Origin of the sequence: Tenacibaculum sp. SSH1-16 (genome assembly GCF_040104435.1) — a bacterium.
Lineage (GTDB): Bacteria > Bacteroidota > Bacteroidia > Flavobacteriales > Flavobacteriaceae > Polaribacter > Polaribacter mesophilus.
Window position 1 is genome coordinate 1 of the sequence record NZ_JBECOV010000006.1, and the last position, 115,343, is coordinate 115,343.

The following is a 115,343-nucleotide window of genomic DNA, read 5'->3' on the forward strand; positions in this document are numbered from 1 at the left end:
ATTTGAAAGAGGAAATATTACAATATATTTATTATTATAATCAAGAAAGACCACACCAAAGTTTAAATGGTGTGGCTCCTAATATTTTTAACCAAAATTGTCAACGAATTAGTTAACCTTTACAATTCCGACCGAAGAGAGGAATCTCACACAATGAAGTTCCAAGTACTCTTTAGAGTCACAAACAATCAACTATAAGATTTCTCAGTTGTATCTCCTTCGAAATGACAACTAACACCCCAACCGTCATTGCGAGTGAGAACGAAGCAATCTTTGTATCCACTAAAAGATAGCCACGTCGTTATCACTCCTCGCTATAACGTTACTCGTCATTGCGACCGAAGGAAGAAATCTCACAATTTAGAGTACAACTACTAATATTTCCTTATTTTTACTCTATGAACATTATCATCATCACCGGAGGAAGTAAAGGAATCGGTAGAGCCTTAGCCAAAAAATACGCACAAGAAAATTACAGGGTATACTCACTATCCAGAAGCATTGTGGATTTGGAAAATATGGTACAGCTTTCTGTAGATTTATCTGATACCAAAGCCACACACAACACGTTTAAAATGTTATTAGATGAAATTCAGAAATTGGAAGTTTCATCGATTACCTTGGTGAATAATGCGGGAAGACTCGGTACCATAGCGAACCTAGAAAATATTCCTTCGGAAGATATTGCCAAAAGTATTCATTTGAATACCACTACTCCACTTATTTTATCGAGTTTGTTTATTGAAGCTACACAACAGTTGATGTGTAAAAAGCAGATTATTAGTATTTCATCTGGAGCTGCGGTAAAACCGTATGAAGGTTGGAGTATTTACTGTACGTCTAAAGCAGCCATTGATATGATGACCAAAACTATTGCTGCTGAACAAAACGAGCTTGAACATGGTGTAAAATGCAATGCTATTTACCCTGGTGTGGTAGATACCAATATGCAAACTGATATTAGAAGTACCAATGAAAAAGACTTTAAAAACGTACAACGTTTTATCAATTTAAAAGAAAACGACCAGTTGTACACTCCTGAGTACGTTGCTGAAACCATTTTTACCATAGACACCCAAAACAAACTTAAAAATGGAGATATTGTGGATATTCGGAATTTTAATAATGATTAGTTTCAATACTTAATTGAATAAATATGAAAAAGAATTTACTTATACTTTTTAGCACTATTTGTCTTTTTAGCTGTCAAAATTATGAAAGCGAAAAATATATTGAGAATGAGAATATAGCTATTAATAATCTTATCCTTGAAATGATAAAATTCGATGAAATAGTAAAACTTAATAATTGGGAGGATAAACAATTAAAACTTTATATTTTTTCTAAACTGGATACAAATACAGCTAATTCTGTTAAACCTAATGGATATGATACTGGAGCAAACGGAATTAGTTATTCTAAAGAGAAAATAAAGGAAAATAAAAAGAGGTTTGAAAATGAATTAGAAAAATTTGAGAAAGAAGAACGTTTATTTTACGACCTGAAAAAAGGAAAGATAAAAGAGCGAAACTTAGATTACAATTTCTCGAATGAAAAAATTGCCTTTGAATACATTAATCCTCAAAAGATAAAAGACTTTAACCCCAAAAAAAATGAGTATGGTTACTTGGGCGTTTCAAGAATTATATTTAATTGGAATTACACTGTTGGTTATTTACATTACAGCTTTTACTGTGGAGATTTATGTGCTTGGAACGACAATATTAAAATAGAAAAGATAAATGGGAAGTGGAAAATAGTCGAACGCTATTCTGGAGGTATTTCTTAAAAAGAAAATTATGAGAAAAAAATATTTGATCTTATCAACATTATTTCTGTCAATAACAATTCAATCTCAAGAAATTAAAGTGAGTTGGATAGAAGAACTAACCCAAATTTCATTTTACAGTATAAACTCATATATGATTGAAGGACATGGTTTTCAATTATTTGAAACTAAAAACAAAGGAAAGACTAGAATTTTTGCTCGAGGTAATCCTAACAAACATAGTAGTATTATGATGATAGAAATTTTGAGTTCAAAAAAACCAACTCATTACCTAAATATTTACCTTGGATCTGATTATAATATTTCAAACCTGAAAACTGACATTTTATCCAATGGATATAAATTTAATGGGTGGAATAAATATGATTATTTAGTATATAATAAAGGTTCTGCTACATTTTTAATTAGCAGAAAACCTTCCGAAAAGGGAATAACTCAAATTATGTATAATCGCTAAAACTACACACAACACCATATATAATTTATTATTAGCTCTTGCCTATTTATGGAAATCCGTGGGGACATTCAGCTGGACTTGTACTTTGCAAAGTAATGTCTTGTGCTCCATTGCTTATAATCGAAACTGTTAACTAAACTCCTAATAAGCATCCACATCAATAATAAATCGGATGGGTCTAAAATCTTTGACCGCTTCAAAGGTATTTTTAATTTTTTGTAGCTGTTCTTTGGTTTTTCCTAAGGATTGCTTTGGCGGAATTTTAATCACTAAATTCTTTATATACTGGTTTCGGATACGAGAAACCGCAGGCGCTGTAGGACCTAATACATTTTCATGAAACACATTTTGTAACGCTTTGGCTAACCAGTTGATACCGTTATCAACACGCGTATAATCTTTGTGTTTTAGGGTGATTTTTATCAAGCGATAGTATGGCGGGTAATGAAACTGCCAACGGTCTTGCAACTGCTCTTTATACATTTCTGTATAGTTGTTAGTAGATACCTGCTGTAAAATCTGATGATACGGATTGTAGGTTTGTATCGCTACATTTCCTTGTTTTTTAGTACGTCCTGCCCTACCCGATACTTGTACCATCAGCTGAAAAGCACGCTCATGAGCTCTAAAATCAGGAAAGTTAAGCATAGAATCCGCATTTAAGATTCCTACCAACGATACATTTTCAAAATCCAATCCTTTGGAAAGCATTTGCGTTCCTACCAAAATATCAATTTCTTGGGCTTCAAAAGCTCCAATAATCTTTTGATACCCATATTTTCCTCGGGTGGTATCCAAGTCCATTCGTCCAATAGTATGATTTGGAAATAACTCTTTTAGCTCCAACTCTATTTGCTCCGTTCCGAAACCTTTGGTGTCTAAGGTAGCACTCCCACAAGCGCCACAACTATTCGGCATTGCACGTTGGTAATGGCAATAATGACATTTTAACTCTTTACGGAATTTATGATAGGTTAAACTCACATCACAATTCGGACATTGAGGAGAAACTCCACAGGTAGTACACTCTACCACAGGCGAAAATCCACGTCGGTTTTGAAATAAAATAACCTGTTCTTTTTCCTCCAACGCTTCCGTAATCATTTTTAATAAACGATCCGAAAAATGACCGTTCATTTCCTTTTTTCGATGCTTTTCTTTAATGTCTATCAATTCAATTTTAGGCAACTGAATGTTTCCGAAACGACGCGTTAATGCTATAAATCCGTATTTGTTTTGCTCAGCATTGAAATAACTCTCTATTGATGGTGTTGCAGAACCTAACAACACTTTTGCTTGGTGTAAATGACCTAATACTACCGAAGCATCGCGTGCGTTGTAACGTGGTGACGGTTCAAATTGTTTGTAAGACGTTTCGTGTTCTTCATCCACCACAATCAGTCCTAAATTTGAAAATGGTAAAAACAACGAAGAACGCGCTCCTAAAATAACCTGCGCTTTCGGTTTGTTTTCTAACACATTATTCCACACCTCTACGCGTTCATTCATAGAATATTTAGAGTGGAATACCGAAATAAAGTTTCCAAAATAATTTTGTAAACGGGTAATGATTTGGGTTGTTAAAGCGATTTCTGGTAGTAAAAACAATACCTGTTTTCCTTCAGCAATCACTTCTTTAATTAGTTTTACATAAATTTCTGTCTTACCTGAGCCTGTAACCCCGTGTAATAAACTTACCTGTTGTGTTTCAAAAGAAGTTTTTATTTGATTGAAGGCTTCTTGTTGAAACTCATTCAATTCTTTTATCTGATTCGTTTCTCCTTGATAGCTAATTCGATCGGTTTGAATATGATAAAATTCAAAAATATCTTTCTCTACCAAGGCTTTTAAAACTGCGGAAGAAGCTCCCGATTGTTCTTCTAAATCTTTTGCTTTTATAGGCTTTTTAGCCGCTGCTAACTGAAAATACGTCAGTACCGCTTCTCGTTGCTTTTTAGCTCTTGAAAGTTCTTCTAAAAGCGTTTGTAAGCCTTCATTTGAGTTATAGTTGTTATGTAACCGAACATACTTAATCAGTTTAGGTTTGTATGTTTCGTAAATCTCTTCTTTAATGTAAATCGCACTCTTCTCTATTAATCCATTAATGATAGGAAGTACGGTTTTCTTTCCTAAAATATCAGCAACCTGATGAATGGTTAACTGTGAATGATGTTGTAAGGCTTCAAAAATTAAAAACTCTTCATCAGTTAATATTGCTTCCTCTTCAAAGTTTTCGTTTTTATAGATGATGGTTTCACTTTCTAGCAAAAATGCTGAAGGTAAGGCTGCTCTATACACATCGCCTAACGAACACATATAATAGCTCGAAATCCATTGCCAATGTTTTAACTGTTGTTCCGTTATAATAGGCGTATCATCTAATATTTGATGAATGTCTTTGGCTTCGTATACTTCGGGTGCATTTTGGTGAATGTTAAACACCAATGCGGTATATATCTTACTTTTTCCGAAAGAAACCGCTACACGCATTCCTTTTTTTAAGAAAGAGGCTTCTGCTTCGGTTACCGTATAGGTAAACGTTTTTTGCAACGGAATGGGTAATATGACGTCGATGAAATATGACATTATTCTACTATTTCTAATGGAGCTGGTGGTGGGGGTGAATTGTAAAAATTAGTACGATTCCCATTTTCATCTATAAACGGAAAAGCTTTTTCTAATATGATCTGTAATGGATATTTTTTCTTAAGAGAATCTGTATTTTTCTTATTAAAACCAGTAATAAAATTATAATATGATGTTGAAATAGTATCCATTTTATTTTTTAAACTTTCTTTAGAACTATCTATGCTTTCTGAAAATTCTAAAAACAGCAAACTTTTATGTGGACTATCAGCAAATTCAGGATTTTCTCTATTATTAAAAAACTGTTTCTCCAACATCTTTTCTAAGCTAACTGTATTAAAATTATATTTTATTCGGTTATGATAAAACAAACTATCTATAGAAGAATCAATATATAATATATTTTTAAATTTAATTAATCCACAAGCTGCATTACCACAAACAATAATTTTTCTAATTGAAAAAGGAATATCATTTTTAGATGTTTTTATAAAATATCTTGTTTTCTTTTTATAATAGTTCTTACAAAAAACTGAGGTTAGTGACTCAAAGTTCTTCACCGTATCTAAATCAAAAACAAAAGTTGAGTCTGTATTTTTCTGTGAAGGAAAAACATCTTTCATAGTTAAGGCTTGTTCCTTTACTGTTTTGGAACAAGAAATAATTAGCAGAAATAAAACAGGAAGTATGTAAAAAGTGGGTTTCTTCATCTAATATCAAAACTACACAAAAATGAGTAGACTATAAATACTAAGTTTGTGTATTTAACCTTTAGTTTGTACGGTATTTTATACTAAACTCTATAGGGTTGTTTGATTTAATTACTTATCATTTCTAAGTACAACCTTTCTACTTTAGCTCTCGCCCAAGGTGTTGTTCTTAAAAATTTTAAACTAGAGGTATAGGTTGGATTCTTTTTAAAGGCATTTATATTCAACATCTCTCCCATTTCTTCCCAACCATATTCCAAGTATAATTCTTCTAACATGGTGGCTAGTTTTATTCCGTGAAGCGGATTGTTTGGTTGTTCTTGACTCATGCTACAAAGGTAAATATTCTATTGTAGTAATTCGTCTAACAAAATTCTAAATTTATCACTATTCCAATCGGCAGGTCCTTTTTTATCTACGACAATAGTTCCGTTTTTATCAATTATAAACGTCGCAGGAATTGAATTGCTTACCAGTTGACCTGGTACTTTTGATAAAATGTTATACGTTGGTAAATCATACCCTTTGTCTTTATAAAAAGCCTCAATAGTCGTCCAGTCTTCGTTACTCACAAATACAAATTCAACCTTGTCTTTATAATCGTCATATAACTTTTGAATACTTGGCATTTCGGCAATACAAGGTGGACACCAAGTTGCCCAAAAATTTACAAAAACTACTTTATTCTTAGTTTCATTAAAATCTATATTCGAAGTATTTAAGCCTTTAAGATTCCAATTGTAGTCGTTTAACATTTCTCTTTTTTCTTCAGTAATAGTTGAAGGAGAAAACGAAACTAACCTAATAAAATAAATTTTAGTTGGTGGGTATAATAATAGGCCAATTATTATAACAAATGCAATGTTTAAGATTGTTTTTTTGTTCAGCTTCATTAAGTTTATCCTTTGATTCAGGTTGTCGTTTCAAACGTTAAGAAATTACAACAACTTTTTCTTTTAATTTTTCATCAAATCTACTATTCTTAGCTAAAACAAAGAAAATATTAACAAACATTTGGGTAATATACTCTTACATATTACTCAGATTCAACTGTATTGTTTGCTAATTTTTCAATACTTTAGCATCACTTTTTTAAACAAACAATACACAATAATAAAACCAACATGAATAAAATAATGTTTACTTATTATTTTATTCGTTAAAAGGTTACAAAAACAATAAAAAACAAACACATGAAAAATACAGCTTTATCACATGTACATGAGGCTTTGGGAGCAAAAATGGTTCCTTTTGCAGGTTATAATATGCCTGTACAATACGAAGGAGTAACTGCTGAACACGAAACTGTTAGAAAAGGAGTTGGTGTTTTTGATGTAAGCCATATGGGAGAGTTCTTTTTAAAAGGAGAAAATGCTTTGGCTTTAATTCAAAAAATATCTTCTAACGACGCTTCTAAATTAGTTCCTGGAAAAGCACAGTACAGCTGTATGCCGAATGCTGATGGAGGAATTGTAGATGATTTAATTATTTACATGATTGCTGAAAATGAGTATATGTTGGTAGTAAACGCTTCTAATATTGAAAAAGATTGGAACTGGATTTCTCAACACAACGATTTGAATGTTGAAATGGAAAATCGTTCTGAAGATTGGTCGTTATTAGCTATTCAAGGTCCTAAAGCTGCAGAAGCAATGCAATCGTTAACTTCAGTTGATTTATCGAATATTAAATTCTATACTTTTGAAATCACTGATTTTGCTGGAATTCCGAATGTAGTAGTTTCTGCTACTGGATATACTGGTTCTGGTGGATTTGAAGTATATGTAAAAAATGAAGATGTTGAACAACTTTGGAACAAGGTTTTTGAAGCTGGTAAAGATTGGGGAATTAAGCCTATTGGGTTGGCTGCTCGTGATACTTTACGTTTAGAAATGGGATATTGCTTATATGGTAACGATATTGACGATACGACCTCTCCTATAGAAGCTGGCTTAGGATGGATTACTAAGTTTACGAAAGACTTTGTAAATGCTGAAGCTTTAAAAGCTCAAAAAGAAGCGGGTGTTATTCGTAAATTAGTTGCATTTGAATTAACTGAGCGTGGTGTTCCTCGTCATGATTACGAAATTGTTGATGCTGATGGAAACAATATTGGACGTGTTACTTCAGGAACGATGAGTCCGTCGTTAGGAAAAGGAATTGGATTAGGATATGTTACTATTGAAAACTCTAAAGTTGATAGTGATATTTTTATCCAAGTTCGTAAAAAACAAATTCCTGCTAAAGTAGTGAAGTTACCTTTTTATAAAGGTTAATAATATTTCTTAAAAAAAAAGCAGCTTTTAAAAGCTGCTTTTACCCCTTAAAGAATAATTTAATTTTCCCCAAAAAATTAAATTAAATGCTCATTTTTACTTTGAGCACTTCAAATATCTAGAACAAAAAAGCCTTTTTAGTTTTAACTTCCTTAAATGACGCCTTTTTAGATATGAGTGTGTTATTTTATTCCTTAAAAGTAAAAAAGCAGCTCCTAAAAGAACTGCTTTAATACTGTAAACCAACAATTTAAATATTATTAATCTTTTTTCTCATCGTCTTTTGATGCTTTGTTCCAGATTTTAATTTCATCAGAAGCAGTAACTCCTTCTAAAACTTCAATATTTACTCCGTCTGAAACTCCTAGTTTTAACTCACGTTTTTCAAACTCCTCATCTCCCTTTTTTATTTCTACATAAGGCTCTTCTGTTTTCTTATCAAAACGTAATAACGATTCTTTAATAGATAAAACACTATCTTTTTTCTCTAATACTATATCTGCATTCGCACTGTATCCTGCTCTTACAAAATAATTATCATCAAGTTTTACATCTGCTTTAATTTTAAACTGTACAGCTCCGTTTTCTTCTGTTCCTTTTGGTGCTATAAAGTTTAATATTGCTGGAAATTTTTTATTTTCAATGGCTCCTAATGAAACTTCAATGTTTGATCCTTTTACTAATTTTCCTACTTCTGATTCATCTACTTTACCTTCAAAAATCATTTTCTCCATATCAGCTATTGTTGCTATGGTTGTACCTTCATTAAAGTTATTTGATTGAATAACTTGATATCCTTTTTTTACAGGAATTTCTACAACCATACCAGAGGTTGTCGCTCTAATATTTGTATTAGCTCCGGCAGAACCTACAGATCCTTTCTTAATTATTTGATAATCGTTTTGAGCATTTCTTAAGTCATTTTTTGCTTGATTGTATGATAATTGCGATGCTTCAAAATCTTGACTAGAAATTACGCCTTTGTCGAATAAGTTTTTATTTCTATCATATTGCGTTTTTGCATTGTTTAGTCTAATTTGTATAGAGTTAATCATTCCTCTGGCACTTTGTAACGATTGTTCGTTAGGTACTACTCTTACCGTTGCTAACAAATCACCTGCTTTCACTATTGCTCCTTCTTCAACAACTATTTTATCTATAATTCCTGCTATTTGAGGTTTTATTTCAACTTCTTCTAAAGGAACAACTTTTCCTGTAGCTACTGCTTTTTTAACAATTGTAGTTCTGAATGGTTTCTCTGTTTCATAGGTTACCACACTTTTTTGATTTTTCTTTCCTAACCAAATTAGGATGACTACAAATAATAGTGCTACTATTCCTAAGATAATTTTTGCTCTTTTGCTCATGATTAATTGATTATTTCTTTTTTTATTCTTCTCTTAATGCTTCGATTGGTTTTACTACTGTTGCCATATATGCTGGTATTAATCCTATTAAAGTTCCTAAAATTACTAGGATTGAAAAGGCTAGCATTACTATGGGTATATTTACGGTTGGATTTACTAATGTTGGATCGTCTCCTCCTCCTACTAAAAGATCTAATAGGAATAGAACAAGTCCTCCAAAAATAATTCCTAGCATTCCTGCCACAGTGGTTAAAAACACTGACTCTAATACTATTTGTCTTTTAATACTTATTGGAGTTGCTCCTAAAGCTCGTCTAATTCCAATTTCTTTCGTACGCTCTTTTACGGTAATTAATAAAATGTTACCAATGGCAAAAACTCCTGCTATTAAGGTTGCAATCCCAACAAACCATGTTAAAAACTGCATTCCTGTTAAAAAGCCCATTAATTTATCTATTTGGTCTCCTAAATTTACACTTCCAAAAGCTCTTTTATCTTCTGGGTGTACTTTATGCAAGTTTTTTAAGGTTAACAAAATATCTTTTTCCATCTGCTTGATATCTACTCCTTCATTAGCTGTAATCATCATCCAATCTACTTTATTAGATGTGTTGTATACTTTTTGAAAGGTTGTAAATGGAATGTAAGCTGTATCTCCATCAATATCTATAGTATTTGAAGGTTTATATACACCTACAACTTTGTAATTAACGTTACTAATTTTTACATACTGCCCAATAGGTACTTCTTTTTTATCAAAGAGTTGTTTGTACATATCTTCCGAAATAACACAAACTTTAGAGTTGTTCTTTATATCATTCTGATTGAGAAATCTTCCATAGATCAAATCTTTCTTTTGTACACGATCTAAAACGGGATAATCTCCACTAACCTGAAAATCACCTGATTTAAAATCTTTAACAACAGTACCATTAGTTTGATTTCTAGGCGCCAATAACTTTATTTCATTACTATATTCTTTTTCAAGAACTTCAATATCTTTAAATGTTAAATCAAATCTTCTTCCTTTTTGAAACCCTTTAAAAGGCATGTCTGTTCTCTGTGTCCATAAAAAAATACTGTTGGTAGCAAAATCTCCAAAAATTCTTTTAAAGTTATTTTCCATACCACGAGCAGCGCCTAACAAGACTACTAATATGAAAATTCCCCATAGTACCCCTACAATAGTAATACCTGTTCTTAATTTATTTTTACGAATACTTCCGTAAATTTCTTGCCAAGTATCTGAATCAAATAAAAACTTCATAATTAGTCTGCTCTTAGTGCTACAATTGGTTTAATTTGTGCTGCCTTTTTTGCTGGTAAATACCCTGCTATTAATCCTGATAAGATTAAAATAATGGTAGCTCCTATTACAATTCCCGGACTTACACTTGGGTCTTTTATAAAGTATTTTTCTAAACTATCTCCAATAGCACTTAAAATATAGGTTCCTAAACTTAAACCTAAGTACCCTGCTATGGTTGTTATTAAAATAGATTCTTGAATTACCATACCAATTATTGAAGATGGTTTTGCTCCTAATGCCTTACGAATTCCGAATTCTTTGGTACGTTCTTTAATAACAAAAATCATAATGTTACTGATACCAATAATTCCTGCAATTAAAGTTCCAGAGCCTACAAATATGACAATAAAGTACAATGCAAACATAAATTGGTTGATTCCTTTATTGTCTTCCGCTAAGTTTCTTATTGATAAAGCACTTTGATCATTTGGGTGAATGTCTAACTTTTCACGTAAATCTCTTTCTAGTCTATTACCAAACGTAATGGCCTGATCTAAATTTAAATCTGGATTATACCCTATATTAATTTGACTGATATAATCGTTATTTCCGTATAGTTTTTGTGCTGTTGTTACAGGCATGTAGGTTAATCGTTCTTCATTATCTCCTCCTTTATCTGAAAATATTCCGACTACTTTATATGAAATACCATCAACATTTACTCTTTTTCCTAAAGCTGGTTTTTCTCCAAATAAGTCTTGCTTTACAAGTCTACCAATTACAATTACTTTAGATTTGTCTTTTAAGTCTAAGTCGTTAATATACCTTCCTTCATCAATAATTGTTTTTTCTAAAAATTGATGATCTGGATGGACTGCTCTTAACTGATAGTTATTTTGATTGTTCTTGTAGGTAATATTTACACTCTTGTATATTCTTGCCGTTAAATGTTGAATTTTGTTTTCATACTCATCTTTAACGTAGTCAAAATCTTTATTTTTTAACTGAATTCTTCTTCCTGTTTGTAATCCTTTATAAGGTTTGGATGTTTTCCATACTCTTACAAACATAGCATTGGTTGCATCGTCTACAAAAGCTGTTTTAAACTGATTTTGTAATCCAGATACAATTCCAAATAATAGTGTAAACAATAAAATTGCAAAAGCTACCGTAAATCCTGATAAAACCGAACGCAGCTTATTTTTACCAATACTTTGAAATATTTCTCTCCAGCGATCTAAATCAAACATAATTAAATTGCTTTTGCTTTATTCGTTGCTGTTTTTGTTAACTCATCGCTAATAATAACACCATCTTTTAACCGAACAACTCTATTAGTTTGTTCTGCTACTTCTTCTTCGTGTGTAATTACAAAAACAGTCATACCTTCATCGTTAATTTCTTTTAATAAATCCATTACCGAATCGGTTGTTGTAGAATCTAACGCTCCTGTTGGTTCATCTGCTAATACAACTTTTGGCTTGGTAGCTAAAGCTCTTGCAATTGCTACACGTTGCTTTTGACCTCCAGAAAGTTCATTTGGTAAGTGATTAGCCCATTCTTTTAACCCTACTTTTTCAAGATATTCTAAGGCTATTTCTAATCGTTCTTTTCTACCAACTCCTTTATAGTATAATGGTAATGCTACATTTTCTAAAGCTGTCTTATAAGAAATCAAATTGAATGACTGAAAAACGAATCCTAAAAACTTATTACGTAATACTGCAGCTTTCTTTTCATTTAAGTTTTCTATCAACTGTCCGTTTAAGTAATAGTTTCCTTCATCATGTGTATCTAATAAACCTACAATATTTAATAAGGTAGATTTTCCTGATCCTGAAGACCCCATAATTGATACAAATTCGCCTTCTTTTATATGTAAATCTAATCCTTTTAAAACATGAAGTGAGTCTTTTCCTATAGGATAAGATTTGTGAAGATTTTCTATTCGAATCATAGTGTTAGTTAATTTTTAAGTAAAAAATAAATACTAATTCTTCTAATCTACTAATAAATTATTGTTAAATCATTATTTACTTTCTTACAAGACGCTTAATTTTGATTTATGTTACAAGTTAACACTTAATTTTTTGAAAAAAATTAAATATGAACAATTTACCTAGTAATAAAAAAGTGATTTTATTTGATGGTGTCTGTAATTTTTGCAACAATAGTGTGCTAAAAGTTATAAAATATGATGTTAAAAATCAGTTTGTTTTTACTTCTCTTCAATCGGATATAGGAAAAGAAATAACACAATATTTAGGGATAGATACTTCCAAGGTTGATTCTATTATTTTATACGAGCCAAATGTTGCTTATGATATTAAATCTACAGCTGCGCTAAAAATTATGAATGCTTTTGGTGGAGTTTGGAAATTAACGCAATTTTTTTTGATATTTCCAGAGAGTTTTAGAAACTTAGCATACGATTACATTGCTAAAAATCGCTATAAATGGTTTGGTAAAAAAAATGCCTGTATGGTTCCTTCTAAAGAAATACAAGAAAAGTTTTTATAAAAAACAAGCTCACCAAATTGGTGAGCTTATTCATAGCAATATTTCCCTTTTCTAGGGGACGACTTAATTAAAATAAATTTTTGAAGCTCCTACTCCTACTTCTGTTGAATATATTTTATTCTTAGTATTAATATCATACACCATTAACTCACTTACTTCTTGAAATTCATATTCAGCAACAAATAATTGATTATCTCTTACATTCATTCCATAAATAACTCCTACATCAATACCTTGTTCAGCTAACTCATTTGCTGTCTCTTTAATACCGTAAACTTTATCTGTATTTCCTTGATAATAATATATTTTGTTATTAGAATATGCTAAATAAGTAGCTCTTTTATTTTCTGGAAAAGCTAATTCTTTGATCATTGTATTATCAACTGTATTAATAATAGAAATTGAAGAAGGAGTGTTTTTAATAGCTTTAAAATATGGGTATGGTCCATATTCTAAAGGTTTACCTTCAGACAAAACGATTAAATTACCTGTACTATCAAAAGCCATATCATCAGGATTATCTTTTACTGTAATTGTTGATACTGCATTATTATTATTTAAATCTACTACAGAAACAATGTTGTTTGATGACCAACCTCCTTTATGTGAGATATATAATTTATTATCCTTACTTACAATTTGCTCTACACCATTGGCTAGTGAAATTGTATTCTCTTCAATTGTATTAGTTTCAATATCTATAATAGCTACATAATCATCATTCTCATTTGCACCATCACCCCAGTTTGTAACATATCCTTTTCCATTTACAATAGTCATATATCTTGGATTGTTTAACCCTGTTGTAATTTGTCCCTTCTTTTTAAAAGTATATCTATCTGCAATTACAATCATATTAGCATCATTTAAAATGATATAAGCATCTGTTTCAGAAAAAGCTATTGATTGAATTAATCCTGCTAACAATGCTCCATTTTTACCTGCATAAATAAAATTTTGTGACTCAGATAACTCATTATTCACGTAAGAAATAAATCCATCTTTATTTCCATAAAGTCCTTCTCCACTTACAATAACTCCATTATCGTATTTGTCTCTAATTACTTCAACTATTTTATCTTCACTAGAACAAGAGATAAGTACTATACTTATTAAAAAAAGTTGTAAAAGTAGTTTTGTTATTTTCATTGGTTTAAAATTTATAATTTAAATTGATATTAAAATTTGTTCCTGGCATAGGACGCAAATTTGAGAAATAATACACTTCATTAAATATATTATTAAGCATGAATCCTATCGTTGGAAGTTTTGATTGTTCTCTAGATAACTTAAAGGTTACTCCTAAGTTTTGAACATTTACCGATTTTACAGAATAAGTTTTTGAGTTTGTTGGGTTTGTATATACACTACTTTGATATAAACTTTGTATAAAAATTTTCATCCTTTTATAATCATATCCCACATTAAAATTTAATAAATGCTTTGGTGCAAATGGTAATACTTTTCTTGTTTCTATATTTTCCGCTAACGTAAACGTATAATTGGAAGAGAAGTCAACTATATGTTCTCCTATCTCTTTCTTAAAACTCACATAAGTTTCAATTCCTTTATTAACCACATCACCTACATTTCTTGGTCTCCACAAATTGCTGCCACCTGTTGGTAACCAAAGAATTTTATCATTAATATGGATATAAAATAATGTAGATGTTATATTTATATTTTCATTTTTAAGAGAAGCTCCCAATTCCCCTTGTTTTGAATTTTCTGGTATTAAGTTTAAATTTCCTACTACAGGCCAATACATTTCATTATAAGTAGGTACTCGATAATTTATTGAAAAATTGGCTAGGATGTTTAATTGATTAGCTAATCTATATTCTCCTCCTACGAATAAAGACAGAGGCACATTAAAATCTGAATTAATTTCTTTTCTAACTTGTAAATTCGTTATTAATTTTTCAGTAGGTTGATATTTAACACTTCCTACAAAAGCAACTGAATTTCTTATTTCAGTACCTATATCAGAACTACTGCCGTTTATATTTTCATAAATAGTTTTGTAATTAAACGACAAAACATTAGATGATCTATAAGTTAAAGAGTGGTTTATAAATACATTTTTTGACTTTCCAAATTCAAAATTTTCAACATCCTTATTCCTATAATAACTATACTTTTGTGTTAGATAGGCTAAGTTTAACTCCTGTTTAAACTGTGACGAAAACGCATACTTCCATTGTAATAAATTTCGTTCATTGAAATCTTCATTTCGTTCGCTACTCGCAGATGGATTTGGGAAACCGTTGGAAAAAAAACGATTTCCATAGTAAGCGGTCGAATAAAACGATAAAGTATTTGTAGGAGTAAACTTATAACCTATGACAAAATTAATTCCGTAGTTTTTGTAATTACCATTTTCATTAGTTAGTAGGTTTCCATAATCATCTTTATACCGCTCATCAATATATGTGTAATCATTATCGGAATAATTAAACGTAGAAGCTAATTTTATACTCCACTTATCTGTTCCTACTGAGCTTTTAAAAAAATTAGACGTTGTATTGTAACTTCCGTAAGAAGTAAATAATTGAAATTTTTGATGCTCTTTAAACAACAATTCATCTTTCAAGTGTACCGTACCACCAATGGCACCAGAACCATATTCAGCACTATTTCCTCCACTTTGAACAATGATATTATCATTCAAGCTTGCAGATAATGAATTAAAATCTGTTTGTCCGCTTCCTACAGCATTAATGGGAATACCATTCCATAAAACCAACGTATTTGAAGCCGATGTTCCTCTAAAACGAGCGGTACTCACACCTCCATTTCCATAATCTCTAAAAGCTATTGGACTATTATATCGTAGAAGGTTTGTTAAGTTGATAGGGTTTTTTGTTTGTTCTTTAACTCCAATCTTTAATTCTTTTGTAGCAATGCGTTTTTTTTCTACATTTCTCTTCCCGTTAACTATTACCTCTTTTAATTTATTAACAGTTATAGTATCTCTTTGGGAAAAAAGATTAGTTGTAAAAAACAGTATAAATATTATTGTTATTTTCTTCATTATACATTAAACTTTTATCCCGAAAGTTTTAATTAAATTATAATAATTGGCAGGTCTCCTGGCTTGCGTCTTGTAACATACCTTCCCATTAAAAAAACAGTGGTTTGAGTATTTGTTACAAGCTTAATAGCTTACAGTTGCGGGAACAGCTTCGGTTTTGCACCGAATTCCCTTTTAATTCTCTTTAATAGATAATTAAAGAAAAACCAAAAATCACGGCAAATGTATAGTATTCTTATAAATTAGCAACCATCAAATCATGATAATTTGCGAATTTTGTTTGTAAGTTTTCTGGAAGGGTATAATAAGCTGGATGAATCATTTTTGCCAAACATTCAATTCCTTCCACCAAAGTACCAGCAGAAGATTGTGTAAACATGGCAAAGTCGGCAATATATACTTGTTTATTTTTTACCGCTCTTAAAGACGTCCATTCTTCTCTCTCTTCTAAAAACTTCATATCTTCAAGTGTTCTATCAATTCCGTATCCGCAAGGAGCAATAATCAATACCTCTGGATCGTATTTTACTATTTTATCCCAAGAAATTACAATACTATCTCCTGATGGATGCGATAACAAATCAATTCCTCCAGCAAAACCTATTTGATGAGGAATCCAGTGTCCGCAATTGAACAACGGATCAATCCACTCTAACAACATCACACTTTTCGACTGGATTCTGTGTTCACGTTGTACATCCACAATATCATAAATACGTTTTTTCAATCCACTCACATACGCCTCTCCTACCGCTTCCTGCTTCATAGCTTTTGCAATAGTTAACGCATTCTCAAAAACGTCTTCTAAAGAATTGGGAGTAATAGATATTAATTCTGGAACCTTAGGCAATTTATACGCCGATTTTGCCACAGATTCTGTATCTATCTGACAAACATCACATACATCTTGTGTAAAAACAATGTCGGGTGCGATACTTTCCAAAACAGGTTCATCAACATAGTACAACGTCTTTCCTTCTGCCTTGGTTTTAGAAAAAATAGCCGTTATTTCTTTACTCGTTAACACTTTTCCTTCCAACTTATATCGAACAGCTACTTCTTTTTCTTGTAAAGCTACTTCTGGACACTCAAAAGTAATTCCGTTTAAATAGTTCTGTAAGCCCATGTCATAAATCATTTGGGTTACTGCTGGCATAAAAGAAGATACTGTCATAATTCGTGGTTTTAGTTCAGCAAAAATAAACAGTTCTCTATTTTAATTTGTTTTTTATTAAAAATCTTTCCAATCTTTGTGTCAACAAAAAATGCGATTTCATGATATATTATATCTCAGGAGGTGAACGCTCAGGTAAAAGTAGCTATGCTCAAAAGCTAGCCGAATCTTTATCTGACACCCCTATTTACCTAGCCACCTCTCGTATTTGGGATGAAGATTTCAAACAACGAGTTGACAGACATATTTCTGATAGAGATAAACGTTGGACCACTGTTGAAGAAGAAAAATGGTTAAGTAACGTAATTTCTGAAAAACAAACTTTCGTTGTTGATTGTGTTACACTATGGTTAACGAACTTCTTTGTAGACACAAAATATGATATTGAAAAGGCGTTAGAAATTGCCAAAGAAGAAATCAATAAATTGGTTGGAATAGACGCCAATATTATCATCATTTCTAATGAAATTGGTATGGGATTACATGCCAATTCTGAATCTGGAAGAAAGTTTACACAACTACAAGGCTGGACGAACCAACACATAGCAAAATTGGCTGATAAAGCAACTTTTATGGTATCCGGACTCCCTTTAACCTTAAAATAACACATGACAACAACAATAACTCCTCTATCAAAAGATTTACAGAACGAACTTCAAGAAGAAATCAACTTCAAAACCAAACCTATTGGTGCTTTAGGAAGTTTAGAAAAAATCGCCATGCAAATTGGTTTAATTCAAAATACCACTACACCTGTACTCTCAAAACCTACTATTATGGTTTTTGCAGGAGATCATGGAATTGCTACCACAGGAAAAGTGAGTCCGTACCCACAAGAAGTTACACAACAAATGGTATTTAACTTTTTGCAAGGAGGTGCTGCTATTAATGTGTTTTGTAAACAGAATAACATTCATTTAAATATTGTAGATGCTGGTGTGAATGCTGATTTTGAAACACATCCACAGCTTACCAATGCCAAAATAGCAAAGGGAACACAAGATTATAGTACTACCAAAGCTATGACTTCAAAACAATGCCAAGAAGCTTTAGAAAAAGGAAGACAATTGGTAAGAAAGGTGTATAGTGAAGGTTGCAATGTTATTGGTTTTGGTGAAATGGGTATTAGCAATACGTCATCTGCGGCTTTGTTAATGAGTTATTTTACCAATACACCTATTGAAAACTGTGTAGGTAGAGGAACTGGAGTTGATGATAAAGGACTACAAACAAAAATCGACATATTATGTGAAGTCTATAAGTTACACGCCGATTCTATTTCAACACCTATGGAAGCCTTAACTGCTTTTGGCGGATTTGAAATTGTAATGATGTGTGGAGCCATGTTAGAAGCTGCTTCTTTAAAAATGACTTTACTTATTGATGGTTTTATTGTTACTGCTGCCCTATTGGCCGCTCATGCTATGGAATCTGATATTTTAGACTATTGTATTTTTTGTCATAATTCAGGTGAACAAGGGCATCAAAAAATGTTAAAATTTTTAAACGCTGAACCACTTTTAAACTTAGGTTTACGTTTAGGTGAAGGCACAGGTTGTGCGGTTGCATTTCCTATTATTCAATCGAGTGTAAACTTTTTAAACGAAATGGCTACTTTTAAAAGTGCCAATGTTAGTGAAGCCTAGTTATGATAAAAAGACAAATCCATTATTTTTTAACTGCTGTATTGTTTTTTACACGAATTCCGTGTCCTAAATGGGTAGATCATTCTCCTGAAATACTCAACAAAAGCAGTCGTTATTTTTCTTTAGTAGGAATTGTAGTCGGAAGTATTGCAGCACTAGCCTATTTTGCCTCTTCTTATATTTTTCCTACGGATATTGCGATTGTAATTAGTATGATTAGTTCTATTTGGATTACAGGAGCTTTTCATGAAGATGGATTTGCCGATGTATGTGATGGTTTTGGTGGTGGATGGACCAAAGAAAAGATTTTAACCATTATGAAAGATTCCAGACTAGGAACTTTCGGAGTAAGCGGTTTGGTCTTTATCCTAGCTATAAAGTTTTTAGCTCTATATCATTTACAAAACCTATCAGTTAATTTAATTCTAGTAATTATTTCAGGACACAGTATTAGCCGATTTATCGCAACTGTATTGTTGTACACACATGAATATGTAAGAGATATTGATAGTTCTAAAATAAAACCAACTACCAAACAAATGAGTAATAAATCGCTACTCATATCAGCCATTTTTGGAATAGCCCCCTTATTTTTCTTTCAAAAACCGACGGTATTTTTAGTCTTTCTTCCACTACTTGTTACCTATTTGTATATGAGCCATTTCTTTAAAAAATGGATTGGCGGTCAAACAGGAGATTGTGCTGGTGCCTTGCAACAAGTAGCTGAAATTGTTTTTTATCTAAGTCTACTCGCCTTATGGAAGTTATTTTAGTACGACATACCACACCTGATATTGCCAAAGGTATATGCTATGGTCAAGCAGATATAAAGGTTGCGACTACTTTTGAGGAAGAAGCGAGCGATATTCTAAAAAAAGTTCCTGTCAACGACGCTGATGTAAGGTATTATAGCAGTCCCTTACAACGTTGTAAGCTTTTGGCTGAAAAACTTTCAGCTAACGTAATTTTTGACAACCGATTGAAAGAACTCAATTTTGGTGATTGGGAGCTCCAAAAATGGAACGATATTGATAAAAAAGAACTCGATATTTGGATGAATGATTTTGTAAAAACTCCTGCTAAAAACGGAGAATCTTATATCGATTTACACAAGAGAACTACCAATTTTTTAACCGAATTAACAACCAAAAATCATCAAAAAGTCGTGCTTGTTACCCATGCGGGTGTGATGAGAAGTCTTTGGGCTTATATGAATGAAATTCCGTTGGAAAAATCATTCGAACTAAAACTAAATTACGGAGATACACTAATCTTCCATCTATAAAAACATCTTACTATGAAACGTTATTTACTTATTTTTTCTTTATTACTTCTGTTTACACAATGTAAGCAAGAAACTAAAAAAACTACCGAAAAGAAAGCTGTACAGAGTACCGTAAAATACGCCAAGGGTTTTGATATTATTTCAGAAAACGGAGTGAAAAAATTAGTGATTAAAAAAGCTTTTCAAAGCTCGCATGAATATTTTTCTTACACACTTACTGATAAAACCAACCTTTCTAAAAATGAAATTAAAGTTCCTATTGAAAAAATGGTGGTTACCAGTACTACACATATTCCGATGTTAGAACTTTTGAATGCTGAAAATACTATTGTTGGTTTTCCGCACACCAAATACGTTTCTTCAAAAAGGACAAGAAAAAGAATCGACGAAGGTAACATTGTTGAATTAGGCTTGGAGCAAGACATGAATACCGAAAAGTTGATTGATATTGAGCCTGAATTGGTTGTTGGTTTTGCGCTTCATCCAAATACGAAACTATACCAAAACATCAAAAAAACGGGAATTCCTGTCATTTTTAATGGAGATTGGTTGGAAGAAACCCCTTTAGGAAGAGCGGAATGGATTAAGTTTTTCGGAGCATTATACGGAAAAGAAAAGGAAGCTGACAGTATTTTCAACAACATAGAAGCGGAATATCTAAAAGCGAAAAAAATTGCTAAAAACAGTGACAAACAGCCTACTATCTTATCTGGAAGCATGTTTAAAGATGTTTGGAATGTTCCTGCGGGTGAAAGTTTTATTGCGACGTTTTACAACGATGCGAACTTAAATTACTTATGGAAAGACACGAAAGGAACCGGTAGTTTACCTCTAAGTTTTGAAAGTGTATTGGAAAAAGGACAACACGCTGATTTTTGGTTTAACTGTGGCTTGTATGCTACCAAAGAACAGTTAACTACCGCAAATATTCATTACAAAGAATTTGATGCATTTTCTAATAACAAGATATTTTCTATTGGACATAACAAAGGAGAAACCGGTGGTTTAATTTACTTTGAACTCTCTCCTGTACGACCAGATTTGGTATTAAAAGATTTGATAAAAATTACACACCCTAATTTGTTACCAGAATACGAATTGACTTTTTATAAGGAAGTGGAGTAGTTTTTCGAATTATGATTAATGAATTACAAAAACAGACTTATACACTTGAACAAGTTAATTATTATTAATATTGAAGTAAAAATTACTCTATGAATATTTTAAAAACAAAAGATAAGATATTAGCCGCTCTTGGTAATATGAGAGCTATGCGAAGGTTGCATGTTGATACCTACACTGAAGAAAAGATTAAAAACATTTCTGGTGTTAAAATTGCTGAGTCAAAAGAAGGGCAATTTTGGATAAGTTTTCAGGAGTTAAATGGTTATTTATTCATGAATTCAACTTTATTAAGTAGAATAGACTTAAAAACTTCTAAAGGAGCAAAAATAATTCTATTAACAGAAAACTATGAAATTGAAATTGAATCAGATGAAAAAATGATTGAATCTGATTTTTCTAATATTTCTAATACTTGGATAACCAAGGTGAGTTTTGAAATAGAAGAAAAAGAAAAACAACTAATAGAAAATATAAACTTTGAAGAATTAATATATGAATTTAAAAATGGTGTTTTAAAATTACATGGAATAACAACAACTAAAAACACTTAATTTAATTATTCTTTTTATTTTATATTCTACCAATATTTGAATTAGTTTTCAATATAAAACTTTCGAACTTAAATTATCTAAATGAAAAAATTAACAGTAAGTGCTTGGAATGATGGTAAACATAACCAACAAGGAAACGGATATGGAATTAGAGTTGGTGTAAAAGGACGTGATTTTTTTGAAGAAAACATCTCTGAAATTAATTTATCTATCGAAAACTCCAGCTTCTTTAAGGTAAAAATAACAAGTGGTTTTTGGAAAGATTGTCCGGAATTTAGAGATAAAAGAATCGGAGAGTGGCTTATTGAAAATAATTTTGCTTTTTGGAAAAAGGGAATGCCTCCTAAGTTCTACTTAACCGTTTTAGGTAATAATCAATTCCTTTTGGAAAAAATTGACTAAATATTAAAGAAAATAAAAGTAAACTATTTACTATTATATACCCCTATCTCACAATCGTTCTAAACGTTAAGTTCACTCGTGGTCGGTGGACTTTTTTTGTAGGTGGTAACCGGTGAAGCCAATGGGTTTGGGTTTCGTCCTTCATTACCAATAACGAACCATGTTCTAATACTTTGTACACCGTTTCTTTGGTTTGTTTGTGTTTAAAGCCAAAGCGTCTTTCTGCTCCAAAACTTAACGAAGCAATCGCTCCGTTCTTTTTTAAATCTTTTTCTCCGTCACTATGCCACGCCATTCCTTCAGAACCATCGTGGTATAAATTCAGTAAACAAGAGTTGTAGGTTTCGCCAGTTTCTTTTTCCACTAATTCTTTTAACGCTAACAATTCTCTCGTAAACGGTAAGGCTGTTTTGGTAATGTTTGAATAGGAATATTCAAAAGGCTGTTCGGCATACCAAGCTACTTTTCGTTTGGTTACCATGCGTTTTCCAAAAATAATAGCTTCGTCATTGCGCCATTCAATAGAATTTAATAAAGCCTCGTAATAATGGTCTGCTAGTTCCTTAGATAAAACTATTCCGTAGTAGTTTACTGTTCCATCTTTCGGAAGTAAGTTTTTAGGAGTATCGTCAAATTGTGAGAATAAATCCACTTATATAAAAAAATAACCTGAAAAAGGAGATGGACACGGAAGCATACAACACCAACCTGGTGTATACTCTCTTTTAAAAACATCTATCAATTCGTGCAGGGGATTCAAAAGAAAGATTAAGATTAAAACTACACTTAACAACTTAAAAAATAAGCTCGTTTTATTCGTTCTTTGATATTCAAAAGTTATGATGTTTAAATCCTTTTCCATAACTCAAATATAATAAAAAAACTCCTGTAGATTACAGGAGCTTTAGTACTTTAATTTCTAAACTTATTTCGTGTGATAATATGTTTGAGTTTCTGTTTTAAGTCGGTTCCTGTATCGTATACCATTTGCTCGTTAGAAGGAAACGCTACCGAAGTTTCATCGAGTAAATCTATAAACGATTTATCCAAAGCTCTCCTGTCTCCATCATAATCGGCATAAATATGTTCAAAAATAAACTCACTTTGTATAGGAAAACGATGTAATAACTGATTTGTTCTATTGTCAATATATTTTACAACACCTGTAACTTTACTACTCTTAAATTGTGTAAACTTATAAAAGTTACAACGTATTCTTTTAAACTTATCTACTTTTATTTTGTTTCCTAAACTGTCTTTTACATAGTTTCCGTTATTATCTCTTAAATACTTAAAACCATCTTTTATACGTCGTTCTTTAATAACTTCTTTTTCGTGTACTTGTTCAGGAGAAATTAAAATATCTGTAAAATCTAACTCTAAATCAAAATCATAACGAATATTTCTATCCTTTTTGGCGTGATATTGTGTCCATAAATCATTCAATCCATACGTATCAATCGCTAATAAATCTCTTTCTAATCTTTTTGGAATTATTTGATCTGTTCTATTTCTAACAGAAACATGTACATAATCAATTCCTTTAGCATGTGCTTCTTCTATTAAGTTTCTTGTATCTCTATAATTAGGACTAATATTGTCCAAGTGTCTTAATTCATCAAAAGCTCTTCTATAGTTAATTTTATTTCTATATCCTTCATTTAGCAAGGCTACACCATTTTCATACAAGTAACCAGCATAGTTTTCTTTTGCCGCAAGAATTTCATCAGTATAATTAACAAGTTTAAACTTGGCATTTCTACCAGAAGATAAAATTCGTAATGGCAATAATGGTTTTATTCGCTCTTGTCTGTTGTTAAGACGTTGATACAATGTATAAATTGTTTCAAAGTTTTCAGGATTTTGCTCTTTTTCTAAAAAAGAAATTCTGTCTAAATCTCTATCTGTTGCTTTTCTAAAAGCTTCCTGAAGCATTAGCACATGTGGTTGATTCTTTTCTTTGGTTTTATTCTTAGCTAATTTTTCAATAGATAATGAAATTGCCTTCTCATAATTACCAGAATTAAGTGCCTTTTCAGTAGTTTTTACACTACTACAAGATGCTAGTACTAGTACTGATAAAACAAGTAGTAAAGTAGTTTTTCTCATAAAGTTTAAGTTTCGCAAGAAAATTCAATTATTGTGCCAAAACTAAGTATTCTTTTTAACTTAAACTTTATGAAACTATACAATTTATTCAAGTAGCTTCGCCATAGCTATTTGAATAACTTTAAGATGCTTTTCTTTATTTGATGGTTTGTTAGTTTTTTGCATTTGAGCCATTTGACGTAACAAGTTAACTCCTACCTGATCAAAGTTATATTGTTTGTATTGAAGTCCTTTTGCTACAATATCGTCTGATAGGTTTTGAATAGCCTCTGTATTATTACTTTTTCCAATCTTATCAAATGCTTTTTTATACAATGATTGAATTTTCTTGTTTGGACTTAAAAACATTCCAGACATTACATTACTTGCAATGAAACTTAACTCATCATCATCATTTTCTTCTAAATAAATACGCGTTAATGGTGTTGCAATAATCTTTTTTACTGCTAAAGGCAATGTTTTTGATTTTTGAATGGCTAGCTGCTTATCGATATAATACATTCCTACCAACGACTTTCCTAACACAGAATATGATTTACTTTCTAACCCTTTTTCAAACACCGGTTTTAATGCTGGATCTGTTAACTTTCCTAACGTTTCAATTGCCGCTGCTTGTACCAACGTTTTTGGATCGTTTTGAGCTATTTTCATTATTTGATCAATCACATTCTTTTTTGAATATTTATTGATTAAATTAATGTTCTCCAAGGCTAAAATCCTAATCTTATAAAAATCGTTATTCAGAGCGTCTGCAACGGCATTAAACGCTTTTTTATCATCTTGATGTTTTGCTACTTCTAACAAAGCTTCTCTTTTATGCACGTAGTTTTGAGCATATTTTAATTGATGAATATAATCGCTCAATACTTTATTTTCGTTAATATCGCACAACAATACCCCGTCTGCATTTACTTGAATTAAATCTGGATGGTTTGTAAAAGGAAATGTAAATGACGCATCTCTTCCTTCAACAAACACGTTATGTCTTGTTCTTTTACTTCCTTCAAAAACATCAATAGCAAACGGAAATTTAAATTCATTAAGTTGAGATTGAATAATATTTACGGTTACTGTTTTTCTTAGTTTATTAAAGTCATAAGAAATAGATAACTTCGGGTGTCCGCTGTTAAAATACCACTGATTGAAAAACCAATTTAAATCTTTACCACTTACTTTTTCAAAAGCTAAACGTAATTGATGCGCTTCTCCTGTTCCATACTTATTATCTGTTAAATACGTATTTAATCCTTCGTAAAAAGCTTCATCTCCTAAATAGTTACGTAACATATGTAAAATAGCGCCTCCTTTGTTATAACTAACCGCATCAAACATATCTTCTTTATCATCGTAATAAAAACGAACTAAATGTTTATCAAAATTTTGTCCGCTTTTATAACCTTCAATATCTTCAAACAAGTGTGCATCTGCCTCATCTTTTCCATATTTATACTCTAACCATAAATACTCGCTGTAATTAGCAAAACTCTCGTTTACAGTTAAGTTACTCCAACTTTCGGTAGTTACTAAATCGCCAAACCAATGATGAAAAACTTCGTGTGCAATGGTGTTTTCTTGTACGTTTTCATCAATTAATTGTCCTGGTGTTTGATACGCTCTTTCCCCGTGAATTACTGCTGTGGTATTCTCCATTGCTCCACTTACATAATCACGTCCAACAATTTGTGCATATTTATTCCATGGATATTCAATTCCTGTAATTTTTGAAAAGAATGCTAACATTTCAGGAGTATTCCCAAAAATATCTTTTGCATACGGAGCATATTCCTTCTCTACATAATAATCTACAGGAATATCTTTGTATTTATCTTTAATAATCTCATATTCTCCTACTCCCATAAAAAACAGATATGGTGCATGTTTTTGAGTAAAATTCCAATAATCGGTACGAGTTCCATCAGCATTGGTAGTTTGTTTTTCTAATTTCCCGTTAGAAAGTGTTACATACTTTTGCGGAACAGTCATATAAATTTCCTGTGATGTCTTTTGGTTTGGAGCATCAATTGTTGGAAACCAACAACTACTTGCTTCGGTTTCACCTTGCGTCCAAATTTGAGTTGGTTTGTTTTTATCAAAACCTGTTGGATTGATAAAGTACAACCCTTTTGCAGATGTAATAGCAGCACTTCCTTTTTGTTTTACCCTTTCTGGTCGCGCCGTATACTTGATATATAGTGTAAACTCTTCGTTTCGCTTATAGGTACGAGGTAAGTTGATAATTAACTCATAGTCGTCATAATTATACTCTAGTGGTTGATTATTCATTGTTACTTTATGAATAACCATTGCTTTAGCATCTAACGTAACTTTATCTGTTTCATAAAAATGAGGTGTTAAGGTTACCCATTCTTCCCCATTCATTTCTTTTTCTTGAAAGTTAAAATCTACTTTTAACTTCGTATGAACTAAATTATGAACTTTATCTCTTTCAGCTCTATATACTTTATTTGATTGGGAAAATAAGCTTGCTGTAAAGAAAACAGCGATAAAAACAAGGAGTTTGTTAAATTTCATATGTTTTTGTTTAGAGTTCAAAAATATGAAATTCTATTGGGAGGCTTGTTAATGAGCCGTTAAAAAGAAAAAGCCACCAGATGATCTGATGGCTCTTATATACTTAATATAAATCTTTATTTATATAATATTTATTTAAGGTTTTATTATCATAGCCATATAAGTCTTTTCCTAGACCTATATAAAAGACTCCATCTTTAATATGTATAGAATTATCAAAGCCTTTAATTAGCATGGGGGTTTTTTCTTTCCAATTATTTTCTGTAAAATCATATTCATATATTCTATGTTCTTTACCTCCATCTGTTAAACCTCCTATATAATAAAGTTTATCATTATAGTACTTTAAAGCTACATTTTGATATGTACCAAAATGATTCCTTGGTCTTCCTATATAATTAAATTGTTTTGTTATGATATCAAAATAGAATACTTGTCCTTGCCAAGGATTAACAAAAATTTTATTGTCTCCGTAAGTTACTGTTTCATAATTGTAAGTGTTAAATTTTTCTCTATAAATTTTTTCTTTTGTTTTTACATTATATTCATATAACTTACTATAATCCATACCGTAAAGTATATCTCCTATTAAGATTCCTTTATTAACAAGTATGTCATTTTTTTGACTAGTCCAACTTTTATTTATTATATCATATTTATAAATATATTCATTAAGAGGTAATATTAATTCAGCATCTGTAACTGTCAACACCCTTTCTTCTCCCATAAAAGTTGAAAAAGGAGGTGGATTGTTATCAATCATATCCCATTTTTCAGAACTGTGATTAAATTTAAAGACTCCTAAATAATTAATAAAATACCAATCTTTAAAATTTGATCCAGAAATACAAGTTCCTAAAAGGTTAATATTATCAAGCGTATTATTGATCAGGTTATGCGGCTCAACTCCTTTTAAGGTTGCTATATCAAATTTTTGATCTCCTACAGATCCTGTAATTTTTATATCACCTTCTAGTTTTCTGTAATAAGGAAATTTAAACTCAGATTTTGTAGGGCTACTCGATATATTTTCACAATTTTCTCCATTTGCTTTAATGGACAATCTTTCAATATTATCTCCATATACGATATAATTATCTTTTCTTGTAGCTTCATTTTTACTAACCGAATGTACTTCTGATTTCTCTATTTCATATTCTACTTCATTTGACTTTTGTCCACCAACCTCTACGTATAATCTATGTGTACCAGGAGTTGTATTAATTCCTAATCTAAATTTAATTTCGGTATTCTTTACTGTATATGAAGAATTATTAGGGTTTGTAACTAGCTCTCCATCTATATAAATTTTATTAATTCTGCCATATCCGAAGTCGTTTCCTTTAATAGTAACGTTATCTGCGTACATGTAAACTTTTTTATCTAATGAGTTAATTTGAGGTGGATAAATTTGTATCATAGAAGAGTCATATCCAAATTGATTTTCTAGTTCCACTTTTAATTTACCCTCTTCTTCCATAACAAAACTTGGGTAATATGTATTTAAATGTAACCACTCGTTTAAGGATATCTTTATAGCACCATCATCATCTATTTGATAGTTATTTCCATACTTTACAGGGGTATTTCCTATTTTTAAATTATTTCTATCAATAAAAGCATCTGTTTTAATAACAACTTCATCTGTAAAGTGATATTTTGGTTTGCCAAACTCTAAAATTTTTGGAGCTCTCATTTTTACTGTAGCTACATCTACAAAACCATTAATCTCAATTTTTAACTCTGGATTGGAGGTATAAAAATATCTGTTTACTAATATTTTGATTTCTTCTTTATTGTAACTTAATAAAGTTTGATTTGATCCTCCTATAGTTACTCTTGGAATTTCATTTCCTTGTTTAAAATAATTTCCTTTAATCGTAACTATATCAAAAAAACCTATTGTTTCAGGGACAGTAGAAATAATATATGGACTAGTAGTTTGATAAAAACTTTTCTTCTCTGTAATTCTATCTAAAACTTTTAACTTTAAATCTACTTTCCCTTTTGATAAACCCTTTGGTACTATAACCAATAAAGTATCTTTATAATCAGTATACTTAATTTCTGTTTTAATATTATCTAACCATAACTCTGATATAGAATGGTGTAAATTTTTACCATAAAGTTTTAATACTTCTCCTACATACCTTTCTTTAGACTCAATAGAATCTAATATAGGGGCGTTTATTGTATATATGTCTTTTATGTTTTTGGTTATTGCACAAGTTCTTACTCCTAAACTTAGGTTAGAAGTTTTTAAATATGGAGGGATAACAACTTTCATTATGGAGTCTGAGACTGAAAAAGGTCTATATCCTCCTCCATTGAAATAAATTAGATTACGAAATTCAGAATCACAAAAATTTTTACCTTTTACTGTTAAAGTATCGTAAATAAAACCATTCTTAGGATAGATACTATCAATAACTATAGGTGTTGTAAAATTGCTTATAAATTCTAATGTATCACTAGTAATAATCTTATCTTTAAACTTTACAAAAGAAAAGGTTTTATAAATTGAGTCTTTTAATAACTTCTCTGTTATAGACGCATCAAAAAAACTTGACCGTAATCCTGTGTATTCTTTCTCATAGAATTCTTTTTTAGATTTTCTAAACCATTTTATTCCATAAGAAACAATGTTATCATAGCTAGTATTGTGAAACTCTAGTTCTGTCTTTGTACTTACTCCATTTATTGTATTATCGACAATATTGTAAGAACTAATTTTTACCTCATCAACTAAAGACTCTTCATTTTCTTCAGTGTCACACGATAATATACAAAACGTAATTAATGGCACTAAAAATAACTTTAAAGTAATATTTTTCATATAATTTTTTTGAAAATTTGCCAAATATATAAAAAAGCCACCAGGTAATCTGGTGGCTTTTTTATATTCTTACTATTAATTTTTATTCTGTTTCTACTGATTTATCATCGAAAATCATTTTAAATTGCTTTAAATCTAAATTCCCTGCATCCATCTTAGCTTTTTGCATCATTTCCATAATCTTTCCAACATTCATGTTTTCTCCTAAAATTCGTGCAACTCCCACTCCCATTTCTTTTCCGTAACCAAAAGCTACGATTTCGTCAATAGCATCAGCATCTCCTATGTAGTAAATTGCTGCATTCGCTCCATCTTTTTTGAATTTCATTAATTCTTTATAACTAGATTTTTTAAAGATAGCTTTCAGCTTTTCTTTTTCCGCCTCATAACTAGCTTCATCTAAATTCTTATAAGGAACTCCTGTTATGTTTATTTTTTTAATACTTTCATAAGCTTGCTTATCTTCTTCAGATGCCTTATCCATACTTAACTGTAATACACTAGCGGGTACATCAAACGTAATAAAGCCTTCCTTTTCTTGGCTTTCTACCAAATAGCTTTGTAAAGATTCTGTTTTACAAGAAACTGTTACAAACGCTACTAGTAACATTGAGTATATAAATAGTTTTTTCATTGTTGTTAGTTTTTGATTAAAAGCAGCGTTAACTGGTTAACGCTGCCTTATTTGTTTTTATTTGTTCTTCTTTCCGTCTTTAGAAAACGTCTCTGCTAATTTTGACATTTTGTTGATGTCGATATTACCAGTTAACGAAACTATTACAGATTCTGGTGAGTTACCATTAGAATTTTTGTCTTTTACAAACATTAATACTTCGCTTACAAAGTCTTTGTTTTTTGTAGACTTTACATAGATTTTAACACGAGAATCTTTGTCTTTTACACGCATTAACTCTATTAAATTACTTTTTTTAATGGCAGACTTTACCATGCTTTCCATTTCAGCAGACACTTTTGCGCTTTCAGTTGAAAATACTTTTAATTCTTGTAAGTCTTGAATCATTTTAAAAACCTCCATTGCTTCATTATCTTCTGACTCTACTTTGAATTTAGATAAAATCTCAAAAGCATCTTTATTTACTACTACTGATGATACCTCATCTAGGTCTTCTAATTTATCGAACATTGATTGCCCGAAACTAACATTAGCTATAAATACGAATGCGAATAATAATATTACTTTTTTCATGATTTTCTTGGTTTATAAGTACTTGGTTTTACTTTCTTAATTAATTTACTGTGTTTATTACTTTGTTTACTGTTTCTTCATAGGCTCCTAATTGTTCAATAGCATCATTTCCTTTTTTTAGGTTGTTTGAAACTGCATATAATGCATCGTTTCCTTTGTTTAAATTGACTGAAACTAGTTGCAACGCTTCTTTAATTTGTGCAAACTGTTTACGTTGTTGATACTTTTTGTACTCTTCATTACCCATGAATACACTAAATAGTAAGACTACTGACGCTGCTACTGATAACCATTTCCAGTTCTTCTTAGTTTTCTCAGGTTTTAACTGAATGGTTTTCGTAAAGGTTTCGTCTTTACTTTGTTTAAAATAGCCAAACATCATACTATATTCTTGCAAATGCGGTGCCACGTTGTTTGAGGTAAAATACTCTTGTAACGTTTGCTCTTCTTGCAATGTTGTTTCTGCGTCTAGGTATTTATCTAATAACTTCTCTATGTTAGCTAACTCCATAGTTGTGTTGTTTTATTAATTCTTGTCTTATTGCTTTTCTAGCTCTTGATAATGCTACTCTTACAGCTGTCGGTTTCATATCAACCATTTTACATATTTCATCAAAATCATATTGTTCAATATCTCTTAATTGTATGATTATTTTTTGTTGCTCTGGTAACTTATCTATAAGCTCATGTACTCGGTTTACACTGTCGTTATGTTCTACTCTCTTTTCTAAAGGAGTATCTTTCTCTTTATAATTACTATGAACCAATGTTAAATTACTAGCTTGTTTAGACTTTAATCTGTCATAACAGTAATTCTTCGTCATGGTCATAGCAAATGCCTCTACATTTTTATAATTAGAGAGCTTCTCTCTATTTCTCCACAATTTAAAGTACAACTCTTGTGTAGCGTCCTCAGCTTCTTCGGTAGAAACCAATAATCTTTTCGCTAAACGAAAGACTTTGTCTTTAAATGGTAATACAACTTTTAAAAAGTCCGATTGGTTCATGGTTTGGTTAATTAGTTTTGTAAGCCTATTAAAACAATTGCGTCTTATTTAACAGGTTTACATATCTACGACGACGCAGTTTCAAGTTTGTTACATCAATAATAAAAAAAATAATATTATTCAGTAAATTGCGTTGTTGTTACAACTAATATACTCTTATGAAATTATTAAAAGCATCCCTAATCATCTTTTTTTCAATACTACTTGTTTCATGTAGTGAAAAAGACGATGCACCCAAAAATATTGAAGTCCAAAATTTCGTTTGGAAAGGTTTAAACGCTTACTACTTATGGCAAGACTTAGTCCCTGACTTAGCTGACAGACGTTTTAATAACGATAATGAACTGTATAGTTATTTATCAGGATATGACGATCCTACTAATTTATTTTACAGTTTATTGTACATGCCTAATGAATACCCTAAAGATCCTAACAGAACCTATTCATGGATTGTAGACGATTATATTGCATTAGAAGAATCTTTTGCGGGAATACGTCTTACAAGTGGGATGAAATTAGAAGGAGCTGACTATGCTGATGGTTCAGGAGGCTATTATATATATGTATACGATGTTGTTACTGGTTCTAATGCCGATGCACAAGGAGTTACTCGTGGTATGATTATTACTGAGATTAACGGAACAACTATAACCAGAAGCAACGTAAATGATTTATTAGATAATGATACATTCACTATTCATTTAGCTGATTATAACGGAGGAAATCCTGTTAGTAACGGAACAACTATTACAGTTACCAAATCTCAAGTAACAGAAAACCCTGTAAAAGTTACCAATGTAATTACTAATGGTAGCCATACCATTGGGTATTTAATGTACAATCAATTCTCTAGAAACTTTGATGGAGAGTTAAATGCTGAATTTGCTAAGTTTCAATCAGCAGGTCTTACCGACTTAATCATCGACTTACGTTATAACGGTGGTGGTTCTGTACAAACAGCTACTTATTTAGGAAGTATGATTACCGGACAGTTTAACAATGAGTTATTTGCGAAACAAGTATGGAATCATAAAGTAATGGAGGTAACAAATCCAGATTTATTAATCAATAACTTTACGAATCAGATTTTAAATAAGGACCAACAAGGAAATGTAGTATTGGATGAAGCAATTAATAGTTTAAACCTAAATACTATTTACTTTATAGTTTCTGATGATTCTGCCTCTGCTTCAGAACTGGTCATCAATGCACTAAAGCCTTATATTGATGTAAAGTTAGTAGGAACTCAAACTTACGGAAAGCATGTTGGTTCTATTACCTTATACGATTCTGACGATTATACTCGTAATGGCGATAACTTAAAGAGTCATACGTGGGCAATGCAACCTATCGTATTAGAAATTCAAAATAAAGATGGTGAAAATGCTCCTGAAGGGTTTATTCCTGAGGTTATCATTGATGAAGATCCAGGTAACTTAGGTATTTTAGGAGACCCTAACGAACCTTTATTACAAAGAACCATTCAATACATTACTACAGGAGCAAAAGGAGTACCTACCATGAAAAAAGGAGTTCAATTTTCTCCATCATGGAATTCAAATATGATGCGCCTTGATTATAACAATATGTATGTGGAGTTAAAATAAAGAACAAAACGATATAAAATAAAATCCAGCTTACTCAGCTGGATTTTTTAATACTATTTATTCAATAACCTACCATCTTATTACACACGACACTAGCATACGGTACCATTAGACACCATTGTCTTGTGATTAAAGACAGTACTGTCTGAAGTTTAAGACAAATTACAACAAACTCATTTGTTGGTTATTCTCTTCATTAGGAATCTTTAAATCAACTCCTAATTCCTTATTTAGCTTTTTTATAAAGTAGGCTGCCAACAATGGTGATTCTACTTCTAAATTTTGATGGATAAAAAAGTGAATATTCTCTAATCCTAAATCATTCCATTCTTTTAAGCGAACTACCCAATCATCCAAACGTGTATAATCTGATGGGTGATTTGCTCCAACATAACGAACAAAAGCTTCGTTATTCGTTAAACGCATATGCATCATATCTCTTCTACCTGCTGTATCTACTAACACATTGGCTATGTTATGTTCTTCAAACAGCTTTGTAAACTCTTCAAACACCGTTGTGTCTTCAAACCAATCCGGATGGCGTACTTCTATAGCCAATGGTATACCTTTAGGCCAACTTACTACAAAGTTTTGTAATCTATCAAAGTTTTTATTTCCAAAATTAGCATGTAACTGTAAAAAGATGGTACCTAACTTCTCTTGCAAATGTGAAGCATTGTCTAAATACACATTTACCGCATCTTGTACACCCTGTAAACGCTTCCAGTGGCTTATCTCCTGCCCTAGTTTGGGAAAGAATTTAAAGTTTTTAGGAGTTTTAGCTTTCCACTTTTCAAACTGTTCTGCTGGAAACTGTCTATAAAAAGTAGCATTGAGCTCTATTGAATTAAACTGTTTCGAATAATACTCCAATTCATCTTTAGTTCCTCTCGGATAAAATCCTTTTAAATCTGCTTTATTCCATTTTGCACAGCCCACATACACATTAGGTGTACCACTCTTTTCATAAGAGTTTAATAGCTCTATTGTTTTAGGGTGTGTTTCAGGTAATGTAAAATCTATTAACTCTGGTTGTGCTACTTTTCCAAACTTCATACTTCACTATTTTCTATTCCTTCCTCTATTTCTTGATTATCTACCATCTCTGGTCTAAACTCTGTCATTCTATCATCATTCAGCTTTTTCGCATACTTATAGCCCGATTTCCACCATTTCTTCATTTTCTCTTTATCAAAAACTAACGAATTGGTTGTTAATACCGTTGGCGTATAGTATAAATTCAGTTTTACATTGTGTTGTTTTGCAGAAAGCTTTCCTATAGTAATATTATGCCGCTCAACATTCTCCAACATAAAATCAAACGTATCCATCATCAGCGAAAAAGGGTTCTTAGCAGGCAATCTGTTCATTTGTGTTACTTCTGTTGCTAAAATAATGGCATCCACCTCCGTTGCTCCTCTTGCTATGGCTTCTCGTATAGGTATTAAACTTCCAAAACCACCATCAGCATACTGACAATGATCTTTTTCCAGTAAACTCATAAAAGGTACATAATTGCACGAACCCCAAATCCAATCGCAAAAATCTTCATATTCACATTCTAAGATAGATTTGTATTCAATTTGATTCGCTGTTAAATTAGATACTGTGACCACTACCTCTTTATTCAGCCTTCTAATTTCGTCGTACATTTCTTTAGTAACACTTTTACTTATAAGCTTTCGTAAGTTTTTACTCTCACCAAAAGTTTTACGACCATTTAAAAAGTTCCAAATCGTGTTTCTATGTCGTATAGAAACCACCTTTTCTCCATGTACCGATTTTACTCTGAATGGGCTGTTACTAAAAATAGCTTTTTGATCTACCGATGTATATATTTCTTTTAATTCATCAATCATACCCAAAGCCAAATGCGAAACCATCAAACTACCTGTTGATGTTCCTAAAAGCATGTCGTAATCTTTATTTTTATTTTTCATCAGGTATTGTGCAACACCGCCTGCAAAGGCTCCTTTACTTCCTCCTCCTGAAATTACTAAGGCTTTTTTCATTGATTTAAGTTTGGTTTTCCTATTTTTAGTTCTGTAAAAATATCAAAAATATGGAACCAACATAGGTAAAGTAAACTTTCTCTACATATTTACTAATTAATTTAAATTTCTAAGGTTACTTGCTCCATTTAAAACAACTAAAACAAACACATGAAACGATTATCATTCCTTTTCTTACTCTCTTTAACAATACTATCTTGTAAGCAAGAAAAGAAAGCCCCAAGAACTTTTGAAACTATTAAAATTACCGAGTTTAAACAAGATAGTACCAGTATTAGAGCTATACTAGCTATTAGTAACGATGAGTTAATTTTTGCAGGCTCTAAAGGAGATATTACAACAACAAAAAATGGTGGTAGAACATGGCAAACACAAAGTTTAAAGTATAACGATACTATTATACCGCACTTTAGAAGCATTGCTAAAAATGGTGAAAATATATTTGCCTTATCGGTAGCAAACCCAGCCTTACTATATAAAGGATATGAAAACAAATATGAATTGGTATATAAGGAAGAACACGAAAAGGTTTTTTACGACTGTATGCAATTCTTTGCCGATGGAAAACATGGTATTGCCGTTGGTGATCCTACAGAAGATTGTCCGTCTATTATTCTTACCTCAGACGGAGGAAATACGTGGACAAAACTACCTTGCTCACAGCTGCCTACTTTTGAAGAAGGAGAAGCCTTCTTTGCTGCTAGTAACACCAATATTGCTATTGTAAACAATACTGTTTGGATAGGTTCTGGAGGAACCAAAGCACGTATTTTAAAATCTACCGACTTTGGAAACACTTGGGAGATTTTTGACACCCCAATTGTACAAGGTAACGGACCACAAGGAATTTACTCTATTGATTTTTATGATGAAAACCATGGAATTGCTATTGGAGGAAACTACTCAAAACCGGAAGACAATAACGCTAATAAAGCAATTACTACCGATGGTGGTAAAACATGGACACTCGTAGCTAATAATACCAATCCTAATTACAAAAGCTGCGTACAGTATGTACCTAACACGAACGGAGAAGAAGTTTTTGCTGTTGGAAAAACCGGAATATCATTTTCTAACGATGGTGGACATACTTGGAAACAAATAAGCAAGGAAAGCTACTATGCTATTCAGTTTATTGATAGTAATACAGCCTGGTTATCTGGTCATGAAAAGATTGGAAAGCTAGTTCTTAACTAAACTATCTTAGGGCAAGTAAACAAAGAACTATAAGAAAACCCATTTTAAGTCTATTAGGTAAGCCTTGGTGGATTAAATTCTTGGCTATCACCCTGTGATTAATTCTTAATGTTTTGTTAAAAGGAATTGTTTTCCTCTTTAACTATCTATTTTTATAAGCTAATCAACTCAATATTAAATGAAAAAAATACTATTCTTACTCTTATCCCTGTGTATTAGTAGCTCTTTTGCACAAGAGTACTTTCCTACCAACACAGGAGTAAAGTCATCCAAAAACAATGTGTACGCTTTTACCAATGCTACCATTTATGTTACTCCTACTCAAATAGTAAAAAAAGGAACATTACTTATTAAAGACGGAAAAGTTGTTGCTGTAGGTAAATCGGTTAACATACCTAACGAAGCACAAGTAATTAACCTAGATGGGAAATCTATGTATCCTTCTTTTGTAGATGCTTATTCAACCTTTGGTATTGCAAAACCTAAACATGAAAGTGGTCGTGGTAAAAGACCTCAATACGATGCTGGTAGAAAAGGATATTACTGGAACGACCATATTCGTCCTGATGTAGACGCTTCTACTGAGTTTAACTTTGATACTAAAAAAGCTAAAGAATTATTGTCTTTAGGTTTCGGTGCTGTTAATACACACCTAGAAGACGGTATTATGCAAGGTAACGGAGTTTTAGTTGCTTTAAACCCTAATAGTTCTGATGCTTACAGAATATTAGACAAAGAATCAGGAAACTACTTATCGTTTTCTAAAAGTGCTAAATCACGTCAAAGCTACCCTACTTCACGTATGGGAGCCATGGCACTATTACGTCAAACATATTTAGATGCCGATTGGTATGCCAAAGGAAATGCAAAAAATACCGATTTAGCTTTAGAAGCTCTAAACAATAAAAAAGAGTTACCTCAAATATTTAATGCAGGTGGATATTTAGACAATATGCGTGCTGATAAAATTGGTGACGAATTTGGAATTCAATATACCATTGTAGGTGGTGGTAACGAATATGAAAGAATTAATGATATTAAAGCGACCAATGCTACGTACATTATTCCTATTAACTTTAGAAATGCTTACGATGTATCAAATCCATTTTTAGCAAATAAAATTGCGTTAAGCGATATGCGCTCTTGGAATCAAGAACCAGCAAATCCTTCAATTTTAGCAAAAAACAAGGTTCCTTTTGCGTTAACTACATACAAGTTAAAAAAGGCAAAAGAATTTAGTAGTAACCTTCAAAAGGCTATTACTTACGGATTAGATAAAACTACAGCTTTAGAAGCATTAACTACAGTGCCTGCCAAAATTTTAAAGAATGATAAAATAGGAAATTTGAAAGCTGGTAGTTATGCTAACTTCTTAATTACTTCTGGTGATATTTTTGACAAGCAAACTACTTTATATGAAAACTGGGTACAAGGTGATAAAAACACCATTAACTCAATGGATATTAAAGATATTACAGGTAAGTACACGTTAACAGTTAACGGAAAATCGTATGATATGACCATTACTGGTAAAGGAGCTAAACAAACAGCTGCTTTAAAAAGTGGAGATAAAAAGGTAAACAGTAAATCGTCTTTTAGCAACGACTGGTTACATATAGCTTTTAAAGATGGTGACAACTATACTCGCTTAACAGCATTTGTTAAAAACAAACAACAAATTACAGGTACAGCTACCGACAATAACGGAAATGAAAGTACATGGAATGCTACTTATACTGGAAAAGCTGATGCTAAAAAGAAAGACAATAAGAAAAAAGACAATACTCCTGAAGTAGTAGCAGTTTCATACCCAAATATAGGATTAGGAAACCCAACTGCTCCACAAAAAGAAACTATTTTAATTAAAAATGCTACGGTTTGGACTTCTGAAAACAACGAAGTACTAAACAATACCGATGTATTAATTAAAGATGGTAAAATAGCCAAAATAGGCACCAACTTATCTTCAAGAGGTGCAAAAGTTATTGACGGAACTGGTAAGTATGTAACCGCAGGTATTATTGATGAGCATTCACATATTGCTACTTCAGCAGTAAACGAATCAGGTCATAACTCAACAGCTGAGGTTACTATTGAAGATGTTATCAACCCTAACGATGTAAATATTTACAGAAACATTGCGGGTGGTGTTACTTCTATTCAAGTATTACACGGTTCTGCAAATCCAATCGGTGGACGTTCAGCAATTATCAAACTAAAATGGGGAGAGAATGCTGACGGAATGTTATACAACAACACACCTAAGTTTATCAAATTCGCCTTAGGTGAAAACGTAAAACAATCTAACTGGGGAGATTTAAATACCATTCGTTTCCCTCAAACACGTATGGGAGTTGAGCAAGTATATATTGACTACTTCCAAAGAGCCAAAGAATACGATGCTAAAAAGAAAAGCGGACAACCATATCGTAAGGATATTGAGTTAGAAACCTTAGCAGAAATTATTAATAAAGAACGTTTTATTTCTTGTCACTCTTACGTACAATCAGAAATTAATATGTTAATGAAAGTTGCAGAACAATTCAACTTTAACATTAATACGTTTACCCACATTTTAGAAGGATACAAACTAGCAGATAAAATGAAAGAACACGGAGTTGGTGGTTCTACTTTTGCTGACTGGTGGGCATATAAATACGAGGTTAACGACGCGATTCCTTACAACGCAGCTATTATGCACAACCAAGGAGTTACCGTTGCTATTAATTCTGATGATGCAGAAATGTCTCGTAGATTGAATCAAGAAGCGGCTAAATTAATTAAATATGGAGGTTTAAGCGAACAAGAAGCTTGGGCTACAGTTACTATCAATCCTGCAAAACTATTACACTTAAACGACCGTACAGGTAGTATTAAAGAAGGTAAAGATGCTGATGTTGTAGTATGGAGCGGAAATCCACTTTCAGTATATTCTAAAGCAGAGAAAACAATTATTGACGGAGCTGTTTATTTTGATATTGAAAAAGACTTAGAAAAGCGTAAAGCTATTAAAGCAGAGCGTGCTAAGTTAATTAACATGATGTTACAAGAGAAGATTAAAGGAGGTAAAACACAAGCTCCTAAAAAGAAAACTCAGAAATTATTTCACTGTGATACAGAATAAGAACTTAAAAACACACAACATGAAAATTAAATTAATATATAGTTTATTATGTTTCTTATTCTTAGGAAATATAATAGCGCAACAAACACCAGCACCCAAGCAAAATGAAGCTTATAGTATTGAAGGTGCCACAGCACATTTAGGAAACGGAGAAGTAATTGAAAACTCCTTAATCATGTTTTCTAACGGTAAAATTAAGTTCGTAGGAAGTGCTAACATGAGAATTGCCCGTATGGGAACTGTTATTAATGCCAAAGGAAAACACGTATACCCAGGTTTTATTGCAGCAAACACCTCTTTAGGTTTAGCTGAAATTGATGCTGTACGTGCAACAAGAGACTTTGATGAGGTAGGTTCAATGCTACCACACATTCGTAGTATTATTGCCTATAATGCAGAAAGTAAAGTAGTAGAAACCATGCGTCCTAACGGAGTATTAATGGCACAAATTGCTCCACGTGGTGGTATTATTTCAGGAACCTCTTCTGTAGTACAATTAGATGCTTGGAACTGGGAAGATGCTACTATTAAAACCGATGATGGTGTTCACATGAACTGGCCTCAAGTATTTTCGAGAGGTCGTTGGTGGATGGGTGAAGATCCAGGATTAAAGCCTAACAAAAACTATCAAAAAAGCATTGATAAGCTTACAAAATTTTTCGCCAATGCAAAAAGCTACCTAGCAGGTAACAAAACACCTAAAAACTTACCTTATGAAGCTTTACAAGGCGTTTTAAACGGTACACAAAGAATGTTTGTACACGTATCAGGAGAAAAAGGAATTACTGATGCTGTAAATATTTGTAAAGAATTAGGAGTTAAAAACATCGTTATTGTTCGCGGACAAGAGGCTGAAAAAGCTGCTGACTTATTAAAAGCAAACAATATACCTGTTATTTTAGAACGTGCTCACCGTTTGCCTAATGGTGAAGATGCAGATTATGACAGACCTTTTAGAGCAGCTAAGATATTAACCGATGCTGGTATTTTAGTAGGTTTAGGTATGGAAGGAGATATGGAACGTATGAGCACACGTAACTTACCATTTTATGCAGGAACGTATGCTGCTTACGGATTAGGTAAAGAAAAAGCTTTACAATTAATTACTCAAAACAATGCTAAAATTTTAGGTGTTGACAACAATGTAGGAACCTTAGAAGTTGGTAAAGATGCTACCTTATTTATTTCTGAAGGTGATGCTTTAGATATGCGTACTAATATTTTAACAGCTGCTTTTATACAAGGAAGAAAAATCAGCCTAGAATCACATCAAACAAAATTATGGAAGCGTTATGCTAATAAATATAAAAATCAATAGAATATCTTTCTAAACTAAGAGATAGCCACGTCATTATCATTCCTCGCTATGACAACAATTTTAACGTCATTCCGAGGAGTTTGTTGAGCCTTTCGACTTCGCTCAAGATAAACTTAAGTCGAAATAATGACGAAGGAATCTCTTCGATTTAATAAACTATTAAACATCATTCCGTAAAAGAATGATGTTTTTTTATACACTGACAGTAAACTACCTCAAAGTAAGCTCACGAGGTATATATAGAAAAAAAGTTCTTGATTTTCGAAGCAAGCCTCGGGGTATTAAACCCTTTGCGGTACCAATAAGCATGCGCTACTGTATGGCACCTTCATACACCACTGTATTATAACACCATACAGTAGTGTCGGGTGACTCCATACGCTACTGTATGAAGCTTAATACAAACTAGTACACCCCATATTTTGGTTTTGTTTGAAGATTCAAACAGTAGCATCTAGTGTTAAACAACAGTGGTGTTTGGTGTTGGGCAACAGTACTGTTGTTTGCCTAACAACAGCAATAGCTAGTAATTATTCTTTTAGTAAGATGGTATTTTATTATAAAACAGAATAGTACTTTTGTATTCTGATATAATAGTAGATGAAACAGATTAGTAGTACACAAAATGCCTATATAAAAGAGCTTTTAAAGCTTCAAGAAAAATCTAGAGAACGTAAGAAGAAAGGATTGTTTTTAGTAGAAGGACAACGTGAAATTTCGTTAGTTGTTAAAGGAGATTATGAAATAGACACCCTGCTGTTTGTTGCTGATATGTTTACCGAAGAAAGTGTAAACAAAATTCTAAATAAGGCTGCTAACTGTATAGAAATAACTAAAGAGGTATACCAAAAGCTAGCCTATCGTGATACTACCGAGGGTATTATTGCTGTAGTAAAAGCTAAAAACTTCGATTTAGACGCTATTGAATTCAACACCACTACCCCACTCGTTTTGGTTATGGAAGGTATTGAAAAACCAGGAAATATTGGTGCTATGCTACGTACCGCCGATGCTGCTAAGGTGGATGCTGTTTTTATTACCAACCCTAAAACGGATTTATTCAATCCTAATATCATACGTTCTAGTGTGGGTTGTATATTTACCAATCAGATAGCTACAGGTACTTCTGAAAACATTATAGCATACTTACAAGAGCATAACATAAATATTTACAGTGCTACCCTACAAAACTCAAACGAATATCATAAAAACGACTATACTAAGGCTACTGCTTTGGTAGTGGGTACTGAAGCTACAGGATTAACGCAAGTTTGGCGAGACGAAGCTACTCAGAATATCAACATCCCAATGCAAGGGGAAATAGATTCTATGAACGTATCGGTTGCCGCAGCTATCTTAACTTTTGAAGCCAAACGACAACGTAATTTTGTACGGTAAGGTTACTTATCGATATTAAAAAAACATCTTTTTAACCGTACATTTTTGTGCGGTTTTTTATTTTGTTTTATCTTGGCTACCGCTAATAAAAAAAGAATAAAAATTGCTATAGACTTCTTTCCTAAACAAGTAAGCTTAGCAATAAATATAAAAGAACAGTAAAGTACTCTTATACTTCCCTTTTGGTTGTATAACGATGTATTTTATGCTTATATAAACAAGTTGTAGCACATTAGAAAAACTGAATGGGAATATTTAACAAAAAGAAAAAGTGGGGAAATTTTAATGGAAACATTAATATCTATGATGACCTCAAATCCTCTGATATTCCCAAATTAATTCAGGAAAAGGACATTCATTCTCTCCAATTTTTTGAATTCAAAAACCCAAATAAAAAGACTTGGGACGTATTAAATTCATTCTATAAAGAACACCCTAATACCGGACTGAGAATTGTTTGGTATGACCAAATGAATTTCGATTTCTATTCCCAACTGCCAGCATTACGAAATATTGATATTTCTTCATTTCACACTTCTGACTATACACCACTATTACAAAATAAACTCTTGACTGATTTAGGTATTGGAGAAACTAAATCCACCGCAGTTGACTTGAGTTTTATTAGTGAGTTCAAAGATTTAACAACACTTTGGATTGACGGAATGAAAAAAGGACTTGAAAATGCTTCCAAACTCGAAAAACTTGAACGTCTAACTTTCCGTGGAGTTAAAATGAATAATCTTGACTTAATCAACAATCTTGAAAATCTAAGACAATTAAGGTTGCTTTTTGGAAGCTACAAGAATTTGGATGCAATCTCGAATGTGAAAAGCATTCGAACACTTGAAATAAGCAGAACTAGACAAATCCCTAATTACGATTTTCTAAAGTCAATGGAGAATCTCAATTCATTGTACTTTGAAGGAATGTCGAAAATGGAAAAGCTACCAGACCTTTCAGGATTGAAAAATTTGAAAAGAATCCAAATAGATAACAACAGTAGATTAACAGATATAACTAACCTTAATCAACTTGAAAATTTGGAGATATTTTTGCTATTCTTTCCAGAAAACTTCAAAGCTGCATATCGGAAAGAACTGTTTAAACAGGCGATTGAATTTCTATTGAAATCACCGTCAGTTAAATTCACGAACCTTTTCTTTTGGCTAGAAGACGACATAAAAAAACAACTCGAAGAGAAAGGAATAAAAAAGTGGGATTATGGAATGGAAATTTAAAATAAAAACGTGCTACAACAACACCTATACGCAATGCCCTACGGGACACTGCGCATAGCCAAAACGTTGTAAATAATTTAAAACAATGAGTACAAGAAAGAAATTAATTATATTATTATCGTTAACTTTAACATTAACAAGTTGTTCATCTATTAAAAAGACAAGTAGTTCTACCGATAAAGAAAAAATTTCTATAATCATAGAAAAGCCAAATGAAAATTATATTTGGAGGAAAGGACTATTAACATTAAATGTTAAAATTATAAATAACAGCAATTCTAAAATTACCGTTGTTAAACCTTCTTCTGACCCTAATTTTCGACCAGGGAAATATTATGCTTCTATTGAGAATGAGTTTGAAGGAACATCTTGTATTTCAGAAGTAAGTTTTTATGATGAAGACCCACCGAAACATTATGCCTCTATTTCTGACTTTATAACCATTGAAGCAAACAGTGAAAAGTCTTTTGATTTTTCTAATGAACACTTAAATTATTGTGGTGAAAATTCTCAAAATTCAGATACTGCCTGTGTAAAAATTAAAATGTACGGAAACAAAACTAAATATGATGCGAACAGTGATTTTATATTAAATAATTATGCTGGTTATAGCATAGAAGAGAAGAACAAAATTATTGAGTTATACAACACACTACATACAGTAGATATTGAAAGTAATATTATATGTGTGAAAGTTAAGTAAAACTATTTACAACGATATATAACTGTAATTACGACGGATTCATAACTTACTTATAAGGACTAAAAAAACAAACTACTTTAAACCGTACATTTTTGTACGGTTTTTTATTTTGTTTTATCTTGGCTAACGCTTAATAAAAAGAATAAAATTGCTAATAACTTCCGTTTATCACCTGTAATACTCCGGATAAAAGTAGTTTTAGTTCTCTTATAACTAGTTACCCAACATTTGATGAGCAACCTGCTGAAAATAGAAATCATAGAAAATGACAAAGGAGGACACGAAGATTTAATCTTTGAAATTCCTGATTTAATAAGTCAACGGAAATTTGACACTTACTATTTTGCTTTAACAATTGAACCAAAAAGCGGAATAAAAGAAATTAAAAATGCTGTTGCGGAATTAATCGCTTCGTGGAATAAAAAACAGGCAGAAATGAAAAACGGACAAGTTATCTACCTACCTATTGATTTTTCAGACCAATATACTGGCTGTTTAAGAGTAGAAAAGAAAAACAACTTAAATTTGACATACGGGTTTTCAAAACGAGAAGGTTGGAATGTTAATCCAATAAATCCGACAGAATATTATGAATCAATAACTGACTTTAATACCGAAAAAGAAAAGTCATTAACTGTAAATCAACCGGAATTTGAAAAGTGTTTGACTAAATTGATTAAAAAACTAAAATTGGAATGAAAAAACGTTGGGTAACAATATATAAGCACAATTACGGTGGATCTAACTACAACTTAATCCACTCGGAATTGCAAAAGCCTGTGTAAAACAGTAATTTTAACGAAAATCAAATCTGTAACTGACAGCCATATAGAACAATTGTAGGCAGTTATGAACAACCAAACCCAATGAATGAATATTTAGTAATTACTTTAATATTTCTGGTTTATTTCTCTCCTGTTTTCTATCAATTATATCTTGCTATAAAGGAAAATAAAGGAGGAAATACAATTTCGCTAAAAAAGTTTAAAAAATTCTTGAAGTATAGTGTTATGGTTATCATTCCGGTAATAATCGGTTTTGGAATTTTAAGCCATACGAACTATCTGAATTATGAAAAACCATTGACTTTTGACAAATACGAACAGATTACCTTTGAAAATTTCAGAGGTCTTGAGTTTTTCAAAAAATCACTTTACGGCAATGAAAGGTTTGCATACGTTGTTACCTCAATAGAAAGCGAAATTGATGATAAGACTGTAACTATCCAATCAATTTTTCACCCTTCACGTTCATTTGTTTATAAGAAGAATACGAATAGTAAAGAATTGTTAACGCACGAAAAATACCATATTAAAATAACCGAACTGTTCGCAAGAAAAGCGAAAGAAAAAATATCTAAACTAAATAAGTTTAATGAAAAAAAAATCGAGGTAATAATTAGACAAGCTGAACAAGACGAAAGAAATTTCCAAAGACAATATGATTATGACACTTTTCATAGTTACGTTTTCAACGAACAAAAGAAATATGAAAAAGAAGTTGACAGTTTGTTAAATTTGCTCACTGAATATAAAGAACCCAAAATAGAATTTAATGATTAAAATTAGAATTATCCTTTTTGCTATAATCAGCATAACACTTACTAATTGCAATACTGAAAAACACAAATTTCCACTTGACAAACGCTATTGGGACCTAAATGACTACGATGATGCAGTTTTAGAACTTAATTATGGATATGAAGCAGATGAAAAACTACCAACTTTTGACGACCCACAAACAAGAATAATCGTAGAAAAACTAACTGACCAACAGAATTTCAATATTGTACTTGATGACAATGAATTAGGATTAAAACATAGAAACAACGTTGCAGAAAAGTTCTTCAATGAATGGAAAAATATGAATAACATCTACGATGCACTTGACAGAAAAGACCAGTATCTATATGACAAAGAAATGCTTGCTGTTTGGCACTTTGGTTTAGAACTTCAACTAAAATATTTCAAATTAGGAAATGACCAAATTAAGGAAAATGCAGACGACCCAAATTCATCAAGAGTAAAGAACAATATTAACTCAAACATTAAAACACTAATAAACAACTATCTAATTTATTTAGACGAGATAAATAACGAAAAGGCATTTACAGAAAGTGGAAAAGATAAACTTGCTGATGGAATTGACAAATACTTTCCAGCCTTGATTGAACTTTATCCAAATGCAAATTACAACGGAATGAAAAACAAAACGGAATTGATGTTAAAAAAAGCTGAATCGGACAAAATTAAAGCGTCGTTAAATAATTTAATTAAATTGATTGACTCGAAAAGCAAAAAAGAATCTCAATTCTAATAAAGTTTAAAACTGTACTAAACTATATATAATTACAATTACGGTATACTCATAACTTACCTATAAGGGATAAAAAACAAGCTACTTTAAACCGTACATTTTTGTGCAGTTTTTTATTTTGTTTTATCTTGGTTACATTAATAAAAAAAGAATAAAAATTGCTAAAAACTTCCTTTTTTTATTTACTAAACAAGAAAGCTTAGCAACAAAAATAAAGAATAGTAAAAGTAGTATTCTTACACCTCCTTTTAAGTTGTATAACGATGTATTTTACATCTATATAAACAAGTTGTAGGTAATGTAAAAAATCAGCCGCACATTAGGCACATTTAGTTTTTGCCAACACAAAGCCAACGCTGAAAAAACCAAAAGAGCCTAATTTTTGCCACCGAACGGACAGCAATACAATAAATGAAAGCAGAACTCGAAATAAAAGACAAAACCAGACAAACCGAAGGATTAAAAATTGCTCCGTTCAGACGGCACATTAGAAAAACATCTCCACACAAACACAACAGTTATTTTGAAATTATCTATCTGACTAAAGGAAAAGGTTCCCACACTATTGACACCAAAGAATATGAAATAAAACCACCTGTTATTTTCACAATCCGTAAAGAGCAGGTACATTTTTGGGACATCAAAACAGAACCCAAAGGCTTTGTACTCATCATCAAAAAATCCTTTATCGACAACTGTTTGGACAAAGATATCAAACGCCTGATTTCAGAATTGAGTGCACAAACTTGTCTTTTTCCCAAAGACAATATTGCAATTGACATTTTCAACATTTTACTAAACGAACATCAAGAGAATAAAAAGCTAAATCAACCAATAATAGACGGACTGTTAAAAGCACTTTTGGCAAAATTTCTTGAATCGGCAACACCAAAAACTTTTAAAAACGGTAACAGTACAATCTTTCAAAAATTCACTGCCCTTTTGAGCAAAGAAGATGGACTCAAAAATAAGGTAAACCATTATGCCAAATTGTTAAACACCACTGCGCAAAACCTAAATGCAACTTGCAGAAAAGAAACAGGACAATCTTCTGCTGAGATACTTTCAGAACACATTATCAATGAAGCAAAAAGGCTTTTGCTTTACACAGACATTACCGTAAGCGAGATTGCCCACAGACTTGATTTCAAGGACAATTCCCATTTTTCAAAATACTTCAAACGACACGTTGACCAAACTCCAGTGGGCTTTAGAAACAACAACAGATAAATACCATTCTTTTTTCAAATAGACCACATTATTGGTTATGTGTTGTATAATTTTACAGCATTAAAATCACGAAATATGAAATGGTCAATATCAATTATCGCTTTGCTTTTGCTTAGTTCTTGTGGAAACAATCAAGAGCAAAATGCCCAAGGCAAATGGATAAAAGGAACGGGACAGAAAAAATTAGAAACCATTGAAAACCAATTCAGGGGTTTTGATATGGCAATGGTGGAAACAGGCTACCGCTATCAGGAACTCTATTGGGCAGGACAAGATGAGAATTGGGAATATGCCAACTATCAAATAGAAAAAATCCGTAAAGCGATTGAGCGTGGTTTGGAAAGAAGACCCAAACGTGTAAAATCCGCAGAGCATTTCTTAACCGTAACACTTACAGAAATGCAAAAAGCACTTGAAAAAAGAGATACGGTGGTATTCAACAATAACTTCCAAATGCTGACTAACAGTTGTATCAGTTGCCACGCAATGGAAAAAGCACCTCATTTTACAGTAAAGAAACCTCTTTACAGACAATCACCTATTAGGAAGCAATGATAGAACTTATCAAACAGTTCGATATTGATATTCTGTTATGGTTAAATGGTAATCACAATAAATTTTGGGATGATATAATGTGGTTTGCTACCAGTAAATTTACTTGGTTACCGTTTTATTTTCTACTGATATTACTGCTTATATGGAAGTATAAAAAGAACTCTACCCTAATGATTTTGTTAATTGTCTTGCTCATAACTATTAGCGACCAGTTAGCTTCAGGACTTTTTAAACCACTTTTCGAAAGATTGAGACCAAGTCATAATCCTTATTTAGCAGGACAACTTCATTTTGTAAATGACTATAAAGGAGGAAAGTTTGGCTTTATTTCATCTCACGCAGCTAATGTATTTTCATTAGCGTTCTACTTGACTTTAGTAGCCCAGAACAAGCTAAAATGGTTACCATTTATACTTATTCCTTGGGCTATTTTTGTAAGTGTCAGTAGAGTTTACCTTGGTGTTCATTATCCAATGGATATAATAGTACCAGCTATTTTAAGCCTACCTATCGCTTGGACAGTAGCTCGAATTTACAAAGCATATAATCCTATTTTGATTGAAAAAATAACTTGAAATGTTTCAAAAAATAATTAGTTCAGACCATTCTAAAACCACCATCATCATACGCTTAATGGTCGGTGCAGTTTTCCTTTCAGAAGGCATTCAAAAATTTATGTATCCCGCTACTCGTGGTGCAGGAAGGTTTGTTAAAATGGGTTTTCCAAACCCGGAGTTTTTCGGAAATTTTGTTGGTGTATTTGAAATAGCTTGTGGCATTCTTTTACTGATGGGGCTATTGACACGGGGAGCTTCTTTAGCAATGCTTATCAATATGACGGTTGCCATTGTCGTAACTAAAATTCCCATTGCCTTTGGAGAGAGTTTTGGGCCATTCAACCTTCGGGAACTAAACAGTTATGGATTTTGGAGTATGACTCACGAAATGCGTACCGATTTTGCTATGTGGTTTGGAAGTTTGTTTTTGCTTATCAAAGGGGCAGGAAAATGGTCGTTTGATAATTATTTTCAAAGTAAGAAATGGGCAAACAGATAGAAGCGGATATTTTTTTACTGCGCTTGATTCATAATAATCGAATTGAACTATTCGACTCAACGTTACTTTGGATTTCAAAAACGGCCTATCTCATAGCAATCGGTATTATTTTTTGTTTAGGATGGTTTGTCTTTTTCAAGAAATCGGAAAATGCAAAAGACATTTTTTTGAAATTACTCCTTATGCTTTCAACTGCAACGCTAATTGTTATTTCATTAAAATATGCTATACACAGAACAAGACCTTTTGATTTGTATGGTGACATAGTAAATTTATCAATAGCAAATAGTCCATCTTTCCCCTCAGGACATACTGTTATAGCATTTATATTATCTTTCGTCTTGCTATTTTCAAACCTAAAAAGACTTTACTATTTACCTGTTTTAGTTTGGGCGTTATTAGTAGCTTATTCCAGATTGGCTTTAGGAGTTCATTTCCCAACAGATGTTATAATATCAATAATTATAGCATTTGTTGTTACTATAATATTTAAAAATTTTACTATAACAAAATGGAAACAAAAGGTACTTTAATAGAAGTCGCAAAACTCTTTTTCAAATTAGGTAGCATTGCTTTTGGCGGTCCTGCGGCTCATATCGCAATGATGGAAGATGAAGTCGTGAAAAAAAGAAAATGGATGAGCCAACAGCATTTTCTTGATTTGGTGGGTGCGACCAATATTATTCCCGGCCCCAACTCAACCGAAATGACAATGCACTGCGGACACGAAAGAGCAGGTTGGAAAGGATTGATAGTTGCAGGTGTTTGTTTTGTTTTTCCTGCGGTTGTCATCACAATGTTTTTTGCTTGGCTTTATCAACAATACGGACAATTCCCAAAAGTTGAACCTTTCATTTATGGAATAAAGCCAGCAGTAATTGCCATTATTCTCGGGGCAGTTTACCGCCTTGGAAAAAAAGCACTCAAAAATGTGGAACTCGGAATTTTAGGAACATTAACGTTGATTGCCTGTTTGCTTGGAGTACACGAAATTTTGGCGTTGTTTGCTTGCGGATTTCTCGGTTTAGTTTGGCATTTCATCTGCAACTCTAAAAACAATCTGAACAGTTTCACTCCACTTGTTTTATTACAGGTAACAGCATCAACGAGTACCTTAAAAATTCTTTGGACTTTTTTTAAAGTCGGTGCACTACTCTATGGAAGCGGATATGTTCTATTTGCTTATTTAGATGCAGAATTGGTCAGTACAGGATTGCTGACACGACAAAAATTAATTGATGCCGTTGCAGTTGGACAATTTACGCCAGGACCTGTTTTATCAACGGCAACATTTATCGGTTGGCAATTAGGTGGATTTTGGGGAGCAATAGCAGCGACTGTTGGGATTTTCCTTCCTTCTTTCATTTTTGTTGCTATTCTGAATCCACTCATTCCAAAAATGCGGAAATCGAAAATTATTGCAGCATTTTTAGACGCTGTTAACATTGCGGCAGTTGCCGTAATTGTAGCCGTTTGTGTAGAAATGGGAAAAGACACTTTGACCGATTGGCGAACAATTTTAATTGCAGTATTGAGCATAATTACTGTTTTTGTCTTTAAGAAAATGAACAGTGCATTTATTGTTATTGGTGGAGCATTGGTAGGTTACCTATTGACATTGATATAGAAAAGCCAACTCTAGACAGCCACACACATTGCCAAGCCTCTCATTATCAATCACACAATCCCAAGCTTGTCAATAAGTGTGTCTGCCCCCAAAACACGGACGAAAAAGAAAGCACTACCTACAACATTGTATAAGCGTAATGCGGGCTGAATGGCTAAAATTGAGTATTTTGGCACCTATCAAAGCCTGGTGCATGCGGACAATAAATCGCTCCAAAGTCCCGCACTATGCTTATACGAAACCGTTTTGCACAATTAAAACCAAATTATGGCAATCACTGACAAATTTAATAACTATGCAATTGCCGAAGTAATAAAAGCTTACTTAATAGATGGACAAAGCCATAGAAATATCCAAAGAGAGATTCTAAATTTACCTGCACCAGCCAGAGGTGGTGGATTTGTAATTATGGAATTATTACATCGTTATAATATTCGTGAAGATAAGTAAGATCTTTTGACTAAAAAATCGATTTCCGAATTAAATACAACTAACGGATTTAGAGTTTAAAAAAGCATTACAAATAATTGAGGAACTGAATCTTGTAGAGGATAGAGGAATATTTTATAAAAAACCAGGAAATAAATAAGAAAAATAATCCGACTGAAACGAAGAATAAAGTAAAAGTCAGATTTTATCAAAATAAACTAAGGGAAATTGTTTTGGACAATTACAATTCAACTTGTGCTGTTTGCTAAATAAATACGATTTTCTTTTGTGTTTTGCAAGATAAGATGTTTGACAAAGGTTATTTCTCTTTAGACTCTGAATATAGAATAATATTTGGGCCAAAATCCGACAAACAAATAAAGAAATTTTTGACTGATTTAGAATTTAAAAAACCGAAAATTAATGAACCTGATATATCATTTTTAGAATATCACTATAATGAAATATGTAAATAACTGTGCACAATAATATATAACCACAATTACGGCGAATTCGACTACATCCGAATCCTCTCGCTATTACGAGCGTCAGCTCTAAACCAAAATTTAACGCATATTAACCCGTAACTGACTGTTATACGAAACCGTTGTAACACATTTAACCAAACTAATGAAAATAGGAATTTTAATAATAATTATAATCTTAATTTTGGTTATTGGATTTTTAATTTTGAGAAATAAAACAAATAATTCTGAAAATACTATGACTGAATTTGTTCGACTTGATTCTGAATCTGAATCTACTCAACATCTTCCTTTATTGCCTGAAAATTGGATTTCTGAAATTGAGCAAAAATGGAATGATAAAAAATGGGGAGTTTATGACAATGAACATTATGACATTTGTGAGAAAATTTGCAATGACATTTACGCAACAAATAAATATTGGGAAAAGAATCAAACTCACGCTAATTTTCTAAAAGAGCTGACTAAAGAACAGAGAATTTATTTCACTCTAATAAACTTTGAATCTCAAGTCAACAACGGAGGAGTTTACCAATTTCTGTTTAATTACCCAGAATTGTCAATACTCGCATTAGAAGGAATGCAAGCAACTGGAATGGAAAAATTGTCTACGGATTATGAAATAGTTTTGAATGAATACTTTGGCAAGTTCGATACAATCCAAGATTTATATTCAAAGTTTCAGAATAATAAAAGTGATTGGAATAAACGATTTACAGCATTCGAAAAAGGATACAAAGAACTTCCTTCTGCCGAAAAAATTGAAGATTATTTTTACGAGGAAAGTTTTATCAAAACATATCAGCAAGACTTGACGAAATACGTAAAAGCGAATAGAAATAAATTTTATAGAGCAAAATAAAAAAACGTATTACAACAATGACTATAAATGATTACTTTTTCTCCCTATTTCTGAAAATCCATGTGGATTTTTAGTTTTATGCGTACTTACAAATTTATCACTATATAAAACTATTAACTATGATAAAAACCTTTATTACTAACTAAAAACATGATTAATTCAAAAGATAACATTTACATTATTAGTTATAAGTATTTCAAAATTAAAAACAAGCTAATGAATATATACTTTCGCCTTACTTTTTTGACATGTTTAATAGTAAATTTAAGTTCATGTGGACATGAGAAAATAGAGGATGATAAATACCCTAACCTTCCTTATTTTCCAAAAACTAATGATACTAAAATTAAATTTCAAAAAATAAATTTTAATCCTACCGGCTTTTATAGACTTGATGACACTTATTTTAAAATAGCTAATAGTGAAAGTTATCCAAAAGACCTTCATATCTTCTATTATAAAAAGGATTTAATAACTAAAACAGATTCTATTTTGTTAAAAGAAGGTTTTAATTTTATTGATGAAAGTGGTTTCTTATATAATTCTGTTTACGAAACAAACATTGATAAATATGATATAAATCATGAAGTTACTAAAATTAATATTAAGACTGGAGAAAGAAAAAAAATTGAGTATCATAAATACAACTACGGTAAAGAATATCAAAATATATTTGATTTAAACAAGGAATATGAAAAACAACTTACACACCTTCCAGATAGTTTAATAAAGCATGTAAGATTTAATAGAATAGACTCTGTAGAAAGTGAAATTAGAAAAAAGTTTAAAACCAATATTATAAAAGGTTTGCAAAAAACAACAAAGATAGGCTTAAACTCAAGAGATAATTCTTATTTGTTACAATATAAAAACAAAGAAGTTATCGTTAAGGAGGTTCCTTATATGAATAATGATACTAAAGATGATGAGGGACTTATCGGTTTATTAGAAAGTTATACTCAATACAATAACTTAAAACCTATTATACTAGAAAAAACAACAGACTTAAATATTTTTGACCATGCGGTTAGAGGTAATCATTTAGGAGGTGGTAAATTCAACTTTTCTCTTTATCAAAGTGGTATTCAATATTATGAACTTAACTTTAAAAATGAAAAAGCATTATTTAAACTACAAACTAAATATTTACCCAACCATAATCTTTTACAAACCTTTTTAATGCCAGATAAAAAAACTATTATACTCTATTCTTATACCGAACAGTTTAAACTTTCATTATAACAATTATGATATTTTAAACTTGAAATACACGCTTATTATTAATACTTATATATTTGTAGCATAGATAGCTAGTATTCATAACGTAAATAATTAATACAACGGTAAGCTCCTTTAACAACTCAGTATACTCTTTATTTATAAATAAAACTGCTTTCTTATGTCTACTAAAATTCCTTTAATTAAACTCTAAAAAAAAGGGAAGTATTTTCTATTTTTGTGCCTTTCAACACAACAACAAAACATGAACTTAACAGAATTAAACGCCATCTCTCCTATTGATGGTAGATACCGTAACAAAGTAGCAAGCTTAGCGAACTATTTTTCAGAAGAAGCTTTAATAAAATATCGTGTAAAAGTAGAAATTGAATATTTCATTGCTTTATGTGAAATTCCATTACCTCAGTTAGCCGATTTCAATAAAGAGTTATACGCTGATTTACGTAAAATTTATGAAGATTTTTCTGCAGAAGATGCGATAAAAATCAAAGAAATTGAAAGCGTTACCAATCACGATGTAAAAGCTGTTGAGTACTTTATTAAGGAAAAGTTTGACGCCTTAAACTTACAGAAATATAAAGAGTTTATCCACTTCGGATTAACGTCTCAAGATATTAACAATACCGCTATTCCTTTATCTATTAAAGATGCAATGGATGAAGTATACTATCCAACTTTAGATACCTTAGTTTGCAAATTAGCTGATTTATCAGAAGAATGGGAAAACGTACCAATGTTAGCAAGAACTCACGGGCAACCAGCCTCTCCTACTCGTTTAGGAAAAGAGTTTTTTGTATTTGTAGAGCGTATTAACAATCAAGTTATTCACATACAACACACACCACATGCTGCAAAGTTTGGTGGAGCTACAGGTAATTACAATGCACACAAAGTAGCGTATCCAAATATTGACTGGAAAAACTTCGGAACTCATTTCGTAGAAGAAGTGTTAGGTTTACACCACTCCTTCCCTACTACGCAAATTGAGCACTACGATCATATGGCTGCTTTATACGACGGATTAAAGCGCGTAAATACGATTTTGATTGATTTAGATCGCGATGTTTGGACGTATGTTTCTAACGACTACTTCAAACAAAAAATTAAAAAAGGTGAAGTAGGTTCATCTGCAATGCCACATAAAGTAAATCCGATTGATTTTGAAAACTCTGAAGGAAACTTAGGGATTGCTAATGCTATTTTTGAGCATTTATCTGCTAAGTTACCTGTTTCAAGATTACAACGTGATTTAACTGACAGTACGGTATTACGTAACGTTGGAGTTCCTTTTGGGCATACGTTAATCGGTTTTGCTTCTACGTTAAAAGGATTGAACAAGTTATTATTAAACGAGGCTAAGTTTGCAGAAGATTTAGAAAATAACTGGGCAGTAGTTGCTGAGGCTATTCAAACTATTTTACGTCGTGAAGCCTATCCTAATCCATACGAAGCTTTAAAAGGATTAACTCGTACGAACGAAAAAATAAACAAAGATTCTATCGCTAACTTCATTGATATTTTAGAGGTTTCTGATGCGATTAAGAATGAATTAAAACAAATTACACCATCTAATTACACAGGTATATAATGAGATATTTACTTACTTTTTTAGTTTTAGTCTTAGCTATTTCGTGTACTCCAGACAAAAAAGGAGATCCAACACGTTTTGTTCATGGAACCTTTGAAATTCCTGCTGGTGACAATTATGGAAAAACAACTATTGTAAGAAAAGATAGTTTGCAAATTGAAGAGTACACCAAAAAAGTAAGTATTTCTACAGATAGTTTGGTTACCGAAAAGGAGATAAAACACATAGATACACTCTACATCAAATGGAAAAATAATTTTGCATACACTTTGCGAATGAAAAATCCTAAAACTGATTTAGATAAAGATCCTATATTTGTTCAAATAACTAAAGTAACCGATAGCTCTTATAATTTTACAGCTCGTATTGGCTACTCTAACTTTAAACAAAAAGGAACTGTATATAAAGTGCAATAAACTATGGAAATTTTCTTACAAGCAGATACTTGGATAGCTTTACTAACTCTTACTTTTTTAGAAGTAGTACTAGGGATTGATAACATTATATTTATCTCTATCGCCTCCAACAAACTCCCTGAAAATCAACAAAAAAAAGCTGCTAGAATAGGCCTCCTTTTAGCGATGATTTTTAGAATTCTTCTTTTATTAGGAGTTTCTTATTTAATAAGCATGAAAGACCCTATTTGGAATATTGACTTATCTTGGTTAAAGGTAGGTGTTACAGGGCAAAGTTTAATTTTATTTGCAGGAGGTGTATTTCTCTTATACAAAAGTACTAGCGAAATTCACCATAAAGTGGAAGGAAAAGGAGATGAAGATGCTACAAACACCTCTAAAAAGAAGAAAACATTACTAAATGTTATTACTCAAATAGTACTAATTGATATTGTTTTTTCTTTTGACTCAGTTTTAACTGCTGTGGGTATGACCAACGGTATTCAAGGAGCGCTAATAATTATGATTATTGCCGTAATTGTCTCAATATTAATCATGCTAATATTCGCTACTCCTATAAGTAATTTTGTAAACAAGCACCCTACTATTCAAATGCTAGCCTTGTCTTTTTTAATTTTAATTGGGTTTATGTTAATCACTGAAGGAGCACACTTATCTAACATGATTGTTTTTGGGCAATCTGTAGGTGCAATTCCAAAAGGATATTTATATTTTGCAATAACATTTTCTTTATTAGTTGAAATGCTTAATATGAAAATGCGAGGTAACTCAAAAAAATAAAAAAAAGTTAAAAACCCTGTTTGTACAAAAACAAACAGGGTTTTTTATACATTTGCACTAATGTTAACATTTAAAAAACATATAGTTTCCCTAAGTATAATTGTATTACTTATACCTTCAGTTATACAATTAGTTCATGCTTTTGAAAAACACGAACATACTATATGTATATCTAAAAATGATAAACATTTTCATAAAGGAGAAATAGATTGTTCTACTCTTCATTATCAGTTTCAAGTATTTTCTGAAGAAATACTTCCTATTTTTGATGTAATTCCTAGAACTTTTTTTAAGTTAACATCTTTTCTAGGTGAAATTACATCTTCTTTCTATATTATAAAAAAACTCTCTAGAGCACCTCCTTTTTAAGTTTTATAAAAATTAAAACTTAAATAATAATATAAAATCTTTACATGAAATCAAATTGTATCATTTTGATGCTTATGCTTGTATTTTTTTCAACAGCATATGGTCAAAAATGTGAATATACATTTTCTGGTTTAGTTGAAGACTTTCACGATAAATCTCCTATTGTAGGAGCTACGGTATACATTAAAAATCAAAATAAATATGCTGTTACTAATATTGAAGGAAAGTTTACAATTAAAAATGTATGTTCTGGTAAAATTATAGTTGAAGTATCACATGTAGCTTGTGAGTCACAAACTATTGAACGTAACATTTCTAAAAACACTTATTTAGTTATTGATTTAGAACATCATGAAGAAGAACTAAATGAAGTAAATATAAAAGGTGTTACGGGCTTAAAAACTAAAACAGCACAAGAAACAGTGTTAAAATCTAATGTTTTAGAAAAAAATAGTGACGCTACTTTAGGAGATGCCCTTAAAAATATTTCTGGTGTCTCATCTATTAATACAGGGAATAGCATAGTTAAACCTGTAATTAATGGATTACATGGTAGTAGAGTTTTGGTGTCTTTTAACGATGTTAGATTACAAGATCAAGAATGGGGTGTAGAGCATGCTCCGAATATTGATATTAATGCTGCTAACTCAATTTCTGTAATTAAAGGAGCAAATGCTTTACAATACGGAGGTGACGCTATTGGTGGTGTAGTTATACTTAATCCAAAAAATAATATTCTTAAAGACACTTTATTTGGAAAAACAATTGTATCACAACAAACCAATGGTCGTTTGTTTTCGGTAGCAACCAATGTAAATAAAAACTACGAAACGGGTTGGTATGTAAACGGACAAGCATCATATAAAAGATCGGGTGATTTTGATGCTGCAAACTATAAACTTACTAATACAGGTATTAACTCAAAAGCATTAACTGTTAATACTGGTTTTCATAAATTTGAAAAAGGTTTTAATTTATTTTATAGTTACTTAGATAATCAAGTTGGTATCTTAAGTGCTTCTCATTTTGGTAATATTACCGATTTAGTAAATGCAATAAACAGTAGACAACCACTTATTATTGATGATTTTAGCTATACTATTAATAATCCAAGACAAGAAGTAACTCATCAAATTTTTAAAACTAAATTTTATAAACGTTTTAAAGCTTTTGGTAAGCTATCGTTGCAATATGATTATCAAGTGAATCATAGATTAGAATTTGATAAACGAATTGGTGATAGAAAAAACTTACAAGCAGTAGACTTAAAACTTAAAACTCATAGTTTTAAATCTGATTTGTATTTAGATTCAAATACAGACCAAATTTATAAATTTGGTATAAGTGGTTTGTATCAATCAAATTTTTCAGATCCAATAACTAAAGTTAGACGATTAATACCCGATTATGATAAATATGCTTTTGGAGCCTATGTTATTTCTAATTTAACGTTTGACAAACTGTATATAACAACAGGTGTTAGATATGATTTTAACCATATTGATGCTAAAAAATTCTATCAAAAATCTAGGTGGGATAATTTAAATTATCAAAATGATTTTGGTAATATAGTAATCAACCCAAATGTATCTGGTTCTCAACTACTAACAAATCCAACATTTACTTATCATAATATATCAGCTTCTGCAGGTATTACCTATAATGCAAATGATCATAATTCTTTTATATTTAACTATGGTTTAGCAAACAGAGCTCCAAATCCATCAGAACTATTTAGCGATGGATTACACCACTCTGCTGCTAGAATAGAATTAGGAGATTTACGCATTAAAACAGAAACTTCTAATAGGTTATCTGCCTCTTACAAGTACACTAATAAAAAGGTTAACCTGAATTTAGAAGCTTTTTACAATCATATTAAAGATTTTATCTACATAGAACCAAGTGGGCAAGAAACTACTAATAGAGGTACTTTTCCTGTTTGGTCTTATAAACAAGTTAACGCACAGTTATTTGGTATTGATGCCAGCACTCAATACAACATTAATAATAATTTTGTGTTAACAAACAAAAGTTCATTTTTAAGAGGTACTGATGTATCTAACGACAGACCGTTAATAGACATTCCTCCTTTTAAAACAGTAACTTCGCTAGCTTTTAAAAAAGAAAACTGGCAAAATTTTTATGCTTCTATCGAAAGCGAATACAACGCAAAACAAAATAAGTATCCTAATAATAACTTTAATGCCTTTATTCCTACATTAAATCAAAATGTACTTGTTGATATTAGCACACCTCCAGCAGCATATCATTTATTAAACTTTTCTTCAGGGTTTGATTTTAAATTAAATAAAACAAAAGTTAACATTAATTTATATGTAGACAATATTTTAAACAAATCTTATCGAAATTATTTAAATAGATTACGATATTTTGCTGACGACTTAGGAAGAAATTTTAAAGTTCAACTAAAAATTAATTATTAAAAAACATTTAAAAATGAAAAATATTAAATTATTAGCCATATTATTTATTTCTGCATTAGCAATTACTTCTTGTTCTAGTGATGATGATCCAGTACCAGTTAACGAAGAAGAAGTTATTACTACAGTAACTGTTAAATTAACTCCACAAGGAGGTGGTGAGACCGTTACATTGCAAAGTAGAGATTTAGATGGTGATGGTCCTAACGATCCAGTAGTTACAGAAGGTACTTTAGCTGCTAACACAACATATAATGGAGAAATTACCTTATTAAATGAATTAGAAGACCCAGCTGAAAATATTACTGAAGAAGTTGCTGAAGAAGCAGATGAACACCAGTTCTTTTATAATGTAACAGGTGGTATTGCTAGTACTTTCTCTTATGCTGGTGATAATGATGCCAATGGAAATCCTGTAGGTATTAATTTTACGGTTGCAACTGGTGCAGCTGGAAGTGGAAATTATTTTTTTATCTTAAGACACGAGCCAAATAAAGGAGCTTCTGGAGTAAAAGAAGGAGATATTACCAACGCTGGTGGAGAAACAGATGTACAAGTTTCTTTTAAAGTAGAAATACAATAATTATAACAATCCATATTATAAAAGCCTCTTAGTAACTATGCTGCTAAGAGGCTTTATATTTAAACCAACTTTTACTTGATAAAGTTTTTAATACTTTTCTTTTTTAGCAAACTTGGATATTTGCGTTTGAACCAGTTTAGTTGAGAAATTGAAAACTACTTTTTCCGTATTGGAATACACTACTACCTATTCTATATGTTCTACACAACCAGTTACATTTACCAGAAAATTTACTCCTAAAAATATTTTTATAGAAATAAACAAACTTTACTTTATAAAAAAATAACTCCCCAGCATTACTAGGGAGTCTTTATATAAACAAACTTTAACTTAATAAAGTTTTTAATGCTTTTCTTTTTTAAGCAATTCCGGAAACTTACGTTTAAATCGGTTTAGTCGAGGAATTGAAACTTTTTGCACATACGGATTCTCTGGGTGCAAACGCTCATAGTTTTGATGGTACTCTTCCGCAGGATAAAACTTCTCCATCTTTTTAACCTCCGTAACTATTTTCCCATGATACACATTTTCATTTAACTTTTTAATAGTATTTTCTATGAGCTGTCTCTCTTCTTGTGTTTTATAAAACGCTATTGAACGATACTGTGAACCGTAATCAGGATGTTGCCCGTTTTTAGTGGTTGGATCGTGTGAACCAAAAAACACCGTTACTAATGTTTGAAAACTAACTTTTTTCGGATTATAATATACAGCTACAGATTCAGCATGTCCTGTTCTACCTGTTCCTATTGTTTTATAGGTTGGATTTTTAGTATGTCCTCCTGCATATCCTGATACAGCTTCCTCTACTCCATTTACACTTTCAAAAATTGCTTCTACACACCAAAAACAACCACTTGCAAAGTAAGCTACTTGTGTTTCTGAGCTTGTTTCTACTGACACCTCTTTTAGTTTTTCTTCTTTTTTTTGTGAGAAACTTAATAACGTTACCGCTAAAACAACAACAGTAAATACTGTTACTCCTTTGAATATCTTCATATAATTCTTATTATTTATATGTTAGTTGGTCGTACAAAGAATACAGTTTTTACAATTGTTTACAACTTTAATATTTCCTTAAGAATTTTGTTTGCGTGTTGCCACTGTGTTTTCTATTTTTGTTCAAGTAAACAGTATATTTTAATGGAACATTTTATAGTATCGGCACGTAAATATCGTCCTCAAAATTTTGAAGATGTGGTAGGGCAACAAGCTATTACCAATACGTTAGAAAATGCTATACAAAACAACCATTTAGCTCAAGCTTTATTGTTTACAGGACCTCGTGGAGTTGGTAAAACATCGTGTGCTCGTATCTTGGCTAAACGTATTAACCAAGAAGATGCAACTACAGATGATGAAGATTTTGCTTTTAATATTTTTGAATTAGATGCGGCTTCTAACAACTCGGTTGATGATATTCGTAATTTAACAGATCAAGTTCGTATTCCGCCTCAAACAGGAAAGTACAAGGTTTATATTATTGATGAGGTTCACATGCTTTCTCAAGCCGCTTTTAATGCTTTTTTAAAAACGTTAGAAGAACCGCCTGCACATGCTATTTTTATTTTAGCAACTACTGAAAAACATAAAATTATACCAACGATATTATCTCGTTGTCAAATTTTTGATTTTAAACGCATTGGTGTTTTAGATGCTAAAGAGTATTTAAAAACAATTTGTGCTAAAGAAAACATTACTGCTGAAGATGATGCATTACATGTAATTGCTCAAAAAGCTGACGGTGCAATGCGTGACGCCCTTTCTATTTTTGATAGAGTTGTAAGCTTCTCTGGAAACAATTTAACTCGCGAAGCTGTTACTCAAAACTTAAATGTGTTAGACTACGATGTGTATTTTAACATTACCGATTTATTACTTCAGAATAAAATTCCAGAAGTCTTAATGGCATTTAACGATGTATTGGGAAAAGGTTTTGAGGGACATCATTTTATAAACGGTTTGGCTTCTCACTTTAGAGATTTGTTAGTTGCAAAAGACCAAGCTACCATAGCTTTATTAGAGGTTGGTGATAATACTAAGAAAAAATATTTAGAGCAAGCTTCTAAAGCCAGTATGCAATTTTTACTCCCTGCTATAGACAAGGCTAATGATTGCGACTTGAAATATCGAGGAAGTAAAAACCAACGCTTATTGGTAGAACTTACTTTAATGCAAATTGCCTCTATCACTTTTGATGGAGCAAAAAAAAAATCTAGCAACTACATAATTCCTGCTACTTTTTTTACCGCTTTATCTCCTTCTGTCAAAAAAACTGAGGTAAAACCTATTGTTACAAAAACTCCTAAAAAAATGGAATCAGTACAAGTAACTAGTACTGAAACAAAAGAAAAAACTCCCACTAAACCAGTTTTAAAGAACATTAAACGACGTACTTCTGCTTTATCTTTAAAAAGCTTACAGCAAAAGAAAGAAGTAAAAAGTACTATTGATACAGAGGAAAACTTCGATAATCATCCAAGAACTCCTTTTACTCAAGATGAGTTAAAAGATGCTTGGAAAAAATATTATTTCCAATTACAAGGTTTTGGAGAACGAAGTATCGCTGCTATTTTAGCTTCTGGTGAGCCCAAGTTACAAGAAGATTTAACGATTATTTTTTCGTTACCTAATGACTTAATGAAGTCGCAACTTGAAAAAGGAAAACCTAAATTATTACGTTTTTTACGAGAAAAATTAAATAACTACGGTATCCAAATTAATGTTATTGTAAATGAAACTGTAGAAAAAAAGTTTGCCTATACTCCTCAAGAGAAGTACGACAAACTAAAAGAAAAAAATCCATTAATTGAAAAATTAAAGAGTACTTTTGGCTTAGATGTTTAAATTCTTACCTACGTAAACTAACTTCCAATCTTCTATTTTCTTTACTTTTTTCTCAAATTCTGAGATTAATAGAATTTCATTCTTTTGACTCTTAACGAAAATTGGAATCGATTTTTGATCTCTGTTAATTTCTTCAATTTTCTTCTTATAATCATCAATAGAATTAACTACTGTTTCGTGAATTTCAGGGAATTCTCTTACAGCTTCCATTAAATTAATATAATCATCTTCTATTGTAAATAAATGATCTTCATCTTCGTAATCTTTTGTAATAACTTCCTGTGAAGTTGCTAAACGATAAGCTCCTTGCTCTCCAAAAATAGAGGAGAAATTAGAGATTACAAATTTGTTAATTGAATCACTTCCTGTCATTGCTATTAAATATCCTACATCATTAAGTTCAATATTGTCTGTAAGTTGATCATCATAAATATTTACTTCAATTGACTCCAGCCCCTCTTCTTTGGCCTTTTCAACATTTTCAATATTAGAATCAATCAACACCACTCTTCTTTGATTTTGTTTTAAATACTTAGCAATCATTCTAGCTAAATCTGAAGCTCCAACAATCATTATTGCATTTGAACGCTTTAAAAATACACCAACTAATTTAGCAAATAACCTTGCTGTAGTAGCGTTTAACAAAACAGTTCCTAACACCACCATAAATACTAAAGGTGTAATATATTCTGCTCCTTCAATTCCTTGCTTTAACAGCTTGCTTCCAAATAACGAAGCAATACCTGCTGCAACAATACCTCTTGGCCCTACCCAACTAATAAATAGTTTTTCGTTAGTTTTTAAATTAGATTTTGAGGTACTTAAAAATACTGCTAACGGACGTATCACAAACACAATTAAAGCAAATAGAAGCAATGTTTTCCACTCATATAATAGTGTTAGCTCTTTATAATCAATATTTGCTGATAATAAAATAAATAGAATAGAGATTAACAAGACACTTAATGATTCTTTAAAGTACAGTATCTCTTTTAAGTTCTTTAATTTACTATTACCAAGTACCATTCCCATAACCACAACAGCTAATAATCCTGATTCATGAGCAAATAATTCAGATTCTACAAATACTAATAAAACAGTGGATAAGGAAACTACATTTAATAAATAATGTGGCACCCATTTTTTATTAATTACAAAGATTAAAGCATGGGCAAAAGTGAAACCGAAAGTGGTTCCAAAAAGGATAATTTTTAAGAATTCTAATAAGGCTGTTCCAGTAAATCCAGCACCTCCACCTACACTTATAAATTCAAAAACAAGTACAGCTACTAATGCTCCAATAGGGTCTATTAATATTCCTTCCCATTTTAAAACTGCTGAGACATCTTTTTTAAGCGGTATGTTTCTAAGAATTGGTGTTATTACTGTAGGTCCAGTAACAATTATTAATCCAGAAAATAAGAATGACAACTCCCAACTTAATCCAAATACATAATGAGCAATTATAGCTCCTCCAAAAAAGGTAACTGCAGATCCTAATGTGATTAATTTGGTGATAACAGGACCTATATTTTTTATTTCTCCGCGTCGTAAGGTTAAACCTCCTTCAAAAAGAATAATACTAATTGATAATGACACAAAATAGTACAGTCCTTCGCCGGGGAATAACCCTTTTTCACCATCCCAAATAGGTTCTATCCATTTACTTCCATCATCATTAAAAAATTCTGCTGCAATAGGTCCAACAAGCAATCCTATTAAAATTAAAGGTAAAATTGCTGGAATTTTAAACCTCCAAGCTACCCATTGAGCTAAAATTCCAAGTATAATTATCCCTGCTAGTTCTAACATATTTTATATTTAAAAAAACTAAAAATACAGCTTTTAATTAAACCGTATTTATATTTATTTAATTTTTTAATTCAATAATCCTTTTCAGCTCATTCCCAAAATCATCTATAACTGTTATTGTATGAACTCCTTTTTTTGGCATAACAGCTTGTTCATGATACTGTTCTGTTATTCCAATAAATTGTTTATTTAAATACCAATATACTTTTGCCTCTGCATTGGCGTGTGTGAGCTTTAAAATTATAGGATTTAACTTATTATCCTCTCCTCGTGTTAACGATATTTTTGATGTGAGCTTAGCAGGAAAAACAAAATCCATTGTATTACTTTCCAACTGGTTACAATCTGATCTATATTTTGGAAGTGATCTGTAATCTGCGTTATTCTGCTGATAATAATAAGCCATTAGTGGTGGTAATACAAACCATGGTTTTGTTATCATGTTAGAAATTGATTCGCAATTTGAGTTCACTCTATATTTTTCAGATATATCTACCGTTATTTCTTGGTGATACGGGCATGACTTGGCTTTCATAGCACTTTTTTGAACTCTTTTGGTTATTACTGAAGGACAAATTGTCTTAGCTAAGAACCCGCTTTTCTCACAAATAGCAGCTTCTATTAAATCTTCATAGGGTTCTAAAAACCAGTTAGATTTCGGTAACACATCAAAAACATTAAACATTAATGGAGCTGCACTTCCAACTCCTGTTAAGTCTGGACGTCCTTCTCCATCAGAATTTCCTATCCACACCCCTACTACATATTTTGGGGTAACTCCAACTGCCCAAGCATCTTTATTTCCAAAACTTGTCCCTGTTTTCCATGCTATTTTTTGAGACGAATCATAATACTTCCAAGCTTGATCTGTATAAGGTCTATTTACCTCTATTAAAGTGTTTAGTGTTAAAAATGTAGCTCCAGCATCTAAAGTTATATAGTCTTCTTGAACTTTACCAAAATCTGGAGTTCCTTCTGACAAAAAACTAGGTTCTATGAACTCATTTTGGTAATACTTATGTTTTAATTCTTCATAGTGATTTACAATTCCTGCGTATCCTGCAAAGGTTTTACATAAATCCCATAAACTAGCTTCTGCTCCTCCTAAAATCAAGGAGAGTCCATAATAATCTGCTGATTTATTAATATCGCTAATGTGATATGCCTTTAAATCTTCTCTAAATTTTTCCAATCCGTATCGCTGTAACATGCGTACTGAAGGAATGTTCAGTGAACGTGTTAATGCTTCGTTCGCAGGAACTGCTCCATCAAAAGTTAGATTGAAGTTTTTTGGTGAATATCCTGCTATTTCTGTTGGTACATCTGCGACTAATTGACTAGGTAGTAAATCTCCCGATTGTAGCATTTGCGCATATAAAAAAGGCTTTAAAGTACTTCCTGTACTTCTTGGAGCGATGATATTGTTCACATCTTTTTGATGTGCTTTATCAGTTGGAGAATTCCCTACATAAGACAGTACTTTTCTTGTTTTAACATCTAACACCAATACCGCCATATTGTAGACTTCATTTTGTTTTTGACGGAAATAATGCTGCTTTACTAAATTATTTACTTGCCTTTGCAAATGAATATCAATAGAACTTTTTACACGTTGTCCTCTATACTGTTTAGTTACTTCTTGTACAAAATGTGGTGCTACTGTAGGTAACGGATATGGTTTTTGTGGTAACTCTTCTTCAATTGCTAAATCATATGTTATTTGATCTATTATTCCTTCTTCATGTAATTTTTGTAATAACCTATTTCTTTTATTTTTTAGCTTTTGTTGATTTTTTCCCGGATAAATCAATGAAGGAGCATTTGGTAATACAGCTAAAGTTGCTGTTTCTGCCCATGATAATTGATATGGTTTTAAACCAAAATAACGCCACGATGCCATTTCTAACCCAACAACATTTCCTCCATAAGGAGCATGAGATGCATAGAGGTTTAGAATTTCTTTTTTTGAGTGACGAAATTCTAATCGAGTGGCTAGTATTAATTCTTGTAGCTTTTCAAAATATGAGCGTTCTTTATTCTTTCTTGATAAGCGAATTACTTGCTGTGTCAATGTGCTTCCTCCTCGTACAACTCTTTTCGCTTTGATGTTTTCTACCATTGCTTTTCCTATTGAAATAGGATTAAACCCGAAATGCTTATAGAAGTAAGCATCTTCAAATTGTAAAATACAATGTTCAAATTTTCTAGGCACAGAGTCTAACTCAGGAAATCTCCACTGACCATCGCTGGCTATTACAGCTCCTAATAATTCGTTGTTTTTTGCAGTAACAACTGTTGATGTAGGTGTCTCAAATAATTTTTTAGGTAAACAAAAATAATAAACAATCACCACGAACGCTGTGATGATTGTTTTGATTTTATTTTGTTGTATCCATTTGAAAATTGTTTGCATAAATTATTTTATGTGTCAAATTTCTCCTAAAAAATATCCCTCGTACCCTCTTTTAAAATTTAACAAATAACAAACAATCACTACAAAAACCGTAATGATTGTTTAGAAACTATTTACTTAATTACCTTAATCCACTGTCCCTTAGTACGAGCTATATAATCGTTGTCATACATTGCTTCTACTTGTACTCCTGGTAAATAATATTCACCTAAATACGAAGCATTCACTAATACTCTAAATGTTTTGGTTTCGTACTTCTTCAAGGTAAAGTAGTTACTGATACTTGCATCTCGTATATCGGTATAATCTACTTTTGAAGATGTTGTATTGTTTCCAAAATCAGTAAAACGTGTATTTACAATTTCCCATCCTGAAGGAATGTATTGCGTTAATGCTACATTTTCGATGGTTTCACTTGTTGGATTTTTCACTGTAACTTCTGCTACAAAATTGGTTCCTTGTGACAAGTTATCTGGAGTAATACGAGCTCCATCTTTTGTTTTGTATGTAATAGTGGTTTCTAAATTCTTTTGGAATACTTTTTCTTCACCTACTGGTAAAATTCCTTTGTTTAATATACGTACATATAAAACTCCGTTGTTTTTGTTAGTTATTTTTAATGAATTTTCTTTTTGAATAGCTATTAAATCTTTTGCTAACAGCGATTTTGAAGTACTTGCTTCTCCTGACGCCTTATTTAAAATATAACTTGTATTAATTCCGTCACTACCGCCATTTTTTAGAGCATATTGGCTCATTGCCAACAAACTATAGGCTGTAGTTTGTGTGCTCATCCAACGCTCGCTTGATAGATTTTCAGCAATTTCTTTTGCTAATTTTATTGATTTAGTTTCGTCATCCAACAGCATATAGGTTTCTAAAGACATTGCTTTGTTTCTAGTTTCAGAACCATAGTTTGAATAATATCGTTTTGTATAGGTATAACCGGTTATTCCTTTTAAAATAGATTTTGCTATAGCCTTTTTACCTATTAAAGCATACGCGCTTGCTAATCTCATTTTTGCTTCATCTGAAACTCCCATTGATTCGCGTAAACGGTTCATTGATGCTAAATCAGGACTATTTGCTAAACTTAACGTGTATAACCTATATGCTTGTGATAAAGAATTATTGTAATAACGTGAGTTATTTCTCCAATTACGTGCTTGTTGCTTTTGATATCCTATCCATTTTGATTTGAAACCAATAGGTAGCACATATCCTTTCTTCTCGGCCGCTATCATAAAATGACCTGCATAAGATGTTCCCCAACTATCTGCGGTACTATTTCCTTGCCAGTATGACAATCCTCCATTAGATAATTGGAAATCTGATAAACGTTGAATTGCTGCTTTTATATTTCTTTCTGTTGAAGCTATCTTCTCTTTTGATAATTCAAATAATTCTGGTAAAAACAACTGTGGAAAAGCACCTGAAGTTGTTTGTTCTACACATCCATGCGGATAACGAATTAAGTATCCCAAACGCTTGGTAAAGTTCATTGGTGGTAAGGTTGATAATTCTAACGTAGCTCCGTTCGTTCCTTTGGTACCAAAACTTGTAAAGTTAATCTCCCCTACTTCATTAGATTTCAATACGACATCTTTTACTTCAGTAGTTACTGGATTTGGGTTTAACACATCTATTTCTACTTCGTAAGATGCTTTTTCTCTTCCTGAACTTGCGTCTATTTTTACTTTACCAATTCCTTTAAAATCATTTACTTTTAAGGTGAAATACGCCATTTTTTCATCTGGCTGACTAAATGAAACGGTTTGTGTTTTATCTCCTACAATAGTATATGCTTCGTTTGGTTGTACTGTAACTTTTACATTTTTAATGTTTGGTTTCATTGCAAAAACAGTAACTGGTAAGGTAACAGTTTCTTGTGGTGTTATTTTACGAGGCAATGATGCTAAAATCATTACTGGTTTTCGTACAAAAGCTGTTTTTTCATCGCTACCGTACGCATCTTTTTTAGTATCAGTAGCCACCACCATAGCTCGAACAGATCCTACATATTTAGGTATTTTTATTTTATGTTCCTTACTGTCTCCTTTTTCTAAATCGAAAGGGCCTAAATACGTAACCATTGGTTTGAATCGATTCGCTTTTCGGTTTTTACTTCCTGCCTCTGCTTCATCTCCTCCAATACTTAATATTTGATTTACTTTTCCACCGTAAGCACCAATAACGTCATCAAAAATATCCCAAGTTTTTACACCAAGAGATTGGCGTGCATAGAACACTCCCCATGGATTTGGTGTTTTAAAACGTGTTAAATCCAACAAACCTTCATCTACCAGTGCAATGGTATAAGTCATCGCCCTACCTTTTTCTTCTTTTACTTGAATAGTAGCCGTAGACTCTGGTCTTAACTCGTCCGCTAACTGGATTTTTGGTTCTAATTTCGTTGCAGGATTATGTACCAACATTGGTATTGAACCGTACATACGAATTGGTAAATCGTTTACTGTTTGACTATGTTTTTGTAACAATGAAATGTTTACAAATACATTTGGTGTATAACTCGCTTTTACTGGGAAACTAAACGATGTTTGTTGTGCTTGTGTTGGTACCCAGAAATGATCTAATACTTCTGTTCCATTCTCAATAGTAATAAATGCTTTTCCTCCTTCTGAAGACGGAAACTTCACAGTTGCTTTTTCATCTACTTCATACGATTCTTTATCGGTTGTAAATATTAACATCGTAGCGTTACTTTTATCTTGATTTCCTTTCTTTTTAGCATACCAAGAAGGCCAATCAAAATAAACCACATTTGAGGTAACATGCTTACTTTTTGAGTCTTTTACTTTTATTAAATAACGTCCCCAATCATTTTCGTCAACCTTTAATTTAAAAGTCCCTTTACCGCTTGCATTTGTTGTTACTTTTAATTTCTTATAAGGTTCATGATAACGTGTACCATCATAACTAGACAATCCATTATCAGAAGTACTCCACCACCAACGCCATGATAATTTATATACATTTACTTCTAAAGTATTTGCTATTCCTACTCCTTCTTCGTTTACTGAAGCTACATTAAATGTATAGTTTTCATCTGTAAATAAATAGTTTTTAGATTGTGGTTCTTCAGCATCTTGTAATCCAGCGTACGAAGTATATGGTGACACTTTGTTAGAAAATACATCGGTACTAAAGTCTCCTCCATTTTCATATACTTTTGTAATAAAACTCGCTCTTAACATTCCTGGAGCTTTACTATCTAATTTAGGTTTTACCGAGAATTTAGTAGTTCCATCATTACTCAAACTTCCTTTTAGCACTTTAAACTCTTCTGTTCCAAATCGACGAGTTACATCATCAAAATTATAGTTTTTGAATTTTGAAAACTCCGTATTGGTTTGTGAGAATTTCCCGTTGATATCTAACTTTAATCCTCTTGCTATTGCTCCATGTAACCATTTTACTTCTACATTTCCTGTAATAGTTGAATTTGCTTTGATGAACTCTGCATCTGTAGCTAGTTTTATCTTTAATCGATTCGGTTTTATGGTTTCAATCTTTAATGTTTTATTGAAAACAGCTCCGCCAACACTTATACGTAACTTCCAATTACCAGTAATAGCTTCTGGGTTTGTTATAGGAGCGTATGTGTATACATTGTTTGATTTTTTTGAAAGTACTTTTCTATCGATTATTTTTCCTTGCGGATTTATTAATTCAAATTTTATTGGGTGTTCCTCTGGAATTGGGTTCGCATTATCGTTTAAAACAAAAGTTAAAAACAATTGATCTCCTGGTCTCCAAACTCCTCGTTCTCCATAAATATATCCTTTAATTCCTTCTTGTAATTTCACTCCAGAAACATCAAACTTACTCATTGAAAGTGCATCACCGTCTTTCAATTTCACATAAGTTGTATTGTTGTTTTTAGTAACTACTGCAAAAAAGGCATTAGTAACATCAGAAAAAGAAACTACTCCTTCTTTATTAGTTGTTGCTGAAGCTACTTCTTGCTTTTGTAAATTATATAAAGTTACTTTTGCTCCTTCTATAGCATCTGTGGTAAGTATATCTGTTACTGCTACTAACGTTTTATTATTATTTCCTTTTTTAATTATAACTCCAATATTAGTAGCTAAAATATTTGTACTAATATCTTTGTTATAATAGTATGACGTTGTGCAAGGATCCTCTCTATCTCTCCAATTATAATCGTAGTAATAATCGTCATAGTAATTAGGGTTGTCATAGCTTTTGGTATCTATCTCCTTTTTTCCGAAAACGATGGTTTTCGTTGAAACACCTTCTGCACATTTATAATTTGAATAGTCTTTATTAAATGAAAACTCGACTCTATACATCGCTCCGTTTTCCACTTTTATTATTTCTGCTAAATCAATAGCAAAAGCATTTTCTTTACTTAGATCTAATCCTTGATTACCAAGGTTTACTGTGTATTTAGCTACAGGACGCCCTACATAACGTAAATTTCCTTGATTACTTAAACTATTATTTTGTAAAAATTGCAATACATTTTCCTTATATACTTTGTAAATTGTAGCATCAACCGCTTTTAAGTTAACTGCACTAAAATTTATTTTTAGGTTATTAGAGTTTGGAAGTATTGATCCACTCTTTATAAACTTTACCGCAGGCTTTAATTCTTCAAAATAAACCGTTTTAATTGTGTTTTCTTTTAAAGTATAACCATCCACACTCTTAATTCCTTTGAAAATCTCTAAATCAACTTTTTGTGTAAATGATGATTTTGGATATACTGTTACTTTGTTACTATTTATCTTGTATGTAAAAGCTCTTTTTTGAGTATTTAAAAACTGAATAAGTCCTTTTAAATTTTGTGATTTTTGTAATGGGTCTGAGAAGCTTATTTCAATATGTTGTTTATCTATATCAATAACTTCAACATTTAATATCTTAAAGTTGTTTTTTCCTGTTATGGTAACTTCTCTACTTCCTTTGGACTCTGACTGAATTGGTGTTCCAGTCCACTCTACCTTTAATTGTTTGTCTTCCTCATAGCGTTCTATACTGTCTATCTTAAAGTAAACTTTAGAACTTACTTTACCTACAGTACTAAACTTTATAGCTTTTTCTTTCCCATTATATGTAGCTCTAATTAAAGATGGAATTTTTTCCGTTTCTATAATATCACTAGCAATTAACTCTCCTTCTACTGCATATAGTTTTTTATTATGAACACTTGGAGCTTGTAAAGAAACGTTGAATAATAATTCTTTAGTTTTTACTTTAACAGTAAAGTTCTCTAAATCTTCCTCTATATCTTCATATAATTTAGATAAATGAAGTGTTATTAAATACTCTTGATTACTTTTTAGTTTTTCAGCTGGAACAAAAACTAACTCATTATCATTTAAAACTACTTCTCCTTTTATAGCTGGTTTTGTAGTAATAACTTCAGTGGCATCAAAGTTTGTCGTGACTTTATTTTTTAATACAAATTTTAAGTTAGGGTTTACCGATATTAGCTTATCTGGAAAAACACTAATATATTCACCAAATTCATTTACATTACTTTCTGTAGTAACTGTTTTTTTACACGAATTAGCTGTAATCATTAAAAAGACTAATGCTAAAGCGCCAATAATTTTTCCCATTTTTTTTTGTAACTGTAATTTCATTTCCTTAGAAGTTTTCTGTCTTTCTCTATTTTATCTAAAACTACTGAAAAATATTTTTAAAATATTACCCTATTTAGAATTTGTAGCAATCTATTTAGTATTCGTAATTCGGATCAATATTTTTTAAAGCAATTTTCTTAAGAGATTTTTTCAGCAACAAATTTACCATTTTTAGAGTATTTATAATACAATTAGCACTTATATTTTTTACTTTTACAACCTCAATTACACATTATGCTTGGATTACAATTTGACACAGAAACTTCATGGGTTGAAGTTGCTAAAAACGGATTAGAACAACTATTAACAGATCATGCTTTTGCTGAACAAAAAGCTGCTTCAAATGCTGTGTCAATTATTATCAATTACTCTGAAGAAACTGAACTTGTTAAAGATATGAGTGATATTGCTATTGAAGAAATGGAACATTTTAGGATGGTACATAACATAATGATAGAGCGAGATATGGTTTTAGGACAGGCTACTAAAAACGATTATGCTTTAAAATTGCAAAAATTTTTCCCTCATACAGGTAATAGAACAGAAGCGCTAATTCACAGACTTTTAGTTGCTGCTCTAATAGAAGCACGTAGCTGTGAACGTTTTAAGGTTTTTGCTGATAATATGGAAGATGAACAATTATCTAAATTTTATTTGGATTTAATGGTTTCTGAAGCAAATCATTATACCTTATTTTTAGGGTATGCTCGTAAGTATATGGATCGTGAAATCGTTGATAAAAAATGGGAAGATTTATTGGCTTTCGAAGCCGAAATGATGCGAGAAAGAGGTAAAACTGCAAAAGTTCACGGATAGTGTTTAGTAAAGAAGAATCTGCCCGATTGCGTAAAGAATTTTGGACTAGTTTTGGAAAATCTTTTCCAAGAAAATGGTTGTTATACAATACCAAAATAAAGGGATTTGCTTTTAAATTTCAAGCGGATAGAAAAAACGCTTCAGTTTGTTTAGATTTCGAACATCCAGAAGATGTAGCCAATGAATTACTTTACGATCAACTTCTTTCTTTGAAGAAAATATTGGAAACAGAATATTTACCTGAAGTTATATTTGATGATAATTTTGAGTTAAACAATCACAAAATTATTCGTAGAATTTATATCCCTTTTGATAAAAAATTTAGTATTCACAATAAAGATACTTGGAGAGATTGTTATGAGTTTTTTGTAGAGACTATGACACAGTTTGAACTGTTTTTTTATGAATATGAAGACTTTATAAAACAGGCTATCTAATCATACAAAAATACGTTTAAGCATAAAAAGAAACTTGTTTTAAATTGTATTTTGTACTATTTTTGGACTTTTAAAATAATTTAACCCCTAACCCCTATTAAAAATGAATAACTTCCCCTTTAAGTTATTGGTACTATGTTGTGCCTTAGTTTTCTTTTCTTGTTCTTCAAATGAAAATGAATTAATTGACTCTCCTTCTGATTCTACCGTTAGCATAGAAGAAAAATCAATAGAAAATGAAATTCTTGATCTTATTAATGATTATAGATTAAGCAAAGGCTTATCTACTTTAAAAAAACTTGAAGCTATAAAATCTCAAACATATAATCATACTATGTATATGATAAAGAAAAAAGAGCTTTCTCACGATTTTTTTCATGATCGTAAAGATTATTTAGTTGAAAACACAAATGCTATTAAGGTTGCTGAAAATGTAGCTTATGGATATTCTACTGCTGAATCTGTTGTTAATGGATGGATTAAAAGCGAGGGACATCGAAAAAATATTGAAGGTGATTTTACCCATTTTGAAGTGACTGCCGAAAAAAACACTGGTGGTACATGGTACTATACCAATATTTTTGTAAAAAAATAACAATAATAATATCTAAGACCTCTATTTTTAAAATAAATAGAGGTCTTAGATATTATTTTTTATAATCATTAACAATTATAAATTTTGAGCGTCTGTTTTCTTGATGCTCTTCATCTGAACAAGGTACACCATTAGAACATTTGTTCACCAACTGCTTTTCTCCATAACCAATAGCACTTTCTATCCTGTTGGTAGCTATACCTCTTGAAAAAATATAATCTCTGGTAGATTTAGCTCTTCTATCTGATAAAATCTCATTGTATTTATCACTACCCCTACTATCTGTATGAGCTTCAATTTTAATAATCATTTTTGGATGATTCTTCATTACTCGTACAATATGCTCTAGTTCATAAGCTGCATCTGGTCGTATATTCCATTTATCAAAATCGAAAAATATAGGATCTATCACTATTTCGTTTCCTATAATTAATGGTGTTAAATATAAATCACGATCTATTTCTATACCTCTTACATCTGTCGTTTCAATATTATTAATGAAGTCATCTTTATAATCTAGTTTTGTTCCTCTTAAAGAAAATTTCTTCTCACATTCAACTTCAAAAACGAAAGTGGCATCTTCTTGAGTTACGAACCTTTTTACAACTTTTCCTTTAAAGTCTATAAGCTCTACTAAAGTGTTAGGTAAAATTTCTTTTGTTCTTTTATCAAAAGTTCTCCCTTTAATATATTGTTTACACTTTAAGGTTTTAAACTTATATAAATCATCCTGTCCTTTTCCTCCTGGTCGGTTGGAAGAAAAGTACCCTGTTTTTGCATCTTCATTATAAAAGAAAGCAAAATCATCATATCCACTATTAAATGGAGCTCCTATATTTATAACTTCTGACGAGTTATTTTTTAGTAAATCAGATTTAAAAATATCTAATAATCCTAAATTTGCATAACCATCCGAAGAGAAATATAAGGTATAATCTTTAGCTACAAAAGGAAACATTTCTCTTCCTTTTGTATTTATTTTATCTCCTAAGTTTATTGGTGCTCCATACTCTCCATTAGCTAAAATAGCTACTTTATAAATATCCGTTAACCCATAACTATCTGGTCTATCAGATACAAAATATAATGTTTTATCATCCGGACTCAATGCTGGATGTCCACTAGAATACATTTTATCATTAAACGGTAACTCTTCAATATTATCCCATTGCCCATTAACCAACGTAGCTTTGAATATTTTTAAATGTGATGTACCTTTTTTACTATACTCTAGTTTTTTCTTTTCGTTTAAATTATTTCTTGTAAAATATAACGTTTTCCCGTCTTTAGTTATTGCTACACTCGATTCATGAAAACCCGTGTTAATTTTAGAAGATACAATAGGAATAACACTTACTATACTATCTTCATCTTTTTTATTTTTAATAATTTTGGCTTGATATAAGTCTAAATACGGTTGGTTATTCCATTCATAAATTTCACCATCTTTTTTTCTTGTCGAAGCAAAATATAGTTTTTGTCCATTTACATACGTTCCAAACTCTGAGTTTTTAGTATTAATTTCTAAGTTTGCTACTACTACAGAGTCTTTATTAAGTGTTTTTAATTTATTATAGTCAACATTTTTTACTTTTAACGCTTTGTCAGATATCTTTTGAAGCCATTTATCTGCTTTGTCATACTCTCCTATACTTCTAAGTGACTGTACATACTTATATATAGCATCATCAGTTAAGTTTTCTTTTCTATTTGAAGCAACTCCATACCAATAAGCAGCTTGTTTAGAGTTTGAGTTATTATAATAACAATCTGCCAACCTTGTTATCATATCCACCCCATCATCTCCTTCGTTTATGGCTTTTTTATAAAATTCAGCTGCTTTTACATACGCATATTCTTTATAAAATTTATTTGCTATTTTTCTTTGAGAAAATGCAAAGCTTGATAAAAAAAGTAGTATCAGTGTAATTTTTGTCTTCATAACTATCCTTTTTAAAAATATCTAGGAGATTTCGTTCTATATGACTTAGGAAATAACTCAAACATTAATAATATTTCATGTGTACCATTTGAGTATTGATTAATGTCTGATAATGGATGCTCGTACGCGTAACCTATTCGGAACTGACGAGAAACTTGAAAATCTACTAAAGCCCCTAAAGCTCCTGTGTTTTCATTGATTCTATAAGAACCTCCTAACCAAAATTTTTCATTGAATAAGAAGTTTGCTGTTATGTCATATGATACTGGTGCTCCATTCGTTGCTTTAATTAACGTCGCTGGCTTAAACTTTACATTATCACTCAAATCAAAAACATATCCTCCTGTTAAATAATAACTTACTCTGTCTATAATTCCGTAATTAACTCCATTAACAACCAAATCATTATGATCTATATTTAATAATCTTGGAGCTGAAAACCCCACATACCATTTATTTGTATGTAATAATAAACCGCTCCCAAAATTAGGTTCCCATCTATTTTGAATCCCTGAAATTCCTGGATCTGATCCTTCAGTTGCTATTAAGGCATCATCTATATTGTATTGAGTAAATCCTGCTTTAAGTCCAAAGGCTAATTTTATATCCTCATTAAGCTGAATCGTATATGAGAAATCTCCATATAAATAGGTGAAATTTTCATAGCCTAATTGATCATTTATAAATGATAATCCTAATCCTATTTTATCATTTCTAAGAGGTGTGTGAATAGACAAGGTTTGTGTTTCTGGTGCTCTATCTAATCCTGCCCACTGACTTCTATGCAGTCCAACAATACTCAGTACTTCTCTACTTCCTGCATATGCAGGGTTGATAGAAATTGTATTATACATATATTGAGTAAACTGTGGTAGCTGTTGTGATTGAACTGTTAAAACTGTTGCAAAAAACAGTACAATAGTTGCTTTTAATAGCTTGTAATTTTGGTTCATAGCTATAATATTATTTAGTTCCTAAGTAAATTGCTCCTGTAAATGGTTTTAACCCACTATTTTCTAATATTACAATGTAGTAATATGTACCAGCCGGTAATCTTTCTGCTGATCCAAACGTTGCTCCATCTGAAGTTCCGTTCCAATTATTTGCATAATTTTTAGATTCAAAAACTCTAGCTCCCCAACGGTTAAATATTTTTACATTGGCTATAAATCCACAGGATTCAGCTCCTGTAACTTTGAAAAACTCATTCCATGAATCTCCATTAGGAGTTACTGCTTTTGAAATTACCACATCTTCTTGCCCACATGGTAACACTATACAGTCATCGTTTATATTAATCGTAACTTTTGTTGCTGTTAAACAACTACTGTTTGATGATGTATATGTAAACACATAATCTCCTAAATTCACTCCTGACGGATCAAAACTTCCATCATTAGATATTGTAACGCTTCCTTGAGTCACTTCCCAAGTTCCGTTTTCACTTTGATTTGCCAAATAATCATTTAAGTTAATTTCGCCATCGTCAATACACCTTGAATCCGCTATTTCTGTTACAGATGTTTTTACAGTTACTGTAATATACTGTATAAAGTCTGCTACATTTCCACAGTCATCTGTAACTGTCCATTTTCTTGTAATTGTATAATCGCTATCACTTCCATCAAACGTACTTGTTTCCTCAAAGTTAGTTTGTGTTACATTTGAAGAACAATTGTCTGTAAATTCTAAAGTTGGAACATCAGGAACAGTATCACATTCTACTATAATGTCTTCTAATGTTGATACCAATTGTGGTGCTTCATTATCTTCAATAGTTATTACTTGAGTATGAGAAGCTTCATTACCCGCACAATCTTCTACTGCCCATGTTCTTGTAACTGTATACTCTGATGCACATATATTGTCTTGTCCTGAAAATTCTTCTGAGTAATTCACAGTTACAGAAGTATCACAATTATCGGTTGCTGTTAAAATTACTGCAGTTGGAATTGTATCACAACTTACTGTTACATCTGCTGGTAATTCCTCTACAAATTCGGGTGCTTGTGTATCTTCAACAGTTACTACTTGAGTATGCGAAGTTTCATTACCCGCACAATCTTCTACTGTCCATATTCTTGTAACTGTATATTCTGATGCACATGCATCATCTTGTCCTGAAAATTCTTCTGAGTAATTCACAGTTACAGAAGCATCACAATTATCGGTTGCTGTTAAAATTACTGCAGTTGGAATTGTATCACAACTTACTATTGCATCTGCTGGTAATTCCTCTACAAACTCTGGAGCCGTAGTATCTTCAACTGTTACTACTTGAGTGTGTGATGTACTATTACCTGCACAATCTTGAACTGCCCAAGTTCTTGTAATCGTATATTCTGATGCACATATATAGTCTTGTCCTGAAAATTCTTCTGAGTAATTCACAGTTACAGAAGTATCACAGTTATCTGTTGCGGTTAATACCGCTGCTGCTGGAATTGTATCACAACTTACTGTTGCATCTGCTGGTAATTCCTCTACAAATTCGGGTGCTACTGTGTCTTCTACTGCGATTACTTGGATATGAGTAGTCGTGTTTCCTGAACAATCTGATACTGTCCATTTTCTTGTAATCAAATATTCTGATCCACAAGCATCGTCATCTCCACTGGTTACTTCGCTTGGAATTACCATTACTGATGCATCACAATTATCTGTCGCTGTTAAAGTTTCCATCACTGGAATGTTATCACAACTTACAGTGATTTCCGCTGCTGGTAAAGTCTCTACAAACTCTGGCGCTGTAGTATCTTCTACTGTAATTACCTGAATGTGGGTAGTCGTGTTTCCTGAACAATCTGATACTATCCATTTTCTTGTAATCAAATATTCTGATCCACAAGCATCATCATCACCACTGGTTACTTCGCTTGGAATTACCGTTACTGATGCATCACAATTATCTGTCGCTGTTAAAGTTTCCATCACTGGAATGTTATCACAACTTACCGTAATTTCTGCCGCTGGTAAAGTCTCTACAAATTCTGGTGCTACTGTATCTTCTACAGTAATTACCTGAATATGTGTTGTAGTGTTTCCTGAACAATCTGATACTGTCCACTTTCTTGTAATCAAGTATTCTGATCCACAAGCATCGTCATCTCCACTGGTTACTTCACTTGGAATTACCGTTACTGATGCATCACAATTATCTGTCGCTGTTAAAGTTTCCATCACTGGAATGTTATCACAACTTACAGTGATTTCTGCCGTTGGTAAAGTCTCTACAAATTCTGGTGCTACTGTATCTTCTACAGTAATTACCTGAATATGTGTTGTTGTGTTTCCTGAACAATCTGATACGGTCCACTTTCTTGTAATCAAGTATTCTGATCCACAAGTATCATCATCACCACTGGTTACTTCGCTTGGAATTACCGTTACTGATGCATCACAATTATCTGTCGCTGTTAAAGTTTCCATCACTGGAATGTTATCACAACTTACCGTAATTTCTGCCGCTGGTAAAGTCTCTACAAATTCTGGTGCTACTGTGTCTTCTATGGTGAACTTCGCACTAGTTGTATTTACAGTGTTTCCACAAGCATCTTTTGCTGTAAAAACCACCTCTACTTCTCCTGTAAAACTACAGGTATATGTTAAACCTGTGTAATCATTACTCCATGTTACAATACTACAGTCATCTGTCGCTGTCGCTCCTCCATTAGTTGCCAACCAACTATTTAACTCTGTTATGTTTCCTGCTCCATCACATTCTACAATTTTATCTGATGGTTGCTGAGTTATTGTGGGTGCTGTTTCATCTTTAATTAAATATCCTGCTGTTGTAGTACTAAAGTTTCCACAAGCATCTGTTGCTGTAAAAGTTACTGTGATATAACTTCCATCACATTTTACAGAGGTATCATCCCCATAATTATTGGTCCATATTACACTACTACAGTTATCGGTTGCTGTAGCTCCTGCATTGCTATTTAACCAATCTTGTAACGTAGTTTCTGTATCTCCTACTCCGCATTCTATATCTATATTATTTTTGTTTGTTTCGTCTATAATTGGTGCTGTATTATCTTTTACTGTTATTGTTTGAACTTTTTCAGTTGTGTTGCCACAGTTATCAGTAAGACTCCATGTACGAGTAACTATTACTTCTCCTTCACAGGTTCCTGCCGATTCTACATCACTATAACTAGCATCTAAAGTTGTATCACAATTATCAGATTCATTGGTAACATCACCAGTAATTCCAATACTAACATCATAAGTACAATTATCATTTTTGTAAATTGTAATATCTACTGGTACTGTAAAATCTGGGTTAGTAATATCCGTTACTGTAATGGTTTGTGTATGACTTACCGTGTTGCCACAGTTGTCGGTTGATTCCCATTGACGTACAATCTCTCCACAGCCGTCTACTACTGTATTGCTTACTTCGGTAAAAACTACATCTACTACGCTATCACAGTTATCGGTTGCTGTGATGGTTGGTACTGATGGTATGGCTTCACAGTCGACACTTACATCGGCTGGTGTTGCTGATAATACGGGTGCTGTAGTATCGGTTACTGTGATGGTTTGTGTATGACTTACCGTGTTACCACAGTTGTCGGTTGATTCCCACTGACGTACAATCTCTCCACAACCGTCTACTACTGTATTGCTTACTTCAGTGAATACTACATCTACTACGCTATCGCAGTTATCGGTTGCAGTGATGGTTGGTACTGATGGGATGGCTTCACAGTCGACACTTACATCGGCTGGTGTTGCTGATAGTACGGGTGCTGTAGTATCGATTACCGTAATGGTTTGCGTATGACTTACCGTGTTACCACAGTTATCGGTTGATTCCCATTGACGTACAATCTCTCCACAGCCATCTACAACCGTATTGCTTACTTCAGTGAATACTACATCTACTACGCTATCACAGTTATCGGTTGCGGTAATAGTTGGTACTGCTGGTATGGCTTCACAGTCGACACTTACATCGGCTGGTGTTGCTGATAAAACGGGTGCTGAGGTATCAGTTACCGTAATGGTTTGGGTAAATTGTCCACTTGTTCTTCCACAACTATCTGTAAATGTCCAAATATTAGTATATGTTCCTATAACAGGACAATTAGTTGTTGAAGCCTCAAAACTTCCAGGTATTTTGGTTATTGTTAAATCACAACTTGCTTCTGGGGTAAGTAATTGCGCCGTAGCTAGGGCAGCACTATCTTCACAAGACACTGTTCTATCTAATGAATTGACTGTAGTTGTCCAATTAGCCTCGTCAGGTTGGTTAATACTTATCTCATTAGGTAAATTATCTCCTATACCACAAGAATCAACTGATTTAGAACTTAAAGTTGTTTGTGTACTATTATTTTCTTCTCCTGCATAAGTTGCTATTAATTGTATTTGAAATTTATCGGAACACATTTCTTCTAGAAAATAACACTGTTTTTTTACTTTCACCTGAAAACTTAAACTATATGGTGTATCTCCAACATCTGTAATTCCATCAATAGCATCAAAGGTTAATAATCTAGTTGTTGTATTATAGCTATAAGTAACCCCAAAAGGTAACCCTATTATTGGTTCTATTAAATCTACTTCTTGAGGTATTGTTGTTTCTATTGTTAAGTCTTTTACATTGTCATTACCATTGTTTTCTATATTGACTGAAAAACTAACAGTGTCTTCTACACTACTAGTATTTGTTGAGCTTGATAATATTAATGGCGCTAAATCTGGTTTCCAAACATCTACAGACAATCCTATTAAAAAGAGTCCGTATGTTTCTTGGTTTGATGTTAATCTTATTGTCGCAGAAGTTTGATTGTTAGCTATTATACTATTTCCTGGATTACTAAGAGCAAATACATCTGCATCAAATCCTAAAGTATTAGTACTAGCTGGATTTCTATCTATAAAGTTACTTCCATTTTTAGCTATTCTACTATTAAAAAAATTACTTGAACTCCTTAAACTATATGATAAATCTACCCAATTGTTACTAGTATTTTTTATTTGCAACCTGTCTCCTGATAAATCTCTATCTCCTTCTAAGGCACCTATTACTACATCTACATCTACATCTCCTGTTGGTACTGTTTGAAAACCACTAAATCCAATTTCAAAATTATTAACACTACTTGTAACATGTGCGTAACCATCAAAAAGCGATATATTTTTTGCTGGTAAAGTAGGGCTTTCATATACAAATACTATTTGCCAACCTCCAGAAGTTCCTGTATTTCCTCCACCATGTGAAGTCAAACTTCCTTCCTTTGCCCTAACATTAGCTACTTGATAAGTTCCATAGGGTGTTGCCAAAGCTTTTACTTCACTTGTGATATCCTTAAAACAAATGTATGGATCATTAACAAAGTGACCTATCTCGTCTCTTCCTCTATAAATAACATCATCAGCAGTTATAGTTGTATAACCTAAACTTCCTGGTAATTGCAATTTTACTTTATTATAATCCCAATTGGGTTCATCTGAAGAATTGTCTTCCTCTTTATCAGCTGCTGCCCAGTATAAATATGCTTTCTTTATACTTAAACAACTAACTGTTGGCTCTGGGTTAGATAAGTTTGCGCTACTTGAATTGAATGTACTTGCATCACTATCTATATCAACAAAAACGTTATTACTAAAGTCATGGTTTCCGTCGCTTCCTATATAGCTCGTTGTTTTATTTCTTGATAAAACATTATTTGCTATTAGTGTTACATTTCCTTTAACTGCTTCTGAAAATCTAGGTTGGAATCCTTTTTTTATTTGGGCTTCTAATTTTCCGCCAGCAACGAGAAAAACCACTATAAAAAATAAAATAAAACTAGTAATTTTTTTCATGTCCTCTAAGTTTTTCTAATAACAACAATCTTATGCTAATCGTCTAATTGTCATTACTCTGATTTGGTATATATGTTTTTATATTAATCTTGCTAGAGGGAGCTTTTTTCTGTAATGACACTTGCTCTTGAAGGTCATTTACCAGGAGTTCTATACAATTCCAACTTCCTAATTTGATATTGTATGGTTTAGTTATTTTTAAATAAAGTATTTTACTTCTTTTAGGTAGTACTTTTAATGCTTTTATAAGAGGTTTCTTTTTTTCATCTAATAATGAATACTCTAATATCGTTTCTATTTTTTCTTGATTTTTGCACGGTACATTGTTTATGGAAAAACGATATTCTTTTTCTACTATGCTATTATTGCTAATCTTTAGTTTATGCACATGCACTCTTTCATAATCTGGTTTATCACTATAGGAAACTACCGATAACTCTGTTAAATTTTGTGAACAAAGACTTAAACCGCTACCTAAAAAGAATAAATACAGTAGTTTTTGAATAATATTTTTTCTCATATTATTTGTTTTTATAATTATTATACTACATATACAAGCAATAAAAGTTGTATATCTAACTTTAAAAGTGGGGGTAACTGTAATTTTGGGGGCAGGGTAATTAAGAGGTACGCATTTCAGAGTATTATATAAGTATAACACATAAAGAATGTACAATAAGATTTTTCGAGGAAGCCAATACTAAATGGAATAGTATTATTTTTGAGGGATTAACGTTTTTTAAGTTCTAAAAAACAGTTATACCAAAAGTAGCATTTATTTTCAGGTTTAAAAAATGAAAAGTTAAAAAAGGGGTTTTTCCCCATACTTGTTTAGTAAAAATATGTTGTTGATATTTTATAATACTTCTTACTAAATTAGGTAATTTTGCGATATGATACAAAACGATACAATTATTGCTTTAGCAACACCAGCAGGGGTTGGTGCTATTGCTATTATTAGACTTTCTGGAGAAAATTCTATAAAAATTGTGGATTCATTTTTCTCTTCTGTAAAGAAAAATAAATCATTATTAAATCAAAAATCTCATACCTTACATTTAGGTCATATTGTGAATAATGGAGTTGTTATTGATCAAGTTTTAGTATCTATTTTTAAAAATCCGCACTCATATACAGGTGAAGATGTAGTAGAAATTTCGTGTCATGGTTCTAGTTTTATTCAACAAGAAATCATTCAACTTTTCTTACAAAATGGTTGTAGAATGGCTGATAACGGTGAGTTTACAATGCGTGCCTTTTTAAATGGTAAAATGGATTTATCGCAAGCGGAAGCTGTGGCTGATGTGATTGCTTCAAACTCTGCTGCTTCTCATCAAATGGCAATTCAGCAAATGCGTGGAGGAATTACCAATGAACTAAAAGAATTAAGAGGACAACTACTTGATTTTGCAGCTTTAATTGAGTTAGAACTCGATTTTTCTGGTGAAGACGTAGAGTTTGCTGATAGAACCAAGTTTAAAGAATTAGTAGCTAAAATATCGGCAGTTTTAAAACGTTTAATAGATTCTTTTGCCTTTGGGAATGCTATGAAAAATGGAATACCTGTAGCTATTATTGGTGAACCAAATGTTGGAAAGTCTACTCTATTAAATGCTTTGCTTAATGAAGAAAAGGCTATCGTATCTGATATTGCTGGTACAACTCGTGATGCTATTGAAGATGAATTAATTATTGATGGTGTTGTTTTTCGTTTTATCGATACCGCTGGAATTAGAGAAACTGAAGATGTTGTTGAAAACATCGGTATCAAAAAAGCATATGAAAAAGCAGAAAACGCACAATTAATTATATTTTTAATTGACTCCAATAAGTATATACATTCTAAAGACTTATTCTTAGAGGAAATTGAGACTATAAAGCAACGTTTTCCTAACAAACGTTTATTGGTAATCGCCAATAAAATAGACACCTTGTCATGCCACGATTCATCTATTTTACAATCAGAAATTGAAAATTTAATTTTACTTTCTGCAAAACAAAATATTGGAGTTGACGAGTTAAAACAAGAACTTATTTCATTAGTCAATACTGGAGCTTTGAGTAATAATGAAACAATTGTTACTAACTCTCGTCATTTTGAAGCGTTGACTTTAGCTTTGGAAAGTATCAATTCTGTTAAAAATGGTATTGAGTTAGATATTTCTTCTGATTTATTTGCCATAGATATTCGTGAGTGCTTACGTCATTTAGGAAATATTACTGGTGAATATGATGTAGATAAGGATATTTTAGGTCACATTTTCGGAAACTTCTGTATCGGGAAGTAAGAAACGAAACTCTTCAACAAAATATTGAATTTAAATATATTCGCTCGGATTTTTACCCGTGTACTTTTTAAATGTTTTATTAAAATGACTTGAGTCTGTAAAACCTGTTTTCTCAGCAATTTCACCTATGCTTAAACTACTTTGTTTTAACAAGCTTTCTGCCATTTTTATTTTGGTTTCCATTATATAACGCTGTAAGGATATACCTGTATGTTTCTTTACAAAAATACCAACATAGTTTGGTGACAAATGAAACGTTTCTGCAATAACATCAACCTTTATAAGTTCTTTATTTTGTACATTTTGTCGTATATACGTCAATATTAAATCTACCTTATTCTTATCGTAAACATGTCCACTATTTTTTAATGTAGACTTTAAGTTTCTCGACAATATAATTAACAAAGCTCCAAACAATTCAGATAATACATTACGACTGTAAGTTAACGGACTATGCAATTCACTTTTTATTAAATGATAAAGTCTAAAGAGTTGCTCTTTATCTGTTTCGCAACTAATTACACTTTTAGCAACAATATTCTGATGAAAAATTACTGCCTCTAAACTCTTTCTCCAATAAGTACTGGTAGAAAATGTAGCCTTTTCTAAAAACATCTGTTCTGTAAATTTTAGCACCCCAAACCTTGTTGGCTCTCCAATAATAAACTCATGTTCATCCTTTGGAGTTAAAAAAAACAAATCTCCCTCTTTATAATCAATAACACTTTCATTTAAAACATGTTTTCCGCTTCCTTTTAAAACAAAAGTTAACTCAAAAAAATGGTGCTTATGTCTTGGATAGCCCCACTCCTTCTCTGCTTCAAACTCAAATACATCTAAATTCTTGGTAATATAAAAACGTTGCGTCATCAGAATGTTTTTATACAAATATACAATGTATTCATACAACAATATGACTTAAAATAGCTATTAATTTTGCAGTCACAACAGTTAATTAAACAATATAAAATGAAAAATAATAGCATTATAGCACTAGTTATCATAGTGGTAAACCTAACATTAAATGCCTGTAAAAAAGAGCAAAAAAATACAAGTAAAATAAGTTCTACTTCAACAAAAACTGTAGCAAAAAAAAGCTATTGGCCTAACGGAGCACAATTAGTCATTTCTTTTTCAATGCAGTTTGAAACAGGAGGACAACCTGAAGGAGCTGAAAGTCCTTTTTCAGGAAACCCATTACCTAAAGGAAATCCTGATTTGCCTGCTGAAAGCTGGTTTCGTTATGGAGCTAGAGAAGGAATGTGGCGGATGATGGATTTATGGGATAAACACAATATAAAAGTAACCTCTCATGTAGTAGGTGAAGCTGCAATAAAATATCCTGAAATCGCTAAGGCTATGGCCAACAAAGGACACGAAATAGCTGCTCACGGAATTGCTTGGGACAATCAGTGGAATTTAAGTTACGAAGAAGAACTTGCCTTTGTTAAAAAAGGAATTGACACAGTAGAAGCAATTACAGGAAAAAGAGGACGTGGATACAATGCCAATTGGTTACGTAGAAGTCCCAACACTCTTAAGGTTTTACAAAAACTTGACTTTTTATATCATATTGATGATGTAAGTCGTGATGAGCCTTTCATTACTAAAGTAAGAGCTAAAAACTTTGTTGTAATGCCTTATACGTTGCGTAACAATGACATTGTAAATATTGCAGGTAAAAACTGGTCGCCAGATCAATTCTTATTCCAACTAAAAACAGAATTCAATCAGCTTTATAAAGAAAGTGCCTCTAAAAGAAGAATGATGAGTGTGAGTTTACACGACAGAATTGGAGGTACTCCAGCAGTAGTGAATGTAGTCGATCAGTTTATTGAGTATGCAAAACAACATGAAGGTGTCGTGTTTATGCGTAAAGATGATATTGCTAAAATGGTGATAAACGATTCAAATACCCCAATTGATAACGCCGAATTAAAATTTAACAACTAAGATACCAACATGAAACATGCAATCTATTTATACCTTGTACTTAGTACACTAACGATTATAAATGCACAAAACAAATTACCTTTTCAATTAGAAAAAGACTGGGAACTAGAAGGCTTAAAAAATCCTGAAAGTGTAGTTTTTGATAAAACAAACCAAGTATTATATGTATCTAATGTAAACGGTGCCCCTACTGATAAAGATGGTAATGGTTTTATCTCTAAAATAAGTTTAGATGGAGAAATAATAGAACTAGAATGGCTTAAAGGATTGGATGCTCCTAAAGGACTTACTATTCACAAAGGAAAATTATACGTTACGGATATTAATACTATTGTTGAAGTTGATATAGCGAGTAAACAAGTCCAACGATTTACAGCCAAAGATGCTACGTTTCTCAATGATATTATTGCTGATAAAAAAGGAAATATTTATGCTTCTAACACTTTTGGATTTAGTGCTATTTACAAACTCCCAATTAAAGGAACAAGAAATGTTGAACTATGGCTAAAAGATGATAAATTAAACATGCCTAATGGCTTATCTCTATCAAAAAATAATCTAATAACTGCTGGCTGGGGAGTAGATTTAGATGCTAAAACATTTGCTACTAAAACACCAGGGCATTTGGTTAAAATCAATTTAAAAACAAAAAAAATCAACCCCATAAGCCAACCATTTGGAAACTTAGATGGACTGAGCGAAACCTTACACGGTTTTTCATTACTGATTGGTTAGCAGGAAGCCTATTCTACTTAAAAAAAGGAAATGATACAGGGCAGTTTGTAATTGATTTACCTCAAGGAAGTGCTGATACCTACTTTGACAAAGCTACCAAAACGTTATACATCCCTTTAATGTTGAATCATAAATTATTGAAGTATCACTTTAAAAAGTAACATCATGAACATAAAACTAATATTCATAGGTAGTTTCTTAACTTTTTTCGGACAAATAGCTGCACAAGAAACTACTACACTTCTAGGTAAAAAAGTAGAAAATATTCAAGTTATAAACTTTGAATCCATGCCACATGATACCATTAGCGAAGGAATTACACGACAATGGTTTCATGGTGCCAAAGGGCAAATGGCCTATTTTCATTTAAAAAAAGGTGCGCATATTCCTATGCACAAACATCCCAATGAGCAAATTACCTATATCCTTAAAGGAAAAGTGAAAATTAACACTATTGATAAAGGAAAAAGAAAAACCTATATCATCTCTGCTGGTCAAGTAATTGTTTTTCCAGAAAATGTATCTCACGAATTTTTTGCACTGGAAAACACACTTGATTTAGATGTACATGTACCCGTAAGACAAGATTGGTTGACTAATGAACTACCAGCATATTTAAAGAAAAGTAAATAAATGAAAACCACACCTAAACAAACAGCATATACATTGCTACGTATTACCATGGGGATCAATTTTTTCGGACATGGATTAGCAAGATTGCCAAAAATCCCTTCATTTCGTAATTGGATGGTAAGTCAATTTCAAGAAAGCATACTTCCAGAGTCTCTTGTGTATGCTTGGGCTACCGTACTCCCCTTTATTGAGTTTTTTATAGGGTTCCTATTAATCATCGGTCTATTCACTTACAGAGCAGCTATAATAGGCGCTATTGTCATTGTAATATTGATTCTTGGCTCGTGTTTAACAGAGCACTGGGAATGGGCAGGTGGTCAAATGCTATATGCCTTGTTTTATTTCTTTATTATAAGTCAAGTATCAGAAAATAAATGGTCTCTCGATAATAAATTGTTAGCACCCAAAAGTTACACCCCGTAAATAATCAAAATAAATGAGTTCACAATATCAAACTGAGAGGTTAATCATACGACCGACAAATACTGAAGATACCGACTTTATTTTCAACTTATTTAATACTCCTAAATGGATTGAAAACATTGGAGATAGAAACATAACTTCTACTACTCATGCAAAGCAATATATTGAAACAATTATGCTTGAGCAACTCAAGCAATTAGGATACTCTAGCTATACTGTAATTAGACAATCTGATAATGAAAAAATAGGAACTGTGGGACTTTATGATCGTGAAGGAGTTGATGGAATTGATTTTGGCTTTGCTTTTTTACCCCAATTTGAAGGTAAAGGATATGCCTTTGAAAGTGCTTCTAAAATAAAAGAAGTAGCTATAAATAAGTTCAGAATTCAAAACCTAGTGGCAATTACACGTCCTAGTAATACTGGCTCTCAAAAATTACTCAATAAATTAGGTTTCAGCTTCAAAAAAGACATCATTCTTCCTAAGCATGAGTTTCAAGAATGGTTATTATATGCTATAAATTAATACCTTCCTTATGAAAGTAGAAATCATAAACACCGCTGGTAATTGGTCTGTACATTGGACAGAATCCTTAAAAAAAGCCATTCAATTAGGAGTTAATAGTCATAAAATTGGACAACAATTGTTATTAGAAAATAAACGTGTTAAAATATGGCATATTGAATTGGAACCCGGAAAAACTCTTCCGTTTCATAAACATGATAAACCTTATTTTTATGTTTGTCATACAAGAGGTAGCTCTCGTTCCTATTTTTCTAATGGTGCTGTAATTGAAAGATCCTACGAGCCTAATGATATTAAGTACTTTAATAATTTAAATACTAAGAATTTCTTTATACATAATCTAGAAAATATAGGTACTACCACCCTACATTTTACAACTGTAGAGTTTACGGAATAACACAATTTTTTTTCACAAGTAAAACATGAAATTATACAACAACTACATCTTCAAACCGTAGTAAATTTGTACTATTAAATAATTAAAACTTTGTAAATCATGGCTTTTAAAAAACTATATCAACCCTATAATAAAAATGGCTTAACATTAAAAAACAGATTTTTAATGGCTCCTATGACACGTTCCAGAAGCTCACAACCTGGCGATATTCCTAATGAATTAATGGCTGAATATTACGGACAGAGAGCTTCCGCAGGAATAATTATATCTGAAGCTACTCAAGTTTCATTACAAGGAAAAGGCTACGCTAAAACACCCGGAATTTACACCCAAGAACAAATTGAAGGTTGGAAATTAATTACTGACGGAGTCCATAAAAAAGGAAATAAAATATTTTTACAATTATGGCATGTTGGTCGCGTATCTAGTTCTAAAGTAAACGGATTACAACCTATTGCTCCTTCTAAAAAAACAGCCAAAGACACCAATGTTTATATTTTTAATGGGGCTCCTAATGGTGATGCTACTTTTGTACCTGTAGAAGAACCTAGAGCAATGACAAAAGCAGACATTAATCAAGTAATTGAAGAATTTAAAACGGGGGCAAAAAATGCTATTGAAGCAGGTTTTGATGGTGTTGAAATTCACGGAGCCAATGGATATTTGATAGATCAGTTTTTAAGAAGTAATTCTAACCAACGAACTGACGAATATGGGGGTACTAAAAATAATAGAGTTCGATTACTAACCGAAATCACTCAAGCAGTTGCTCAGGAAATTGGTCATGAAAAAACTGGGGTTCGCCTCTCCCCTTTTATTAGTTTTAAAGACATGAACGATCCTGAAATATTAGACACTATAATGATTGCAACCAAAGAGCTTGAAAAAATCGGAGTTACTTACTTGCATCTATGCGAAGCAGATTGGGATGATGCTCCTGAAATTCCTAATGACTTTAGAGAGAACCTACGTAAAACATTTAGTAAAACTATTATTGCTACAGGGAACAAAACACCAGAGCAAGGAGAAGATTTACTAGAAAAAGAGCTGGTTGATTTAATTGGGTTTGGACGCAATTTTTTAACGAACCCCGATTATCCTAAACGAGTAAAACTAAATGCTCCATTAAACAAAATTACTGATACTCATACATTATTTGGTGGTGGGGATGCTAGAGGATATACAGATTATCCTTTTATGAAACAAGGAAGCATGGATACTATTGAAGAAAAATAAAGCCTGAAGCTACCGACTCCCTAGCCTGGAGTTGGGGCTTACCCAAAACTTTATAAGTAGTAATTATACACAATACTTTGTTTTCTATTTGTTCGAAACTATTGTATAAAATTATTCAAAAACAATTTCTATATCTTGTGTTAAGGGAAGACTTTGACAACTTAAAATATATCCTTCTTTAACATCTTCTTCAGATAAAGTAAGATTCTTTTTCATAAAAACTTCTCCTTTATTCAATTTACACATACAGCTAGAACATACTCCTCCTTCACATGAATATGGAGGATTATAATTATTATCTAACATAGCGCGTAATATAGTTTTACCCTTTGGAATATGTATGTTTATTTCTTCTCCATCTAAACTAGCAGTTAAATGAGCATTATCGATGACTTCTGTAGTTTCTTCAGATCTTCCTCCTCCAAAGCTTTCAATAAAAATTCGGGTATCTGGAACATCCATACTCTGTAATACTTTTTGAGTATTTTCTATCATAGTACCAGGTCCACAGATAAAATATTCTGCATTCTGCGCGTAAGGAGGAAATTTATTTATAAACCATTCTATGGTTGTTTTATCTACTCTTCCTTTGCGATAATTCATTTTATTTTTAGAAGACCAGAAGCTCCTTTTGGGTTTGCTTAAAGTATATATTAAGGCAAACCTTTCTGGAAATTCTTTTTTCAAGACCTCTAATTCTTCTTTAAACATGATGGTTTCTTGATTTCTATTTCCGTAAATCATGTTTACATAGCTCTTCTCTTCGGTTAACAATACAGTTCTTAAAATAGAAAGTATTGGAGTAATACCACTTCCAGCAGCAAACAAATAATAAGTTTTATAGTTCGATTTTTGAACATTTGCAAAAAAACGTCCATCAGGAACCATCACCTCAACTATATCTCCCGACTTTAAATTATCATTAATATGATTTGATACCAATCCTTTTTTTACGCGTTTTACCCCTACTTTTAAAAGTTCTTCCAATGCTGGACTACTGCAAAGAGAATAAGAACGTCTTGCTTCTTCTCCGTTTATTACAAATTTTAAGGTTATATATTGTCCTGCTTTGAAATTAAACGTTTCATACAGTTCATAAGGGACGTCAAAGGATACCGAAACGGAATCATTCGTTTCTTTTTTTACTTCCAGTACTTTTAATTTATGGAACTTAGACATCTTATTCTACTTTTAAAATTCGCTTAGCAAAAATTTGTACGGGATAGCTTTCAGCATATTCTCCAGCTATTCTTACTTTATCTCCTACTTTTAGTTCCTCATAATTATCTTCTAGGTTTGGAATACTAATCGTACAGGTGTATGACGCTCCTTTATTGTCTTTTAAAGTAGCTGTAAATCCATCTTTGCCATTTACTATTTCAGTAACTTCTAACATTGGAAATTTTGCCAATTCCTCATTTGTAATTAGCTTTTCTTTTTTCAATACTTCTATTAGTTTGTAAAAAATTGAGGAGGCATCTTGAGGTGCTTCTTTTAATGTTATCTTTTCCACCTGTAAATTGTATACAAAGCCTGAACTGTAATTAAACCCCTCTATTCCTTCATATTGGTTTTTCCATGTACTGTCTACCCCTAACTCTTTAATTTGTATACATTTCTGTTTACCATGAGCTCCGTAACAATCTACTTCTTGAGCATTTACTTTTAATACAATTACTTCTTTCTTCTTTATATTCAACTTATCTTTTGAAGACTGTAAAGCGTCTTTTTTACTCTGTACGGTATTACAGGCTGCTAAAACAATCATTAACCCTAGTACAATTTTTCTCATCTTATTTCTTTTATTTTTTATCAAAAGCCCCATGAATTTCCATCCATTTTTTTACTTCTTGCTGAAATCTCATTATGGCATATTCCCCTCTAACTGCTCTCGCTCCAATGTTAAAATATGGAGAACTTAACGATTTTTGCTGTTGCTCACAGGCGTAAATGTCTTCAGCCATAAAATCTCCAGAAGCCATTGGATCGTCTTTTTCTCCTTCATACTTTCCTTTATTTCCATAATGCTGCCAAACTTTACTCATAGAAGATTTTGCATATTGTTTGGTAAACTCCCATTCACTTTTATTTTCAACCTTAGCTCTAATTACCACTAATGTTCTGTCTGCAGCTAATGGAATTGCGTGAAAAGTATTCCATTGTGCTTCTCCTTCAGTAATACCTATATTAGGGAATAACCATGGTACATAGGCTCCTATTTTTTCTCTAGGTACACTTTCAATTAGTGGAAACTGCGCAGCATTGTCTACATCTTTTAAGTAATCATCTATCAATGGTTCATAAAACCAATAATGCGGACCTTTCCACCCAAACTCAGCTTTGGAATGGTCGTACATATTCAAGGTTCCTTCATGTAAATGTGCTAAGTGATAATGATCAATATAATTCTCTACTATAATTTTCCAGTTTGATTTGATTTCTTTAGTGTAAAAAGGTTCTCCATCTGTTTCACTCCATTCTACCAATTCTTCAACTATATGCGGACCTAAATACGGTTCCACTTCACCAAAAAACGCCATAATACTTGGGGCATTCTTTTCTGGATGCACAAAAAGCATTCCTTTAAAAATATCTACCGAAGCTTCATGCAGATTTAAATCACATTCATGCAATTCTTTACCGTTTAAATCTGGAAATTCTTGGTCTTTCTTCGGAATACTAACCAGTTTTCCCTCTAAATCATAGGTCCAATCATGATAAGGACAGGTAATCGCTTTTTGATTTTTCCCCACTGCTCTTAACAATTGTGTTCCTCTATGACGACACATATTATGAAAAGCTCTTAAACGATGATCTCTTCCTTTAACAATAAATATATTATTCAATCCTGCTTGAACAGAAATATAATCTCCAGAATTTGCTACGTCTTCTACCAAACCAGCATATTGCCAAGTAGTAGAAAAAAGATACTTCATTTCTAAATCGAACCATTCCTGTGAAGTATATGCCTCAACTGGAAGCACGTGCATCATTTTAGAAGTTTCTGAATTATTATTGTTTGATGTTGAACTCATAATATTTTATAAAGTTTTAATTTTCCCTTTTCCAAACTTCAGTATCATTGTACCCATAATAATCATAACTTAGTAAAAATGTATTATTATCTTTTAAATTAATTTTACATGGGATATCGTATTTTTTTCCTTCAAACTCTACCTTATAAGTTCCTTTTCCTTTTTTACCGTTGAAATATTTAATGATTAAGTTTTTTTCTAAGGGTACTTTTTCTCCGTAACCATTTTCATCTTGAACTTCATAGGTAAAAGCATTATATATTTTACCTTCTCTCTTTATAACGTAAACCACAGATCCATTTAAGCTCTTATATACCACTTTCCATTTTCCTGTTAATGAAACTGTATTTTTACTTCTAACAGTTTTTGTTACAGATGATACTTTTTTGGATTTTTTCTCTGTTATATCTTCAGTAATATACTGCTCTTCAACAAATGCTTCTTGTGTGTAATACTCCCATTCATCTTGTGAAGGATATAATGCAAAAACAATTAATGTTCCTAACCCTCCAAGAATAATTACATATCCTAAAACTTTAAATATACTATTTACTATCTTCATTTTCTACTATTCATTTTGAGTTATACGTTATTTATCTGATGCCTGTTGAGGCGGATAAGTTTGGCCTTTAGGCATCCAATGTGGTCTTTTTACAAAAGATAATAACTTGTTTCTAAACCCTTTCGTATGTTTCAATTTATCATAGAAACGGGTAATTCCATGAAAAAATACTTCAATCGGATTCACGCTATTTAAAGGTTCTGAAATACCATACACCACCTTTTCCTCCTCTGGTTCAAAAGTTCCTAACATTCTATCCCAAATGATTAAAATTCCTGCATAGTTTTTATCCCAATACTGCCTGTTAGAACCATGGTGTACACGATGATGTGATGGTGTATTAAAAATATACTCAATTGGCTTAAACAATTTACCTATAATCTCTGTATGCAATACTGCTTGGAATGTTTGTACAAATAGTTCAGCTGCTAACATTAAAAACGGATTGAATCCTAACATAACCGCTGGTACCGAAAAGAATAATGGAAAAAATCCATCTAATGGTCCAAATCTATACGCTACCGACATATTAAAATGAGGAGAACTGTGGTGTACCGTATGCGTTACCCATCCTACTGCTAATTCGTGCATCAATCGATGTTCCCAATAATATAAAAAATCAGCTAAAAGAATACAAGATGTAATGGTTATCCAAGTTAACGGTAGTTCATCAAAAAAACGATATTCCCAAGCCCATATGTATAGTTTTGTTGCGAATAAAAGTCCTAAAATATAATTGATAACAGTAAAAAATCCTACGGTTAATACATTCGCTACTGAATCTAATGCTAAATCTTTGTTTAATCTTTTTGTGACAAGATACCTAACTAGTTCAAGCACAAAAAATGGTACAATGATATACAGTACACTTAAATCGTTAAAAATATAAAAGAAACGATCTACAGTTTCATTGGTATATTCGGGGATCTTAAAATTATCTGCCACATAATGTGGTATACCAACAATAGTTGCTATAATTACAATACTATATATTATTAATCTTGTTTTGCTCATTTTTTTAATTTTTAATTAATACAAATATCCTTAGAGTAGTTTATTTTGCTTTTGACACAAGTCAAAAGCATTTATAAGACTCCAAAATAATTATACCAAGAACCTATTTCTACTAATGATAATACAATTACCAAAATGATGTAATCTATCCATGAAAATGGTTTATCATAGGTAAAATAATCTATAACAGTCCATAGGATTATCAAAAAAATCCAAATAACGAGCGAACTTACTCCATAATAAACCATTCCAAAATAGGCAAGAATAGAGAGTGCTAAAGTTAAAATTAGTTTCATCTTTGTATATTTAATTTTCTGCAAAGTTCTGTACAATAGCTTATTTACACTTTGACTTAAGTCAAAATGCTTAAATAATTTAAAATAGAAAACAAAGCCAAAAAGGACCAAATTGAAATCATTGTCCAATACAACCTTGGAGTTTCTTCAAGAGATACCTCCTCTACAAAATGAATTGTTTTACTTTTTAAAACATTCAATAGTCCTATCAAGATAAAAAATGCCCAAAACCAGTCCCACTCAAAGATTACAGCAAGTACTAACAATACCAAAGCTATTATTGTTTTCCTTTTTTTCATATTAGTAATTAAATTGATTATAATTAATAAACAATGTTGATAAAGAATAGAATGCCATTAATAACCAAGAAACTATAATTATCCAGTATAAAATGGTGTTTTTATTTCTAAAATGAGCTCAATAAAATAGGTAACCCCAGAAAATAAATCAAGAATAATCCAAAACAAAAAAGGATTCCCCAAGCCCATTCCCAATTCATAAATTTGATAATGTGGATTAATATCAATGCGATTATAGTTCTCCACTTAATTGTACTCTTCATATCTTAAGTATAAAGAAAAATATTAAATAGTTATTCCAAACCTCTTTAACATCTTCTTTTCCATATTCCAAAAAAAATTGAATTGTCCAAAAACCCATCCATATATCACTAAAAATATTTGATAGAATATAAAGCTTGAAATAATAAATAATGGGTAGTAAATAATAGGATGTATATATTCCAATGTTATTCCTAAAAACTTCAATATAGGTCTACCTATTAATACTGAAGAAGACCCTGTTATTGAAAACACGAAGAATATAACAATCAAATCTCTTGGTGTATCAACATTCCAACGTAACATTAATTTTTTCATCTTAAAAAGTTTTCTCCAAAACTACTATTGAGTTTATAAAAGCAAATTGACTTAAGTCAAAAAACACTCCACAAGATGATTTTGACATAAATCAAAAAATCTCTCTAACATCCTTCACATTTTTGTCTCGGCTTTAAACTATAAATCATGAAACTTTTTTTATTAATAACCATAATTCTATTTCTAGGTTGTTCCAAACCTTTTGATCAAAGGATTATTGGTATTTGGAAAACCAATAGCAAATTTTATAAGGCTACCTATAAATTTGAAAAGGTTAACAAACATATAGTTGGTAAACTTCTTTACTATAATGATGGTACTACCATACTACATGAAACAGGTACTGATAAAGATATTTTTATCAAAAATTTACTCTATAAAGACCACCTTTTTATAGATGCGTTATCTGGAGCTACTCAAACTAATACTCTAAACTATCAAATAGAAGTTAAGCATCAAGATACTTTGAAAGTTACCACTTATATAAGAAGGAAACCATTAATAGAAACTTGGACTAGAAAACAATAATAGAAACTAAATTATGAAAAAAAGACACTTTCTTTTAAGAACATTGTTTGTTCTTTTTTTAATAGGTTGTGAAGACAACGTAAGAGATATTACTGGAGGAACCAATCCTACACCTCCCACTAATCCTGTTACAGAAGTAAACCCTGTAGATATTACTATTGATGGGTTTGATTTTCTTGAAAAAATGCAAGGACATTGGGTAGGTACCAATAAAGTAATTGCCGATGAATATCCTTGGTTTGCTTGGGATTATAGAGCAATTTCAAAATCTCATATACACGGTATTCACGAAGGCGGATCATTAGGAAATCTATTTACTTCATTCTTTGTTACCAACTACAAAGGAAAAAGAACCATTATGGCTCGTAATGGGGGACTATTAAATGGAATTTATCGTACAAGTTATTTTGTAATGGATAAAATTGAAGATAGAAATGCCGAAGGAAAATATTACAGACTTGTAGATGCCATTGGTGGAACAAGAATTATGTACATGGAACTTCGATTTAAAGGTGATGAACTTTTTTTTAATTCATATACGAGCAATTTAGGAAATCGCATACCTTCAAGACATATGACTTTCAAAGGAAAGAAAATGCATATGGAATTAGCACAATCTGCTCAAAATGCAACAGGTTTTCCTGAAAATACTATTGATAATGGACTAGACTTTGCTAATGGATTCAATCCAGAGCATTTGTATACAGAACAAGCGGGACAACCAGCAAAATCTGCAACTTTCTTAGCTTCCCAAACCAATAATGATGTTTATGAATTAGCTCCTCAATCTGGAGATCCTTATATAATTACAGATCATCCAAGGTTAGGTACATTAACCGCTAATATTACCAGAAATAGTGAAATTACAGATACTAATTTGTTGGTGTACTTATCTAGAGATCCTTTAACTGATACCAATGGTTTTTTAACTTCTGATGCAGCTGCATTTGATACCATTTTACATTTCCCAGCCTTAGAAAATAAAGAAGAGACTTTCTTATATACATACCTACAACCAGGAGAGTATTACCTCACAGTTGTAGCCGATAAAAGTGGAGATGGTGCTCCAGGAGCAGGAGATATTTTAAGTATTAGCAAAAAGCTTACGGTAGCTCCATTAGAAAATAAAGTAGAAAATGTAACCAATGTTGATGTTCAAAATTAAGAGAATGAGAAGAATATTTTATTTAGCAATTGTTGTATTAGGTGTTAGTTGTACCACTGCAGAAATTCCTTTAGCCGGAGCTCCTGTAGGTAGAGTAGTCAGCTATCAAAAAGACATTCAGCCAATCATATTTAATAACTGCCTAACCTGTCATAGTTCGGTAAACCCAGCCAATGGATTAATTCTTGAAACCTATGATCAAGTGAAAAACTCGGCTCAAAATGGAAATTTAATAGCCCGTATAAATGATGCTGCCAATCCAATGCCTCAAAACGGACTTTTAACTGCCGATAGAAGAGCTTTATTCGATAAATGGAAAACAGATGGATATATTGAATAATTTAAAAATGTTACAAATGAAAAAATTAATCATGTTAGCAATACTATTGCTTTCACAATCAATTGCTGCACAAAAATATTTTACAAGAACCGGTACAACTCATTTCAAAGCTTCCGTAGAGACTTTTGAACCAGTTGAAGCTACAAACCATAGTTCTACTTCTATTTTAAAAGTAGCTACTGGTGATATTGCCGCTCAACTTTTTGTAAACGCTTTTCAATTCAAAGTAGCCTTGATGCAAGAGCACTTTAATGAAAACTATATGGATTCAGACAAGTATCCAAAAGCTACATTTAGAGGAAAATTAAATGATTTCTCTATAGAAAAAATGAAAGATCAAAAAGAGTTTCCTTTAAATGGAATACTTACGGTAAGAGGAAAAAAGAAAGAAGTTAACACCATTGCTAAGGTTTTTTCTCAAGACAACACCATTAAACTTTCATGTAGCTTCACAGTTAAACCACAAGATTTTAATATTAAAATACCAAGCATTGTTCGAAAGAAAATTGCTGATAAAATAATTGTTACCATAAATTATGAATTGGTTGAAAAAAAATAAGTTCATCCTCATAGGACTACTTCTTGTTGCGGCTATATACGGAGCATATACTTACGTGTATAATCCTCATAAAACAATTGAAGAGGTAGATTCAAACTATACTGGAGCATCTACCGATTTTTTAGAAATGGCCAGCACCAATTTTAATGAATGGAATTCAAAAGTAGTAGAACTAAGAGGAGAAATTACAGGACTAGATAGTAAAGGGGTTACCTTAAATAACCAAATATTTTGTCAGTTTAAAACTCCTAATAAAATCACAACATTAAACTTAAATCAAAAAATAACAATAAAAGGTCGTGTCATTGGATACGATGATTTACTAGACGAAATAAAATTAAATCAATGCATACTAAAATAAACTTTTTATTCATCCTTCTTTTTTTATCACTGAGTATGAATGCTCAAGATGATTTATTAGATGAACTAGACAATGAAACTAAGCATACAAAACAATTTGATTTACCTGCTTTTAAAGCAATGCAAATAGGAAATTTGCAATCAACAAAAATTGCCGACAAAGGTGACTTATATTTAGTTGTTGCACACCGATTCGGATCTTTAAAAGATGGTATTGATGAATTTTTTGGATTAGATCAAGCTAATACAAAAATTCAATTACTATATAGTTTTTGGGATGGGATTCAATTAGGATTAAGTAGGGATAGTTTCGAAAAAACATACTCTGGAACAGCTAAGGTTAGGATTACCAAACAATCAAATAAGTTTCCTTTAAACTTAGTGGTATATGCTAGTGCAGATATTAATTCTGAATTAAAAAAGAAGAATTATCCAAATTTAAGATTTGGTGACCGAATGAGTTATACTTTTCAACTTTTAGCTTCTCGTAGGGTTTCTAAGAGTTTCTCATTAGAACTTGCCCCTTCTTTTGTTCGCCAAAATTTACAAGACTTAAATGCAACAAAAACTAGAAATCACAATCAGTTTTTAATGGGAGTTGGAGGACGTTTAAAGGTTAGTAAGCGTATGAGTATTAACCTAGATTATGCCTGTAATTTTAATAAGGATAGCAACTCCGTTTACAACAACCCTCTTACGTTGGGTGTTGATATTGAAACAGGTGGACACGTATTTCAATTATTATTCTCAAACGCACGAGGAAGTAACGATAGTGCCTTTTTAACTAAAACGCAAGGAGATTGGGACAAAGGAGATATTTCTTTTGGATTTAACGTAGTTAGAGTTTTTTGATAAGATATTTTAAAAAACATAATTAGTGATAGATTACCCCTCCTTTCTTTTCATATTGCAGAGTCTTTTCTAAATAGAAGAGACTCTTTTATTTTACTCTAATTCTACTGAGCGTTTCTTGACTTATTCCAAGCATGGAAGCTATGTGTCCTAAATTAGCTATCTGAGTTATAGTAGGATATACATTTATAAGTAATTCATATTTTTCTTTAGCAGATAAAAAATAATATCCTTTATAAAACTCATCAATAATTGCTAATTCTTGCTCCATCATCAGTCTTCCAAATCTTTCTAAATTTGGATACTTTTCATATAATAATTGCCAATTATCGTAAGATATAGAAACTACCTTACAATCATCGATGGCTTCAATATATTCATTAGATGGGTTTTGTAAAACATAACTTCCCCAAGAAGTAAATAATGAATTAGGACCATAAACCCAATGAGTTATGTCTTTTCCTTTTTGATAAATATAACTTCTTACACTACCTACTCTTAAAAAATAAAATCGTTTACATACCTTACCTATGTTTAAAATTTGTTCTCCTTTTTTGAATGTCTCTTCAATTGACATATCTTGGATAGCTTTAGTTGTAGCATCATCTAAATTAATAAAAACTTTAATATAATCTGTAAAATCTAGCATTCTGCTAATTTAGTAAATAGACTAGAGCAATACTCCAGTTTAATTAGAAAAAGTAATTAAAAGAAAACAAAGTATTTCGCCTCTATCCACTTCGTAAAACTATATTGATTTTACTAGATATATTACTTTCTGTATCTGGAAGTAGATTCATTTTTTTTCAAATTTACAACGGTTAACTACGCTTATAAAACAGATTACTTTCTACTTACACTTGTTTATACTTTTACAAGCAATTAAATTAAAAAACAAAAGATGGGATTATACATTACTAGCGGAGCACTTGCTAGCTTTAAAGAAATGGATGAAGAAGCTTTTGAACATTATTCTTCAGTATTTAAAGATGTTAACAAACTACTAGAATTAAATGGGCTTACACCTTACGAAGAACCAGCTAAATTAGAAGGTGGTTCTTTAGAACTTGGCGGGTTTTCTTACGATTTTATTCATCACTTAAGGCGTTTTTATGCTTATTGTGCCGAATATGAAGATTGGACTCCTATTCCATTTAGCCCTAACAGTGAGCCTAGTGAAGATTCTATTATAGATGATCATGCATCAGACCTTACTTGTCATCTTATATGTCATTCAGATTGTACAGGTTTTTATGTTCCTGTAGATTTTATCGATATTGTTTTTGATAATGATGAAATTCCTATTGATGGTGCAATGATTGGTTCGTCATACACTCTATTTAAGGAATTAAAATTTATAGCAAATAAGCTTAATATTCAACTAGATGAAGACGATACTATTGTAAATATTGAAGCTGTAAATAAATCAATAAACGCAGAAGAAGACTTTTGGAAAGAAAAACTAGTTTGGTGTGAATTATTTAAAGCTGCAAAACATAGTATTCATAACAAAGCAGCTATAGTTTTTCATTAAAAACATCAACAATTAATAAAACACATCTCATAAATGGAAAGAGAGATAATAATACAGTTACAAGAAAAAAAATATCAATCTTTAGGTAAACTTACCACAAGTAAAATTATTGATCTTTTTATTGAAAGCGAAAACGAAGCTTTACTCCATAAATTTCAAGGTCAATTTTACCCATATCGTCATTATGATATCAATGCAACACTAACAAAAGCTTTAAAAGGAATAGACAAGCAAAAAATTATTGATGCTTATTTTCACGCCTCTAGATTAGGTATTATTACAAAAGTAAAAGAAAACAATTACCCTCTTTTCTTAAAAGGAATTGAAAAAACACTATCGTCTCTTGGTGAGGGATATAATATTAATGTTTTAAGACCTAGTACGGTATATGTACTCTTTGGAGTGAACTCACTAAATGATATAGAAAACCTATACAATACAAAGTATAGCGAGTTTTTAGAAAACTTAAAATTTGTTATCAAGGTGAACTCATATACTAGCTATCCTAGTTTACGAAAAAAACTAAAAGCATCTCTTTTTTTAGAGAATGAAATACTCTTAAAAAGAGCTCAAAAAATAACGCCTTTCTTTAATGAGTTCAATTTTGAAACAGCGGGAGCTTTAGTATTACTATTAACAGACTCTTCAATAAAATCAAAGCAAGTTCTTTTAGAGTGTCATAAAAGAGAGTTATCTAGAGAAATAGTTTGGGTTCTTGGTAGTTTTTATAAAGATTTTAAAACTTCCGAAGCAAACAAGTTACTTCTTAACGATTTATATAATAAATATCCTACAAAATGGATTAACGAATATTATAACACTATTTACTAACCGTTTTATAAGTATTTTTGCCTAATGGATTCACTCACACAAATTGTTCTTGGGGCAGCTGTTGGAGAAGCTGTATTAGGTAAAAAAGTAGGAAACAAAGCAATGCTTTATGGTGCCATCGCTGGTACTATTCCAGACTTAGATGTTTATGTTGGTAAGCTTTTTGACACTGTTACTGCTCTAGAAATACACAGAGGTTTTACACATTCTGTATTTTTTGCAATTGTTTTCGGGTGGATTTTTGGTTGGCTTATCTCTTTATATGAAAAAAATGCCTCCACTAAAGAATGGGCTCTACTTATGTTTTGGGGATTTATAACACATCCAATTCTAGACGCACATACCACTTGGGGAACTCAACTTTTTTGGCCACTCGATTTGCGGTTAGCTTTTAAAAATATATTTGTTATTGACCCTTTATACACATTACCTTTCTTAGTATTTCTACTAATGGTAATGTTTCAACGTAAAGGGACAGCTAAAAGAACAAAGTATAACAATTTAGGACTAATTATTAGTAGTTCTTACATGGCAATTACCCTTGTTATTAAAGGAATCACTTATACAAAATTTTCACACGCTTTAAAAGAACAAGGGATTTCTTATAAAGAAATAGAAACCAAACCTACGCCTTTTAACACCATTTTATGGTCTGCAAATGTTGAAACAGATGATGCTTATCTAATAGGTTATTGTTCTTTTTTTGATACTAAACCAATTGAATTTTATTCCTACCCTAAAAATCATCATTTATTAGACGATTATAAAAATAATGTTTCAATAAAACGACTTATTAAAATTACCAAAGGTTGGTATACAATTTCAGAAAAGAATAATTTAATTTATTTAAATGATTTACGTTTTGGATTATTAAGCGTAGCTCCTAATTTTCAGCAGTTTGCTTTTAGTTTTCAAATAACAAAAAAGCAAAATAAAATAGTTATAAACGAAGTGCCTAGAGATCGTGAAAAAGCTAAACAATTATTAACAGATCTTTGGGTTAGAATTCAAGGAAATTAATTGATAAATCATAGTTTATACCGTAAATTTGCCATTATATTATAATTGCTGAATAACTCTGTTTTGAGACAAAAATATTTTCACTTTTTTTCTATCATTTTTTTAGTTCTTACTCAATTTGCATTTATTACTGCATTATTGTTTGAGCATAAAAATACTTTTACAATACTATCGTTAACAACACTTATTACTACACTTATAATTTATAGTTACATAAAGTTTTTTAAAATTAAAAGAGTAGATTTTGAGCCATTCTATGTAATAATTTTTGTTATAATTGGAGCTATACTTACAAGTTACTTACATCTTTTCACTAAATTAAATTCTGTTTTTGCAGCAACACTTATTGGTACAGTTGCTTCTTTTTTGCCTGATTTAAATAAAAAGTCGAAGGTTTTACAAAATATTCCCAATGCTATGTATTGTGGTTGTTTTGTAGGAATGTCACAAAAAAACGTTGCTATTGATTATAGCCTTATAATTATTGCAGGTATCATAGCGGGTATTTTTTTTATACTCTCTAAAAACCTTTTTAATGGAGTTGGTGGTAAACTGGGTACTCTTGCCTTTGGTAGTGTAGTTATTTCATCGTTATTTCTTTTAATTCTTTCATAGTGCTTACTACCATATCAATATATTTAACAAGCATACTTGGGGCTTTTTTAACGTTTTTAGTAAGTACAAAATACAAACAGGGTCCTGTAAGAGCTTCTGCTCTACTCACTCTTTTTGTTGCTAGTACATGTTCTCTTTTTTCTGAGTTATTTTCTGAAGATATAGCCAATCAAATTCCTTGGGTATTTTTTGGTGCTTCTTTTGTTGGTATGACCTCTAGTAAACTTACTCGTAACTATACTTCAATTATTTTTGCAGGAATTGTTTTTGGATTTATCTATACGGTTAGTCCTACTTTTTTTAATGGTTATGGAGGCGCATTAGGTACAGCCGCTTGTATTTCCATCTTAGTTGTTATTGGAATAAACAACCTTATCCGACTTTTAAAAGCTTCAAAAAAGAAAAAGAATCTACTTAAAAAACTCTGAAGAGTAGTTAATTAGCTCTTTTTATTCACTTAATGTGTGAAACATTTTGGCAAAAGCTATTTCAATGAAAATAGAAACTTCCATTTTAGTCCTACCTTCTTCTAACATGTTTAAGATAGTATTTAGGTGTCTATGCTTGAAATTATAGAACTCACCGCCTTTTTCATATAAATCACTCTTCTTTAAGTTTTCTAACTGCTCTAACATATTTTTATTTGCCTTGTAGGCAGATGTTCTTTTCTTTAAAAACAATTGCATCTTTTTACTCTCTTTTCTACTTGAACTATTATACATAGATACCGCTGTCTTATATTTTTGCTCTACTGACCATTCCGCCCTTTTAGCGTCTCTAAATAATTTCTTAAGCCCATTAAACACTAAATCATCATATATATTTACATAATCTTGATTCTTATACAAATGGTTTAAATACTCAATTGCCTTTTTCTTATACTTATTTTTAGATTTTAGCTCAGCATCTTTTAACTCTTGTTCTAAAACTAAAAGTTTATCTGCTATTTTATTTACCTTTTTTATCTCCTCAAACCTTTTTGCCTTTCCTATAATTAATAACTCTGGAGTTATTTCATTGGGCTCTCCTGTAAATGTATGCTCCTTATAAGAAAAACTAAACTCCCCCCGAACTCTCTCTACTTTTGCTTTCTTTTTTGCAGATAAGTCAAAGGCATAATTGTAGCCGAAAGTAACTGTTAAGTCTTGGGTATTCTTTAAAGAAGTATTTCTAAATAATTGAATAGCACTTAAATTAAAATTATGTTTTTCTCTATATACATAATTTGCATTCAATCTAAAGTTTGTTGCACTTGCCTTATTTGTTTTGTTATTATTTTGATTATAAGAAGTACTCAGTGTTGTATTTAATTTATCTTTTAACAATTTTTTATTTATTGCTACTGTTGGTCCCCATGTATAGGATTCATCTCTTCCTATAGTATTATACGTAGTGTTTAAAGCAGAGGTTATATTCATTTTTCTTTGTGGTAACCCTATGGTATAAGAAGTATTAAAATTATGAAATGTAGAACCGTTTCCTAAACGCACAATTCCATTTTCAGCATTTGCAACCGTTGCTAATGAATAATTTGTATTTAGGTTTTGTCTTCTTGTTTTACTATTTTCTAAAATATAACTTATATTAACGTTAGCATTTTGAGATAACTGCTTATAATTGAAGCGTTCTTCTTGATTATCTAACAAATTATCATCATTTATAATCTCAAACTGATCTAGTTTATTATTAGTGTAAGTAGAAAAGTTAGAATAGCTTCCTGTTATATTTACTTTTTTACTCATTGCGTAAGTAGCATTTACACTTCCTACAGTTCTATTAGTATTGGTTTCTTTTTGGTTTGCTAAATCATCTCGTTGGTACCCTATATTAAATCCTAAACTTATTTTATTATTAAATAAAGAAGTATTTCCGTTTAAGGTAATGTTTTCAAAATCATTGTTAAAATAATAAGCTCCTAATGTTTGATAGCCAGGATCTATACGTTCATACCCAACTCCAAATCTATATTTATCAAAGCTATATTCCATTTCTGTTTTAAATGCTTTGTAATGTTCTGTTGAAGCTCTATTGTTGAATAATAAACCTGCTACCCCGTTACTATGACTTACTTTTTCTGCTCTAAGATCTTGTGTTATAGCCGTTGAAGCGTATTCTCCTTTAAATCTAAGTCCATCAGTTACAGTTACAGCTCCTGACATACTTAGCACCAAATTTTCTTTGGGTAACACCTTTTTTTCTTCTGGTACTGCACTTATTGAGTTTATCTTGTCTTTTGCATAAAAACCAATTAATTCTAAACTATATTTTTCTTTTTTAAACCCTACTTTAGCTCCATATCCCATTCGTTTAAAAGCTGGTTGTGTTCTATTGTCTTCTGAATCTTCTGTAGCTTTTAATAATCGACCATACATTGCTGAAAAAGTAAAACTTCCTTTAGGAGTTAAATCAACTCCACCACCAGTAAATTGGTGTCCTGCTAACGTATATGGAGAAAAACTCATACTCACATCTCCAATATGGGCTTGTATCCATCTATATTTAGGGTGCAGGCTCAAACGATTAAAACTAAATGGTAATTGATATTCTAAATCGCCTCCTTGATTAGAAAAGCTATAGCTTACAGGAATTGAAAATTCATAAATATTAAAGTTTAAGCTTCCTTGTAGAAAATAGGTAAATGGTGCTCTTGCACTATTTTGATTGGATGAATAAAACACAGAGTTAGCAGCGATGTTTCCGCTAACTTTAAAAGGTTTTCCTCTTCCTATATTCTCAAAATCTAATTGTTGTCCTACTATACTTTCAGCAAAAAATATGCTTAAAATAAACACTACTACTTTTAGTGTTTGCCCCCTCATTGTAATCATTAAAATATTCTTTTCTTTTTTATAACTGTTTTGCTAAACACTTTTCTGAGTCTTTAACTTTTACGCTATATGATCCTTTATTTAAATTACTTATTCTTGTTGTCTTTGCATTGATAAACGAGAACCATGTTTCATTATCAGCATTATTTCCTGAATAATTAACCCAATTGGTACCATTAAAGATTTGTATTACATTATCTTTTTTTAGTTGGTATAAAAATGTTCTACTACTTTCTCCCCTAGCACTAATATCTATATAGCCATCATTTACCTCAAAACAATTTTGATCTGCTGAACCTGTTACTTGGAAATCAACTTTTGCTGTTTCTTCAATAGTAAACTCTACAGGAACTAAACTAGACCAAGAAATATCTTCAGGGCTAATCCCAATTCCTTTTTCTCCTGTTTGATATTTAAGTTTATAGGTTCCATGAGGTAAGTTATTAGCCCATTGATATCTGTAGGTAGTTTCGTCTACCTTATCCAGAGATTCTATTACGAGTTCTTGATCTAAAATAACATCATACTCTCCAGAAACTGTATTTTGTTGATATATAATAACAGCCAACTTTTCTGTTGTATATAAATCTCGCTTAAAGTCTAAAGTTAAGCTCCCATCATTTCTGTAATTGCAAGTTGGGCTTTGAGATACAGGCGGATTTTGTTTTAACTGTGTAGAACAAGAAGTAATTGTATATCCTTTTAAAGGTGAAAAAATATCTCCTTTTAGTTTATATCTAAAAAAGATTGTTTTTCCTACATGATTAGAGAGACTTACTGGTAAACTTGTAAAGTTTACAAATAAAGTAGTCTTATTACTAGAATCAGGTACTATATATTGACTTCCGTCAATAATATACTGCCATTCAAGCACATCAGCCTCCTCTACTTCTTGTATAGTATTTTCTGTAATTCCATTACAATTGATCTCTCTAATGACTTGAGTATTTATTTTTTCATAAAAAAGGACACCTAACAGTGCTCCTTCTGTATCATATCTTTTTCCATAAAATGAACTTGAATTATATGGAATTTCAAAACCATAAGATAATAGGTGTACTCCTCCTCCATTAGGTATCAAAGCCTCACAACTACCTAAATATATAAAAGCTTTATTTGGTTGAGTATTAAATTCAAATACACCTATACTTTCTGATAAAATATTATTATCAAAATCTTTAATACTAACTTCTCCTCTAGACACAGGTAATGGATAGAAAGGATTGCTACATGCATTTGGTTCATAAGAAAATTTACCAAAGTTCGCTAATGATGTATAATATCTATATCCTTGCCCAAATCCTAAAAAACTATAAAAAAATAATAGTATAAATAAACTCTTTTTCATTTCTAAACAAGGTAGTTATTACTATTCATCTAAATACTTAGCTAGTGAAGCTTTATTTTCTTCTAGGACTTGAGCTAGTTTTTTTATATCTAAAAAGCCTTGCTCATTTTTAGTTGCATCTTTAAGTTCATCTACAACTGGATAATTTTTACTTTTTCGCTTATTATAAAACTTAAACAATAAATATGCATTAGAATTCTTTAAAATTGATTTTAGTAATTCTATTTCACTATTTGAACTTGTACTTTCTATAAAATTAACTCCGTTATTAAGAAAGTTTGAAATCATTTTCACATTATTGTTTGACGCTTTATAACTTACAAAATAGTGTCTTTTATTATCTACATCAATGATTAAACGTGACAGTAATTTGACAGAGAATGATATTGAATCTTTGGTATTATTGATAAATTTAGGAGCATATTTTTTTGATATAGCAGCCTCTAAAGAATTATCATTCAATGTTTGTACAAGAAGAGAATCTTTGCCATTTGAATTGAAATTATAATCGTAAACATTTACAAAAGAATACTCTTTAACTATAGTAATTTTTGACTTTACACCTTCAAATTTTGAATAATCTAATTGAGCATATGATACTGATTTCAAAAAAAGAAAAGTAATAACACTAATTATTATCTTAAAATCTATATTTTTTTTCATTGTTACCAAGATTTAGGGTCTTTATATAAATTAATTTTTATATCATCTTTTTTAGGGGTATACCAACTTGCAAATTCATCTTCTAACTTTTTAACATCTAAAGCGCCATTTGTGGTAACTCTTTCCGTAATTGCTTGTATAGATGCATCTGTTGAATTTCCTAAAATTATTCCTTCCAATACTTCCGATTTCATTCGCATAACAATTATTGAAAGCATAGACAATGAAGAGTGTGATGTTCTTTGCCATCGTCCATTTATTTTTTGCATAACGTAAGCTGCTGATAACGGCTTTTCGTTTTCTTGATAAAAATAAAATTTGATTATTGAAGTAGGAATATCTCCTAGATTAAATGTAAACTTATGATACAATTCAAAATAATTTTCATCTTTATTCATACTTACAATTTTCTCAAAATGAGATGGCTCCTTTTTTGATGCTTTTTCCTCTCCGCCTAGCGTATTATAATTTACCCACTCTTGGTTTCTTGCTGAAAGTATCGATTGCATTAACTGCTCAGGAAACTCATTTTTAGCCTCACTAATTGTTGTTAGTGTTGCCTTTAATTGTAACCTAGGCTCATACTTATGAAAGCTAAGGTTTTGCTCTTCTGTAATCGTTAATATTAAATTAGCATCGTTAGTGTTTTGCCCAAACACTATAACATTTGTTAAAATAACAATTAAAGTTAAAATTCTATTTTTTATCATTTGTTTTCTTTTTTTTCTATAAACATTATATAAATAAACCATAGAGTTAAAATAACTCCAAGTATTAAAAAACATAAATCTCTATACATCAAATATTTTTGGTGTTTTAAACTTAATGGTTTTGAATCTTTAGTTGTATATAAATCATCTGCATTAGGATTGTACCATATATATATGGAATCTTGTTTACTGTTTAAGAAATGTTTGTAATAACCGTCTTTAGCATCTTCGTCTACACGTACCATATCAGCAAAACCTTTAAAATGATAGTAAATTTCTTGGACTTCTCCTTCTCTAATAGTAGTACTTATATCATATTTAACAGAATCAACTTTAACTTTTATTTTAATATAATCATCTATATAATCAACTCTCTTTTTAAAATTCTTATATCGGTTAAAAGAAAAGGGGGAGATTGCTACAAAAAAAAACAATATTATTACTAAAAATAGTTTACCTCCAATTTTAAAAATTCTATTTATTTTCGTCACTATCATAAAACTTAAATTCTTTTGTGATTTCAATACTCTTTTTATACTTTACTAAATCAAACTCTAAAACTCCTCTAGAAGAAATATCTACTTCCGCTAATAAAACTACAGGGGGTACTATACCTTTACCTCTAAAATTATTTTTAGTTAAACTATATATTAATTCTATGCTTGCACAAGTTTCAGCAGCACCCTTTACTAAAAAATTAACTTGTGATTTTGCAACTAATAACTCAGCTTTTAAACCTGCTTCAAGGCATAAAGCTCCTACTATTTTTGCAGATTTTTCTTTCTCTAAAAATGAATCTTTATCAAATATTCTTTTAGTTTCTTCAACGCCTTCTAGTTTTATTCCTAGTTTTATCATGGCATATAAGCCTATTTCTGCAATGCCTGCTTTTTTCAATACCATTAAGGGAGGTGGTGTGACAAAAGCTTCAGGTGATGTAATTTCAATACCTCCAGTTATTTTAGTTTCTTTAACTTTAAGGTATTTTCTAGATCTACTATGTTCTTCATTGTATTGCACACCTTCTACTTTAATTGGTTCCAATTCAAACTTTTGCTTTGTTTTAATCCCTAAGAAATCAAAAAAACTTTCTACTACTTTTGTGTTTTTTTGTATTTGATTAAAAACAATTTTTGCTACCGTACTTACACCATTCAAACCTAATTCATAGGGACTTCTTGTACCGTCTACATACTGTACATCTATACTTTTTGTCTGTTTATTAGGGAATCCTACTTCAACATTAGTTGTATATGCTATATCTCTTTCTCTAAGTGATCTACTTATATTTGTTTTTCCATAATCAAACTGTCTTGTTCCATTGATGTTATGATAATTCCATGCTACATCTGCTTTTTTATAGTTATTTGACTCCAAGGTTGGTGAAGTAACTACACTATAATTTACATTTCGTGAAAGAGAACTGCTTGTAACAGTAGCAACTCCATACTTTTTTACCAGATATAATATTTCACCACTTTTTGCTTTACGATTTTTATTATTAGCGTCAGATGCCCAAAATTCTTTTAATTCAAATTCTGGTCTATTAATTTTTACGTTTACTAAAAATGTAGCCATTTTATCTTCATTAGGAAAATCTTCTGGAGTATTCCAATAATTAACCGCTAATTGATAACTAATTACATCTTTTTGCACTAAATAATTAACTTTCTTACCCTCAACAATATACTGCCCTGAACCTTGAGGGTAATTTTCTGTATAAGCATTAAATTGTATACGCGCTCCTTCTTTAGCTCCAAAAAATTCTACACCTTCTTTTTCTATACTATTATCATAATCTATAGTAATGGTATCATCCTTATAGTATTTTGTTCCTCTATAAGTAATATACTTCCCAGCACCTTCTCCTTCAGATGTTCCTCCGTCTTGTGTTGTCCCTCCATCTGGTGTTGCCCCTCCATCTGGTGTTGTTCCTCCATCTGGTGTTGTCCCTCCATCTGGTGTTGTCCCTCCATCTGGTGTTGTCCCTTCATCTGGTGCTGTTCCTCCATCTGGTGCTGTTCCTCCATCTGGTGCTGTTCCTCCATCTGGTGTTGTTCCTCCTGTAGTCGTACCACCATTAGCTGTATCTGAATTATCTTTTTCTGGTTCATCAGGGAAAATATCATCTACTAGGTCTCCTACATCTTCAATAACTTCATCACCATCTATAATTCCTCCCCATTCAGGGTCGTAGTCTGTGACTACTACACCATCAATAAGTTCATAACTACTATTTACTTGAACGTTGTCAAATACGACCTTTATACGTGTATACTTACCGATATTAACTTCACCTCCTGTGGCTATGTTTGCCGCATCAATCATTTCTTTCAGGTTCTCCAAAAAAGGTAGCGTAATATACCCCCAACCGCTAAACGTTCCATTACTTCCACTTACCTCACGAGTGGTTACTGGAAAATCTCCTGCTGTAAAGGTTTCGTTAAGTCCTAGTTTTGGTAACGGTTCTTTGTTTGTAATATTAATTTGAGGCATTAAACCACAGTTGTAATAAGCAGCTTCATCATTACTTGGTGTCGTAAACTCTTGAATGTTAGAATAGGCAAACCCTGATAACTGGGTACATTCTCCCCCTACACGAAACTCATATACGGTAGCGGGTTCTAAATTGCGTATTTTACCTTCATTAGTATAGCTATTTACTTCAAACCAATCATCATCTCCAAACCCCTTTTTACGATATTGAATTCTATAACGTACATGTTCAGAACTTTGCCAGTTTATTTGCACTGACTCTGCTGTTAATGCTTGTGAAATAACAAAGCTTGGTGGTTGACAATCTTCTAAGTATTTAAACCAAAAAATCTCACTTTTTCCGTCATTTTTAAATACAGAGGTTTCATTAATTCCGTCACTTACAAAAGCACGTACCTGCCAACCGTATATTTTACCTGAAAGTAACTGTGGTGCCTCTGGTCCTACTAATAGTGTTGTACTATAGGTGTTTGTTTGATAAAAAGGAACTGATGCTAAAAAGTTGGCTTGCGGATTTTGTACATCCCACAATTCTTTTAATGTAAATTCATATTGTACGTTACTAGCATTACTATGGCGGGGAGTCCAAGTAAATAATACATTTTGAGGATTCGTTGCATTTACAATATTATCTTTAAATGGTAAGTTTAAGATTGGTGGGTCGTTTTGTAATAAGTAAACTGTGGTACAACTTTTACTTGAGAGTTTTCTGTTTGTAAAATAGTCATACACTTCAAAACAAAAATCATATCCTCCATTTGGCAACGGTGCATTATACTGCCCTGGTGTGATTCCTACTAAATTATTTAATTTAAAATAGGTTTGTAAATCTAAATTCGATAACCTTAAATTTATTCCTCCATCTAAATATATAGGCGTCTCTCCTGCTATTACATCACGTGTAGTTATAGAAAGTCCTTGTCCTTCTATGTACATTTTTAACCGTATCCTACGTCCCACTTCATTTACATCGGTTAATAAAATATTGGCATACAGTTTTTCACTCGACGTCGTAGCATAGTCTGATATTTTTAAACTATACGGTGGTATCAACTGTGGAGTAACTTGTACTGGATAGGTTTGAGAATATAGTACTGTACTTATTGATACAGTAAACAACAACATTACCTTTTTGAATATATTACTATCGTTTAAATTGATTTTCATCTACTTTTTCTTATTTAGCTTCTTTCTGAACTTTTATATCAACTACTATGTATGAGTTTGTGCCGTCTTTTACAAACTGCTTTATTTTTATCGCTCCTTTTCTGTTATCTGAAGTTTTAAAAGGAATGATTCTTGGCACTATCGTATTATCAAACTCTTTCAATCCTTCATCTGTTTCATCTAATGTTAAGGCTACTAATAATTGATCATTTACCATAGAATCAAATTCAGACACAGATAAATGTGTACTACAATTACACGATTCTTGCTTGTTTATTAATTGAGTATTTTGAGCATTAGGAATGGATGAAAAAGCAACTGTTGATGCTTGATCTGGACTCACAAATTTGTTATATGAAAAGGTTTCGTTTAAACCAAAAAAAACGAGGTCTATATCCTTTCCTGTCTCATTAGTAACTTCGCTCTTCGTATATACTTTTCTTATTTTGGTTGAAAAAAAAGCTCCAATAGCATTCTCTTTATGAGCTGTGTTAATTCCTAATTTTACGTTTTCAAAACTTCTTAAGTTGGTATTTTCATATACAGTTATTGTTTTTGAAAATACTTTCTCTTGTTTTCCATTACTTGCTTTTAGC

Annotated in this window: 107 protein-coding genes and 1 riboswitch (1 of these 108 running past the window's edge); of the genes, 60 read left to right on the forward strand and 47 right to left on the reverse strand. The window is 31.6% G+C overall.

The window, feature by feature from the left end; translation table 11 throughout:
• Positions 1 to 398: 398 nt before the first annotated feature.
• The 3 genes from ABMY20_RS09405 to ABMY20_RS09415 all read left to right on the forward strand — a co-directional run bounded on the left by ABMY20_RS09405 (position 399) and on the right by ABMY20_RS09415 (position 2,246).
• Positions 399 to 1,133 (forward strand): (S)-benzoin forming benzil reductase, encoded by a 735-nt coding sequence (locus ABMY20_RS09405; RefSeq protein ID WP_349265135.1) that lies wholly within the window; start codon positions 399 to 401, stop codon positions 1,131 to 1,133.
• 23 nt (positions 1,134 to 1,156) lie between these two features.
• Positions 1,157 to 1,789 (forward strand): hypothetical protein, encoded by a 633-nt coding sequence (locus ABMY20_RS09410; protein ID WP_349265136.1) that lies wholly within the window; start codon positions 1,157 to 1,159, stop codon positions 1,787 to 1,789.
• A 79-nt stretch (positions 1,790 to 1,868) separates the two neighbouring features.
• A complete protein-coding gene (locus tag ABMY20_RS09415) occupies positions 1,869 to 2,246 on the forward strand; it encodes a hypothetical protein (protein WP_349265137.1) in 378 nt (125 codons plus the stop codon).
• Between the two features lie 141 nt (positions 2,247 to 2,387).
• Here ABMY20_RS09415 and priA read toward each other — a convergent pair whose 3' ends face one another.
• The 4 genes from priA to ABMY20_RS09435 all read right to left on the reverse strand — a co-directional run bounded on the left by priA (position 2,388) and on the right by ABMY20_RS09435 (position 6,435).
• Entirely contained in the window at positions 2,388 to 4,832 is a 2,445-nt protein-coding gene (gene priA, locus ABMY20_RS09420; RefSeq protein ID WP_349265138.1) for a primosomal protein N', read from the reverse strand.
• Complete coding sequence (locus tag ABMY20_RS09425) at positions 4,832 to 5,542, reverse strand: hypothetical protein (RefSeq protein ID WP_349265139.1); 711 nt, start codon at positions 5,540 to 5,542, stop codon at positions 4,832 to 4,834. Before ABMY20_RS09425 ends, priA begins: the two co-directional genes overlap by 1 nt.
• 107 nt (positions 5,543 to 5,649) lie before the next feature.
• On the reverse strand, positions 5,650 to 5,871 hold the full coding sequence (locus tag ABMY20_RS09430; protein WP_173360259.1) for a VF530 family protein: 222 nt from the start codon (positions 5,869 to 5,871) through the stop codon (positions 5,650 to 5,652).
• Between the two features lie 18 nt (positions 5,872 to 5,889).
• Positions 5,890 to 6,435: a TlpA disulfide reductase family protein gene (locus tag ABMY20_RS09435; RefSeq protein WP_047788723.1), complete on the reverse strand. Its 546-nt coding sequence runs from the start codon at positions 6,433 to 6,435 to the stop codon at positions 5,890 to 5,892.
• Between the two features lie 300 nt (positions 6,436 to 6,735).
• On the opposite strand from ABMY20_RS09435, the gene gcvT reads away from it, so the two are divergent.
• Positions 6,736 to 7,818: a glycine cleavage system aminomethyltransferase GcvT gene (gene gcvT / locus ABMY20_RS09440; RefSeq protein ID WP_349265140.1), complete on the forward strand. Its 1,083-nt coding sequence runs from the start codon at positions 6,736 to 6,738 to the stop codon at positions 7,816 to 7,818.
• A gap of 260 nt (positions 7,819 to 8,078) precedes the next feature.
• Here gcvT and ABMY20_RS09445 read toward each other — a convergent pair whose 3' ends face one another.
• From ABMY20_RS09445 to ABMY20_RS09460, 4 genes are read right to left on the reverse strand one after another with little or no spacing between them, the layout of a single operon-like run.
• Positions 8,079 to 9,185 carry an efflux RND transporter periplasmic adaptor subunit gene (locus tag ABMY20_RS09445; protein ID WP_047788721.1) on the reverse strand — a complete coding sequence of 369 codons (1,107 nt, stop codon included), beginning with the start codon at positions 9,183 to 9,185 and terminating at the stop codon, positions 8,079 to 8,081.
• A gap of 22 nt (positions 9,186 to 9,207) precedes the next feature.
• Complete coding sequence (locus ABMY20_RS09450) at positions 9,208 to 10,452, reverse strand: ABC transporter permease (protein ID WP_349265141.1); 1,245 nt, start codon at positions 10,450 to 10,452, stop codon at positions 9,208 to 9,210.
• Between the two features lie 2 nt (positions 10,453 to 10,454).
• Positions 10,455 to 11,684: an ABC transporter permease gene (locus ABMY20_RS09455; protein ID WP_349265142.1), complete on the reverse strand. Its 1,230-nt coding sequence runs from the start codon at positions 11,682 to 11,684 to the stop codon at positions 10,455 to 10,457.
• A gap of 2 nt (positions 11,685 to 11,686) precedes the next feature.
• Positions 11,687 to 12,391 (reverse strand): ABC transporter ATP-binding protein, encoded by a 705-nt coding sequence (locus ABMY20_RS09460; RefSeq protein WP_073183911.1) that lies wholly within the window; start codon positions 12,389 to 12,391, stop codon positions 11,687 to 11,689.
• A 149-nt stretch (positions 12,392 to 12,540) separates the two neighbouring features.
• Between ABMY20_RS09460 and ABMY20_RS09465 the strand changes: the two genes are divergently transcribed.
• Entirely contained in the window at positions 12,541 to 12,954 is a 414-nt protein-coding gene (locus ABMY20_RS09465) for a DUF393 domain-containing protein (protein WP_349265143.1), read from the forward strand.
• Positions 12,955 to 13,017: 63 nt separating this feature from the next.
• On the opposite strand, the gene ABMY20_RS09470 is transcribed toward ABMY20_RS09465, so the two are convergent.
• The 3 genes from ABMY20_RS09470 to ABMY20_RS09480 all read right to left on the reverse strand — a co-directional run bounded on the left by ABMY20_RS09470 (position 13,018) and on the right by ABMY20_RS09480 (position 17,162).
• The gene (locus ABMY20_RS09470; RefSeq protein WP_349265144.1) at positions 13,018 to 14,103 is read right to left on the reverse strand and encodes a cell surface protein; all 1,086 of its coding nucleotides are present in this window, start codon (positions 14,101 to 14,103) and stop codon (positions 13,018 to 13,020) included.
• A gap of 4 nt (positions 14,104 to 14,107) precedes the next feature.
• Entirely contained in the window at positions 14,108 to 15,988 is a 1,881-nt protein-coding gene (locus ABMY20_RS09475) for a TonB-dependent receptor (RefSeq protein WP_349265145.1), read from the reverse strand.
• 30 nt (positions 15,989 to 16,018) lie between these two features.
• Positions 16,019 to 16,214: riboswitch (cobalamin riboswitch) on the reverse strand.
• Positions 16,215 to 16,223: 9 nt separating this feature from the next.
• Positions 16,224 to 17,162, reverse strand: a complete 939-nt coding sequence (locus ABMY20_RS09480) for an ABC transporter substrate-binding protein (RefSeq protein ID WP_349265146.1) — start codon at positions 17,160 to 17,162, stop codon at positions 16,224 to 16,226.
• A gap of 101 nt (positions 17,163 to 17,263) precedes the next feature.
• On the opposite strand from ABMY20_RS09480, the gene ABMY20_RS09485 reads away from it, so the two are divergent.
• From ABMY20_RS09485 to ABMY20_RS09515, 7 genes are all read left to right on the forward strand, one after another.
• Positions 17,264 to 17,767 carry a bifunctional adenosylcobinamide kinase/adenosylcobinamide-phosphate guanylyltransferase gene (locus ABMY20_RS09485; RefSeq protein WP_349265147.1) on the forward strand — a complete coding sequence of 168 codons (504 nt, stop codon included), beginning with the start codon at positions 17,264 to 17,266 and terminating at the stop codon, positions 17,765 to 17,767.
• A 3-nt stretch (positions 17,768 to 17,770) separates the two neighbouring features.
• On the forward strand, positions 17,771 to 18,808 hold the full coding sequence (cobT, locus tag ABMY20_RS09490) for a nicotinate-nucleotide--dimethylbenzimidazole phosphoribosyltransferase (RefSeq protein ID WP_349265148.1): 1,038 nt from the start codon (positions 17,771 to 17,773) through the stop codon (positions 18,806 to 18,808).
• A gap of 2 nt (positions 18,809 to 18,810) precedes the next feature.
• Positions 18,811 to 19,581, forward strand: coding sequence for an adenosylcobinamide-GDP ribazoletransferase (locus tag ABMY20_RS09495; RefSeq protein ID WP_349265149.1), 771 nt, complete (start codon positions 18,811 to 18,813; stop codon positions 19,579 to 19,581).
• Positions 19,566 to 20,093: an alpha-ribazole phosphatase gene (gene cobC / locus ABMY20_RS09500; protein ID WP_349265150.1), complete on the forward strand. Its 528-nt coding sequence runs from the start codon at positions 19,566 to 19,568 to the stop codon at positions 20,091 to 20,093. The genes ABMY20_RS09495 and cobC overlap by 16 nt, the downstream gene beginning before the upstream one ends.
• 12 nt (positions 20,094 to 20,105) lie before the next feature.
• The gene (locus ABMY20_RS09505) at positions 20,106 to 21,218 is read left to right on the forward strand and encodes an ABC transporter substrate-binding protein (RefSeq protein WP_349265151.1); all 1,113 of its coding nucleotides are present in this window, start codon (positions 20,106 to 20,108) and stop codon (positions 21,216 to 21,218) included.
• An 89-nt stretch (positions 21,219 to 21,307) separates the two neighbouring features.
• The gene (locus ABMY20_RS09510; protein WP_047788710.1) at positions 21,308 to 21,769 is read left to right on the forward strand and encodes a hypothetical protein; all 462 of its coding nucleotides are present in this window, start codon (positions 21,308 to 21,310) and stop codon (positions 21,767 to 21,769) included.
• An 81-nt stretch (positions 21,770 to 21,850) separates the two neighbouring features.
• Positions 21,851 to 22,171, forward strand: a complete 321-nt coding sequence (locus ABMY20_RS09515; RefSeq protein ID WP_047788709.1) for a hypothetical protein — start codon at positions 21,851 to 21,853, stop codon at positions 22,169 to 22,171.
• A gap of 43 nt (positions 22,172 to 22,214) precedes the next feature.
• Here the strand turns inward: ABMY20_RS09515 and ABMY20_RS09520 are convergent, their stop codons facing one another.
• The 8 genes from ABMY20_RS09520 to ABMY20_RS09555 all read right to left on the reverse strand — a co-directional run bounded on the left by ABMY20_RS09520 (position 22,215) and on the right by ABMY20_RS09555 (position 31,862).
• Positions 22,215 to 22,823, reverse strand: a complete 609-nt coding sequence (locus tag ABMY20_RS09520) for an alpha-ketoglutarate-dependent dioxygenase AlkB (RefSeq protein WP_299033501.1) — start codon at positions 22,821 to 22,823, stop codon at positions 22,215 to 22,217.
• 260 nt (positions 22,824 to 23,083) lie between these two features.
• A complete protein-coding gene (locus ABMY20_RS09525; protein WP_073183889.1) occupies positions 23,084 to 24,280 on the reverse strand; it encodes a hypothetical protein in 1,197 nt (398 codons plus the stop codon).
• Between the two features lie 84 nt (positions 24,281 to 24,364).
• Entirely contained in the window at positions 24,365 to 26,812 is a 2,448-nt protein-coding gene (locus ABMY20_RS09530; RefSeq protein ID WP_349265152.1) for a M1 family metallopeptidase, read from the reverse strand.
• A gap of 103 nt (positions 26,813 to 26,915) precedes the next feature.
• Positions 26,916 to 29,648: an IPT/TIG domain-containing protein gene (locus ABMY20_RS09535; protein ID WP_349265153.1), complete on the reverse strand. Its 2,733-nt coding sequence runs from the start codon at positions 29,646 to 29,648 to the stop codon at positions 26,916 to 26,918.
• A gap of 82 nt (positions 29,649 to 29,730) precedes the next feature.
• The gene (locus ABMY20_RS09540) at positions 29,731 to 30,282 is read right to left on the reverse strand and encodes a DUF4252 domain-containing protein (RefSeq protein WP_349265154.1); all 552 of its coding nucleotides are present in this window, start codon (positions 30,280 to 30,282) and stop codon (positions 29,731 to 29,733) included.
• Between the two features lie 57 nt (positions 30,283 to 30,339).
• The gene (locus tag ABMY20_RS09545) at positions 30,340 to 30,855 is read right to left on the reverse strand and encodes a DUF4252 domain-containing protein (protein WP_047788704.1); all 516 of its coding nucleotides are present in this window, start codon (positions 30,853 to 30,855) and stop codon (positions 30,340 to 30,342) included.
• Between the two features lie 40 nt (positions 30,856 to 30,895).
• Entirely contained in the window at positions 30,896 to 31,366 is a 471-nt protein-coding gene (locus ABMY20_RS09550) for a hypothetical protein (protein WP_047788703.1), read from the reverse strand.
• Positions 31,353 to 31,862: a sigma-70 family RNA polymerase sigma factor gene (locus ABMY20_RS09555; protein WP_303510602.1), complete on the reverse strand. Its 510-nt coding sequence runs from the start codon at positions 31,860 to 31,862 to the stop codon at positions 31,353 to 31,355. Before ABMY20_RS09555 ends, ABMY20_RS09550 begins: the two co-directional genes overlap by 14 nt.
• 158 nt (positions 31,863 to 32,020) lie before the next feature.
• Between ABMY20_RS09555 and ABMY20_RS09560 the strand changes: the two genes are divergently transcribed.
• Complete coding sequence (locus ABMY20_RS09560; protein ID WP_349265155.1) at positions 32,021 to 33,469, forward strand: S41 family peptidase; 1,449 nt, start codon at positions 32,021 to 32,023, stop codon at positions 33,467 to 33,469.
• Positions 33,470 to 33,631: 162 nt separating this feature from the next.
• Here the strand turns inward: ABMY20_RS09560 and ABMY20_RS09565 are convergent, their stop codons facing one another.
• Both ABMY20_RS09565 and ABMY20_RS09570 read right to left on the reverse strand, forming a co-directional pair.
• Positions 33,632 to 34,525, reverse strand: a complete 894-nt coding sequence (locus tag ABMY20_RS09565) for a DUF72 domain-containing protein (RefSeq protein WP_349265156.1) — start codon at positions 34,523 to 34,525, stop codon at positions 33,632 to 33,634.
• The gene (locus ABMY20_RS09570) at positions 34,522 to 35,481 is read right to left on the reverse strand and encodes a patatin-like phospholipase family protein (protein ID WP_125344893.1); all 960 of its coding nucleotides are present in this window, start codon (positions 35,479 to 35,481) and stop codon (positions 34,522 to 34,524) included. The genes ABMY20_RS09565 and ABMY20_RS09570 overlap by 4 nt, the downstream gene beginning before the upstream one ends.
• Before the next feature lie 150 nt (positions 35,482 to 35,631).
• Here ABMY20_RS09570 and ABMY20_RS09575 point away from each other — a divergent pair, with 150 nt between their 5' ends.
• The 24 genes from ABMY20_RS09575 to ABMY20_RS09690 all read left to right on the forward strand — a co-directional run bounded on the left by ABMY20_RS09575 (position 35,632) and on the right by ABMY20_RS09690 (position 60,441).
• Positions 35,632 to 36,678 carry an oxidoreductase gene (locus tag ABMY20_RS09575; RefSeq protein ID WP_167713767.1) on the forward strand — a complete coding sequence of 349 codons (1,047 nt, stop codon included), beginning with the start codon at positions 35,632 to 35,634 and terminating at the stop codon, positions 36,676 to 36,678.
• 178 nt (positions 36,679 to 36,856) lie between these two features.
• Complete coding sequence (locus ABMY20_RS09580) at positions 36,857 to 39,802, forward strand: amidohydrolase family protein (protein ID WP_349265157.1); 2,946 nt, start codon at positions 36,857 to 36,859, stop codon at positions 39,800 to 39,802.
• A 19-nt stretch (positions 39,803 to 39,821) separates the two neighbouring features.
• Positions 39,822 to 41,120 carry an amidohydrolase family protein gene (locus ABMY20_RS09585; protein ID WP_349265158.1) on the forward strand — a complete coding sequence of 433 codons (1,299 nt, stop codon included), beginning with the start codon at positions 39,822 to 39,824 and terminating at the stop codon, positions 41,118 to 41,120.
• 600 nt (positions 41,121 to 41,720) lie between these two features.
• A complete protein-coding gene (locus ABMY20_RS09590; protein WP_349265159.1) occupies positions 41,721 to 42,518 on the forward strand; it encodes an RNA methyltransferase in 798 nt (265 codons plus the stop codon).
• Between the two features lie 245 nt (positions 42,519 to 42,763).
• Positions 42,764 to 43,759 (forward strand): hypothetical protein, encoded by a 996-nt coding sequence (locus ABMY20_RS09595; RefSeq protein ID WP_349265160.1) that lies wholly within the window; start codon positions 42,764 to 42,766, stop codon positions 43,757 to 43,759.
• A gap of 85 nt (positions 43,760 to 43,844) precedes the next feature.
• On the forward strand, positions 43,845 to 44,462 hold the full coding sequence (locus ABMY20_RS09600; protein WP_349265161.1) for a hypothetical protein: 618 nt from the start codon (positions 43,845 to 43,847) through the stop codon (positions 44,460 to 44,462).
• A 231-nt stretch (positions 44,463 to 44,693) separates the two neighbouring features.
• Positions 44,694 to 45,161, forward strand: a complete 468-nt coding sequence (locus ABMY20_RS09605) for a hypothetical protein (RefSeq protein WP_159490970.1) — start codon at positions 44,694 to 44,696, stop codon at positions 45,159 to 45,161.
• Between the two features lie 167 nt (positions 45,162 to 45,328).
• Positions 45,329 to 46,024: a hypothetical protein gene (locus ABMY20_RS09610; protein ID WP_159490968.1), complete on the forward strand. Its 696-nt coding sequence runs from the start codon at positions 45,329 to 45,331 to the stop codon at positions 46,022 to 46,024.
• Positions 46,017 to 46,778, forward strand: coding sequence for a hypothetical protein (locus ABMY20_RS09615; protein ID WP_159490966.1), 762 nt, complete (start codon positions 46,017 to 46,019; stop codon positions 46,776 to 46,778). Before ABMY20_RS09610 ends, ABMY20_RS09615 begins: the two co-directional genes overlap by 8 nt.
• A gap of 411 nt (positions 46,779 to 47,189) precedes the next feature.
• Positions 47,190 to 48,008, forward strand: a complete 819-nt coding sequence (locus tag ABMY20_RS09620) for a helix-turn-helix domain-containing protein (protein WP_253680095.1) — start codon at positions 47,190 to 47,192, stop codon at positions 48,006 to 48,008.
• A 75-nt stretch (positions 48,009 to 48,083) separates the two neighbouring features.
• The gene (locus ABMY20_RS09625) at positions 48,084 to 48,563 is read left to right on the forward strand and encodes a hypothetical protein (protein ID WP_253680093.1); all 480 of its coding nucleotides are present in this window, start codon (positions 48,084 to 48,086) and stop codon (positions 48,561 to 48,563) included.
• Positions 48,560 to 49,138 carry a phosphatase PAP2 family protein gene (locus tag ABMY20_RS09630; RefSeq protein ID WP_349265162.1) on the forward strand — a complete coding sequence of 193 codons (579 nt, stop codon included), beginning with the start codon at positions 48,560 to 48,562 and terminating at the stop codon, positions 49,136 to 49,138. The genes ABMY20_RS09625 and ABMY20_RS09630 overlap by 4 nt, the downstream gene beginning before the upstream one ends.
• Position 49,139: 1 nt before the next feature.
• The gene (locus ABMY20_RS09635) at positions 49,140 to 49,619 is read left to right on the forward strand and encodes a DoxX family protein (RefSeq protein ID WP_167713759.1); all 480 of its coding nucleotides are present in this window, start codon (positions 49,140 to 49,142) and stop codon (positions 49,617 to 49,619) included.
• The gene (locus tag ABMY20_RS09640) at positions 49,604 to 50,152 is read left to right on the forward strand and encodes a phosphatase PAP2 family protein (protein WP_159490958.1); all 549 of its coding nucleotides are present in this window, start codon (positions 49,604 to 49,606) and stop codon (positions 50,150 to 50,152) included. Before ABMY20_RS09635 ends, ABMY20_RS09640 begins: the two co-directional genes overlap by 16 nt.
• Positions 50,131 to 51,246: a chromate efflux transporter gene (chrA, locus tag ABMY20_RS09645; protein ID WP_349265163.1), complete on the forward strand. Its 1,116-nt coding sequence runs from the start codon at positions 50,131 to 50,133 to the stop codon at positions 51,244 to 51,246. Before ABMY20_RS09640 ends, chrA begins: the two co-directional genes overlap by 22 nt.
• Before the next feature lie 267 nt (positions 51,247 to 51,513).
• Positions 51,514 to 51,696: a hypothetical protein gene (locus ABMY20_RS09650; protein WP_159490954.1), complete on the forward strand. Its 183-nt coding sequence runs from the start codon at positions 51,514 to 51,516 to the stop codon at positions 51,694 to 51,696.
• A gap of 609 nt (positions 51,697 to 52,305) precedes the next feature.
• On the forward strand, positions 52,306 to 53,022 hold the full coding sequence (locus ABMY20_RS09655; protein WP_349265164.1) for a DUF4375 domain-containing protein: 717 nt from the start codon (positions 52,306 to 52,308) through the stop codon (positions 53,020 to 53,022).
• 216 nt (positions 53,023 to 53,238) lie between these two features.
• Complete coding sequence (locus ABMY20_RS09660; RefSeq protein ID WP_349265165.1) at positions 53,239 to 54,264, forward strand: hypothetical protein; 1,026 nt, start codon at positions 53,239 to 53,241, stop codon at positions 54,262 to 54,264.
• Between the two features lie 241 nt (positions 54,265 to 54,505).
• Positions 54,506 to 55,849: an adenylosuccinate lyase gene (gene purB / locus ABMY20_RS09665; RefSeq protein ID WP_349265166.1), complete on the forward strand. Its 1,344-nt coding sequence runs from the start codon at positions 54,506 to 54,508 to the stop codon at positions 55,847 to 55,849.
• Positions 55,849 to 56,265: a hypothetical protein gene (locus ABMY20_RS09670; RefSeq protein WP_159494876.1), complete on the forward strand. Its 417-nt coding sequence runs from the start codon at positions 55,849 to 55,851 to the stop codon at positions 56,263 to 56,265. Before purB ends, ABMY20_RS09670 begins: the two co-directional genes overlap by 1 nt.
• 3 nt (positions 56,266 to 56,268) lie before the next feature.
• The gene (locus tag ABMY20_RS09675) at positions 56,269 to 57,045 is read left to right on the forward strand and encodes a TerC family protein (RefSeq protein ID WP_047790579.1); all 777 of its coding nucleotides are present in this window, start codon (positions 56,269 to 56,271) and stop codon (positions 57,043 to 57,045) included.
• A 60-nt stretch (positions 57,046 to 57,105) separates the two neighbouring features.
• A complete protein-coding gene (locus tag ABMY20_RS09680; protein ID WP_167713733.1) occupies positions 57,106 to 57,414 on the forward strand; it encodes a hypothetical protein in 309 nt (102 codons plus the stop codon).
• A gap of 44 nt (positions 57,415 to 57,458) precedes the next feature.
• Complete coding sequence (locus ABMY20_RS09685) at positions 57,459 to 59,861, forward strand: TonB-dependent receptor (protein WP_349265167.1); 2,403 nt, start codon at positions 57,459 to 57,461, stop codon at positions 59,859 to 59,861.
• Between the two features lie 13 nt (positions 59,862 to 59,874).
• Positions 59,875 to 60,441: a type 1 periplasmic binding fold superfamily protein gene (locus tag ABMY20_RS09690; protein WP_159494879.1), complete on the forward strand. Its 567-nt coding sequence runs from the start codon at positions 59,875 to 59,877 to the stop codon at positions 60,439 to 60,441.
• Between the two features lie 342 nt (positions 60,442 to 60,783).
• Here ABMY20_RS09690 and msrA read toward each other — a convergent pair whose 3' ends face one another.
• Entirely contained in the window at positions 60,784 to 61,440 is a 657-nt protein-coding gene (gene msrA / locus ABMY20_RS09695; RefSeq protein ID WP_159494880.1) for a peptide-methionine (S)-S-oxide reductase MsrA, read from the reverse strand.
• A 144-nt stretch (positions 61,441 to 61,584) separates the two neighbouring features.
• Here msrA and dnaX point away from each other — a divergent pair, with 144 nt between their 5' ends.
• The gene (dnaX, locus tag ABMY20_RS09700; RefSeq protein WP_349265168.1) at positions 61,585 to 63,288 is read left to right on the forward strand and encodes a DNA polymerase III subunit gamma/tau; all 1,704 of its coding nucleotides are present in this window, start codon (positions 61,585 to 61,587) and stop codon (positions 63,286 to 63,288) included.
• Here the strand turns inward: dnaX and ABMY20_RS09705 are convergent.
• The 3 genes from ABMY20_RS09705 to ABMY20_RS09715 all read right to left on the reverse strand — a co-directional run bounded on the left by ABMY20_RS09705 (position 63,277) and on the right by ABMY20_RS09715 (position 73,146).
• Positions 63,277 to 65,100, reverse strand: a complete 1,824-nt coding sequence (locus ABMY20_RS09705) for a sodium:proton antiporter (protein ID WP_047790574.1) — start codon at positions 65,098 to 65,100, stop codon at positions 63,277 to 63,279. The genes dnaX and ABMY20_RS09705 overlap by 12 nt on opposite strands.
• A 58-nt stretch (positions 65,101 to 65,158) precedes the next feature.
• A complete protein-coding gene (pbpC, locus tag ABMY20_RS09710; protein ID WP_349265169.1) occupies positions 65,159 to 67,513 on the reverse strand; it encodes a penicillin-binding protein 1C in 2,355 nt (784 codons plus the stop codon).
• A gap of 113 nt (positions 67,514 to 67,626) precedes the next feature.
• Complete coding sequence (locus tag ABMY20_RS09715) at positions 67,627 to 73,146, reverse strand: MG2 domain-containing protein (RefSeq protein WP_349265170.1); 5,520 nt, start codon at positions 73,144 to 73,146, stop codon at positions 67,627 to 67,629.
• Positions 73,147 to 73,380: 234 nt separating this feature from the next.
• Here ABMY20_RS09715 and ABMY20_RS09720 point away from each other — a divergent pair, with 234 nt between their 5' ends.
• The 3 genes from ABMY20_RS09720 (at position 73,381) to ABMY20_RS09730 (ending at position 74,994) form a co-directional block, all read left to right on the forward strand.
• Positions 73,381 to 73,962 (forward strand): tRNA-(ms[2]io[6]A)-hydroxylase, encoded by a 582-nt coding sequence (locus tag ABMY20_RS09720; RefSeq protein ID WP_073183535.1) that lies wholly within the window; start codon positions 73,381 to 73,383, stop codon positions 73,960 to 73,962.
• Positions 73,962 to 74,399 (forward strand): DUF4268 domain-containing protein, encoded by a 438-nt coding sequence (locus ABMY20_RS09725; protein ID WP_047790571.1) that lies wholly within the window; start codon positions 73,962 to 73,964, stop codon positions 74,397 to 74,399. The genes ABMY20_RS09720 and ABMY20_RS09725 overlap by 1 nt, the downstream gene beginning before the upstream one ends.
• A 103-nt stretch (positions 74,400 to 74,502) precedes the next feature.
• The gene (locus ABMY20_RS09730; protein WP_047790570.1) at positions 74,503 to 74,994 is read left to right on the forward strand and encodes a CAP domain-containing protein; all 492 of its coding nucleotides are present in this window, start codon (positions 74,503 to 74,505) and stop codon (positions 74,992 to 74,994) included.
• Positions 74,995 to 75,046: 52 nt separating this feature from the next.
• Here ABMY20_RS09730 and ABMY20_RS09735 read toward each other — a convergent pair whose 3' ends face one another.
• Genes ABMY20_RS09735 through ABMY20_RS09750 form a run of 4 tightly spaced genes read right to left on the reverse strand, consistent with a single transcriptional unit; the run spans position 75,047 to position 84,275 of the window.
• Positions 75,047 to 76,936: an OmpA family protein gene (locus ABMY20_RS09735; RefSeq protein ID WP_159616746.1), complete on the reverse strand. Its 1,890-nt coding sequence runs from the start codon at positions 76,934 to 76,936 to the stop codon at positions 75,047 to 75,049.
• An 11-nt stretch (positions 76,937 to 76,947) separates the two neighbouring features.
• Positions 76,948 to 77,889 (reverse strand): type IX secretion system membrane protein PorP/SprF, encoded by a 942-nt coding sequence (locus ABMY20_RS09740; protein ID WP_349265171.1) that lies wholly within the window; start codon positions 77,887 to 77,889, stop codon positions 76,948 to 76,950.
• Between the two features lie 10 nt (positions 77,890 to 77,899).
• On the reverse strand, positions 77,900 to 83,755 hold the full coding sequence (locus ABMY20_RS09745; protein ID WP_349265172.1) for a gliding motility-associated C-terminal domain-containing protein: 5,856 nt from the start codon (positions 83,753 to 83,755) through the stop codon (positions 77,900 to 77,902).
• A gap of 43 nt (positions 83,756 to 83,798) precedes the next feature.
• Positions 83,799 to 84,275, reverse strand: a complete 477-nt coding sequence (locus ABMY20_RS09750) for a hypothetical protein (protein ID WP_047788936.1) — start codon at positions 84,273 to 84,275, stop codon at positions 83,799 to 83,801.
• Between the two features lie 373 nt (positions 84,276 to 84,648).
• On the opposite strand from ABMY20_RS09750, the gene mnmE reads away from it, so the two are divergent.
• Positions 84,649 to 86,043 (forward strand): tRNA uridine-5-carboxymethylaminomethyl(34) synthesis GTPase MnmE, encoded by a 1,395-nt coding sequence (gene mnmE / locus ABMY20_RS09755; RefSeq protein ID WP_159491230.1) that lies wholly within the window; start codon positions 84,649 to 84,651, stop codon positions 86,041 to 86,043.
• Between the two features lie 30 nt (positions 86,044 to 86,073).
• Here mnmE and ABMY20_RS09760 read toward each other — a convergent pair whose 3' ends face one another.
• On the reverse strand, positions 86,074 to 86,913 hold the full coding sequence (locus ABMY20_RS09760) for an AraC family transcriptional regulator (RefSeq protein ID WP_047788938.1): 840 nt from the start codon (positions 86,911 to 86,913) through the stop codon (positions 86,074 to 86,076).
• Between the two features lie 99 nt (positions 86,914 to 87,012).
• On the opposite strand from ABMY20_RS09760, the gene ABMY20_RS09765 reads away from it, so the two are divergent.
• The 7 genes from ABMY20_RS09765 to ABMY20_RS09795 all read left to right on the forward strand — a co-directional run bounded on the left by ABMY20_RS09765 (position 87,013) and on the right by ABMY20_RS09795 (position 91,946).
• Positions 87,013 to 87,996 (forward strand): polysaccharide deacetylase family protein, encoded by a 984-nt coding sequence (locus tag ABMY20_RS09765; protein WP_349265173.1) that lies wholly within the window; start codon positions 87,013 to 87,015, stop codon positions 87,994 to 87,996.
• A gap of 9 nt (positions 87,997 to 88,005) precedes the next feature.
• The gene (locus ABMY20_RS09770; protein WP_349265174.1) at positions 88,006 to 88,731 is read left to right on the forward strand and encodes a hypothetical protein; all 726 of its coding nucleotides are present in this window, start codon (positions 88,006 to 88,008) and stop codon (positions 88,729 to 88,731) included.
• Between the two features lie 165 nt (positions 88,732 to 88,896).
• Complete coding sequence (locus tag ABMY20_RS09775) at positions 88,897 to 89,364, forward strand: cupin domain-containing protein (protein WP_349265175.1); 468 nt, start codon at positions 88,897 to 88,899, stop codon at positions 89,362 to 89,364.
• Positions 89,365 to 89,787, forward strand: coding sequence for a DoxX family membrane protein (locus tag ABMY20_RS09780; RefSeq protein ID WP_349265176.1), 423 nt, complete (start codon positions 89,365 to 89,367; stop codon positions 89,785 to 89,787).
• A gap of 13 nt (positions 89,788 to 89,800) precedes the next feature.
• Positions 89,801 to 90,313 (forward strand): GNAT family N-acetyltransferase, encoded by a 513-nt coding sequence (locus ABMY20_RS09785; protein ID WP_349265177.1) that lies wholly within the window; start codon positions 89,801 to 89,803, stop codon positions 90,311 to 90,313.
• 10 nt (positions 90,314 to 90,323) lie between these two features.
• Complete coding sequence (locus tag ABMY20_RS09790) at positions 90,324 to 90,710, forward strand: hypothetical protein (protein ID WP_349265178.1); 387 nt, start codon at positions 90,324 to 90,326, stop codon at positions 90,708 to 90,710.
• 99 nt (positions 90,711 to 90,809) lie between these two features.
• The gene (locus tag ABMY20_RS09795; RefSeq protein WP_349265179.1) at positions 90,810 to 91,946 is read left to right on the forward strand and encodes an alkene reductase; all 1,137 of its coding nucleotides are present in this window, start codon (positions 90,810 to 90,812) and stop codon (positions 91,944 to 91,946) included.
• 111 nt (positions 91,947 to 92,057) lie between these two features.
• Here the strand turns inward: ABMY20_RS09795 and ABMY20_RS09800 are convergent, their stop codons facing one another.
• The 9 genes from ABMY20_RS09800 to ABMY20_RS09840 all read right to left on the reverse strand — a co-directional run bounded on the left by ABMY20_RS09800 (position 92,058) and on the right by ABMY20_RS09840 (position 97,731).
• Positions 92,058 to 93,125, reverse strand: a complete 1,068-nt coding sequence (locus ABMY20_RS09800) for a ferredoxin--NADP reductase (protein WP_349265180.1) — start codon at positions 93,123 to 93,125, stop codon at positions 92,058 to 92,060.
• Between the two features lies 1 nt (position 93,126).
• Positions 93,127 to 93,738, reverse strand: a complete 612-nt coding sequence (locus ABMY20_RS09805; protein ID WP_349265181.1) for a DUF4377 domain-containing protein — start codon at positions 93,736 to 93,738, stop codon at positions 93,127 to 93,129.
• Positions 93,739 to 93,748: 10 nt separating this feature from the next.
• Entirely contained in the window at positions 93,749 to 94,981 is a 1,233-nt protein-coding gene (locus ABMY20_RS09810) for an aromatic ring-hydroxylating dioxygenase subunit alpha (protein ID WP_216594854.1), read from the reverse strand.
• A gap of 16 nt (positions 94,982 to 94,997) precedes the next feature.
• Positions 94,998 to 95,543 (reverse strand): hypothetical protein, encoded by a 546-nt coding sequence (locus ABMY20_RS09815; RefSeq protein ID WP_047788943.1) that lies wholly within the window; start codon positions 95,541 to 95,543, stop codon positions 94,998 to 95,000.
• 27 nt (positions 95,544 to 95,570) lie between these two features.
• The gene (locus ABMY20_RS09820) at positions 95,571 to 96,557 is read right to left on the reverse strand and encodes a sterol desaturase family protein (RefSeq protein WP_349265182.1); all 987 of its coding nucleotides are present in this window, start codon (positions 96,555 to 96,557) and stop codon (positions 95,571 to 95,573) included.
• Between the two features lie 71 nt (positions 96,558 to 96,628).
• Positions 96,629 to 96,853: a hypothetical protein gene (locus ABMY20_RS09825; protein WP_047788944.1), complete on the reverse strand. Its 225-nt coding sequence runs from the start codon at positions 96,851 to 96,853 to the stop codon at positions 96,629 to 96,631.
• A gap of 56 nt (positions 96,854 to 96,909) precedes the next feature.
• Entirely contained in the window at positions 96,910 to 97,152 is a 243-nt protein-coding gene (locus ABMY20_RS09830) for a hypothetical protein (protein WP_047788945.1), read from the reverse strand.
• Between the two features lie 78 nt (positions 97,153 to 97,230).
• Complete coding sequence (locus ABMY20_RS09835) at positions 97,231 to 97,398, reverse strand: hypothetical protein (RefSeq protein ID WP_156167011.1); 168 nt, start codon at positions 97,396 to 97,398, stop codon at positions 97,231 to 97,233.
• A gap of 39 nt (positions 97,399 to 97,437) precedes the next feature.
• A complete protein-coding gene (locus ABMY20_RS09840; protein WP_047788946.1) occupies positions 97,438 to 97,731 on the reverse strand; it encodes a DUF6787 family protein in 294 nt (97 codons plus the stop codon).
• Between the two features lie 147 nt (positions 97,732 to 97,878).
• On the opposite strand from ABMY20_RS09840, the gene ABMY20_RS09845 reads away from it, so the two are divergent.
• Genes ABMY20_RS09845 through ABMY20_RS09870 form a run of 6 tightly spaced genes read left to right on the forward strand, consistent with a single transcriptional unit; the run spans position 97,879 to position 101,535 of the window.
• Entirely contained in the window at positions 97,879 to 98,259 is a 381-nt protein-coding gene (locus ABMY20_RS09845) for a hypothetical protein (protein ID WP_281979845.1), read from the forward strand.
• A 13-nt stretch (positions 98,260 to 98,272) separates the two neighbouring features.
• Complete coding sequence (locus ABMY20_RS09850) at positions 98,273 to 99,424, forward strand: hypothetical protein (RefSeq protein ID WP_349265183.1); 1,152 nt, start codon at positions 98,273 to 98,275, stop codon at positions 99,422 to 99,424.
• A gap of 4 nt (positions 99,425 to 99,428) precedes the next feature.
• Complete coding sequence (locus ABMY20_RS09855) at positions 99,429 to 99,764, forward strand: hypothetical protein (RefSeq protein ID WP_156167013.1); 336 nt, start codon at positions 99,429 to 99,431, stop codon at positions 99,762 to 99,764.
• A gap of 16 nt (positions 99,765 to 99,780) precedes the next feature.
• On the forward strand, positions 99,781 to 100,323 hold the full coding sequence (locus ABMY20_RS09860; RefSeq protein WP_349265184.1) for a YceI family protein: 543 nt from the start codon (positions 99,781 to 99,783) through the stop codon (positions 100,321 to 100,323).
• Positions 100,301 to 100,684, forward strand: coding sequence for a hypothetical protein (locus tag ABMY20_RS09865; protein WP_349265185.1), 384 nt, complete (start codon positions 100,301 to 100,303; stop codon positions 100,682 to 100,684). Before ABMY20_RS09860 ends, ABMY20_RS09865 begins: the two co-directional genes overlap by 23 nt.
• A complete protein-coding gene (locus ABMY20_RS09870) occupies positions 100,669 to 101,535 on the forward strand; it encodes a DUF5777 family beta-barrel protein (RefSeq protein WP_047788950.1) in 867 nt (288 codons plus the stop codon). Before ABMY20_RS09865 ends, ABMY20_RS09870 begins: the two co-directional genes overlap by 16 nt.
• Positions 101,536 to 101,623: 88 nt before the next feature.
• On the opposite strand, the gene ABMY20_RS09875 is transcribed toward ABMY20_RS09870, so the two are convergent.
• Positions 101,624 to 102,184: a Crp/Fnr family transcriptional regulator gene (locus ABMY20_RS09875; RefSeq protein ID WP_053056670.1), complete on the reverse strand. Its 561-nt coding sequence runs from the start codon at positions 102,182 to 102,184 to the stop codon at positions 101,624 to 101,626.
• A gap of 252 nt (positions 102,185 to 102,436) precedes the next feature.
• Here ABMY20_RS09875 and ABMY20_RS09880 point away from each other — a divergent pair, with 252 nt between their 5' ends.
• The 5 genes from ABMY20_RS09880 (at position 102,437) to ABMY20_RS09900 (ending at position 105,963) form a co-directional block, all read left to right on the forward strand.
• Positions 102,437 to 103,069, forward strand: a complete 633-nt coding sequence (locus ABMY20_RS09880; RefSeq protein WP_349265186.1) for a hypothetical protein — start codon at positions 102,437 to 102,439, stop codon at positions 103,067 to 103,069.
• Positions 103,070 to 103,102: 33 nt separating this feature from the next.
• Positions 103,103 to 103,900: a hypothetical protein gene (locus tag ABMY20_RS09885; RefSeq protein WP_349265187.1), complete on the forward strand. Its 798-nt coding sequence runs from the start codon at positions 103,103 to 103,105 to the stop codon at positions 103,898 to 103,900.
• Between the two features lie 24 nt (positions 103,901 to 103,924).
• The gene (locus tag ABMY20_RS09890) at positions 103,925 to 104,920 is read left to right on the forward strand and encodes a metal-dependent hydrolase (protein WP_349265188.1); all 996 of its coding nucleotides are present in this window, start codon (positions 103,925 to 103,927) and stop codon (positions 104,918 to 104,920) included.
• A 63-nt stretch (positions 104,921 to 104,983) separates the two neighbouring features.
• On the forward strand, positions 104,984 to 105,535 hold the full coding sequence (locus ABMY20_RS09895; protein WP_047789155.1) for a hypothetical protein: 552 nt from the start codon (positions 104,984 to 104,986) through the stop codon (positions 105,533 to 105,535).
• A complete protein-coding gene (locus ABMY20_RS09900; protein WP_349265189.1) occupies positions 105,535 to 105,963 on the forward strand; it encodes a hypothetical protein in 429 nt (142 codons plus the stop codon). The genes ABMY20_RS09895 and ABMY20_RS09900 overlap by 1 nt, the downstream gene beginning before the upstream one ends.
• A 21-nt stretch (positions 105,964 to 105,984) precedes the next feature.
• Here the strand turns inward: ABMY20_RS09900 and ABMY20_RS09905 are convergent, their stop codons facing one another.
• The 7 genes in view from ABMY20_RS09905 to ABMY20_RS09935 are tightly spaced (at most 21 nt apart) and all read right to left on the reverse strand, a layout consistent with a single transcriptional unit that may run on beyond the window.
• Positions 105,985 to 108,363 (reverse strand): hypothetical protein, encoded by a 2,379-nt coding sequence (locus ABMY20_RS09905; RefSeq protein WP_349265190.1) that lies wholly within the window; start codon positions 108,361 to 108,363, stop codon positions 105,985 to 105,987.
• 19 nt (positions 108,364 to 108,382) lie between these two features.
• A complete protein-coding gene (locus ABMY20_RS09910; RefSeq protein ID WP_349265191.1) occupies positions 108,383 to 109,711 on the reverse strand; it encodes a hypothetical protein in 1,329 nt (442 codons plus the stop codon).
• A 21-nt stretch (positions 109,712 to 109,732) separates the two neighbouring features.
• Positions 109,733 to 110,374 (reverse strand): hypothetical protein, encoded by a 642-nt coding sequence (locus tag ABMY20_RS09915; RefSeq protein ID WP_349265192.1) that lies wholly within the window; start codon positions 110,372 to 110,374, stop codon positions 109,733 to 109,735.
• Positions 110,375 to 110,376: 2 nt separating this feature from the next.
• Positions 110,377 to 111,084: a hypothetical protein gene (locus tag ABMY20_RS09920; RefSeq protein ID WP_349265193.1), complete on the reverse strand. Its 708-nt coding sequence runs from the start codon at positions 111,082 to 111,084 to the stop codon at positions 110,377 to 110,379.
• Positions 111,081 to 111,581 (reverse strand): hypothetical protein, encoded by a 501-nt coding sequence (locus ABMY20_RS09925; protein ID WP_349265194.1) that lies wholly within the window; start codon positions 111,579 to 111,581, stop codon positions 111,081 to 111,083. Before ABMY20_RS09925 ends, ABMY20_RS09920 begins: the two co-directional genes overlap by 4 nt.
• Positions 111,559 to 114,747, reverse strand: coding sequence for a fibronectin type III domain-containing protein (locus tag ABMY20_RS09930; RefSeq protein WP_349265195.1), 3,189 nt, complete (start codon positions 114,745 to 114,747; stop codon positions 111,559 to 111,561). Before ABMY20_RS09930 ends, ABMY20_RS09925 begins: the two co-directional genes overlap by 23 nt.
• A 10-nt stretch (positions 114,748 to 114,757) precedes the next feature.
• Positions 114,758 to 115,343: the end of a PKD domain-containing protein gene (locus tag ABMY20_RS09935; RefSeq protein ID WP_349265196.1), read on the reverse strand. It continues 767 nt past the right edge of the window; only the last 586 of its 1,353 coding nucleotides appear in the window; the start codon falls outside the window, past its right edge; the stop codon is at positions 114,758 to 114,760.

Excerpts from the sequence above, each read along its gene's own strand:
- ABMY20_RS09405 (WP_349265135.1), top strand. The coding sequence starts at position 399 with ATGAACATTATCATCATCACCGGAGGAAGTAAAGGAATCGGTAGAGCC.
- ABMY20_RS09410 (WP_349265136.1), top strand. The coding sequence starts at position 1,157 with ATGAAAAAGAATTTACTTATACTTTTTAGCACTATTTGTCTTTTTAGC.
- priA (WP_349265138.1), bottom strand. The coding sequence starts at position 4,832 with ATGTCATATTTCATCGACGTCATATTACCCATTCCGTTGCAAAAAACG.
- ABMY20_RS09425 (WP_349265139.1), bottom strand. The coding sequence starts at position 5,542 with ATGAAGAAACCCACTTTTTACATACTTCCTGTTTTATTTCTGCTAATT.
- ABMY20_RS09430 (WP_173360259.1), bottom strand. The coding sequence starts at position 5,871 with ATGAGTCAAGAACAACCAAACAATCCGCTTCACGGAATAAAACTAGCC.
- ABMY20_RS09435 (WP_047788723.1), bottom strand. The coding sequence starts at position 6,435 with ATGAAGCTGAACAAAAAAACAATCTTAAACATTGCATTTGTTATAATA.
- gcvT (WP_349265140.1), top strand. The coding sequence starts at position 6,736 with ATGAAAAATACAGCTTTATCACATGTACATGAGGCTTTGGGAGCAAAA.
- ABMY20_RS09445 (WP_047788721.1), bottom strand. The coding sequence starts at position 9,185 with ATGAGCAAAAGAGCAAAAATTATCTTAGGAATAGTAGCACTATTATTT.
- ABMY20_RS09450 (WP_349265141.1), bottom strand. The coding sequence starts at position 10,452 with ATGAAGTTTTTATTTGATTCAGATACTTGGCAAGAAATTTACGGAAGT.
- ABMY20_RS09455 (WP_349265142.1), bottom strand. The coding sequence starts at position 11,684 with ATGTTTGATTTAGATCGCTGGAGAGAAATATTTCAAAGTATTGGTAAA.
- ABMY20_RS09460 (WP_073183911.1), bottom strand. The coding sequence starts at position 12,391 with ATGATTCGAATAGAAAATCTTCACAAATCTTATCCTATAGGAAAAGAC.
- ABMY20_RS09465 (WP_349265143.1), top strand. The coding sequence starts at position 12,541 with ATGAACAATTTACCTAGTAATAAAAAAGTGATTTTATTTGATGGTGTC.
- ABMY20_RS09470 (WP_349265144.1), bottom strand. The coding sequence starts at position 14,103 with ATGAAAATAACAAAACTACTTTTACAACTTTTTTTAATAAGTATAGTA.
- ABMY20_RS09475 (WP_349265145.1), bottom strand. The coding sequence starts at position 15,988 with ATGAAGAAAATAACAATAATATTTATACTGTTTTTTACAACTAATCTT.
- ABMY20_RS09480 (WP_349265146.1), bottom strand. The coding sequence starts at position 17,162 with ATGACAGTATCTTCTTTTATGCCAGCAGTAACCCAAATGATTTATGAC.
- ABMY20_RS09485 (WP_349265147.1), top strand. The coding sequence starts at position 17,264 with ATGATATATTATATCTCAGGAGGTGAACGCTCAGGTAAAAGTAGCTAT.
- cobT (WP_349265148.1), top strand. The coding sequence starts at position 17,771 with ATGACAACAACAATAACTCCTCTATCAAAAGATTTACAGAACGAACTT.
- ABMY20_RS09495 (WP_349265149.1), top strand. The coding sequence starts at position 18,811 with ATGATAAAAAGACAAATCCATTATTTTTTAACTGCTGTATTGTTTTTT.
- cobC (WP_349265150.1), top strand. The coding sequence starts at position 19,566 with ATGGAAGTTATTTTAGTACGACATACCACACCTGATATTGCCAAAGGT.
- ABMY20_RS09505 (WP_349265151.1), top strand. The coding sequence starts at position 20,106 with ATGAAACGTTATTTACTTATTTTTTCTTTATTACTTCTGTTTACACAA.
- ABMY20_RS09510 (WP_047788710.1), top strand. The coding sequence starts at position 21,308 with ATGAATATTTTAAAAACAAAAGATAAGATATTAGCCGCTCTTGGTAAT.
- ABMY20_RS09515 (WP_047788709.1), top strand. The coding sequence starts at position 21,851 with ATGAAAAAATTAACAGTAAGTGCTTGGAATGATGGTAAACATAACCAA.
- ABMY20_RS09525 (WP_073183889.1), bottom strand. The coding sequence starts at position 24,280 with ATGAGAAAAACTACTTTACTACTTGTTTTATCAGTACTAGTACTAGCA.
- ABMY20_RS09530 (WP_349265152.1), bottom strand. The coding sequence starts at position 26,812 with ATGAAATTTAACAAACTCCTTGTTTTTATCGCTGTTTTCTTTACAGCA.
- ABMY20_RS09535 (WP_349265153.1), bottom strand. The coding sequence starts at position 29,648 with ATGAAAAATATTACTTTAAAGTTATTTTTAGTGCCATTAATTACGTTT.
- ABMY20_RS09540 (WP_349265154.1), bottom strand. The coding sequence starts at position 30,282 with ATGAAAAAACTATTTATATACTCAATGTTACTAGTAGCGTTTGTAACA.
- ABMY20_RS09545 (WP_047788704.1), bottom strand. The coding sequence starts at position 30,855 with ATGAAAAAAGTAATATTATTATTCGCATTCGTATTTATAGCTAATGTT.
- ABMY20_RS09550 (WP_047788703.1), bottom strand. The coding sequence starts at position 31,366 with ATGGAGTTAGCTAACATAGAGAAGTTATTAGATAAATACCTAGACGCA.
- ABMY20_RS09555 (WP_303510602.1), bottom strand. The coding sequence starts at position 31,862 with ATGAACCAATCGGACTTTTTAAAAGTTGTATTACCATTTAAAGACAAA.
- ABMY20_RS09560 (WP_349265155.1), top strand. The coding sequence starts at position 32,021 with ATGAAATTATTAAAAGCATCCCTAATCATCTTTTTTTCAATACTACTT.
- ABMY20_RS09565 (WP_349265156.1), bottom strand. The coding sequence starts at position 34,525 with ATGAAGTTTGGAAAAGTAGCACAACCAGAGTTAATAGATTTTACATTA.
- ABMY20_RS09570 (WP_125344893.1), bottom strand. The coding sequence starts at position 35,481 with ATGAAAAAAGCCTTAGTAATTTCAGGAGGAGGAAGTAAAGGAGCCTTT.
- ABMY20_RS09575 (WP_167713767.1), top strand. The coding sequence starts at position 35,632 with ATGAAACGATTATCATTCCTTTTCTTACTCTCTTTAACAATACTATCT.
- ABMY20_RS09580 (WP_349265157.1), top strand. The coding sequence starts at position 36,857 with ATGAAAAAAATACTATTCTTACTCTTATCCCTGTGTATTAGTAGCTCT.
- ABMY20_RS09585 (WP_349265158.1), top strand. The coding sequence starts at position 39,822 with ATGAAAATTAAATTAATATATAGTTTATTATGTTTCTTATTCTTAGGA.
- ABMY20_RS09590 (WP_349265159.1), top strand. The coding sequence starts at position 41,721 with ATGAAACAGATTAGTAGTACACAAAATGCCTATATAAAAGAGCTTTTA.
- ABMY20_RS09595 (WP_349265160.1), top strand. The coding sequence starts at position 42,764 with ATGGGAATATTTAACAAAAAGAAAAAGTGGGGAAATTTTAATGGAAAC.
- ABMY20_RS09600 (WP_349265161.1), top strand. The coding sequence starts at position 43,845 with ATGAGTACAAGAAAGAAATTAATTATATTATTATCGTTAACTTTAACA.
- ABMY20_RS09605 (WP_159490970.1), top strand. The coding sequence starts at position 44,694 with ATGAGCAACCTGCTGAAAATAGAAATCATAGAAAATGACAAAGGAGGA.
- ABMY20_RS09610 (WP_159490968.1), top strand. The coding sequence starts at position 45,329 with ATGAATGAATATTTAGTAATTACTTTAATATTTCTGGTTTATTTCTCT.
- ABMY20_RS09615 (WP_159490966.1), top strand. The coding sequence starts at position 46,017 with ATGATTAAAATTAGAATTATCCTTTTTGCTATAATCAGCATAACACTT.
- ABMY20_RS09620 (WP_253680095.1), top strand. The coding sequence starts at position 47,190 with ATGAAAGCAGAACTCGAAATAAAAGACAAAACCAGACAAACCGAAGGA.
- ABMY20_RS09625 (WP_253680093.1), top strand. The coding sequence starts at position 48,084 with ATGAAATGGTCAATATCAATTATCGCTTTGCTTTTGCTTAGTTCTTGT.
- ABMY20_RS09630 (WP_349265162.1), top strand. The coding sequence starts at position 48,560 with ATGATAGAACTTATCAAACAGTTCGATATTGATATTCTGTTATGGTTA.
- ABMY20_RS09635 (WP_167713759.1), top strand. The coding sequence starts at position 49,140 with ATGTTTCAAAAAATAATTAGTTCAGACCATTCTAAAACCACCATCATC.
- ABMY20_RS09640 (WP_159490958.1), top strand. The coding sequence starts at position 49,604 with ATGGGCAAACAGATAGAAGCGGATATTTTTTTACTGCGCTTGATTCAT.
- chrA (WP_349265163.1), top strand. The coding sequence starts at position 50,131 with ATGGAAACAAAAGGTACTTTAATAGAAGTCGCAAAACTCTTTTTCAAA.
- ABMY20_RS09650 (WP_159490954.1), top strand. The coding sequence starts at position 51,514 with ATGGCAATCACTGACAAATTTAATAACTATGCAATTGCCGAAGTAATA.
- ABMY20_RS09655 (WP_349265164.1), top strand. The coding sequence starts at position 52,306 with ATGAAAATAGGAATTTTAATAATAATTATAATCTTAATTTTGGTTATT.
- ABMY20_RS09660 (WP_349265165.1), top strand. The coding sequence starts at position 53,239 with ATGAATATATACTTTCGCCTTACTTTTTTGACATGTTTAATAGTAAAT.
- purB (WP_349265166.1), top strand. The coding sequence starts at position 54,506 with ATGAACTTAACAGAATTAAACGCCATCTCTCCTATTGATGGTAGATAC.
- ABMY20_RS09670 (WP_159494876.1), top strand. The coding sequence starts at position 55,849 with ATGAGATATTTACTTACTTTTTTAGTTTTAGTCTTAGCTATTTCGTGT.
- ABMY20_RS09675 (WP_047790579.1), top strand. The coding sequence starts at position 56,269 with ATGGAAATTTTCTTACAAGCAGATACTTGGATAGCTTTACTAACTCTT.
- ABMY20_RS09680 (WP_167713733.1), top strand. The coding sequence starts at position 57,106 with ATGTTAACATTTAAAAAACATATAGTTTCCCTAAGTATAATTGTATTA.
- ABMY20_RS09685 (WP_349265167.1), top strand. The coding sequence starts at position 57,459 with ATGAAATCAAATTGTATCATTTTGATGCTTATGCTTGTATTTTTTTCA.
- ABMY20_RS09690 (WP_159494879.1), top strand. The coding sequence starts at position 59,875 with ATGAAAAATATTAAATTATTAGCCATATTATTTATTTCTGCATTAGCA.
- msrA (WP_159494880.1), bottom strand. The coding sequence starts at position 61,440 with ATGAAGATATTCAAAGGAGTAACAGTATTTACTGTTGTTGTTTTAGCG.
- dnaX (WP_349265168.1), top strand. The coding sequence starts at position 61,585 with ATGGAACATTTTATAGTATCGGCACGTAAATATCGTCCTCAAAATTTT.
- ABMY20_RS09705 (WP_047790574.1), bottom strand. The coding sequence starts at position 65,100 with ATGTTAGAACTAGCAGGGATAATTATACTTGGAATTTTAGCTCAATGG.
- pbpC (WP_349265169.1), bottom strand. The coding sequence starts at position 67,513 with ATGCAAACAATTTTCAAATGGATACAACAAAATAAAATCAAAACAATC.
- ABMY20_RS09715 (WP_349265170.1), bottom strand. The coding sequence starts at position 73,146 with ATGAAATTACAGTTACAAAAAAAAATGGGAAAAATTATTGGCGCTTTA.
- ABMY20_RS09720 (WP_073183535.1), top strand. The coding sequence starts at position 73,381 with ATGCTTGGATTACAATTTGACACAGAAACTTCATGGGTTGAAGTTGCT.
- ABMY20_RS09730 (WP_047790570.1), top strand. The coding sequence starts at position 74,503 with ATGAATAACTTCCCCTTTAAGTTATTGGTACTATGTTGTGCCTTAGTT.
- ABMY20_RS09735 (WP_159616746.1), bottom strand. The coding sequence starts at position 76,936 with ATGAAGACAAAAATTACACTGATACTACTTTTTTTATCAAGCTTTGCA.
- ABMY20_RS09740 (WP_349265171.1), bottom strand. The coding sequence starts at position 77,889 with ATGAACCAAAATTACAAGCTATTAAAAGCAACTATTGTACTGTTTTTT.
- ABMY20_RS09745 (WP_349265172.1), bottom strand. The coding sequence starts at position 83,755 with ATGAAAAAAATTACTAGTTTTATTTTATTTTTTATAGTGGTTTTTCTC.
- ABMY20_RS09750 (WP_047788936.1), bottom strand. The coding sequence starts at position 84,275 with ATGAGAAAAAATATTATTCAAAAACTACTGTATTTATTCTTTTTAGGT.
- mnmE (WP_159491230.1), top strand. The coding sequence starts at position 84,649 with ATGATACAAAACGATACAATTATTGCTTTAGCAACACCAGCAGGGGTT.
- ABMY20_RS09760 (WP_047788938.1), bottom strand. The coding sequence starts at position 86,913 with ATGACGCAACGTTTTTATATTACCAAGAATTTAGATGTATTTGAGTTT.
- ABMY20_RS09765 (WP_349265173.1), top strand. The coding sequence starts at position 87,013 with ATGAAAAATAATAGCATTATAGCACTAGTTATCATAGTGGTAAACCTA.
- ABMY20_RS09770 (WP_349265174.1), top strand. The coding sequence starts at position 88,006 with ATGAAACATGCAATCTATTTATACCTTGTACTTAGTACACTAACGATT.
- ABMY20_RS09775 (WP_349265175.1), top strand. The coding sequence starts at position 88,897 with ATGAACATAAAACTAATATTCATAGGTAGTTTCTTAACTTTTTTCGGA.
- ABMY20_RS09780 (WP_349265176.1), top strand. The coding sequence starts at position 89,365 with ATGAAAACCACACCTAAACAAACAGCATATACATTGCTACGTATTACC.
- ABMY20_RS09785 (WP_349265177.1), top strand. The coding sequence starts at position 89,801 with ATGAGTTCACAATATCAAACTGAGAGGTTAATCATACGACCGACAAAT.
- ABMY20_RS09790 (WP_349265178.1), top strand. The coding sequence starts at position 90,324 with ATGAAAGTAGAAATCATAAACACCGCTGGTAATTGGTCTGTACATTGG.
- ABMY20_RS09795 (WP_349265179.1), top strand. The coding sequence starts at position 90,810 with ATGGCTTTTAAAAAACTATATCAACCCTATAATAAAAATGGCTTAACA.
- ABMY20_RS09800 (WP_349265180.1), bottom strand. The coding sequence starts at position 93,125 with ATGTCTAAGTTCCATAAATTAAAAGTACTGGAAGTAAAAAAAGAAACG.
- ABMY20_RS09805 (WP_349265181.1), bottom strand. The coding sequence starts at position 93,738 with ATGAGAAAAATTGTACTAGGGTTAATGATTGTTTTAGCAGCCTGTAAT.
- ABMY20_RS09810 (WP_216594854.1), bottom strand. The coding sequence starts at position 94,981 with ATGAGTTCAACATCAAACAATAATAATTCAGAAACTTCTAAAATGATG.
- ABMY20_RS09815 (WP_047788943.1), bottom strand. The coding sequence starts at position 95,543 with ATGAAGATAGTAAATAGTATATTTAAAGTTTTAGGATATGTAATTATT.
- ABMY20_RS09820 (WP_349265182.1), bottom strand. The coding sequence starts at position 96,557 with ATGAGCAAAACAAGATTAATAATATATAGTATTGTAATTATAGCAACT.
- ABMY20_RS09825 (WP_047788944.1), bottom strand. The coding sequence starts at position 96,853 with ATGAAACTAATTTTAACTTTAGCACTCTCTATTCTTGCCTATTTTGGA.
- ABMY20_RS09830 (WP_047788945.1), bottom strand. The coding sequence starts at position 97,152 with ATGAAAAAAAGGAAAACAATAATAGCTTTGGTATTGTTAGTACTTGCT.
- ABMY20_RS09840 (WP_047788946.1), bottom strand. The coding sequence starts at position 97,731 with ATGAAAAAATTAATGTTACGTTGGAATGTTGATACACCAAGAGATTTG.
- ABMY20_RS09845 (WP_281979845.1), top strand. The coding sequence starts at position 97,879 with ATGAAACTTTTTTTATTAATAACCATAATTCTATTTCTAGGTTGTTCC.
- ABMY20_RS09850 (WP_349265183.1), top strand. The coding sequence starts at position 98,273 with ATGAAAAAAAGACACTTTCTTTTAAGAACATTGTTTGTTCTTTTTTTA.
- ABMY20_RS09855 (WP_156167013.1), top strand. The coding sequence starts at position 99,429 with ATGAGAAGAATATTTTATTTAGCAATTGTTGTATTAGGTGTTAGTTGT.
- ABMY20_RS09860 (WP_349265184.1), top strand. The coding sequence starts at position 99,781 with ATGAAAAAATTAATCATGTTAGCAATACTATTGCTTTCACAATCAATT.
- ABMY20_RS09865 (WP_349265185.1), top strand. The coding sequence starts at position 100,301 with ATGAATTGGTTGAAAAAAAATAAGTTCATCCTCATAGGACTACTTCTT.
- ABMY20_RS09870 (WP_047788950.1), top strand. The coding sequence starts at position 100,669 with ATGCATACTAAAATAAACTTTTTATTCATCCTTCTTTTTTTATCACTG.
- ABMY20_RS09875 (WP_053056670.1), bottom strand. The coding sequence starts at position 102,184 with ATGCTAGATTTTACAGATTATATTAAAGTTTTTATTAATTTAGATGAT.
- ABMY20_RS09880 (WP_349265186.1), top strand. The coding sequence starts at position 102,437 with ATGGGATTATACATTACTAGCGGAGCACTTGCTAGCTTTAAAGAAATG.
- ABMY20_RS09885 (WP_349265187.1), top strand. The coding sequence starts at position 103,103 with ATGGAAAGAGAGATAATAATACAGTTACAAGAAAAAAAATATCAATCT.
- ABMY20_RS09890 (WP_349265188.1), top strand. The coding sequence starts at position 103,925 with ATGGATTCACTCACACAAATTGTTCTTGGGGCAGCTGTTGGAGAAGCT.
- ABMY20_RS09905 (WP_349265190.1), bottom strand. The coding sequence starts at position 108,363 with ATGATTACAATGAGGGGGCAAACACTAAAAGTAGTAGTGTTTATTTTA.
- ABMY20_RS09910 (WP_349265191.1), bottom strand. The coding sequence starts at position 109,711 with ATGAAAAAGAGTTTATTTATACTATTATTTTTTTATAGTTTTTTAGGA.
- ABMY20_RS09915 (WP_349265192.1), bottom strand. The coding sequence starts at position 110,374 with ATGAAAAAAAATATAGATTTTAAGATAATAATTAGTGTTATTACTTTT.
- ABMY20_RS09920 (WP_349265193.1), bottom strand. The coding sequence starts at position 111,084 with ATGATAAAAAATAGAATTTTAACTTTAATTGTTATTTTAACAAATGTT.
- ABMY20_RS09925 (WP_349265194.1), bottom strand. The coding sequence starts at position 111,581 with ATGATAGTGACGAAAATAAATAGAATTTTTAAAATTGGAGGTAAACTA.
- ABMY20_RS09930 (WP_349265195.1), bottom strand. The coding sequence starts at position 114,747 with ATGAAAATCAATTTAAACGATAGTAATATATTCAAAAAGGTAATGTTG.